Origin of the sequence: Bradyrhizobium sp. USDA 4541 (assembly GCF_024171085.1) — a bacterium.
GTDB classification, from domain to species: domain Bacteria; phylum Pseudomonadota; class Alphaproteobacteria; order Rhizobiales; family Xanthobacteraceae; genus Bradyrhizobium; species Bradyrhizobium australafricanum.
This window is the reverse complement of sequence record NZ_JALJZF010000001.1, coordinates 2,882,447-2,997,789: the sequence shown is the minus strand read 5'-3', so window position 1 is coordinate 2,997,789 and position 115,343 is coordinate 2,882,447. Positions and strand designations below refer to the sequence as shown.

The 115,343-nt window shown below is 60.8% G+C and carries 102 protein-coding genes and 5 pseudogenes (1 of these 107 cut by a window edge); 35 read left to right on the top strand and 72 right to left on the bottom strand.

The annotated features are described in order from the left end of the window. On the bottom strand, nt 1-64 hold the 5' portion of the coding sequence (locus J2R80_RS14120) for a glycosyltransferase family 4 protein (RefSeq protein ID WP_168855323.1). The gene continues 1,232 nt to the left of window position 1, outside the view; 64 of the gene's 1,296 nt are visible here — the first part of the coding sequence; it begins with the start codon at nt 62-64; its stop codon lies off the left edge, out of view. A gap of 271 nt (nt 65-335) precedes the next feature. On the opposite strand from J2R80_RS14120, the gene asnB reads away from it, so the two are divergent. Beyond that, complete coding sequence (gene asnB / locus J2R80_RS14115; RefSeq protein ID WP_253638764.1) at nt 336-2,276, top strand: asparagine synthase (glutamine-hydrolyzing); 1,941 nt, start codon at nt 336-338, stop codon at nt 2,274-2,276. A gap of 13 nt (nt 2,277-2,289) precedes the next feature. On the opposite strand, the gene J2R80_RS14110 is transcribed toward asnB, so the two are convergent. From J2R80_RS14110 to J2R80_RS14025, 18 genes are all read right to left on the bottom strand, one after another. After that, nucleotides 2,290-2,568: a hypothetical protein gene (locus J2R80_RS14110; RefSeq protein ID WP_057017387.1), complete on the bottom strand. Its 279-nt coding sequence runs from the start codon at nt 2,566-2,568 to the stop codon at nt 2,290-2,292. Nucleotides 2,569-2,570: 2 nt separating this feature from the next. Next, nucleotides 2,571-2,783 carry a hypothetical protein gene (locus J2R80_RS14105; protein WP_028333410.1) on the bottom strand — a complete coding sequence of 71 codons (213 nt, stop codon included), beginning with the start codon at nt 2,781-2,783 and terminating at the stop codon, nt 2,571-2,573. 420 nt (nt 2,784-3,203) lie between these two features. Then, entirely contained in the window at nt 3,204-4,574 is a 1,371-nt protein-coding gene (locus tag J2R80_RS14100; protein WP_253638763.1) for an NADH:flavin oxidoreductase/NADH oxidase, read from the bottom strand. After that, nucleotides 4,456-5,463 (bottom strand): LacI family DNA-binding transcriptional regulator, encoded by a 1,008-nt coding sequence (locus tag J2R80_RS14095; RefSeq protein ID WP_233475241.1) that lies wholly within the window; start codon nt 5,461-5,463, stop codon nt 4,456-4,458. Before J2R80_RS14095 ends, J2R80_RS14100 begins: the two co-directional genes overlap by 119 nt. Nucleotides 5,464-5,682: 219 nt before the next feature. Continuing rightward, entirely contained in the window at nt 5,683-6,570 is an 888-nt protein-coding gene (locus J2R80_RS14090; RefSeq protein ID WP_253638762.1) for an MBL fold metallo-hydrolase, read from the bottom strand. Next, nucleotides 6,567-7,379, bottom strand: coding sequence for an aspartate/glutamate racemase family protein (locus tag J2R80_RS14085; RefSeq protein WP_253638761.1), 813 nt, complete (start codon nt 7,377-7,379; stop codon nt 6,567-6,569). The genes J2R80_RS14090 and J2R80_RS14085 overlap by 4 nt, the downstream gene beginning before the upstream one ends. 8 nt (nt 7,380-7,387) lie before the next feature. Continuing rightward, nucleotides 7,388-8,761 (bottom strand): MmgE/PrpD family protein, encoded by a 1,374-nt coding sequence (locus J2R80_RS14080; RefSeq protein ID WP_229188879.1) that lies wholly within the window; start codon nt 8,759-8,761, stop codon nt 7,388-7,390. Nucleotides 8,762-8,772: 11 nt separating this feature from the next. Further along, complete coding sequence (locus J2R80_RS14075; RefSeq protein ID WP_375162579.1) at nt 8,773-9,975, bottom strand: acyl-CoA dehydrogenase family protein; 1,203 nt, start codon at nt 9,973-9,975, stop codon at nt 8,773-8,775. Between the two features lie 11 nt (nt 9,976-9,986). After that, complete coding sequence (locus J2R80_RS14070) at nt 9,987-10,922, bottom strand: hydroxymethylglutaryl-CoA lyase (RefSeq protein WP_253638760.1); 936 nt, start codon at nt 10,920-10,922, stop codon at nt 9,987-9,989. A 13-nt stretch (nt 10,923-10,935) separates the two neighbouring features. Next, nucleotides 10,936-11,730 carry an enoyl-CoA hydratase/isomerase family protein gene (locus J2R80_RS14065; protein ID WP_057017381.1) on the bottom strand — a complete coding sequence of 265 codons (795 nt, stop codon included), beginning with the start codon at nt 11,728-11,730 and terminating at the stop codon, nt 10,936-10,938. Further along, complete coding sequence (locus J2R80_RS14060; protein ID WP_057017380.1) at nt 11,720-12,883, bottom strand: CaiB/BaiF CoA-transferase family protein; 1,164 nt, start codon at nt 12,881-12,883, stop codon at nt 11,720-11,722. Before J2R80_RS14060 ends, J2R80_RS14065 begins: the two co-directional genes overlap by 11 nt. Nucleotides 12,884-12,962: 79 nt before the next feature. Further along, entirely contained in the window at nt 12,963-13,772 is an 810-nt protein-coding gene (locus J2R80_RS14055; protein ID WP_057017379.1) for an SDR family NAD(P)-dependent oxidoreductase, read from the bottom strand. Next, a complete protein-coding gene (locus J2R80_RS14050; protein WP_253638759.1) occupies nt 13,769-15,163 on the bottom strand; it encodes an MmgE/PrpD family protein in 1,395 nt (464 codons plus the stop codon). Before J2R80_RS14050 ends, J2R80_RS14055 begins: the two co-directional genes overlap by 4 nt. Continuing rightward, nucleotides 15,163-15,855 (bottom strand): ABC transporter ATP-binding protein, encoded by a 693-nt coding sequence (locus tag J2R80_RS14045; protein WP_050387518.1) that lies wholly within the window; start codon nt 15,853-15,855, stop codon nt 15,163-15,165. The genes J2R80_RS14050 and J2R80_RS14045 overlap by 1 nt, the downstream gene beginning before the upstream one ends. After that, a complete protein-coding gene (locus J2R80_RS14040) occupies nt 15,855-16,613 on the bottom strand; it encodes an ABC transporter ATP-binding protein (RefSeq protein WP_076826880.1) in 759 nt (252 codons plus the stop codon). The genes J2R80_RS14045 and J2R80_RS14040 overlap by 1 nt, the downstream gene beginning before the upstream one ends. After that, nucleotides 16,610-17,647, bottom strand: a complete 1,038-nt coding sequence (locus J2R80_RS14035; protein WP_253638758.1) for a branched-chain amino acid ABC transporter permease — start codon at nt 17,645-17,647, stop codon at nt 16,610-16,612. Before J2R80_RS14035 ends, J2R80_RS14040 begins: the two co-directional genes overlap by 4 nt. 4 nt (nt 17,648-17,651) lie before the next feature. Then, entirely contained in the window at nt 17,652-18,518 is an 867-nt protein-coding gene (locus tag J2R80_RS14030; RefSeq protein WP_253638757.1) for a branched-chain amino acid ABC transporter permease, read from the bottom strand. A 10-nt stretch (nt 18,519-18,528) separates the two neighbouring features. Then, nucleotides 18,529-19,689: an ABC transporter substrate-binding protein gene (locus tag J2R80_RS14025; protein WP_253638756.1), complete on the bottom strand. Its 1,161-nt coding sequence runs from the start codon at nt 19,687-19,689 to the stop codon at nt 18,529-18,531. A gap of 404 nt (nt 19,690-20,093) precedes the next feature. On the opposite strand from J2R80_RS14025, the gene dctP reads away from it, so the two are divergent. From dctP to J2R80_RS14000, 5 genes are all read left to right on the top strand, one after another. After that, entirely contained in the window at nt 20,094-21,116 is a 1,023-nt protein-coding gene (dctP, locus tag J2R80_RS14020; RefSeq protein WP_253638755.1) for a TRAP transporter substrate-binding protein DctP, read from the top strand. 9 nt (nt 21,117-21,125) lie between these two features. Next, a complete protein-coding gene (locus J2R80_RS14015) occupies nt 21,126-21,629 on the top strand; it encodes a TRAP transporter small permease (RefSeq protein WP_057017373.1) in 504 nt (167 codons plus the stop codon). Nucleotides 21,630-21,736: 107 nt separating this feature from the next. Then, a complete protein-coding gene (locus tag J2R80_RS14010) occupies nt 21,737-23,020 on the top strand; it encodes a TRAP transporter large permease (RefSeq protein WP_229188887.1) in 1,284 nt (427 codons plus the stop codon). A 32-nt stretch (nt 23,021-23,052) separates the two neighbouring features. Further along, on the top strand, nt 23,053-24,582 hold the full coding sequence (locus J2R80_RS14005) for a class I adenylate-forming enzyme family protein (protein ID WP_253638754.1): 1,530 nt from the start codon (nt 23,053-23,055) through the stop codon (nt 24,580-24,582). 748 nt (nt 24,583-25,330) lie between these two features. Then, the gene (locus J2R80_RS14000; protein WP_253638753.1) at nt 25,331-25,999 is read left to right on the top strand and encodes an outer membrane protein; all 669 of its coding nucleotides are present in this window, start codon (nt 25,331-25,333) and stop codon (nt 25,997-25,999) included. 425 nt (nt 26,000-26,424) lie between these two features. On the opposite strand, the gene J2R80_RS13995 is transcribed toward J2R80_RS14000, so the two are convergent. After that, on the bottom strand, nt 26,425-26,640 hold the full coding sequence (locus J2R80_RS13995) for a hypothetical protein (RefSeq protein ID WP_253606941.1): 216 nt from the start codon (nt 26,638-26,640) through the stop codon (nt 26,425-26,427). A gap of 455 nt (nt 26,641-27,095) precedes the next feature. Between J2R80_RS13995 and J2R80_RS13990 the strand changes: the two genes are divergently transcribed. Next, a complete protein-coding gene (locus J2R80_RS13990) occupies nt 27,096-27,359 on the top strand; it encodes a hypothetical protein (protein ID WP_253638752.1) in 264 nt (87 codons plus the stop codon). A 534-nt stretch (nt 27,360-27,893) separates the two neighbouring features. Here J2R80_RS13990 and J2R80_RS13985 read toward each other — a convergent pair. From J2R80_RS13985 to J2R80_RS13965, 5 genes are all read right to left on the bottom strand, one after another. Further along, on the bottom strand, nt 27,894-28,208 hold the full coding sequence (locus tag J2R80_RS13985) for a hypothetical protein (protein ID WP_253638751.1): 315 nt from the start codon (nt 28,206-28,208) through the stop codon (nt 27,894-27,896). 188 nt (nt 28,209-28,396) lie between these two features. After that, the gene (locus J2R80_RS13980) at nt 28,397-29,941 is read right to left on the bottom strand and encodes an ABC transporter permease/substrate-binding protein (protein ID WP_256527985.1); all 1,545 of its coding nucleotides are present in this window, start codon (nt 29,939-29,941) and stop codon (nt 28,397-28,399) included. A 40-nt stretch (nt 29,942-29,981) separates the two neighbouring features. Continuing rightward, entirely contained in the window at nt 29,982-30,809 is an 828-nt protein-coding gene (locus J2R80_RS13975; protein WP_253638749.1) for an ATP-binding cassette domain-containing protein, read from the bottom strand. Nucleotides 30,810-30,931: 122 nt separating this feature from the next. Further along, entirely contained in the window at nt 30,932-31,870 is a 939-nt protein-coding gene (locus J2R80_RS13970) for a class I SAM-dependent methyltransferase (protein WP_253638748.1), read from the bottom strand. Between the two features lie 788 nt (nt 31,871-32,658). Next, nucleotides 32,659-33,870, bottom strand: a complete 1,212-nt coding sequence (locus J2R80_RS13965) for a transporter substrate-binding domain-containing protein (RefSeq protein WP_253638747.1) — start codon at nt 33,868-33,870, stop codon at nt 32,659-32,661. Nucleotides 33,871-35,315: 1,445 nt separating this feature from the next. Between J2R80_RS13965 and J2R80_RS13960 the strand changes: the two genes are divergently transcribed. The 3 genes from J2R80_RS13960 to J2R80_RS13950 are packed head-to-tail and all read left to right on the top strand — an operon-like array spanning nt 35,316 to nt 44,484. Further along, the gene (locus J2R80_RS13960) at nt 35,316-39,203 is read left to right on the top strand and encodes an AAA family ATPase (RefSeq protein ID WP_253638746.1); all 3,888 of its coding nucleotides are present in this window, start codon (nt 35,316-35,318) and stop codon (nt 39,201-39,203) included. Then, a complete protein-coding gene (locus tag J2R80_RS13955) occupies nt 39,200-41,413 on the top strand; it encodes an FAD/NAD(P)-binding protein (protein ID WP_253638745.1) in 2,214 nt (737 codons plus the stop codon). Before J2R80_RS13960 ends, J2R80_RS13955 begins: the two co-directional genes overlap by 4 nt. A gap of 11 nt (nt 41,414-41,424) precedes the next feature. After that, on the top strand, nt 41,425-44,484 hold the full coding sequence (locus J2R80_RS13950; protein ID WP_253638744.1) for an NAD(P)-binding protein: 3,060 nt from the start codon (nt 41,425-41,427) through the stop codon (nt 44,482-44,484). Between the two features lie 669 nt (nt 44,485-45,153). Here J2R80_RS13950 and J2R80_RS13945 read toward each other — a convergent pair. The 5 genes from J2R80_RS13945 to J2R80_RS13925 all read right to left on the bottom strand — a co-directional run bounded on the left by J2R80_RS13945 (nt 45,154) and on the right by J2R80_RS13925 (nt 49,995). Next, on the bottom strand, nt 45,154-46,077 hold the full coding sequence (locus J2R80_RS13945) for an intradiol ring-cleavage dioxygenase (RefSeq protein ID WP_253638743.1): 924 nt from the start codon (nt 46,075-46,077) through the stop codon (nt 45,154-45,156). A 52-nt stretch (nt 46,078-46,129) separates the two neighbouring features. Further along, the gene (locus J2R80_RS13940; RefSeq protein WP_253638742.1) at nt 46,130-47,197 is read right to left on the bottom strand and encodes a maleylacetate reductase; all 1,068 of its coding nucleotides are present in this window, start codon (nt 47,195-47,197) and stop codon (nt 46,130-46,132) included. A gap of 225 nt (nt 47,198-47,422) precedes the next feature. Continuing rightward, on the bottom strand, nt 47,423-49,003 hold the full coding sequence (locus tag J2R80_RS13935; RefSeq protein WP_168855299.1) for a 4-hydroxyphenylacetate 3-hydroxylase family protein: 1,581 nt from the start codon (nt 49,001-49,003) through the stop codon (nt 47,423-47,425). A 12-nt stretch (nt 49,004-49,015) separates the two neighbouring features. Beyond that, on the bottom strand, nt 49,016-49,420 hold the full coding sequence (locus J2R80_RS13930) for a nuclear transport factor 2 family protein (RefSeq protein ID WP_253625479.1): 405 nt from the start codon (nt 49,418-49,420) through the stop codon (nt 49,016-49,018). Then, nucleotides 49,417-49,995 carry a flavin reductase family protein gene (locus J2R80_RS13925; protein ID WP_158074181.1) on the bottom strand — a complete coding sequence of 193 codons (579 nt, stop codon included), beginning with the start codon at nt 49,993-49,995 and terminating at the stop codon, nt 49,417-49,419. Before J2R80_RS13925 ends, J2R80_RS13930 begins: the two co-directional genes overlap by 4 nt. Before the next feature lie 360 nt (nt 49,996-50,355). Here J2R80_RS13925 and J2R80_RS13920 point away from each other — a divergent pair, with 360 nt between their 5' ends. Next, on the top strand, nt 50,356-51,270 hold the full coding sequence (locus J2R80_RS13920) for a LysR family transcriptional regulator (protein ID WP_253638741.1): 915 nt from the start codon (nt 50,356-50,358) through the stop codon (nt 51,268-51,270). A gap of 200 nt (nt 51,271-51,470) precedes the next feature. On the opposite strand, the gene J2R80_RS13910 is transcribed toward J2R80_RS13920, so the two are convergent. The 15 genes from J2R80_RS13910 to J2R80_RS13840 form a co-directional block, all read right to left on the bottom strand. Further along, nucleotides 51,471-52,496, bottom strand: a complete 1,026-nt coding sequence (locus tag J2R80_RS13910; protein WP_253638740.1) for a mechanosensitive ion channel family protein — start codon at nt 52,494-52,496, stop codon at nt 51,471-51,473. A 101-nt stretch (nt 52,497-52,597) separates the two neighbouring features. Beyond that, nucleotides 52,598-53,848 (bottom strand): adenylate/guanylate cyclase domain-containing protein, encoded by a 1,251-nt coding sequence (locus tag J2R80_RS13905; protein ID WP_253638739.1) that lies wholly within the window; start codon nt 53,846-53,848, stop codon nt 52,598-52,600. After that, the gene (locus tag J2R80_RS13900) at nt 53,845-54,234 is read right to left on the bottom strand and encodes a response regulator (RefSeq protein ID WP_253638738.1); all 390 of its coding nucleotides are present in this window, start codon (nt 54,232-54,234) and stop codon (nt 53,845-53,847) included. Before J2R80_RS13900 ends, J2R80_RS13905 begins: the two co-directional genes overlap by 4 nt. Before the next feature lie 2 nt (nt 54,235-54,236). Next, entirely contained in the window at nt 54,237-55,715 is a 1,479-nt protein-coding gene (locus J2R80_RS13895) for a sensor histidine kinase (protein WP_253638737.1), read from the bottom strand. Between the two features lie 46 nt (nt 55,716-55,761). After that, on the bottom strand, nt 55,762-56,511 hold the full coding sequence (locus J2R80_RS13890) for an SDR family NAD(P)-dependent oxidoreductase (protein WP_253638736.1): 750 nt from the start codon (nt 56,509-56,511) through the stop codon (nt 55,762-55,764). A 21-nt stretch (nt 56,512-56,532) separates the two neighbouring features. Further along, nucleotides 56,533-57,315 (bottom strand): 3-hydroxybutyrate dehydrogenase, encoded by a 783-nt coding sequence (locus J2R80_RS13885; protein WP_168855294.1) that lies wholly within the window; start codon nt 57,313-57,315, stop codon nt 56,533-56,535. A gap of 42 nt (nt 57,316-57,357) precedes the next feature. Then, a complete protein-coding gene (locus J2R80_RS13880) occupies nt 57,358-58,533 on the bottom strand; it encodes a patatin-like phospholipase family protein (protein ID WP_253625474.1) in 1,176 nt (391 codons plus the stop codon). A 33-nt stretch (nt 58,534-58,566) separates the two neighbouring features. Beyond that, nucleotides 58,567-59,358, bottom strand: coding sequence for an acetoacetate decarboxylase (locus J2R80_RS13875; RefSeq protein ID WP_253638735.1), 792 nt, complete (start codon nt 59,356-59,358; stop codon nt 58,567-58,569). Nucleotides 59,359-59,444: 86 nt separating this feature from the next. Continuing rightward, entirely contained in the window at nt 59,445-60,401 is a 957-nt protein-coding gene (locus tag J2R80_RS13870; protein WP_253638734.1) for an MBL fold metallo-hydrolase, read from the bottom strand. Nucleotides 60,402-60,477: 76 nt separating this feature from the next. Continuing rightward, a complete protein-coding gene (locus J2R80_RS13865) occupies nt 60,478-61,683 on the bottom strand; it encodes an NAD(P)/FAD-dependent oxidoreductase (protein ID WP_253638733.1) in 1,206 nt (401 codons plus the stop codon). A gap of 44 nt (nt 61,684-61,727) precedes the next feature. Further along, on the bottom strand, nt 61,728-62,585 hold the full coding sequence (locus J2R80_RS13860) for an alpha/beta fold hydrolase (protein WP_076826970.1): 858 nt from the start codon (nt 62,583-62,585) through the stop codon (nt 61,728-61,730). A 226-nt stretch (nt 62,586-62,811) separates the two neighbouring features. Further along, entirely contained in the window at nt 62,812-63,762 is a 951-nt protein-coding gene (locus J2R80_RS13855; protein ID WP_253638732.1) for an AraC family transcriptional regulator, read from the bottom strand. A 233-nt stretch (nt 63,763-63,995) separates the two neighbouring features. Continuing rightward, on the bottom strand, nt 63,996-66,098 hold the full coding sequence (locus J2R80_RS13850) for an ATP-binding protein (RefSeq protein ID WP_253638731.1): 2,103 nt from the start codon (nt 66,096-66,098) through the stop codon (nt 63,996-63,998). Continuing rightward, entirely contained in the window at nt 66,091-66,528 is a 438-nt protein-coding gene (locus J2R80_RS13845; protein WP_141340811.1) for a response regulator transcription factor, read from the bottom strand. The genes J2R80_RS13850 and J2R80_RS13845 overlap by 8 nt, the downstream gene beginning before the upstream one ends. A 61-nt stretch (nt 66,529-66,589) precedes the next feature. After that, nucleotides 66,590-67,231: a response regulator transcription factor gene (locus J2R80_RS13840; protein ID WP_141340810.1), complete on the bottom strand. Its 642-nt coding sequence runs from the start codon at nt 67,229-67,231 to the stop codon at nt 66,590-66,592. A gap of 516 nt (nt 67,232-67,747) precedes the next feature. Here J2R80_RS13840 and J2R80_RS13835 point away from each other — a divergent pair. Next, the gene (locus J2R80_RS13835) at nt 67,748-68,677 is read left to right on the top strand and encodes an AraC family transcriptional regulator (protein WP_141340809.1); all 930 of its coding nucleotides are present in this window, start codon (nt 67,748-67,750) and stop codon (nt 68,675-68,677) included. Nucleotides 68,678-68,824: 147 nt separating this feature from the next. Here J2R80_RS13835 and J2R80_RS13830 read toward each other — a convergent pair. Beyond that, nucleotides 68,825-69,487, bottom strand: a pseudogene (locus J2R80_RS13830) (3-keto-5-aminohexanoate cleavage protein); the annotation flags it as partial. Between the two features lie 1,841 nt (nt 69,488-71,328). Between J2R80_RS13830 and J2R80_RS13825 the strand changes: the two are divergent. Further along, nucleotides 71,329-71,700, top strand: a complete 372-nt coding sequence (locus J2R80_RS13825; RefSeq protein WP_016844188.1) for a cupin domain-containing protein — start codon at nt 71,329-71,331, stop codon at nt 71,698-71,700. A gap of 211 nt (nt 71,701-71,911) precedes the next feature. Then, nucleotides 71,912-72,082 carry a hypothetical protein gene (locus tag J2R80_RS13820; RefSeq protein ID WP_253638729.1) on the top strand — a complete coding sequence of 57 codons (171 nt, stop codon included), beginning with the start codon at nt 71,912-71,914 and terminating at the stop codon, nt 72,080-72,082. A 676-nt stretch (nt 72,083-72,758) separates the two neighbouring features. Here the strand turns inward: J2R80_RS13820 and istB are convergent. Beyond that, on the bottom strand, nt 72,759-73,619 hold the full coding sequence (gene istB / locus J2R80_RS13815) for an IS21-like element helper ATPase IstB (RefSeq protein ID WP_253638728.1): 861 nt from the start codon (nt 73,617-73,619) through the stop codon (nt 72,759-72,761). Then, the gene (istA, locus tag J2R80_RS13810; protein WP_253638727.1) at nt 73,619-74,926 is read right to left on the bottom strand and encodes an IS21 family transposase; all 1,308 of its coding nucleotides are present in this window, start codon (nt 74,924-74,926) and stop codon (nt 73,619-73,621) included. Before istA ends, istB begins: the two co-directional genes overlap by 1 nt. Nucleotides 74,927-75,523: 597 nt before the next feature. Here istA and J2R80_RS13805 point away from each other — a divergent pair. From J2R80_RS13805 to J2R80_RS13790, 4 genes and pseudogenes are all read left to right on the top strand, one after another. After that, nucleotides 75,524-75,718 carry a DUF3606 domain-containing protein gene (locus J2R80_RS13805; RefSeq protein WP_253638726.1) on the top strand — a complete coding sequence of 65 codons (195 nt, stop codon included), beginning with the start codon at nt 75,524-75,526 and terminating at the stop codon, nt 75,716-75,718. Nucleotides 75,719-76,350: 632 nt separating this feature from the next. Beyond that, nucleotides 76,351-76,616, top strand: a pseudogene (locus J2R80_RS13800) (adenylate/guanylate cyclase domain-containing protein); the annotation flags it as partial. 103 nt (nt 76,617-76,719) lie between these two features. Next, a complete protein-coding gene (locus J2R80_RS13795; RefSeq protein WP_229190199.1) occupies nt 76,720-77,247 on the top strand; it encodes a hypothetical protein in 528 nt (175 codons plus the stop codon). 732 nt (nt 77,248-77,979) lie between these two features. Next, entirely contained in the window at nt 77,980-78,336 is a 357-nt protein-coding gene (locus J2R80_RS13790; protein WP_125459264.1) for a hypothetical protein, read from the top strand. Nucleotides 78,337-80,437: 2,101 nt separating this feature from the next. Here J2R80_RS13790 and J2R80_RS13785 read toward each other — a convergent pair. From J2R80_RS13785 to J2R80_RS13750, 9 genes are all read right to left on the bottom strand, one after another. Next, on the bottom strand, nt 80,438-80,797 hold the full coding sequence (locus J2R80_RS13785; protein ID WP_225649539.1) for a PRC-barrel domain-containing protein: 360 nt from the start codon (nt 80,795-80,797) through the stop codon (nt 80,438-80,440). Nucleotides 80,798-81,395: 598 nt separating this feature from the next. Then, nucleotides 81,396-82,253, bottom strand: a complete 858-nt coding sequence (locus tag J2R80_RS13780; RefSeq protein WP_253638725.1) for a glucose 1-dehydrogenase — start codon at nt 82,251-82,253, stop codon at nt 81,396-81,398. A gap of 11 nt (nt 82,254-82,264) precedes the next feature. Further along, nucleotides 82,265-82,552, bottom strand: a complete 288-nt coding sequence (locus J2R80_RS13775; protein ID WP_253638724.1) for a hypothetical protein — start codon at nt 82,550-82,552, stop codon at nt 82,265-82,267. Nucleotides 82,553-82,638: 86 nt separating this feature from the next. Beyond that, nucleotides 82,639-85,164, bottom strand: a complete 2,526-nt coding sequence (locus J2R80_RS13770) for an excinuclease ABC subunit UvrA (RefSeq protein WP_253590574.1) — start codon at nt 85,162-85,164, stop codon at nt 82,639-82,641. A gap of 261 nt (nt 85,165-85,425) precedes the next feature. Beyond that, nucleotides 85,426-86,391 (bottom strand): ATP-dependent DNA ligase, encoded by a 966-nt coding sequence (locus J2R80_RS13765; protein ID WP_375162647.1) that lies wholly within the window; start codon nt 86,389-86,391, stop codon nt 85,426-85,428. A gap of 278 nt (nt 86,392-86,669) precedes the next feature. After that, nucleotides 86,670-86,855: a hypothetical protein gene (locus J2R80_RS43685; RefSeq protein WP_375162578.1), complete on the bottom strand. Its 186-nt coding sequence runs from the start codon at nt 86,853-86,855 to the stop codon at nt 86,670-86,672. Nucleotides 86,856-86,889: 34 nt separating this feature from the next. Then, nucleotides 86,890-87,159, bottom strand: a complete 270-nt coding sequence (locus tag J2R80_RS43680; protein WP_253625470.1) for a hypothetical protein — start codon at nt 87,157-87,159, stop codon at nt 86,890-86,892. Nucleotides 87,160-87,504: 345 nt separating this feature from the next. Beyond that, nucleotides 87,505-88,623 carry an FAD-dependent oxidoreductase gene (locus tag J2R80_RS13755; RefSeq protein WP_253638723.1) on the bottom strand — a complete coding sequence of 373 codons (1,119 nt, stop codon included), beginning with the start codon at nt 88,621-88,623 and terminating at the stop codon, nt 87,505-87,507. A gap of 142 nt (nt 88,624-88,765) precedes the next feature. Beyond that, nucleotides 88,766-90,271: an FAD-dependent oxidoreductase gene (locus tag J2R80_RS13750; RefSeq protein ID WP_253640965.1), complete on the bottom strand. Its 1,506-nt coding sequence runs from the start codon at nt 90,269-90,271 to the stop codon at nt 88,766-88,768. Nucleotides 90,272-90,437: 166 nt separating this feature from the next. Between J2R80_RS13750 and J2R80_RS13745 the strand changes: the two genes are divergently transcribed. The 5 genes and pseudogenes from J2R80_RS13745 to J2R80_RS13730 all read left to right on the top strand — a co-directional run bounded on the left by J2R80_RS13745 (nt 90,438) and on the right by J2R80_RS13730 (nt 93,237). Next, the gene (locus tag J2R80_RS13745; protein ID WP_253638722.1) at nt 90,438-90,953 is read left to right on the top strand and encodes a ferritin-like domain-containing protein; all 516 of its coding nucleotides are present in this window, start codon (nt 90,438-90,440) and stop codon (nt 90,951-90,953) included. Nucleotides 90,954-91,023: 70 nt separating this feature from the next. Further along, nucleotides 91,024-91,359 carry an inorganic diphosphatase gene (locus J2R80_RS13740; RefSeq protein ID WP_375162577.1) on the top strand — a complete coding sequence of 112 codons (336 nt, stop codon included), beginning with the start codon at nt 91,024-91,026 and terminating at the stop codon, nt 91,357-91,359. Beyond that, nucleotides 91,247-91,534 carry an inorganic diphosphatase gene (locus J2R80_RS43675; protein ID WP_375162576.1) on the top strand — a complete coding sequence of 96 codons (288 nt, stop codon included), beginning with the start codon at nt 91,247-91,249 and terminating at the stop codon, nt 91,532-91,534. Before J2R80_RS13740 ends, J2R80_RS43675 begins: the two co-directional genes overlap by 113 nt. A gap of 457 nt (nt 91,535-91,991) precedes the next feature. Then, nucleotides 91,992-92,189: pseudogene (locus J2R80_RS13735) on the top strand (DUF6496 domain-containing protein); the annotation flags it as partial. Nucleotides 92,190-92,676: 487 nt separating this feature from the next. Continuing rightward, complete coding sequence (locus J2R80_RS13730; protein WP_253640964.1) at nt 92,677-93,237, top strand: DUF4142 domain-containing protein; 561 nt, start codon at nt 92,677-92,679, stop codon at nt 93,235-93,237. A gap of 649 nt (nt 93,238-93,886) precedes the next feature. Here the strand turns inward: J2R80_RS13730 and J2R80_RS13725 are convergent. The 7 genes and pseudogenes from J2R80_RS13725 to J2R80_RS13695 all read right to left on the bottom strand — a co-directional run bounded on the left by J2R80_RS13725 (nt 93,887) and on the right by J2R80_RS13695 (nt 97,906). Then, complete coding sequence (locus J2R80_RS13725) at nt 93,887-94,087, bottom strand: DUF2269 family protein (RefSeq protein ID WP_309143807.1); 201 nt, start codon at nt 94,085-94,087, stop codon at nt 93,887-93,889. Between the two features lie 166 nt (nt 94,088-94,253). After that, complete coding sequence (locus J2R80_RS13720; RefSeq protein ID WP_028344071.1) at nt 94,254-94,808, bottom strand: hypothetical protein; 555 nt, start codon at nt 94,806-94,808, stop codon at nt 94,254-94,256. Nucleotides 94,809-94,830: 22 nt separating this feature from the next. Beyond that, complete coding sequence (locus tag J2R80_RS13715; RefSeq protein ID WP_075968978.1) at nt 94,831-94,992, bottom strand: DUF2934 domain-containing protein; 162 nt, start codon at nt 94,990-94,992, stop codon at nt 94,831-94,833. A 269-nt stretch (nt 94,993-95,261) separates the two neighbouring features. After that, nucleotides 95,262-96,177, bottom strand: a pseudogene (locus tag J2R80_RS13710) (ROK family protein); the annotation flags it as partial. A 315-nt stretch (nt 96,178-96,492) separates the two neighbouring features. After that, entirely contained in the window at nt 96,493-96,960 is a 468-nt protein-coding gene (locus J2R80_RS13705; RefSeq protein ID WP_253638721.1) for a DUF3147 family protein, read from the bottom strand. Beyond that, nucleotides 96,957-97,304, bottom strand: a complete 348-nt coding sequence (locus tag J2R80_RS13700; RefSeq protein ID WP_253638720.1) for a DUF3147 family protein — start codon at nt 97,302-97,304, stop codon at nt 96,957-96,959. Before J2R80_RS13700 ends, J2R80_RS13705 begins: the two co-directional genes overlap by 4 nt. Further along, complete coding sequence (locus J2R80_RS13695; RefSeq protein ID WP_253638719.1) at nt 97,301-97,906, bottom strand: cupin domain-containing protein; 606 nt, start codon at nt 97,904-97,906, stop codon at nt 97,301-97,303. The genes J2R80_RS13700 and J2R80_RS13695 overlap by 4 nt, the downstream gene beginning before the upstream one ends. Before the next feature lie 768 nt (nt 97,907-98,674). Here J2R80_RS13695 and J2R80_RS13685 point away from each other — a divergent pair. Further along, the gene (locus J2R80_RS13685; RefSeq protein ID WP_229190175.1) at nt 98,675-99,943 is read left to right on the top strand and encodes a DUF892 family protein; all 1,269 of its coding nucleotides are present in this window, start codon (nt 98,675-98,677) and stop codon (nt 99,941-99,943) included. An 809-nt stretch (nt 99,944-100,752) separates the two neighbouring features. On the opposite strand, the gene J2R80_RS13675 is transcribed toward J2R80_RS13685, so the two are convergent. The 3 genes from J2R80_RS13675 to J2R80_RS13665 form a co-directional block, all read right to left on the bottom strand. Then, a complete protein-coding gene (locus J2R80_RS13675; RefSeq protein ID WP_194295374.1) occupies nt 100,753-100,908 on the bottom strand; it encodes a hypothetical protein in 156 nt (51 codons plus the stop codon). A gap of 72 nt (nt 100,909-100,980) precedes the next feature. Then, entirely contained in the window at nt 100,981-101,208 is a 228-nt protein-coding gene (locus J2R80_RS13670; protein ID WP_233475235.1) for a hypothetical protein, read from the bottom strand. 504 nt (nt 101,209-101,712) lie between these two features. Next, nucleotides 101,713-101,940, bottom strand: coding sequence for a hypothetical protein (locus tag J2R80_RS13665; protein ID WP_076829459.1), 228 nt, complete (start codon nt 101,938-101,940; stop codon nt 101,713-101,715). Between the two features lie 240 nt (nt 101,941-102,180). Here J2R80_RS13665 and J2R80_RS13660 point away from each other — a divergent pair, with 240 nt between their 5' ends. From J2R80_RS13660 to J2R80_RS13630, 7 genes and pseudogenes are all read left to right on the top strand, one after another. Further along, nucleotides 102,181-103,575, top strand: a complete 1,395-nt coding sequence (locus J2R80_RS13660; protein ID WP_225648796.1) for a carbohydrate porin — start codon at nt 102,181-102,183, stop codon at nt 103,573-103,575. Between the two features lie 184 nt (nt 103,576-103,759). Continuing rightward, nucleotides 103,760-103,900, top strand: a complete 141-nt coding sequence (locus J2R80_RS13655) for a hypothetical protein (protein WP_158074208.1) — start codon at nt 103,760-103,762, stop codon at nt 103,898-103,900. A 563-nt stretch (nt 103,901-104,463) separates the two neighbouring features. After that, nucleotides 104,464-104,778 carry a hypothetical protein gene (locus tag J2R80_RS13650; protein WP_157183483.1) on the top strand — a complete coding sequence of 105 codons (315 nt, stop codon included), beginning with the start codon at nt 104,464-104,466 and terminating at the stop codon, nt 104,776-104,778. A gap of 375 nt (nt 104,779-105,153) precedes the next feature. Next, a pseudogene (locus J2R80_RS13645) lies at nt 105,154-105,303 on the top strand (GTPase); the annotation flags it as partial. Nucleotides 105,304-105,441: 138 nt separating this feature from the next. Then, a complete protein-coding gene (locus J2R80_RS13640; RefSeq protein ID WP_028344455.1) occupies nt 105,442-105,690 on the top strand; it encodes a DUF6894 family protein in 249 nt (82 codons plus the stop codon). A 502-nt stretch (nt 105,691-106,192) separates the two neighbouring features. Continuing rightward, nucleotides 106,193-106,939 (top strand): Crp/Fnr family transcriptional regulator, encoded by a 747-nt coding sequence (locus J2R80_RS13635; RefSeq protein WP_253638718.1) that lies wholly within the window; start codon nt 106,193-106,195, stop codon nt 106,937-106,939. A gap of 88 nt (nt 106,940-107,027) precedes the next feature. Next, entirely contained in the window at nt 107,028-107,207 is a 180-nt protein-coding gene (locus tag J2R80_RS13630; protein WP_076829470.1) for a hypothetical protein, read from the top strand. A gap of 897 nt (nt 107,208-108,104) precedes the next feature. Here J2R80_RS13630 and J2R80_RS13625 read toward each other — a convergent pair. From J2R80_RS13625 to J2R80_RS13610, 4 genes are all read right to left on the bottom strand, one after another. Next, nucleotides 108,105-108,344, bottom strand: a complete 240-nt coding sequence (locus J2R80_RS13625; RefSeq protein ID WP_158074211.1) for a hypothetical protein — start codon at nt 108,342-108,344, stop codon at nt 108,105-108,107. 69 nt (nt 108,345-108,413) lie between these two features. Further along, nucleotides 108,414-108,737 (bottom strand): hypothetical protein, encoded by a 324-nt coding sequence (locus J2R80_RS13620; RefSeq protein ID WP_076829473.1) that lies wholly within the window; start codon nt 108,735-108,737, stop codon nt 108,414-108,416. A 3-nt stretch (nt 108,738-108,740) separates the two neighbouring features. Then, nucleotides 108,741-108,929: a hypothetical protein gene (locus tag J2R80_RS13615; RefSeq protein ID WP_141342594.1), complete on the bottom strand. Its 189-nt coding sequence runs from the start codon at nt 108,927-108,929 to the stop codon at nt 108,741-108,743. A 66-nt stretch (nt 108,930-108,995) separates the two neighbouring features. After that, nucleotides 108,996-109,418: a hypothetical protein gene (locus J2R80_RS13610; RefSeq protein ID WP_253638717.1), complete on the bottom strand. Its 423-nt coding sequence runs from the start codon at nt 109,416-109,418 to the stop codon at nt 108,996-108,998. Between the two features lie 430 nt (nt 109,419-109,848). Here J2R80_RS13610 and J2R80_RS13605 point away from each other — a divergent pair, with 430 nt between their 5' ends. Together J2R80_RS13605 and J2R80_RS13600 are read left to right on the top strand one after the other, a co-directional pair. After that, entirely contained in the window at nt 109,849-110,130 is a 282-nt protein-coding gene (locus J2R80_RS13605) for a type II toxin-antitoxin system RelE/ParE family toxin (protein WP_253638716.1), read from the top strand. A 19-nt stretch (nt 110,131-110,149) separates the two neighbouring features. After that, on the top strand, nt 110,150-110,452 hold the full coding sequence (locus J2R80_RS13600; RefSeq protein WP_076829481.1) for a HigA family addiction module antitoxin: 303 nt from the start codon (nt 110,150-110,152) through the stop codon (nt 110,450-110,452). 1,325 nt (nt 110,453-111,777) lie between these two features. Here J2R80_RS13600 and J2R80_RS13590 read toward each other — a convergent pair. Continuing rightward, a complete protein-coding gene (locus J2R80_RS13590; protein ID WP_253638715.1) occupies nt 111,778-112,959 on the bottom strand; it encodes a DnaB-like helicase C-terminal domain-containing protein in 1,182 nt (393 codons plus the stop codon). A gap of 108 nt (nt 112,960-113,067) precedes the next feature. Here J2R80_RS13590 and J2R80_RS13585 point away from each other — a divergent pair, with 108 nt between their 5' ends. Together J2R80_RS13585 and J2R80_RS13580 are read left to right on the top strand one after the other, a co-directional pair. Beyond that, nucleotides 113,068-114,516 (top strand): histidine kinase, encoded by a 1,449-nt coding sequence (locus J2R80_RS13585; RefSeq protein ID WP_309143754.1) that lies wholly within the window; start codon nt 113,068-113,070, stop codon nt 114,514-114,516. 305 nt (nt 114,517-114,821) lie between these two features. Continuing rightward, nucleotides 114,822-115,208, top strand: coding sequence for a nuclear transport factor 2 family protein (locus tag J2R80_RS13580; protein ID WP_038383547.1), 387 nt, complete (start codon nt 114,822-114,824; stop codon nt 115,206-115,208). Nucleotides 115,209-115,343: the final 135 nt, after the last annotated feature.

Genomic DNA, 115,343 nt, shown 5'->3' with positions numbered 1-115,343 from the left:
CGATCCGCGGCGGGCTCGCAGGCATCTGTGACACGAAGAGAATATTTAGGCGGTCTGAGTGCATCGATCCAAACCTGCCTGCCGACGTCGACAGGTACTGAGATGCTCGCTGGGGCCCACATTCACATAGCTCGGCTTACTCAATGCTTAAGCCTGCGCTTTGCGTTAATGGTTGCCTCGTTTCCTCTTAACGAAACAATGATAGAAAGGCGGCGTGTCCATTTATCCGCTTGGATTTTCGACGTAAAAGCATTGCCGAAGCAGTCTTGGTAGGTTCTCCGCAACGTTACCTCGTGCGGGCCAGCTCAAGCTCAAGCCGCGAAGGCGACGATTGAATGTGCGGTATCTCGGGTATCATCGGCCGGCTTGACGAAAACAACCGGGCCGCGCTCGCTCGGATGAGCAAAGCCATGATCCATCGCGGGCCGGACGGCCATGGCTCGTGGGCTTCGACGCCGGATGCCCGCGGCTGGGGTGTCATGCTCGATCACCGCCGCCTCTCGATCCTCGATCTGTCGTCCGCCGGCGCCCAACCGATGGTGGACGATACAACCGGGCACGTGATTTCGTTCAACGGCGAAATCTACAACTATGTCGCCCTGCGCAAACGCCTCGAGAGCGAAGGGCAGTCTTTTCGGTCCAGCGGCGACACCGCCGTCATGCTGCGGGCACTCGGGCTGCATGGCCTGGAGGCAGTCGGATGGCTGCGCGGCATGTTCGCATTCGCAAGCTGGGATCCGCAAAAGCGACGACTTCTCCTTGCGCGCGACCAGCTCGGCATCAAGCCGCTCTATATCGCGCAGTCCAGCAATCCGAACACGACGTGGTCGCTGATATTTGCATCCGAATTGCGTGCATTGCTGGCCTCAGGCTTGCTCGGAACGCCGCGTCTTGATCCGCAGGCGGTTGCGAGCAACGTATGGAACGGGTTTGTTGTCGGCCCCTGCACCGCCGTTCAGGGTGTTGAACTTCTTGCGCCGGGTCACTACGCCGAGTTTGACGGGACAGGTCGCAAAATAAGCGAGCACGATTTCTGGCGCATTCCCGGAGAGGCGCCAAAACCGACAATGGACGAAGCGGCGCTTGCCTCGATCCTCGACGAAGGGATGAAGCTTCACCTCGCCAGTGATGTGCCGCTCGCGGTTTTCCTGTCGGGCGGCATCGATTCCTCCGCGATGGCAAATCTCGCGCAACTGACCGCTGACGCCCCGGTTCATACTTTCACGCTCGCGTTCGAGGACCAGCAGTTCAACGAAGCGCCGTTCGCAAGACAGACCGCTGCGGCAATCGGCACTCAGCATCATGAGGTGGTGTTGTCCGAGCAGCGGTTCGTCGACAGTCTGGACGACGCCCTCGATAGTCTCGACCAGCCAACCTTCGATGGACTGAACGCCTATTTCATCTCCCGGGCCATTCGCCAAGCAGGCTTTACCGTCGCACTGTCAGGAACCGGGGGTGACGAGCTGTTCGGCGGGTATCCGACGTACCGCGATCTTCCGATCTTGCAACAGTGGTGTCATCGGGGCCGCGCATTTCCCAGAAAATGGCAAGCCAAGGCTGCAGCTTTGTTGACTTGGCCCCTGCGACGATCCTCGCATCCCGTGCTGCCTCAAACGCGCTGGGCGAAGCTTCCGGATATGGTCGATCGTAGCGAGGATCTGCTGGCGTTATACCAGATGGCCTACGCGCTCTTCCTGCCTGGATTTCAGGGTGAATTGCTTGCACCGGATTTCGCGGGCTCGCTCATGGAAGGCCTTCCCGACGCGATGCGCCGGCGGCTGACGGCCGAAACGGCCGGCCGCACCCCTGTTTCCGCTATTAGCGTGATGGAACAACGTCTCTTTTTGGGTGAACGCCTCCTGCGCGACAATGATGCAGCAAGCATGGCCAGCTCGCTCGAGCAGCGCGTTCCGCTGGTCGACCACGTATTGTTTGAAAGCGTCGACGCCCTGTCGGACCAAGCGCGATATCAGCCCTTGGGGCGCAAAGATATGCTTCGGCGGATCGGATTGCGCGGTCTCGATCCTGCGCTCTTCGAGCGCCCAAAGACTGGCTTCGTCATGCCCTTTGACCGGTGGATTCGCCGCGGATTGAAGGACGCCATGGATCGAACCATGCGCGATCCGCAGGCGATCGCGCCTACCGGCCTGAATCCCGACGCGGTTGAGCGACTTTGGCGAGCCTTTCTCGACGGAGCGCCCGGCATGTACTGGTCGCGGGTTTGGTCCATCTACACGTTTGTCCGTTGGTGCCATCGCAACGGCGTTTACGCATGAACAGCGAGTGCCTTCACCGGCTGTATCGCCGCTCACTCTGACCATTCGTCCAATCGATAACGTCGAACTCGAGCCCTCGCTTCAACATCTCCGCCTCAAGATCGCGGGCATGCCGCTTCCATTCGGCCGTCGACCGGACTCGGAATTTGGGATCTTTGCCGCTTGCCTCGAATTCATCGTCGGCCTCGAGCGCGCCGCGGATAGCTTCGTATATCATCCTCAGACTGGGATCGGTGATGGCACTGCAGGCCATTGGTTTCAGTGTCTCGATCTCGTCGAAGTTTTTGCTCATGACTATGGTCGATCCTCATCTACGCGCGCTAGCGCGCCTTCGATGACCTCGATCTCCTCGCGGAGGATATCGCTCACGATCGACGGCTTGAACCCTGGAATGGTGTGCATCTGAACATCATCCAGCAATTGCTGACGATGGTGCCTCAGCTTTTCCAGGGCTTGGCGATCTTTCAACGAAACGTAGCCGGCAACAATCTGCTCGATGGCTTTCATCGGAAATGCGCTCTACAATAAGAATAACGTACTGCAATCTCTCGATTAAATTGGCCAAATCGCGTCCTGACAAGACCCCCGCCTTAGTGCTCGTGCGATAGCGTTAACGCTCAGTCCGTAAAAATCCGGACCTCCACGACATGATTCCGCCGCTTGTCGGGATCCGGCTGAAAGCGAGAAGTCGGTTCGATCGTCTTTGTCGAGTTACTTCCACGCAACACGATGGGGAGGATGCAGAAGAACCTGTCGTGCGACCGCTTCGCCGATATCTACTCGGCGCAGGTTCAGCAGCGAACCTGAAACGCGCTGCTGGACCCGCGCTGCGATACCCGTCGCGCGGCACCGCGGATCCTCAAAGATAGTAGCGATGCCGTGGACGGCGTTCCGTTCACCGGCTGCGAGCGATGTGTGTGACGCCGGTCAGGAGTGACGCGTAACGACGCCCGTCGGCGTGGCAAAGCCCTGGAGAGTCTTGATCCGCTTCTCGAGCCACCAGCCGAACTCGGGCGACCAATCTTCGAAACGGCTGTTGATGCCGAGATCGTGCGCCCAGTGGTGTGCGATGTTGGGATTGAACTGCGATTGCCGCCCGACGGCAATGAGGTCGGCTTGGCCTTTCTGAAGGATGGCCTCGGCCTGCTGCGCCTCGAGAATGATGCCGACGGCCATGGTGGTGACATCCGCCTCCTTGCGCACGCGCTCGGCGAAAGGAACCTGGAAGCCGAGGCTGCGCGGCACTTGCGCTGCCGTAGCCGCGCCGGAGATTCCGCCGGAGGAACAGTCGACGACGTCGACGCCGCGCGTCTTCAGCTCGCGCGCGAAGGCGACCGTATCATCCATGTTCCAGCCCTCGACAGTGCCGTCGACGGACGAGACGCGCACGAACAGCGGCATGTCCGCCGGCATTTCGCGGCGCACCGCCTCGACGATCTCGAGCGGCAGACGCATGCGCCCGGCGCGGTCGCCGCCATACTCGTCATTACGTGTGTTGGAGACCGGCGACAGGAACGAGGCCAGCAGATAGCCGTGCGCGGTGTGGATCTCGATGGTGTCGAACCCGGCGGCAACCGCCCGCCTTGCAGCGGCTGCCCAGGTGCCGACCATGGCCTTGCACTCGGCGGTGGTCAATTGCCGTGGCGTCAGCCAGCCCTTGGCGACCGGTTCGGCGGTCGGGCCTACCGGTTGCCAGATCCTGGCGCCGGCTTTCAGATTCTCTTCGGTCAGCGGCCCCATGCCTTGCATGGCGGACTGTGCCGACGACTTGCGGCCGCCGTGGCCGATCTGAATGCCGATCGCCGTCCCCTGACGCTTCATGAAGGCGACCAGCGGCTTGAAGCTCTCGGCCTGCTCGTCATTCCAGATGCCGAGATCGTTTTCGTTGGTGAGTCCGACTTCCTCCACCGCCGTCACTTCGACGAAGACGAGCCCAAATCCACCGAGCGCATAGCGACCAAGGTGTACGAGATGAAACGCTCCGCAGGTATTTCCCGGTTCGCAGCTGTAATGGACCATCGGCGGCACGACGAGGCGGTTCTTCAGCGTAAGGCCTCGAATCGTGAGTGGCTTGAACAGCATCGGCCGCTCGTCTTCTTTGCCGTTGATCATTTCACCACTCATGGAATTGTCTCCTTGCATGCTATGGCCGTCCGTTCGTGCCATGGACGGCAAGTCTTCAGGTACGTCTTGGGGGCCCCAGCGACGCGCGCGGGATGAACTCGTTGGGCACGAGCACGCGCCGCGGCTCGTGCGGACCGTCGTTTCGGATGCGATCGAGCAGCATGCCAGCCGCAATCCGGCCGACCTCCGCCTGATCCCAGCCGATGATGGCGACGGCCGGCGAGACGAGCTCGGCGAGCTCGGAATGGCCTGACGCGATCAGCGACACGTCCTCAGGTATCCGCAGGCCTCGCCCGCGCACCGCGCGCAGCACGCCAGACAGCATGTCGATGCCGCCGGAAATGATCGCGGTCGGAGGGTTGCGCTGGCCGAGCAATGCCGAGGTGATACGAAATCCAGCGCCGGGCAGGAAGCTCCCGGCGTGAACGAGCGAGGGATCGGGCTCGAGATTTCGCGCGGCAAAAGCCTCCTGATAGCCGCGAACGCGTTCGCGCGCCGGATAGAGCCCGGCGTCGCCGGTGATCAGCGCCACGCGCCGATGACCAAGATCGAGCAAATGACTGACCGCGACGCGCATCCCTTCGGCGTGATCGGCCATAACGGCATCAGTCCAATCCGGCTGATCACGATCGATCAGCACGATCGGAATATCGAGATCGCGCAGGAAGGCCTCGAACTCACCGGCGATCGGCGTGTACGGCCCCATCATCACGCCGTCGGCCTGCCGCCGCGACAGCCGGCTGAGCAGCTCTCGCTCACGCTCCTTGCGGCCTTCCGAGTTGGAGATGAGCAGCGAGAATCCGACCTCGTCCAGCACGTCGTGCGCGGCTTTGACGAAGCCCGCGAGTTGCGGAATGTTGATCTCACGCAAGATGCAGCCGATCGTGTGGGTCGACCGGATGCGCATGCTCTGAGCAACCGCGTTCGGCGTATAGCCCAGATCATCGATTGCGCGCTGGACCTTCCGGCGGATGTCGGGATGGACGGTGGCATTGGCATTGAGCACCCGCGACACCGTGCCGGTCGAAACGCCCGCTGCGGTCGCCACGTCGCGGATCGTCAATTTGCTTCCGCGACCTGCCGTTTGCTGTTCTGCCATCACCATCACCGGGGCTGAGACCTCAATCCCCTGCACAATACGCGGAAGCCAATTCGGCCGCAGGTGCTATCCGCCGGCCGAAGGCAAATGATTTGTGCATTTCTCCACCGTGATCCAAACGGCCTGGCCTCCCGTCCTTGTTCCGGAACGATCAGATGGCGTCGGCTTCGACGATATTGCGGCTCATACTTCGAACGCCCACTGCTCCGCCACCAGGCTGTATCGGCCTGTCTCGCGCCGCATATGTCCGAACCCGGGGAAATGCAGATGCATGCCGCCGACCAGCATGTCGTCAGTGACCACCACGTCGAACATCATCTGACGAGCGGCCGCGGCGGCCTCGGGGTCGGTGTCGAATTCCATTGTCACTTCCGGACGTGCAACCTGGATCTCCGGCACATGGACCGTGTCTCCCCAAACCACCATTGATTCGCGGCCGCGCGATACGACATAGGCGGCGTGGCCGGGGGTATGACCGTGGATCGGGATCGCCGTGACGCCCGGGAGCACCTCGCCCTTCCGGAATGTCTTGACGCGATCGGCAGCCATATAGGGCTTCAGCTGGGTGCGGCCGGCCTCGAAATAGCGGCGCCGGGGCCGCTCGGCCGCCTTGGCCATCGCCTCGTCGTTGAACCAGTGATTGATCTCGTTCTCATGGACGATGACTTCCGCATTGGGAAACAGCCGCGTTCCGGTTGCGGCATCTGTCAGCCCGTTGGAATGGTCGGGATGGACATGGGTCAGCAGCACCGCGTCGACCGAGGCCGGATCGATGCCGGCGGCAGCGAGATTTGCCGGCAGGCGACCGCAGGTCGGCCCCATCAGATCCGCTGATCCGCAGTCGATCAGGTAGGTCCGGTTGTCCATGCGCACGGCAAAGGCGTTGACCGAGATGCGCGGCGGCGAGGTGCGGTGATCGCGCGCCAGAATGGCCTTGGTTTCCTCCTCGGGCATATTGCGAAAGATCGTGTATCCCATGTCGACGTAACCGTCGCTGAGGCCGGTGACCAGCGCGTCGCCAAGCCTGCGGTGATAGACTCCTGCGACTTGCGTTGAGGGTGAAGTGCTCATTGTGCGTCCCCTTGCCAAAATCTTGCAACGATCGCTGCATCGTCGCGCCTGTGGTGCCAGCTCCGGCCCACGCCAAGTTGCGCCTTCGACCAGAGCCTGATCTGCATCAGCGCGTAGGCCCAGGTGACGGCAAACACGTCCATCACAGGAGCACCGGCGATGCGGTGGACGCCGTGACGAACCAAGAGTTCCGCCAGCACGCCTTCCGCCGGAATGATGACGTCAGCGCCGCGCGCCACCAGGCGCTCGGCCGCGGCGGTGAAATTTGCGATGACCGGAGCCGGGTCGGCGTAAGCACGCGCCAGCTGCGGCTCGTCGAGCGGCGGATCCATCGCCGCGACCTCCAGCACACGCGCGGCGAGCTTGTGCTTGTCGACCGCCACCTTCGTCATCCACTGCACCGCCGGCGCATTGGAGATCAATGCCACATAGCTGCCGAGCGAGCAGCCGACCAGAAGACCACTCTCGGTCAGCGAGGCGACGGGAATATCCACCGCGGAGCGGATCTCGCGCAGAAACGGCTCGCTGAACGAGCCGATCACGAAGGCATCATAACCCTGCCGCTCGGCCGCGATCGCATTGTCGATCACCCGGCTGAGAATGCGGTGATAGGCGAATGCATTGCCGAGCACCGCAGTGGCCGAAGCGCCGGCGTATGATCCGGACGGAAGCCCGTGGACGACGACCTCGGCGTCGTCGCCAAGGATTTCCGCCGCATGGGCCTCGAGCGCGCGCTTGTAGACTTCGAGATGATCGAGCTCGTTGACCGACTGGTGCCAGATCCGCGGCGTCGATCTCTTCCCAGGCATTGCCGCGCTCATGCGTCGCCCCGATCGTTGGTCAGGCGCAGCGAACGGATCGACCCGAGGTCCTCGATATTCCAGAGCTGCTCGAACAGTGCTGCGGCCTGGCCTTGCTTGAACACCCGGGTCGCGCAGTCCATGAACTTATCCTGCAGTTCGTCGCGCAAAAGCGGGCGCTGCCAGCTGCCCTTGGCATGAACCACCGGCGCGTGCTCAAGCACTTCGCCCGACGTCAACACGACGCTGACGCGGTCGGCCGGCGCGAACGGCTGGTCGCCCGGCATGATCTCGTCCGTCGTCGTGCAGCGAACCTTGGCGAAGGTAGCGCCGACGTCGGGCCGCGAGACGAACTCATCGGTGAGCTCGGACAGCCCGACACGGCCGGCGATCAGCGCGGCGGTCATCGCGAATTCCATGCTGAACTTGGCCTCGAGACCGGTCTGCGGATTGGTGTTGCGCAACATCAGCCTTTGGGTGACGCCGGTGTGGACCCGAATTTCCTTCACGTCGTCGGGTTTGAGCTTGTGCGCATTCACCAGGCCAATCATCGCGTCGATCGAACGATGGGTCGCATAGCAGGTCGGATAGCGCTTCACATTGATGCCGAGATCGGCCAGCCGCCAGTTGCGGCCTATATCGATCGTCCCGTTTTCGATATCCGGCGTGCCCGATGGCGAATGGGCGCGCAGGAAGCCGGTTTGGTGCTCGAGCACGTCCAGCGATGCGGTAAATCCCTGATCGGCGAGGCGCGCGGCAAGCACGCCGGATTGAGCGGTGCGGCCGGCATGCAGCGATTTGGTCATGGTGCCGAAATTGGCGACCAGTCCGGAGGCGAGCGAGGCGGCGATCGCGATGGCATGCGCGGTCTTCGTGGAGTCGAGATTGCGCAGCCGCGCACAGGCGGCCGCGGTGGCGAGCGCGCCCATCACGGCCGTCGGGTGAAAGCCGCGCTCATGGAGGTGACCGGGCTCCAGCGCAATGACCTGCGCCCAGACTTCGTAGCCCGCGGCATAGGCGGCGAGCGCGTCGGCACCGCTGGAGTCGAGCGACCAGCCTTCGGCCAGGATGGCCGGCACCAGCACCGTGCTCGGATGTCCGGCCAGCGCCACGTCGTCATAGTCGAGCACATGCGCCGCGACGCCGTTGACGAGCGCAGCATCCGGCGCCGCGAGATTGCGGCCCGACGGAACCTCGGGCGCGCCGTCGTTCTGCGTGGACGCGGCCACCATCGCCGACACGATCCGCACCGGCTGCTCGGCGGCGCCAGCGATCATGACGCCGACGCAGTCGATGATGCCGGTCCGCGCCGCCTCGCGGCAGCGGCCGGACAGATCGGACAGCTTGAGGCCGGCTACAAAATTGGCCGTCTGACGCGTGATATCCAGCATGGGTCGTCTCCTCAGTAGGAACGCGGAAGACCGAGCACGTGCTGCGCCACAAAGGCCAGCACCATGTTGGTCGAGATCGGGGCTGTCTGGTAAAGACGGACCTCACGCCACTTGCGCTCGACGTCGTATTCCTGCGCAAAGGCGAAGCCGCCATGGGTCTGGAATGTCGTATCGGCAGCCTTCCAGGTGGCCTCCGACGCCAGCAGCTTGGCGATATTGGCGTCTGCTCCGCAGGGCTGCCCGGCCTGGAACAGCGCGGCGGCGCGGCGGCACATCATGTCGGCGGCTTCGAGTTCGGCGTAGGCGCGCGCCAGCGGAAACTGGATGCCTTGATTCTGGCCGATCGATCGTCCGAAGACGCGCCGCTCATTGGCATAAGCGACGCCCTTGCCGAGAAGCCAGCGTCCGTCGCCCACACATTCGGAGGCGACCAGGATTCGTTCGGCGTTCATGCCGTCGAGGATGTAGCGAAAGCCCTTGCCTTCCTCCCCGATGAGATTGGCGACCGGCACTTTCAGGTTCTCGATGAACACCTCTGTCGCATTGTGATTGACCATCGCCTTGATCGGGCGGATTTCGACGCCGTTGCCCTTGGCCTCACGCAAGTCGACGAGGAACACCGAAAGTCCGTCGGTGCGCCGCTTCACCTGATCGACCGGACTGGTGCGCGCCAGCAGCAGCATCAGGTCGGAGTGCAGCGCCCGCGACGTCCAGACCTTCTGGCCGTTGACGACATAGACGTCCCCCTGACGCTCGGCGCGGGTCTTGAGCTGGGTGGTATCGGAGCCGGTATTGGGCTCGGTTACGCCAAAGGCCTGCAGCCGCAGCCGTCCCGCCGCGATTTCCGGCAGGTAGGTCCGCTTCTGGGTCTCGTTGCCGTGACGAAGCAACGTACCCATGATGTACATCTGGGCATGCGCGGGACTGGCGCTGCAGCCGTTCGCATTGATCTCTTCGAGGATCACTGCCGCCGCACGCAGCGGCAGGCCCGAACCGCCATATTCCTCCGGGATCAGCGCGCCGAGGAATCCCGCCTCCGTCAACGCCGCGACGAATTCGGTCGGATAGGCGCTTTGATCGTCGAGCTTGCGCCAGTATTCGCCCGGAAAGCCCTTGCAGATCTGCCGCACCGTGTTGCGCAGGTCGGAGAAATCCTCGCCCAACGTGACGGTGACCTCCATGTCGGCGGTTTGGGCGGCGTCGTGATAGTTCATGTCATATCCTTTCAGGCGGCGGCGCTGGCCGACACGCGGAACGTTTTGGGCAGGCCGGCGCGGGCGATCGCGCCGGAGCACCGTTCGCCGGGCAGCCAGCTCTCGACCTCGCGTCGCAAGGCGACCAGCCGCTCGACATCGGCGCCGGTATCGAAACCGAGTTGCTCGAGCAGGAAGACGGTATCCTCGGTGTCGATGTTGCCGGTGGCGCCGGGTGCGAACGGACAGCCGCCGAGTCCGGCGAGGGATGCGTCGAAGGCGCGTACACCCGCATCCAGTGCCGCCGTCACATTGGCGAGACCGAGACCGCGCGTGTCGTGGAAGTGGCAGGCGACCGGCAGTGGACGCACCGCGGCGATCACCGCGCCCATCAGGCGGCGGACCTGACCCGGATCGCCATAGCCGACCGTATCGGCGACGATGATCTCGTCGGCGCCCATCCCGGCGAGTCGCACCGCGATCTCGACCACTCGTGCCTCCGATACCGTCCCCGAGATGGTGCAGCCGAACGCGGTCGCGATGCCCGCACCAAGTCCGATTCGTGCTCCGGGGCGCTGATCGCGCTCCGCGGCGATGCGCGCGAAGTCCTGCAGCGACTCTTCTGTGCTGCGGCGAACATTGGCCTGGTTGTGCTCCTCGCTCGCCGACAGCACGTAGTTGACGATTGGCACACCGAGCGCGAAGGCGCGCTCGGCCCCCTTCAGATTCGGAACCAGAACCGAGGGCCGCAAGCCCGGCATTGTCAGCGCGCCGCGGGCCACCTCCTCCGCGTCGGCAAATTGCGGGATCACCTTGGCCGGCACGAATGAGGTCACCTCGATCTCGCGGATTCCGGCCTCCACCGCGCCACGGCACCAGGCCAGCTTGCGCGCGCTCGGCAAGATCGTTTTGACCATCTGAATGCCGTCGCGGGGTCCGACCTCGCGAACATGAGCTTTCTCACGCATTTCGCGCCTCCTTCTACTTGCCTTGAAAGTTGGGTTTGCGGCGCTCGTTGAACGCCAGCACGCCTTCGCGCCGGTCCGCCGTCGGGACCAGACGGTTGTAGGCCTCGATCTCGAAGGCGAGGCCATCGGCGAGCGACATCTGCAAACCGCGATGGATCGCCTGCTTGGCCTGGCGCACCGAGATCGGGCCATTGGCAGCGATGCGATGGGCGATGGCGAAGGTCGCCTCCAGCAATTCCCCTGGCGGCAGCACCCGATTGACCAGTCCCCACTGCTCGGCCTCGGCAGCCGAGAACGGCTGGCCGGACAGGATCAATTCCTTGGCGCGGCGCTCGCCGACGGCGCGCGGCAGATTCTGCGTGCCGCCGCCACCTGGCATGATGCCGAGCGTCACTTCGGTCAGCGCGAAGCGCGCATTGGTCGAGGCGTAGACGAAGTCGAGCGCCGCCGCGATCTCGCAGCCGCCGCCATAGGCCGCACCGTTGATCGCGCCGATCACGGGAATCGGACAGCCCAGCAGAGCGCGCAGCATGCGCTCGAAGACCAGATGCTGTGCCTGCCAGGCCTCGTCCGTCATGCCGTTGCGCTGCTTCAGATCGCCCCCGGCGCAGAACGCCTTGTCGCCGTGTCCGGTCAGGATCACCGCGCGCAACCCCTCGATGTCGGTCGAGAAGCCCTCGAACAGTTCCACCAGATCAAGGCCCATCTGGGTGTTCATCGCATTGGACGCTTCCGGCCGGTGCAACGTCACCAGCAGGATATCGCCATCACGCCGTTCGACCTTGATGGTCTGGAAATCAGTTCGCATTGATGGCTCCCTTGCTCGCAGGCTTTCGAAGAATGGCATTGTGCTGGCCGAGCGCCGGCGCAGCGGTGCGCGCGCGTGGTCGCGTACCGTCGAAGGCAAGCGGAACGCCGACAAGATCGATATCGTCGCCAGCACAACGCACCATCATGTCGAGGGCGCGGGTTTGTGGATGCTCCGCAACCTGGTCGGTGGTCAGCAGCGGTGCATTGGGAACCCCGGCGCCGTCGAGAATGCCGCCGAGCGCATCGGCCGTATACTTACGCACCGCGGCCGCGATTTGGGGGATCAGTCGTTCGCGGTTGACGACCCTTGCCGCGTTGGTCGCGAAGTCAGGATCATGCGCAAGCGCCTCGAGGCTCAACGCCACGCACAGCTTGCGGAACAGATTGTCGTTGCCGGCGGCAATCATCAGCCATCCGTCGGACGCCTCGAATGCCTGATAGGGCGCGATTTCCGCGGTGCCCGATCCATAGGGCTTGCGCACCTCACCTGACGCCGCATAGCCGGCCAGCGGAACGGTCATCCACGCGAGCCCGGTCTCGTAAAGCGAGGTCGCAACGCTGCGGCCCTGACCGCCCTTGTTGCGCGCCACCAACGCGGCGAGCATGCCGATCACTGCCCACATGCCGGAGCCCATGTCGACCAGCGAGACGCCGACACGCACCGGCGGCCGGCCGCCCTCGCCGGTGACGCTCATGATGCCGGTGCTGGCCTGTGCGAGCGGATCGTAGCCGGGCTTGCTGGCGAGCGGCCCCTTGGCGCCGAACGCGCCGATGTCGCACCAGATCAGCGATGGCTTCGCGGCGCTGAGCGCATCCGCGGTGAGACCAAACTTGTCCAGAATGCCGGGCCGCAGATTCTGGATGACGGCATCGGCCTCGTTCAGGATCAGCGACTTCAGCCTCTCGCAATCCTCCGCTGCGCCGAAATCGACGGTGATGCCTTCCTTGCCGCGATTGAGACTATGGAACACACTTGCCGTTCCGTTCCAGAACGGCGGCCCCCAGCCACGCGCATAATCGCCGCTTTTGGGATTTTCGACCTTGATCACACGGGCGCCGAGATCGGCCAGAATCAATCCGGCATAGGGGGCGGCCACGCTGTGTCCGAGTTCAATCACGGTGATACCAGCGAGCGGCTTGTCAACGTCCATCAAATCCTCCCGGCTGCCGCAAGGGCCGCCGCCGTTCCTGTTGTCATCAATCGATTCATCATGTCGAGCGGCGGCGCTTTCACGACTTGTCCTGCGCATTGTCGGCAACCAGCACCGCGCCGTTGACGAAGCTCGCGCGGTCGGACAGCGCGAAGACGATCAAATTGGCGAGTTCCTCCGGCGTGCCCCAGCGCGTGTTGCGCATCGAGTTATTTTCCGACCAGCGCTTGCGTTCGGCTTCCGCCTCCTCTTCGCCCAGATTGCGCTTGGCGAGCTCACGCTCCCATTTTGCAAAACGTTCCGGAGTATTGACGAAACCGGGAACGACGCAGTTGACGCGAATGTTGTGCGGCCCGAATTCGTTGGCGAGAATCTTGGAGAAGCGGATTTCGGCCGACTTGGCCGGACCGGTGCATGACGACAGGAACGGCGGCATCGTCACCATGATCCCGGTTTCGCCCGACACGTTGACGATGCCGCCGCCGTTCTGCTCGATCATGATCGGGATGATGCGCTGACAGATACGGAACTGAGCGAAGAAATTGATCGCCATGCCGTATTGCAGTTCCTCGTCGGTGACTTCGAGGAACGGCTTGTAGGTGCCCGTGCCGGCATTGTTGACCAGGATGTCGACGCGGCCGAGACGGTCGCGGGCGACCGCCGGCAGCCGCTCGATCTGCTTCAGATCCGTCACATCAAGCGACAGCGTTTCGACCTTGACGCCGGTGCTCCGCTCGACGTCAGAACGACATTCGGCCAGCGCGTCCTCGCGGCGCGCGCAGACCAGAACCTTGACACCCTCCTCCGCCAGCAAGCGTACGGTCTCGAGACCAATGCCCTTGCTGCCGCCGGTGACGATCGCAGTCTTGCCTTCAAGTCCAAGTTTCATTTGATCGCATCCCTTTGAGATCGGGTCAGGCGGTCGAGCAGCCTGCGCACAGGCATCGATCCGCCACTACGTGCCGAGGCGAAAACCTCGGCCGCAAGGCTGGCGCCTTCGCCGGCCGGAATTCCGGTGCCGGCCAAGCGGCTATCGAAAACCTCGGTGGCGCGGGCTTCGTCCTGGAACACCAGAACCTTGGGCGCCTCGCGCGCGGTCCGGCGAAGACGCGCACCATTTTCCATCTCCAACTCGACGGTCGCGTCGAGATGGGTGCCGACCGCGTCCGGCTCGACGATCGTTTTTCCGACGAGTGCCATAATCTCCCGGTCCTGGCGGTGCTCGACGCCCATCTCGTAGTCGAGGCGGCCGTAGCGCAGCATGGCGGCGACCGCAAAGGCGGTGCTGGCCTGGGTCTGCACGGTCCGCGTGAACGGTCCCTTGAATGACGTTCCCGGATATTGCGTATAGGGCTCCCAGATCGTCACGGTGATCCGCTTCACCTGCGACAGATCGATGCCGTCGCGGTGAAGCATATGCGCCGCCAGCACCGCCGACATGTTGTCGCCCAGGGTTGCGAACGGCTTTGCCATGATGCCGATCATCGTCGCGACATCGGGGCCTCGCTGCCATTGTTCTGGCGTGCGATCGAGGCCGGCAAGCGAGCGCAACAATCCCTTCGGTCCTTCCAGCGCATCGGGCGCCCCCTGGACGCCGCGCGCCGCAAGCTCCGCGGCCACCAGCCCGCCCTGGGCGGCGCGCCCGTTCTGTACGCGCCATTCATCGGAGCCGCAGCGCACCGGCTCCAGCGTGCCGCCGGTCGTGCAGGCCGCGATTGCAACCGCGCTGGTGGACCTCGGTGGATCGAGCCCAAGTGCGGCTGCGGCCGCCGCCGCAGCACCGATCGTGCCGAAGGTCGGGCTGGTCCGCACGCCCCTGCCGATCAGGCCGCGGGCAACGACTTCACCCGCACCAAGCCATTTGAGCGTGGAATAGCCGACCGTGAGAGCGGTCAATACGGTGCGCAGCGGCGCATCCAGCGTTTCACCAAGCGACACCGCGACCGGCGCAATCAGGGATCCCGGGTGCGTCCATGAATCGTGGTCGGTGTCGTCCTGAAAATGGGCGTGAACGGCAATGCCGTTGGCGAGAACCGCCTCGGACAGCGCGGCATGTTTGCCGCTCGCCCAGATGCGCGCGGTGCGCGGTCCAGGCAGCACCTCCGCGGACATCGCGCGCGCGGCCGCGGCCGTCGGCTCGTGTCGCGCCGCGAGCGCGAGCCCCAGCGAGTCCAGCAGGCAAACGGCTGCCTTCGTGGCGACATCCGGGGACAGTTCGCTCGCCGACGTCGTTGCGGCGAAGGTCCCGAGCAGCGCAGTGGCGTTCAAAGTAGCGGACATCACAAATACTCCTCGGCAAGCGCAACGTCGCGAATTTCGGCGACGGTGCCGCTCCGCCTGACCTCGCCACCGCGCATCACGTAGCCGCGTGTGGCAAGCTTGAGCGCCGGACGCGCCATCTGCTCGGTCATGAGAATGGTCGTGCCGCGCTGTTGCATATGACGGATCGCCTCGCTGATCTGCGCGATCCACACCGGCGCGAGCCCGAGGAAGGGTTCATCCAGCAGCAGCAGCTTGGGAAACGAACTCATGGCGCGCGCCAAGGCGACGATCTGCTGTTGTCCCCCCGACAATTGTCCGGCCGGCTGGCTGGCGCGCTCCTTCAGGATCGGAAAGATGCCACAAAGCCAGGCCCAGGCTTGGCGCTGGCTCGCTCCGCCGTGCCAGCAGGCGCCGCTCAGGACGTTGTCAGCGACCGACATGGTCGGGAACACGCGGCGCCCTTCGGGCGAATACCCAATTCCGGCCCGCGCGCGCCCATCGCAGGATACGGCACTGAGATCACGGCCCGCGAAGCGCACGCTGCCATGCGAGGCCTGGACCAGACCGATGATGGCGTTGATCAGGCTCGACTTGCCGGCACCATTGGCGCCGATCAGCAGCACCGTCTCGCCCTCGGCGACGTCGATCGAGACGCCGCTGATTGCCGTGATGCCGCCGTAGCGGACTTCGAGGTCTTTCACCGCCAGCATCAGGCCGCCTCCTCGTCCACTGTCCCGAGATAGGCGTCAATGACATCCTTGCGTGCCAGGACGTCGGCCGGAGCGCCCTCGGCCAGGACACGACCGGAATCGAGCACCAGTATTCTTGGACAGAGGCGGCGCACGAGATCCATGTCATGCTCGACGATCAGGACCCCGCAACCGAGCTCCGTCCTCACGTGGCGCACGAAAGCATCGACCCGCAGGCGCTCCCGCCGCTCGAGACCGGCCGCCGGCTCGTCGAGCAGGAGGACTTTCGGCCGGGCGGCGCAAGCCAGAATAAGGCCCAGCATCTTCTGGAGCCCGTACGGCAGCTTGTCGCTCTGCTCGTCGAGCTGCGGTTCGAGCTCGAACTCGTCGATCAGCGGCGCGACGCTGTCCCATCCGGGCCCACTGCCGCTGAAGCGAAGGGCCCTCGAAATGTTCTCGCGGACCGATGCCGTACGGAAGGTGTTGGTCTGTTGGAAGCTGCGGATAATTCCCATGCGACTGACGGCATGTAGCGGCTTGCCGGTCATATCCTTGCCGTCGAGCCGCACCCGGCCGATGGTCGGCGGCAGCATGCCGCAAATGACGTTGATGAGCGTGGTCTTGCCGGCGCCGTTCGGTCCGATCACGCCGAGGACGTCGCCTGGCGGGATGGCGAAGCTGACATTGTCGAAGACATGCAGCCCGCCGAAACGCTTGGAGATCGCTGCGACCTCGAGCAGCGCGCCGCCGTCGGTCCGTCCGGTGCGTTCAGCCGTCATTGCAGGGGCTCCATCGCATTGGGCACACTCAGCGTCGGCGACGAGGCGACGGTGGAAGACCGCGACGGCGACGGTGGCGAAAACACGCGGACGCCGAGGCGATGGATCGTCCCGACGACGCCCTCGCGCGCGACCAGCACCACCACCACGATCAGGAAGCCGAACAGGAACTGGGAATACTCCCCGCGCAATGCGAAGACGTCTCCCGCCCAGATCAGCAGGGCGCCACCGACAACCGGGCCAAGCATGCTGCTCTTCCCACCGATGATCGCATAGGCAATGTAGTTGACCGATGACAGCGCGCTGAACGAGGTCGGATGGGCCGTGAGCAGCATGTTGACGAGGGCGAAGCCGGCGAGCCCGGATACGCCCGCGGCGATGGCGAAGCCGAACGCCTTGTAGTGCCAGACGACGAGACCAAGACTCTGGGCGAGCAGTTCGTTCTCCTCGATCGCCGCGAAATGCTGGCGCAGCGTGCGGGTCACCGCAGCGGTGACGATAGCGCCGGCGAGCGCCAGCCCGATCGTGACCTGCAGCACCGCGCGGTTGTCGGCGAGCTCCAGCCCGAACAGCGTCACGGCCGGCATGCCGACCAGTCCATTGGCCCCCCCGGTCCACCCCGGCGTTTCAAACAGCAACAGTTGCGTGATCTCGGTGAGGACGAACGTGACCAGCACGAAATAGACGCCGGTCAGACGGAGCACCAGCGCGCCGAGCGGCAGCGCAAACAGCGCCGGCACCACGAAGCTCGCAAGCCCCAGCAGCAGCACGTCGGTCACGCCGTGACGAAGCCCCAGGATCGCGACGGTGTAACCGCCGATCGCCATGAAGGTCGGCACCGCGAAGGTCATCAGATTCATGCGCAGCATGATGTAGACGCTGAACGCGGCCGTAATCGCGATCAGCATCTGGTTGGCCAGCGAATAGACCATCGGGTTCTGGCTGAGCCAGGGAACTACGAAAGCGGCCGCGATGACCACGACGCTTGCTGCCTCGGCCAGGTCGCCGCGCTTGGAAAGGGTGCGGGCTGTCATGTGCTCAAGCTCCCCGAACCCGGTGACCGAACAGACCCGATGGCTTGACGACCAGCATGACCAGGACGAGCACGAACAGCGCGAGTGCGCCCTTCGAGCCACCGAGATAGACCGCAGAGAACGCCTCCGCCATGCCGACGATGAAAGCCGCGACTGTCGCACCACCGATGCTACCGAGACCGCCGAGAATGACGATCAGGAAGGACGTCGCCAGCACAGGATCGCCGATATGCGGCGCGAGCGACAGGATCGGTGTGACCAGCGCGCCGGTGAGGCCGGCGAGCCCCGTCGCCAGGGCGAAGGCGGCCGGGAACAGAATCGCGGGACGCAGTCCCTGCGCTGTCGCCACCGCGCGGTCATCGGCCAGCGCTCGCAGCGCGCGGCCGAAATCGGTGTAATAGATCAGGCCGTAGATCGACAGGATCCCGACGATGCAGACGCCCAGCACCACGAGATTCTCGATCGGCACAAAGAAGCCATGGCCGTGAATGACACCGGTCAATGGAAAGGCGAAGGCCGGAGATTGCGGTCCGAACACCACCAATATGCCGCTCGACATCATCAAATAGAGGCCGAGCGTCAGCATCAGCGTCGCCAGATGATCGTCGATCACGCGATCCAGCACGAAGCGTTCGAACAGGAATCCGAGCAGCGTGGTGCCCAGCGCCGCGCAGATCACCGCCAGCGCGTAGGGCATGCCAAGATAGGTCACCGCGGAATAGGCGAGATATCCTCCGAGAACGTAGAAGCCGCCATGCGCGAAATTGACGACTCCCAGAATGCCGAAGATCAGGGTGAAGCCGAGGGCGAGCAGCGCGTACTGCGCACCCAGGCTGATGCCGATGAGGCAGGTGGCGACAAAACCTTGCACGGAGTACCCGCTACTTGCCGCCGGCCGCTTCGACCCTGATGGTCGGTTGCAGCTTGCCTTTTTCCACGAGTCCGACACCGAACGGGAACGACAGTTCCTGGTTGATGCCGAAGAAATCCTGCCCGATCCAGTGACCGGGACCGATATTGGGATCCTCAACCGGCAACGATCGCAGGGCCTCGGCAACCTTGGCCGTGTCCGAGATGGTACCGGCCTTGGCGATGGCTTTGGTTACCATGCGGGCGGCGGAGACCCACTGAAAGAACAGATTGTTTTCCGGCCGCTCGGCACCGAGCAGCTTCTTGTACTCGTCGGCGATCATTTGCACTTTCTCGTCGATGAGAACCGGCTCGTACCAATAGAAGTCCTTCAGCACCTCGTCGCCACCGGCGACGCGGGAGATTTCGGTGTATCCCGGACCGCCGAGACGTCCGATCGGTCCCTCAAAGCCAGCCTGACGCAATTGCTTCACGATGATGCCGGCGTCGCCAGGGGGCGATGAAGCGAGATCGACGGCGTCGGGCTTCGCGTTCATGATCCGGGTCACGATCGGCGCGAAATTGGTGGTGCCACGCTGATAATATTCTTCGGAAGCGGTGATGCCGCTTCTCTTGTATGCGTCGGCGTCGACGCTCGCGATATCCGTGCCACCCTGGTCGTTCGGCGCGACCAGCACCACGCTCTTCATGCCGAACTTCTGCTTGGCGATCTTGATGATCGGCTCGGCCCAGCCCGAAGGACCCGGCCCCATGTGGAACACCAGTGGCAACTGCGGCGACAGCGCATCCTTGGCGTAGCCGTTGCCCATCACCAGCATCGAATTGCGCTTGGCGATCGGCTTCACGCCGGTGAGCTCGGGCGAGCCGATCGGGCCGATGATGAATTTAACGCCCTGCCCTGCCAACGTGTTGGCTGCAGCGGCGGCGCCTTCGGCCGTGTATTTGCTGTCGATGGCAACGACGTTGACCTTGCATGGCGCCCCGTCGACCTTGATCAGGCCGTCCCGGTTGGCCTCGGCGGCGACGAGTTCGACCGCGCCGCGCAGCGCGAGGCCCCATTGCGCAGCGGGACCCGACAGAACGCCGACGACGCCGAGCGTCAATTCCTGTCCCGCCGCCATCACCGAGACATTCGAACTGGCCAGCGCAGCGCCGACGGCGATGCCAGACAACAGCAGATTTCTCCGCGTAGTGCTCATCATTCCCCCCGTAATTTGTTGCGGCTCATGCGCCGTCCACTTGTTGCGTGGAAACCCGAAGCGTTCGCCCCGGGGCCGCGCGTATCGCTCGGCGCCGGGACGCTAGGCGCGCGGAGGTCGCCTTGTCAATGAAACGTTTCATGAAAAATAGGGCAGATCAGCTATGCTTGAGATGAGCCACCATTCTGGACATGCAATAAACATGAATAATAACAGTAATTTACCCTGTTGATCGAATGATCCATCAGAAACTCCAAACGACGCATCGCTACTGACACACCTATGAAATGAAACGTTCCACTTGAATCAACCTAGCCTGCCCGTTAGCTTCCGTGACCCGTCGCGGACAGAAGATGACGGCCAAGGGGAGAAACTCGATGATGCGGGGCGCCGTGACGGCCGTGCTTTCCGTGCTTGCGATTCAGTGCAGCCAGGGAGCGCTAGCAGCCGAACCTCAGTTCAAGCTGCGGGCTTCGGTGGACACGTCGGCGACACACGGACGGACATTGTCTGCCGCCGACTACCTGAAGAAGCTGCAGGAAAAATCCGGCGGCCGGATCACGACCGAGCTGTTCCACAGCGGCCAGTTGTTTCGCGACCGCGACGTGGTGAAGGCGCTTCGTCAGGGCGCCGTCGAGATGGCGATCCCCGGCACCTGGGTGCTGACCGGCTTCGTCCCCGATGCAGACGTCTTCCAGCTGCCGGCATTTTTCGGGCAGCCCTACCCGGTGGTCTATGCTGCTGCCGACGGCAAGATCGGCGAGATCATCAACAAGCAATTCGAGAGCAAGCTCGATGTCAAATTGCTCGGCCCCTGGCTGCAGCTCGGATATCAAAACACCTACAGCACCAACAAGGCGATCCGCGACTTCGCCGATCAGGCCGGCATGAAGATCCGCAACTCCGGCGGTGCCGCACAATCGGCGCGAGCCAAGTTCTTCAATGCAACACCGAACGTCACAGCCTGGCCGGACGTTCCGCTGGCGCTCTCGCAAGGCACGTTCGACGGGCTGAGCTCGACCGATGAAAGCCTTGCCAGCGCAAAGCTCTGGGAATCCGGCGTGAAATATGGATTTGCGGATCGCGAATTCGTCGGGTTCTACGTGCCGATGATCAGCGAGAGCTTCTACAAGAAGCTGCCGCCGGATCTCCAGAAGCTGGTCGTCGACCTCTGGCAGGAGAACATCCAGGCCTACCGCAAGAGTATGGAAGAAGCTCAGACCGAGGCGCGCCACACGCTGGAAAAGAACGGCATCGTGTTCGTTTCGCCGTCCGAGAGCGCGCTCGCTGCGGTCCGCGCCAAGATGCTGCCTTTGCAGGACGGCATCGCGAAGGAGTTGCGGATTTCGCCCGCCTTGCTGCTGCAGGTGCAGGCGGATGTAACGACCGTCGGCCATTGATTGCCACCCATGATGAAGATCTGGAACAGGCTTGAACTCCTGTTGATAGGAGTTCTTGGTGCCGCCGCGCTGACGGTCGGGACCGCTCAGGTCATCGGTCGCTACGTGAACAAGAACTTCGCCTTCATCAATGGCGAGGAGGTAGTGGTCTATCTGACGGTCTGGGCGGTGTTTCTGGCGTCGAGCCAGTTGGTCCGGACCGATGGGCATGTCAGGCCCGACGTCGTGCTGCGACTGTTGCCGCCGCAAGGGCAAAGATGGGTCGAGGCATTCAACTGCTGTGTCGCGATCTTGTTTTGTGGCGGCCTGGCCTATTGCGGCTTCCAGGTTGCGGATGTCGCCCGCAGCCTCGACGAGCGCAGCATCACGGGCCTCGAATTCCCGATGTGGATCTACTACTCGGCCATCCTGACCGGCGCCGTGCTGATGCTGTTGCGCTACGTCATCAAGCTTTATTTGCTCGTATTCCGCTTCGATCCCGCCACCATGGTCATCGCCGTTCACGATCATTGAGCGATCGACGACGTCAGCCGTCTTGATGACCGATCTGCCATCGGCAAACTGACCGTCGTGGTCCCGCATCGGGACGCTTCAGGTCCAGCAACAACGAGACCGACACGATGTGGACGATGCTTTTCCTGCTGATGTTCTTCGGGCTGCTCTGCGCGGGAATGCCGATCTTTCTGGTGTTGGGTCTCTGCGCGGCGGTCCTGTTCGGCTTCAGCGACCAGCCTCTGGTGGCGATCGCGCAGAAGATCGCCGATGAAATGAATTCCAGCACACTGATGGCCTTGCCGCTGTTCGTGATGGCCGCCGCATTCATGCGGCGCGGCGGCGTCGCCAAGGCGCTGGTCGATGTCGCGATCGCCTGGTTCGGACGATTGCGGGGCGCACTCGGTCTCGTGACGGTGGTGTCATGTACCCTGTTTGCCGCGATCTGCGGCTCCTCAGTTGCGACTGCGCTCGCCATGGGCACCATTCTGGTGCCGGCGATGATCGAGCGCGGCTATCCGCGTCATTTTGCGCTTGGCGTGGTCGGCGCTTCCGGCACGATCGGCATCGTGATTCCACCCAGCCTGTCGCTGATTCTTTACGGGCTGATCGCAGAGCAGTCCGTGCCGCGCCTGTTCCTGGCCGGCATCCTTCCCGGGCTGCTGCAGGCGGCGATGTTCTTCGGCTGGGTGTTCTACTACTCGCACAAATACGAGCTGCCGCGCGAACCGTCCGTGCCTCGCGCCGAACTGGTGCGGATGAGCCTCAATGCCCTGCCCGCGCTGTGCGTGCCTTTCATCGTGATGGTCGGAATCTACGGCGGCCTGATGACGGTCACCGAAGCAGCCGCGGTCTCGGCCACGGTGGCTCTTCTCGTCAGCCTGTTCTTCTATCGCGGCTTTAAGGTCAGCCAGACGCTCGAGGTGATCGCCGAGGCAATCAAGAGCGCCGCGACGATCATGATCATCGTCGCGACCGCTTTGGCGTTCGGCCACTGGATGACGGACTCGGGCATCCCGGCCTCGCTGGTGAAGTTCACGCTCGACAACCAGCTTCATCCCTGGCAATTCCTGCTCGCGATCAACGTGCTGCTGCTCGTGCTCGGATGCTTTCTCGAGGTCGCCGCCACGCTGCTGGTGGTGATGCCGATCCTTGCGCCTGCGCTGAAACCGCTCGGAATCGATCCCGTCCATTTCGCGATCGTCTTCACCCACAACATGGAGATCGCGCTGGTTCATCCCCCGGTCGGACTGAACCTCTACGTGCTGGCCACGATTTCGACGGCGCCGGTCACCGAAGTGGTGCGCGGCGTTCTGCCGTTCCTCGGCCTGCTGCTGCTGTGCCTTGCAATCATCACCTATGTCCCACAGCTTTCGCTCTGGCTGCCCAATCTGGTCTATGGCGCGGGCTAGCAGCGCGGATCGTCTCGACGGAGAACTCGAGCATGTTATCGAAATCAATCCATTGGGCCGGCGAATTCTCCACGCTCGCGCTCCGCTACGGCAACAGGCCGGCTGTCGTCGACGCCGCCGGCACGACGTCCTATGCGGAGTTGTTCGCCAAAGCCGCCGGCGTTGCGGATGCCCTGATGCAGGCCGGGATCGGCCCGGCAGATGCCGTGGCTACATTGTTCCGCAACAGCGCCGACGCCGTTGCGGCCACTTTCGGCGTCATGCTGGCGGGCGCCGTCGAAGTCCCGATCAACCCTGCGCTGAGCAGCGACGAACGCGCTTACTGCCTCGCGGTCTCCAACGTTCGTCTGTTGATCACCGGCGCGGCCCTCGCGACCGAAAAGGCCGCCGGCGGTCCGATCATCATCGAGGTCGAAAGCATCGAACGGACCGCGTTGGATCCGGCCGCCTTTTCGCAGGTCGACGGCGACGCGCCGGCGCGTATCGTCTTCACCTCTGGTACCACCGGACGTCCGAAAGGCGCGGTTCACAGCCAGATCGGCCGCTGGACGGCCAACATATTGCTGCGGGCGAACCTGCCGTTCCGCCCGGGTGCCGGCAGCAACGTCCTGCTGATGACGCCATTCTCGCACGGCTCCTCGTTGATGACGCATGCCTATCTGTCGTCGGGTGCGGCCGTGACACTGCTCGACGGCGTCGACCCGCCGCGCGTACTTGATATCCTTGCACGCGGCGCATGCGATGCGATGTTTGCGCCGCCGACCGTGCTGGCAAAGATCGTGGCTGCCGCGGGCACGCGCCAGTTCTCGTCGCTGCGCACGATCTTCTGCGGCACGGCCGTGCTGAAGCCCACGCTCTACGCGCGCGTCAAGGAGATGTTCGGCCCCGTGGTGCGGGTGACCTATGGCAAGAGCGAGGTATTCAATCCGATCACAGTGCTTGAAGCCGAGGAGACCGAGTCCTGGTATGCATCCGGAGGCGAGGACGCCTGCGTCGGCTGGCCCGCTCCCGGTGTTGAAATCGTCATCCGCGGCGAGGACGGCCGGCCGGCCGCCATGGGCGATGGCGGCGAAGTCCTGATGCGCGCGCAACATCTGATGGCCGGATACCGCACCGCCGAGGGTTTCGTCCGATTGGCACCGAATGAATTCCACGAAACCGGCGATCTCGGCTATCTCGATGCACGCGGCCGGCTGCACCTCACCGGCCGTAGCGCCGACGTCATCAAGTCGGGCGGCTACAAAGTAGCGCCGGAAGAGGTCGAACGGTTGCTTGCGCCGGCGCTGCAGCCATCGGAAGTCGCGGTGGTCGGCATTCCCTCGGACTATTGGGGCGAGGTCATTCTGGCAGCGGTGGAAAATCCCGCACCAGGCTGGGAGGAGCGCATCAATCGCGTGGTGCCGAACATGACCGACTACAAGCGTCCGCGCCTGCTGCTTGCCCTCGACGAATTGCCGCGCAACGGAATCGGCAAGATCCTCCGCGGCGCCATTCGCACCGACGTGCTGTCCCGGTTCCGCATCACCGAAGGGCCGCGGCCGCGACTCGAAAAGCGCTCCTAGTTCAGCGCGAGCGACGAAGCCGAGTTCGCGTTGCAAGCGCAGAGAATGTGACCGCATTACGGGCACTTTACTCCGGCCGAACGCACAGCACGCCGTTTTCACGAGAACGGCACCGTCCAGCGAACGAGAAGGCTTACGTAGCGCCCCAATCGACGACCTATCGCCATTACGTGGCGTTTGCCCCAATAGTTGGAGTCGTGATCGCCGCCCTTGGCCTTATTTCGTGGCTCATCGGACGAGTCTGCTGCGACATCCTCTCCGGTGATTGACACAGCCTGGTTCAGGACTCCTATCATCGGGACGCTGCCCTGCATTATCGCTGGATCAATCTGTCAGAGATATCGGGCGGGGTGTTGCGCGCACGCAAACGGACCGCGGCGCGGGGCTGGTATGCGTCGGGGCCTCCCACTTCGTTCCGCTACGGGACAGAAGCCCGATAGTGACTCTTCCTTTTGGCTCGACAAGCGCTGCAGGCCTGCGCTTCGCTCTCGGTCGTCTTCGAGCTCGCCCCAGTTCCATGCGAAGATAGTCATCTATCCACCGACGCGTTGCGCCGGGACGTGATCTGCAATGCATAATGCGCGTCACGAAAGTTCCAAACTCGCCTAACGCCAAGCGTCTCTCGCCCTTGCCCTGAGCAGCCCGCGTTTGGCGCCGCCTGTTGCAGCCAAGTTACAGCAATTCCGCACGTGTCTGATAGGCGATGAACTTGGGGCTGGGCTAGTACAAGAAAGTTGGAATGAAAAAGATGAAGAAAATTCTGCTTGTCACCGCCGGCATGATCGCGCTCGGCGCGGTCGCGCCCGCTTCCGCGGCTGATCTCGCGCCGCAGCCCTACACCAAGGCTCCGCCCTATGTTGCTCCGACCCCGATCTACAACTGGACCGGGTTCTACATCGGTGGTCACGTCGGTGGTGCGTTCGGTGGCAACGACAACGTCCTCGCCCCCGGCTTCGGCGGTGGCAACGACGGTGTGTTCATGGGCGGCGTGCAGGCTGGCTATGATTACCAGTTCGCGCCGAGCTGGGTGCTGGGTCTTGAAGCCAACTATAGTTTTCTGGATACCAGTTCGAGCTTCGCTAATCGTGGCCTCGGTTCGGTAACCGGCCGCCTCGGCTACACTTGGGGTCCGGCGCTGCTTTACGTCAAGGGCGGCTATGCCTGGGCTGACACGCGCTTCTCGAACGGCTTCGGCGGCGACGGCGGCCGTGACGGCTACACCGTCGGTGCCGGTCTCGAATACATGTTTACCCAGAACTGGTCGGGCAAGCTCGAATACCAGTACTATGACTTCGGCACCGTCAACGTGTCCGATTCTCTCGGCTTTATCGGCAGCTTCCGCAACGACCAGCACACCATCAAGGCGGGCTTGAACTACAGGTTCAACCTGGGCGGCCCGGCCGTCGCCAGGTACTGATCGCTCGCTTAACTCCAAGCGACATGAGAGCTCCGGGCCAAACAAAGGCCCGGAGCTTTTTCGTTGAAACGGTGGTTTCTCCCGGATTGGAAGCCTCTTGTGCGGTCGACTGACGCAACGCCGTGAGGCCAATACGAAGCGACCGCGCACTACTCCGAGCATCCTCAAGGTCCGGGTGAGCCGCAATCGTTGACACCGACCTCCTCGGTCGGCGGCCCAGTTTTGCCGCGCGACGGACTGATCCGTGACGACATGACGCACGACGATCAATGCGTCATGGAACTGACCTGCAAGGGACGATGGCAGCTAGCGCTCATCGGGCTGATCGAGCGCGAACACGAGGCCCGTTGCGAGCGGTTCGGCCGGGCTGGTGGATTGGGCAGGCCGGTCGGATCTGCTGCATGGGCGCCGCGCGCTGCGAGGCTTCAGCGCCGCTGCCTGATCTGCACGGCCTTCAGATAGTCGGCAACCTGCTCAGCCCAATCGGCGGGTGGCGCCACGCCTGTAACTTGCGGGCTGCGACCGCAGCCAACGCAGATCGGGTGGGTGTCCTGATCGCTCTCGAAGCTATAGGCATCCGCGCCGTCGGTAATCACGCACGGCGTCATGTCGGAGCGCTTGCGGTCGCAGCGTTTCATCATGGCCTCCGTTCCCCGGCGAGTGCTAGCCGACACACTTTGCGAGTCCAGTGCTGGATCATGAGTCGCCCACCACCGCCGAGGAAAATGCAAAGTGAAACGCATTCGATGGAACAGCAACACGCGTGGGCGTATTGGTTGTTGATTGATTATGATGCAATCGTGACCATGGAACTCGTGCTGTTGGCACGGACTGCACATCCCATCACGAGGCGGTTGTGATCTCATTGCGTACATCGGATCGACCGAGCACGCGCATCGGCTCGGCCAATCCGAAATACTGGCAAAGACGGCTCCGGCGCGGCCCTCAGACAGCACGTCGGGGCCGTCGCTTGCGTCAGCGGAGCTTGCGAGACGGGTGACAGCCATCGAGTGCCAAGTCGGATATGCACGCGCGCGTGTTGACGCGGCGTTGAGGCGCTCAATAGCTTTGCCGGTTGGGGTGGCTTGATGCGGTGATGGCGATGTCCAGAATAGAAGTGAGCGCAGAAGAGAAGGAATTGATTCTAATGCTGCGCGAATGGAAACGCGACGTGCGCGGATTTGGGTCGTCCGAAGTTTTGATTTCACGCCGCCATGGACGCGGATGGGAAATCAGGCTTGCGCTCAACGCGGATCAAGTGTCGTCCATCGGACTGAGCTTCGGCCTGGCTTGGAATGCACTGGCGGCAACACAATTGGGTGCCGCACGAAGGACGACCTGCGTTGTGCATGAACCATGATACAAGCAGGACAGCGGAACCAGTTGCGTTGGCACAAAGTGCACTTCCATCCAAGGCCGAGTGTGATCTGATCGTCATTCGGATCAGCCGAGCCCCACAGCGCATCAAACTCGGATAGGCCGAAGCACTGGCGAAGACCGCTTCGACGTTGAAGCCCCTCAGACTCACGTCGGAGCCGTCGAAAAAGGTGGCGCCAATGAAAAATCGAACAGGCACCGAATGGGCCATCATCGCCGCTGAATGCTGGCTCGCAGTGGTCGCGGTGGCGATCTTGCTGATCGCGCTACAACCGGAAGTTGGCTGATTGCGACACGCACCGCTGTCGGGATCTAAGGGACGATTTTGGTTAGGGCCGATGCCCAAGCGCATGACGCAAGTCGAGATTCGTCCTCGCCTTCAGGACGACCGCCGCAGACGAGCGAGCGGAGCATCGCCGCCCCCGTTTGGCGAGCGCCTTGATCGCGTCTACCGCTCAGGAATCCGAGAGACGGACCACGCGGCCGGCGATACTTAAAACAGCGTCTCGAACATGCTTCAACGAGCAACCGTAGACGGAGATTCACGAGTTGCGCTGTTGGGCGCGTCGTTCGACTGTTCGGCAGCAACGATGGAACGAATCTCGTCGATCCGTCGACACGCGCGGATCGCACACTGTCTCAACTCATCGATCGATTGCGTTTCTGCCCGCGTCTTTTCAACCGCTTCGATTTGCGAGTTGAGGGCTGCAAGTTCTGCCTGCAGCAGTTCAAGCAGCGATTGGTTGGAACCAACCGCCCTTTCCATTTTTTTTGCCCGCATTGTCATCCCCAAATACGGTTGTACGTTCGTGACAACGATTCGTGGCGTCATTATGAATCCGAATGCCCCCAGCTTGGACTGGGGCCTCGCGTCACCGCAAAAGCGTTGCCAACGGCGCCCGACCACGCTCCGAACTGATCGTTCATTGCAAGGCGCGCAATTTCGTTCGGCATCTCGAGCACGACTCATCGGCGATGGTCGAACGTCGAACGAGAACGCCCCTGATCGTGTTCTCGCATTTATCGCGACTGCAAATGCACGGCCTTTGCCAGGGCTCGCGCCGCCTCTGCCGGAGGAGCCTTGTCCGTATCACCGTCGACCATGAGGTTAGCGGCGCGCATCGCCTCAACGGGCACCGAGCCGACAAGCGGAACAAGTGCTCGCTTCAGCCGCGCATCGGCGGCACGCTTTGGCGAGATGAGGATCAGCGCATCATAGGAAGGTATCGCATGCTTCGGGTCAGCCAGTACGAGCAGATCAAGCGCCGCGATACGCCCCTCGCTGGAGAACGCGGAGACGACGTCGGCCTCGCCGGCCTCGAGAGCGTGATACATGATCGTTGGATTGAACGAGCGTCGCGTTCTGAACGACAGACCATAGGCATCCTTAAGCGAGCGCCATTCCGGTCGGCCCAAGAACTCAAGGTCATCGCCGATGGTGAGTTGAGGTGCAACACGAGCAAGATCGGCAATCGAGGTGACATTTAGTTCCTGCGCTCTCTCCCGTTTCATCACGAGAACGTAAGCATTTTCGAAACCAAGCGCACCGAGTACCGTGACGCCCTGCTCCGCTTTCATCCAGCGGACGATCTCCGCCTGCATCTCCTCGCGCGGTGGCATGTCAGTGCGACCGATAACGTTGCGCCAGAGCGTGCCGGAGTAATCGACGTAAGCATCAATGTCATTGTGAGCCAGCGCGCGAAAGGCGATAGCCGAACCGAGCCCATCCTTGCGCGTTACGCCGACTCCTTCAGCCTTCAGCCGGTCACCCATCAGGTCCGCCAGAATGAACTGTTCGGAGAAGCTCTTCGCGCCGATGACATAGGTTTCCGCTTCGTTCGAGAGCAGCGGCGCGAAACCGGCGAGCGTGCCGAGAGCAAGCCCGGCGATGCCGAACAACACACGCTTCCTGCTGCGTTCAGACGCCCCTGTCTCCACAAGACCGAGACAGAAGTCAGTGATCAGAGCAAGCCCGGCCGCGGCGGTGCAGCCGAACAGCACGGAAACCCAGTTCTCGGTTTGCAACCCCGTAAAAATGTAATTGCCAAGGCTGGTTTGGCCGACGGGCGTGGAAAGCGTGGCTGCTCCAATCGTCCATACGGCTGCAGTCCGCACCCCGGCCATGATGACGGGCGTGGCGAGCGGCGCCTTGACGCGCGTCAGAATCTGCTGAGGCGTCATACCAACGCCTTCTGCCGCTTCGACGATAGCTGGACTGACGCCATTCAAACCAACCACACTGTTGCGCAAGATCGGAAGCATCGCATAGAGCGTCAATGCGATCAGCGTCGGCAGGAATCCCAGTGCGGGGATGCCGAAGCCGAAGAGCCGTGCCGTCAATGTCGAGAGCGCAAGGAGCAATGGATAGAACAGTGCGAGCAACGCAAGTCCCGGTATGGTCTGGATCAAGCTGGCGATGGCAAGCACCAGCCTGCGTAGCCATGGTCGTTCCGCTGCGAGGGCAGCCAGCGGCAGGCTGACGAGCAGTCCAAGCGCCAGCGCCGTGGCGCAAAGTACAATATGTGGTGTGAGATAGGTGGGAAGCAGGCGCCAGGCGTCGAACAACGCGTCTAATCGGGCACTGGAAAGCAGCTCTGCGCCGGCATCAGGCACGAGCAGGTCCGTTCTTGGTCGCAAGCGCGGCGATGCGTTCCGCTTGACGTCGCGGCACTTCCATCAAGGCGGTCACGTCCGGATCGTCAGAACCAGAGCCCATCATCAGAGTATGCGGCGTATCGTCGGCGAGTACGCGGCCGTTCTTCATGACGACGATTCGATCAGCCATCAGCGCAGCTTCCTGGATGTCATGGGTCACCATCAGGGTCGTCATGCCGAACCGGTCGTGCAACTCGCGGTAGGAAGAACCCAGGCTGTCGCGGGTGACAGGATCGAGCGCACCCAGCGGCTCGTCCATCAGAACAATGCGCGGTCGGGCGGCGATTGCACGCGCGACGCCAACCCGTTGGCGCTGACCTCCGGACAGCATGTGCGGAAAGCGGCTGGCGTAATCCTGCGGCAAGTCCACCATATCCAGCATCTCGGCCACCCGCGATTCGATCTCGTTCGCCTGCCAGCCATGCAATTTGAGTGTCACGGCAATGTTGTCGGCAACTCGCATGTGTGGAAACAAACCGATCCCCTGAAAGACATAGCCGATGCTCCGCCGCAGCATCGGTGGTTCGGCTTTGCTTACAGGCACTCCGTCGATCCTGACTTCTCCAACGTCAGGATCGACCAGTCGATTGATGGTCTTCAGCAGCGTGGTCTTGCCGGATCCCGAGCCGCCCACGAGCGCGACCAGTGACCCCTGCTGTACGTCGAGCGATACGTTGGAAACAGCAACACTCCGCCCCCCATCGTAGGATTTCGATACAGCATCGATCTCGATATACGGCACGGAATTAGACGGATTCGAAATCGGCGAAGCTGTCATGAACAGGGCCTCCCTGTGGACTGCAGAACTGCCAGAAAATGAGCAAGCAGGCGTCAGGGCATGATCCACTTGGATGCACAGGTCCCTGGGTCACACCACGCCCATCTTCGGAAGGCGAACCGTCACGGCTCCAACGCGACCTGCAGGCCGTCGTCGCCCTCAACATGGACATAACGGGGTCCGATCGGACGCCCCCTGCCGCTGGCAACAGTGACAATGTCTTCCAGGGGAGCGGCGCGCGCATCCGCCTCAGGCCGGGACAACATCAGATCGGCGTGAAACAGCCCTTCCGACTCAAGACCGGTAGCATCGATGCCAAGAGCCGCCAGGCTTGCCAAGCAACTTTCAAACTCCTCAGCATCGCGAAAACGACGCTGGATAAAAGTCGCGCCGGCAAGACGCTCTGTCACAAGACCACGCTTCGCGAACGTCGCGGCTAGAGATTCGAACGGGAACATTCGTAGCACGAACGAAATGATCCATGGACGCTTCTCCGTCGCATCGAGAATCTTGCTGAACGTCTTCTCGGTGACGTAGCCGATACACCCAGTCGACATGATGACATCCGCGGATCGGACAAGATGCGCGCTGCCCGCCGAGAGCGCCTCCGTTTCAAGATCTGCGACAATGCCCTGCTCAAGCAGACCTACACCCGTCGCATACCTTATCGCCGGCGCCGATACATCGAGACCGATAAATCGCGCGAGACCGACATCCGGCCAAGCCGAATAAAAATTGCGATCGAGGCGCACCAATGTCTCAGAACCGATCGCCCTCATCTCGCGTCGGGCGTAGCGATGGCGCAAGCCCCCGAAAGTCAGTGGAAACCGATGCACCGCTGCGTTGATTCCGTATGAACAGCCAACATCAAGTACGGTCGGCTTAGCGCCGGTTTCTGAAACCTTCGCTGCCAGAATTTGGCGCACAACCGGCTCAGCCACGTCCGGGATCATGTAATCCAAATCTCCGAGGACAGAGAAATATGCCCTGGGATCATCCAGGGCATAAATATCATCGAAGACGGCCTTGGACTGATTGATGCGCGAAAAATGTGTTTGCAACCCGGTCTCCTATTTCAACTTGCAAGCCACTCGACGGCTGCTGCGTTCAAGTGCTTGATGCCCTATTGCAGAGATTGATCGACGCACAAACCCATTGCGCTTTTTTTCAACCTCGCTTCGTGGAACTGCGCTGCGCACTGATGTGCACGCGCGTATAACGCCGCCTCCTTTTCGAGACCATCGCCGGTTGGGGCGGCCTGATCTGCGGTCAGGATGATGTCGAAAATGCCAGTCGCTCTGGCAGAGAAGAGAATCAACTCTGGTGCTGCACGAATGAAAGCGTGTGGGCAGCCGGCCGCGATAGTCGACAATGCTGGTCAGGCACGGACGCGACGGTTGGGAAATCACGCTCACGTTGCGTGCCCGGTGGCGCCGGTCGCGGCACCGAAGAACATCTCGCAGAAGCATGGAACGCACTCGCGCCAGCACAGTTGCCGACAACAGGTTGAGACCGCGCCAATAGGAAGGCCGCTCAGATGGGAATGATTGGCCCGCGTAGTTGGCCGATGGATCGAACTCGGCCTACGGACAAGGCGCGCTGGAGCAGTTCCTCGGCAACGGCAACTCACGCACGTGGTTTGGGGGCCATGTTAGAAAATGCGCCAAGCCGCCACGCCGAGGATGAACCAAGCTTGAAGCTGATTTGGTGGAACAGCAACTCGCGCATACGCACAGGGCTATTGACGGTTTGCATCGCTCGCGAGGCCGATGTTCGGAACTTTGTCGGTTCCCCTGCAACGATGAGGCCCTGACAGCACTGAACGGACCGGGCTCCTCGCACGGTATCGTCAGCGAGATTGAGCGTTTCCAAGCGTCTCGAACACCGTCTGCTGCCACCAATCACCTTCGATTTGATCGAGTACGGCGAGATCGAGCATCGGCCGCAAGGCGCTGTCTTTGGGCAGTACGATCGCATAGCTCTCGCTGCTGAAGCTGGTATCGACGACGCGAGCCGAGGCCGAGAAGTCGCTGCGAACCATCCAGGTCAGCAACGGCTTGTCATGAACAAAGGCATCGATTGTCCCACGCCCCAGCGCGGAGAGGCCGCCTTGGATGTCCGGAAACGTTCGAAACGAAAGCCGCTGACGAGCGAGGTAGTCGGTCGTCGCGGAGTTCGCGACCGCGCCGACGCGCACGGAACGCAGGTCGTTGAAGCCGTGAACGGCGCCCTCGAGCCCTCTGCGCGTAAGGGTGGAGGTGATACCGGCGGTGAACACCGCAATCGCGATCACGGAAGCGATCATCCATCCCATTGCCACGATCCTGCCGGGGAGTGTTGTCGGCGCATTCTGAGCGGCCCCGGCTTGCGTCATGGCGATGGTCGACCACCAGAAGCTGGAGCCGAGTCCCTTGGCGCCGCCACCGAAGTGCTCCGTTTTGCGCCGTTCCAGCATCCAGATCAGGAATCCGACCGCCATTGCGAAACCAAGCAGCACCGCGACGGCCTGGAAGAATCCGAAAGAGAGAAGCGCCCGCCCGATCGCGACCCAGGGGTTTTCGTTGACCGGCACCGCAACGCCGAGCCCGGTGTTGTAGAACGGCTGCGTAAAATCGACTTTGCGCGCACGCTCGGCAGTCACTGTAACCGCCGCGACGCCAACATCGAATCTGCCGTTTGCGACGCCGTCCAGCAAATCCGGCACGCTCTGGGTTTCGACCAGGCGAAAACGTAGGTGTGCCTGATCGGCGATCCTTTTCCAGAGCGCGATGCTCATACCGCTCCAACTCCCATCCGGCTGCTTGATGGCAAATGGAGGGGCCTGCTTGGTCGCCACGACTAATTCCCTGTCACGGGCCGCGGCAGCTTGGGCGTGAAGGGCGCCGCAGCCGAACGCGGCCACCGCCAGCGCCAGGATGCATAACCAGACCGGTCGAATCGACGTCCGCTTGCGTTGCGAGATTGGATCTCCCCGCCTGGCGCGGTGGGCAGCCATCTCACACGACACCTCCCCCAAGTGGCGGTCGTGCAGAGCTGACGGGAAAGCCTCGAATGAACTCATTGCTCACCTCGATGCATACCGGGATTGCCGGCCGGAGCTTCGCTACTCTCTTGGCAGCATTCGTCACACGCCTGTCCGTCAAAACAAAGGCGAAGGAGTCTTCGGCCATGTCCGGAGGGCTAACTAACCTCAGGTTGAATTTCACAACGCAGACGCTCGATTGTCGACGTTGCGGGTGACGGCATCGCTTCTCTCAATTCAACAAAATCGCAAGCATCGGCATGAGCTGCGAGGCAGCGACAAATGACACCATAACGCTCAGGATACGAGAGTTTCGGCACCATCGAGGCGTTCGCGAAGACACCCGCTGGCGTGCGCGTGGTCTTTACGAAGAATGGAGCCCGGTTGGATGCTGAAGCCTCGCTTGCGGTTGTGGCGGTGGGTTGGGTCGCAGACACGAAGCGGCTGAACGTCGCGGCTAGCCTACTCCACCTACGGTGGGATCTTGGCCCGGGCTGCGGTGATGGCGGCAGCACAGCTCGGCTTGAGCATAGGCTGGCAAGCGCACCGGTTCGAGAATGTATCGCCTGCGACCCGCCAGTCGGGAGAGGTCGGGGAGCGTCGGTGACCTTCACGGTCGCCCGTCGCAAGGGAGATTTCCGCAAATCTCGGCAAGTATCGAGACGTTCGAACGGCCCACGGACACGGGCTAGCCGTCCCGACCAGTAAGCCGATCCTGGTCAACCCACAGCACTGAAAACCATCCAATCCCTGCAGTCGGGCAGCACCCCGCGACGGGCAGAACGGCTAATCCGTTTTGTTCGCGCTGATATCCCTTTCAGCGACGAACACGGTAGCCACCGCAACGAAAACGCTAGGCAATGGCGGCATTGGCGGGGTTATCAAGTCCATGCCATTGAATTTGCTTGGGATATCCCTCCTGCCGGGATCGCCCCGTCATTTCCCGGCCCAGTGTTTTCAATAGGTTGAGCCTCAATTTGGAAGTCGAGCTTGTTCAGAAGGCGCAGCCTCATGAAGACTGGAACGAAAGCAAGGTGTCGAAAGCCGAGAGAGCCAGTCACCGTCCTTTGGCGCGCGTTCGCGCCGCGTCATGCGCACGGCTCGGCCAGCCCTTCATGTGCACGTCGACATGCGTGTGAGTGACAAAGTCATCGCCTGTGGTCGCGCTCTTTCCGATCACGAACGGACCCGAAGTTTGACGATCATTGTGAACCACCCCACAGCCCGGATGCGGCCGAAGTGATAAAAGGCATTTTAGACATTGGACAAGACCGCTGACGGTCTCCGGCGGTCCGAGAACCGCAGGTTTGTTGATTTTCTCTCCAAGACAGGGTTCCATTCCGGCTCCATTGAGCCGAGGTCCTGCAATGCCTGCCGGAGCTGTCGCGAGGGAGCAAGCCGCCCACACGCCAAAATGGGTGAATGCACGCCTCCGGTCTCAAGAGTGGTCAAACAACCCCCGCGCGGACGCCCGGACCGCGGCAGTGCTGCTTATCGACATTGCCGGCTTCACAGCGAAGACCGACCGCGCTGCCGGCGACGGCGCTGAAAGCCTTACCTACTTCATCAACGATTGCTTTGCGATACTGGCCGACGTGATTGATTCCGAGGGAGGCGACATCGTCGCTTTCGCCGGTGACGCCATTCTCGCGATTTGGGTCGATCCGGACGCTGCCGTCGCTACCGCGCAGGCCGTGCGCTGCGGCCTTGCGCTGCGACAGGCCATGACCGCCGGGCCGGGCCGAGAAGCAATCAGTGCGCGCACGGCGGTGGAAACCGGCGAAGTGTTCTTCTGCAGGCTCGGCGGCTGGCAGGACAAATGGCACTATGTTGCAGCCGGAGAACCCTTTTACCGCATCGGCCTCGCTTATCAGAAGGCCGCGATCGGCGACATCGCGTTGTGTGCAAACGCCGCGCGGCTGTTGACGGGCTCGTGCGAACTCGAGCCCATGCCCTATGGGGCACGGCTCCTTGGAATGAACTCACCCGATGCCGTCGCACCGATAGACCGCACTATCTTCGGAAGCCACACGGGCAAGGCCGATGCCAGCGACTGGGTCGGCGAGTTTCGCACGCTCACAGTGGCGCGGGTCGGCCTCCCCGATTTCAATTTCGATGATGATTTCCTGACGAGACTGCAGGCCTTCGTCGTTGACGTCCAGCAAATCGCCGAACGGCTCGAGGGAACCGTTCATCAGGTCCTGATGGACGACAAGGGCTTGACTCTTACGCTCGTCTTCGGATTGGCTCCGCTTGCCCACGAAGACGATCCCTTCAGGGCAGTCGAGGCGTGTCTGCGCCTCCGTCGCCAGCTGGAAGCGAAGGCCATTCCGATTTCTGTCGGCCTGGCGACCGGCCGCCTGTTCTGCAGCAATTATGGCGGCCTCCATCAAAGGACGTTCGGGATTTTTGGGCAGGCGATCAATGTGGCCGCGCATTTCGCCGAGGCCGCACAGGGCGACATCGTCTGCGACGCCACGACGGCCCAGGCCGTCGGGCGCAGGATCGTGTTCAATCTGCTGCCACATCTCCAGGTCAAGGGGACGGGCGCATCGATGTTGGCGTTCAGTCCGGCGGCAGTGACCGACGATTTCCATGCTCCACCCCGGCGCACCATCATCGACCGCGTCAGCGAAACCGCGATGCTCAGGAGCTGTCTCGACGGTCTGAAGACAGGAACCGGTAAGCTCGTCCTCATTGCAGGCGAAGCCGGCATCGGAAAATCGCGCCTACTCGAAGACTTCATCGGATCGGCGCAGGCCGACAATCACGCCGTCCTGGTTGCAAATGCCACGGCGATCGAAAGATCGACGCCCTATTTCGTGTGGCGCGCCGTATTGCGGCAGATCTTGCAGTTTGAAGGACCGGGCGACGGACCGCGGGTTCGACGCGAATTGTCGGAAGCGCTGCTCGAAAACGAGTCGCTGCTGAATTGGCTTCCGCTGCTCGAAGAAGTCATTCCACTGGGATTTTCCGAATTCGCCTTCACCGAACAGATCGTCGGCTCGGCTCGCGCGAGCGCGATCGAAGAACTCGTGATCTTCATCCTTCGCCGATCGAGCGTTCGCATCCTCCTGATGGAGGACGTCCACTGGTTCGACGGCCCCTCGATCGAACTGCTTGGCGCCGTCGCGCGCCGGCTTTCGGACTTCCTGATCGTGGTTACTCAGCGGACCCAGACGACAGCGATCGCAGAGCAGCGTCTTGCCGTCGAACTCGCCTCATCGCTGCAGCTGCGGCTCGACCGGCTGTCGCGCGACGACGTGCGGCTGCTGGTGAAGCGGCGCCTGAGATCGTCCGAGGTTCCGCCGGAACTGGTGCGATATGTCTACGGTCATGCCAGTGGAAATCCGTTCTTCAGCGAGGAGCTCGCGCTCGCGCTCAGGGACACTGGAAAGATTCAGGTTACGCGGGGGATATGTTCGTTCGATGAACAGAGCCTCGCCGATTCCAGTATCTCGCTCTCGACCAGCGTTGAACGCGCAATCGTCAGCCGGATCGACCTGCTATCGCTCGACGACCAGCTGGTGCTCAAGGCCGCCAGCGCGGTCGGCGACGCCTTCTCCTCCGAGTTGCTGGATCAAATCGTCCCGGAGTTGTCCGCTGCCACCAAGGCGGAATGCATCCGCCGATTGATCGACTTCGACTTCCTGCAACTCGATCGCGAGACGCGGCCACTTTCCTTTGTGTTTAGGCACTCCATAACGATGGAGGTTGCCTATCATGTCTTGTCTTTTGCGCAGCGAAAAACCCTCCATCGGCGGATTGCCGGCTTCATCGAGCAGCATCACGCCGAGGAGCTGCAACCGAATTATGCGCGCCTGGCAAGGCATCTCGAGCTTGGCGGCGAGCCGTTGCGGGCGATCACTTACCTCGAGCTTGCGGCGCAACAGTCGCGCAACAACTCGGCAAATCGCGAAGCGATCCGTTACGTGGAGAAGCTATTCGATCTCACGCAGCGCGAAGCAATCCAGATCGGACGCAGCCGCAAAGCGGCTTGGGAGGTCATCCTCGGTGACGCTTGTCACGAATTGTCGGACTACGAGAGCTCCGCCAACCACTACCACCGCGCGATGGAGTTGCTTGGTCATCGTCTTCCGGCGAGCAAGACCGAACGAATCGGCGCGCTTGTTCGCAACGCCGCAACCCAGTTGAGGTTACGGTATACTTCGTCGAAACAAGTGGCCCTGGCTGAGCAGGACAGGTCCGACATGCAGCGCGTCGCTCATATGCACGAATTTCTGTCGGAGCAGTATTTCTACCAGAATGACTCGCTGGCCGTGCTCAACGGAACCCTGGCGTCGTTGAACCTGGCCGAGAAATGCGGCGCGACCCCGGAGACGATTCGAGGATACAGCGCGCTGGCGCTCGGAATGGGGATGTCCGGCATGGTGGGGATCGGCCGCAGCTACGCGGCGCGCGCGATCCAACTTGCGGAAGGTTACGGCTCGCTGCCCGAGATCGCGCGGGTCCGACTCGTGCTCGGCGTTCTCTCTTATGGCCTCGCCGAATGGGATAATGCCGAGGCGCATGGCGAGCATGCAAGACGTTGTTACGAGCGCCTGGGAGACCGAAAGCGTGCGCAGAACAGCGAGACGATGTTGATCTTCATCGCGCTGTTGCGGGGATATATTTCGCTCGCCGACGAGCGGCTTGCCAGGCTGTTCGCGGAACTCTCCGACGATTCCCCGCCGCAGATCCGCGCTTGGAGTCTTTCCTTACGGGCATTGATCGACATCACCCGGGGCGGGGCCGATACCGGATGCCTCGACAAACTGAAAGCGCTGGCAGGCCAGCGGTTGATCCGCACCGAACAATTGCTTTGCACGGGCGTGGCCGCGGCCGGCTATCTCGAGCGCGGCGAGGCCGCGGTCGCCCTTGAGCTTGCGGAACGGGGACTTCCAATCCTGCGCGAATGCGGCGTTGTGTGGGGCGGATATGCCTTCGGGCCGGCAGGAATCGCCGATGTCTTACTGAGCCATTGGGAGCAAGCTTCCGGCGCGGTCTCTTCGAACATTCAAAGCCAGGCGAAGCTGGCGTGCCGGGAGCTTTCCCGGCTCGCTCGAACATCGCCGATCTGCCGTCTCTACAGTCTGTTAATGAACGGCCGATTGTGCTTCCTGACCGGTCGACCGGCGCGGGCGCTCGAGAATTGGAAGCGCGCCGCCGAAGTGGCCGAGCTGCTGCAAACCCCCCGCGAGCAGGCGCAGGCGATCTATCGAATCGGCCTTGCGACCAGCGCGAGCGATCCTGAGCGTGAGTCTCGCCTGCGGCAGGCGGCCGACATCTTTGAACGCCTCGGCGCCGCCAAGGAGCTCGCCGAACTGAAACGTGTCCATCCATCGCCGTCGTCGCAATGGAGACAGGCTTGAGCCAGCGCCGCATCATCATCGTGGGCGGCGGAATGGCGGGACTTTCCGCCGCCTATCAGCTCAGCCTTACATCGGAATTGCGCAAGCAATATCACGTCACGGTCTATCAGCTGGGATGGCGGCTCGGAGGCAAGTGCGCCAGCGGGCGCGATGCGCAGGGCCGCAACATCGAGCATGGCCTGCATATCTGGTTCGGCCACTACCTGAACGCTTTCCAGATGTTGGCCGAAGTTTACCGAGACTTGCCGCGGAAGGGAGCGAAAGTCGATTTGAACACTTTGATTCTCCCACAGGGTTACACGCCGATCGGCGATCCCGATGGGGCCAAGCCGACCGTGTATGACGTCAACTTCCCGACATCGAAGAAAGTCGGTATACCCGGCAGAGAACCGGCTGACCTCAGCATCGCCAATTGTCTGTCGCACGCGATAGGGCTGTTGATCAACTTCCACGACTATGCGCTCGGGTCAGACTCGCCGATCGTCAAGCTCGACGAAGTTTCGATCGAAACGATCAAAATGCGCGACGACCCGCGGTTTCCCCCCTCAAGACTACTCGGTGTGGTGACGGCAAGAACCTGTCTGGAGATTGCCTCGGCATGGCTGTTGCATCTCGACGAAGACATGATCTCGTTTGGCCCCGCGGACATGGAATTAGTCCGCCGGGTGCTTCAGGGCGCTGCCGGCGCCAGTTGTCATATGACCTTTGCGAATACCGCAGCCGGTCACTTGTTCGACCAGGCCTTGCGACTAGCGTGGCCGCTGGTGGACGGCATTTTCGACGACATCGTGATTGAGCAACGATCCATCCAGCAGATGGACGGCGAGGACTTTCGCCGCTGGTTGGTTCGTCATGGCGCCGAGCCCTCACTGGTCAAGCAGTCGCCAATGGTAAGAGCGCTCTACGACACGATGTTTCAGTATCCGGACGGAGACATCGCCAACGCGAGCTACGGCGCAGGAACCGCAGTCCAGGTCCTGCTTCGAGCACTCGGAACCTATCAAGGAGCCGTGGCGTGGGAGCTGCAGGCCGGTGCAGGCGAAGTGATCGTCGCTCCCCTGTTCGAGATACTCAAGCAGCGAGACGTCGAGTTTCGGTTCTTTCACAAACTGACCGACATCAGGGTCTCGTCGGATGGGCGATCTGTCGATTCACTGCACTTTGACGTGCAGGCGATACCGAAGTCCGGCTATGAATGGACCGTGCCGATTGGCGATGGACTGTTCGGCTGGAGCAGCCAACCCGACTGGCTTCACCTCGACGTGCCCCCGAACGGCTGCGTTGATTTTGAATCGTTCTGGTGCAACGAGCGGGTCGGCACCGACGTAAAGACACGCGTCGACGATTTCGACGATGTCGTCCTGGCGATACCGCTCGGCGCTTTCAAGAAGTTCACGGGCAACAAAAGTGTCGAGCGACCGCCCGGACCAGGCCTATCTGCCATTGAAGCAATGCACGAGCCGTTCGACGACCTTTACAACTACAGCACCGGCTTCTGGAATATGGCGGCAAAGCTTCGCCTGGTGCCCAGCATCGCAGTTCAGCTCTGGAGCACGCGCTCGCTTGCCGACCTCGGCTGGTCCGGACAAAAGCCCGCGCTGGTGTCAGGCCCCAATCCTCTCGACATCTGGGCGGACATGTTCCAGCTCCTGCGGTATGAGCGCCGCGCCCCTCCTCCCTACTCGCTTCACTACCTCTGTGACGTCTTCCCTTCGAAATTGTACGCAGCGCCGCAGACAAGCCGGCATGCCCAGGAGATGGCAAATCTGCTCGCCTATCTCAAGACGCTGGATTGGCTCGAGCACAAGGCTAAATTCATCTGGCCGAAGGTGATGACGAATGGTGCGTTTGACTGGACCGTGCTTTACGACGATCAGGATCGCCACGGCTATCGCCGGATCAGGGCGCAGCACGTCAAAGCCAATATCAGTCCCTGGGACTGCTGTGTCGCGACCGCGGCCGGCACCAGCGCCTGGCGCCTGAAGACCGACGAATCCGGCTTCAAGCACCTGTACCTCGCCGGAACCTGGATCGACACCGGCTTCAACACCGAATGCGTTGAAACAGCCGTGATCTCGGGAATGCAGGCGGCGCGCGCGATCACCGGCGCAGAGCTCGAAATTCCCGGCGAGCGTTTCCTTCACGCTACCCGACAATTTGTGTCTCTCTGTGATGTTATGCGCAGCTGCGCGCCCGCCCCCGCTGAATGAGGATCGGCCGCATGGCGCTCAGAAAGATTGCAATCCTGGGAGGCGGTGTCGCGGCGCTCAGCGCGGCGTTCGAGCTGACGGAGCAAGATCCGCAGCATCAACTGTTCGACATCACCGTCTACACGATCGGCTGGCGGCTTGGCGGCAAGGGAGCGGTCGGCCGCGACAAGGAAAAAGGATATCGCGCCGAAGAACACGGACTTCATGTCTGGACCGGTTTCTACGATAACGCATTCGAACTGGTCGACCGGCTTTATGCCGCGATGAACGATCTCGATCTCAGCCCGCCGTTCGGATCACGCGAGAACGCCTTCGAGGGCCTCGATCGATCCGTGCTCATGGAGCCGTTCAATTCCGGTTGGACTTCATGGACTATCGACATTCCACCCCATGAAGGTATTCCCGGCACACCGCGTCCCGCAGTCTCGCTCGTCGATTTTCTGCGCTCCCTGCTCGAATGCTCGGTGCAGCAGAGCCAGTCGATCGCTGGTTTCACCGACCAATGGCCGGCGGGGACCCAGCACTCCGCCGTGGCGGCCGGAACAACCGACGGTCCGTTCAGAACGGCGCGGGCGAAGATCGATATCCTGCCGCAGGATCCCAGGGCGGTCAGCCCGAGTGACGCCGCCGAACTACAGACGATACTAAGGCATGCGCGGACTCAGCTCTGCGACAAGCCGCCATCAGCTGCGATGTCTCGCGACCCGCGCGAGATCGTGGCGGAGGTCGCTCTGACGATCGCGATCGGCATGTTGAGCGACGGCGTGCTGTGGCAGGGCTTCGACTGCATCGACCATCAGGAGTGGACCGATTGGATGAGGTCGAACGGTTGCTCGGATTCGACGCTGGATTCCGCCATTATCCGTGGCTGCTATGATTATGTGTTCGGGTTCTTCGGTAGCCGCCACACGCATGAATACGGGAATGTCATTCCCTGCAGGAACGTGGCGGCAGGCACCGGCACCCGCATCCTGTTGAAGCTGCTCTTCACATATCGCGGGTCGTTCTTCTACCTTCTCAAGGCGACCATGGGCGAGCTGCTGTTCGCTCCGCTCTACCAGGTCCTCACGAAACGCCATGTCAAATTCGAATTCTTTACCAAGGTCGAGCACATCGGACTGTCTCAAGACAAAGCTTCGATCGAGTTCATCGACACCACCGTGCAGGCGACCACCCACTCCGGCAATTCTTACGATCCGCTGATCTGGATCGGCGCAGACGGCACAATCCCGAGCTGGCCTTCCCATCCAGACTACTGTCAGCTGGTCCAAGGACGGGATCTGCGGGACCAAAGAATAGACCTGGAATCGGCGTGGACGAAGTGGCCCGGCGTCGCCCCTCCCCGAAAGCTGCTGCGAGGGAGGGATTTCGACGATGTCGTGCTCGGCATCGGCATCGGCGCATTTTGCACGATATGCAGCGACCTGATCTGCCACACGCCCGGCTGGCGAGAGATGGTCGATGCCATCAAGACGACGGCGACGGTAGCCTTTCAGGCATGGACAAGCGTCGGCATGCGAGAGCTCGGTTGCAAGCAGGATCGAACGGCTCTTTCGGGATTCGTATTGCCGCTCGACACCTGGGCCGACCTCAGCCTGATGTTGCCACTGGAAAAATGGCCTCAATCGCCTCCCAAGGGGTTGGCATATTTCGTTGGCTCCCTGGTCGACGATCCCCTGCATCCGCCGCCCCCGTTCTGCAAACACAGTTATCCGGCCAGGATGCTCGCGCGGCAAAGGCGAAGGATGCTGCACTGGGTCGAGAGCAACCTTCACTTCCTATGGCCCGGAATTGAAGGCCCCGGCCATGCCATTCGTTGGGAGCGATTCTTCGACTATCGTGCTTATTCCCCCCCGACTCGAAGGCGGTTCTTCGCGCAATATCCGAGGGTGAACATCAATCCCTCGGACCGATATGTGCTATCGGTTCCCGGCAGCGTGTTCAAACGCATGGAGGCCGGCAAGTCGGGGGTCGACAATCTCTTTCTCGCCGGCGACTGGGTTCGTACCGGTATTAATGCGGGTTGTATTGAAGCATCGGTCATGGCGGGCCGCGCCGCGGCAGCCGCAATTGCAGGAGTAGATATTGCCATGCCAAACGCCAACGACTTCAACGACGTTTCGCTGCCAACCGCCTTGTTGCCGGCATTGGACCTGTTGCGCAAGCTTGCCACTAACGCCGTCGCCGGTACCGGCGAAATCGAGGCGTTTTGCGTCGTCCAACAACGGCCGCGCTGCGAACTCGAGAAGATGCTACCCGATGGGCTGACACTCCTCGAACCTCCAGCGCCCCACAGCACGATCAAGACAGCGCATCACGGCGCGTCGTCCGATGCAGAGGGCAAGACGGAAAGGACACCGGAGATTATTCCCGAGCCACCGCATCATGTCGTCCTGATCTTTGCCCGGCAACGCAACGTGCGTCCAGGACCACTACCCTTCGGCGGCGCGCACTACCTCGAAATCGCCCAGCTGATTCCCGACGTTATCCATAAGAACGCACCTTCATTACAGAACGTCCTGTTCAGCTACATGCCGCATTTGTTCGTGAGCTCGCTGGCAGCCACGTTGATCGGCCAGAATTTTTACGGCTTCAACAAACAGGTCGCACGAATCCAGGATGATAATGACTCCTTCTCCATGCGAAGCTCATCCGGCACCATAAGAACCTGGTTCGAGCGCGACGGCGTGCCCGGTGGCATCGACAGCTATCTCGTCATCAAGCAACTCCGCGACAAACTGGATCAGCCTCTGGTCGGCGTCCAGCCGGATGGCAATTTCATCTACTCGATGCTGAAATACGGTCTTGGCGGTGCGGTCGTTCAACCCATCAAGGGCAAGGTCGCGCTATCCTCGCCTTTCGCTCATAAGGCAGAGGAGATCGAACTCGCACCGATCTCAAAGCCGCCGCAAAAGGACGACTCCTGGGGATTCCGGTTCATCGCGCCTTGGACGCTCAGCCTGCCCTTCAACTTTCCGACGGGGCAGCCGAGCTCGAGCGCAAGAAATCTGGCGCGGGCCACCGGCGAGTACAGCACGGCATTGCTGGGCCGTATCTTGGTACGACGCTGACGGCCGGGAAGCTTGGCGCCACTAATTCGCTCAATGGTCGCCAAGGCACCGCACTCGTACGAAGGTCTTAGAGTAACGACCGCCATCAAAACGGCGAGAGTCGAGCATGAGGATGCAGCGCCCCCACCCGACAGCTGAACGCCAGGCAGTTTTTCACTCGTTACTCGTGCCTTGGCCGCAGAGCGCGCTGGCCCCCGAGCTGGCGGACCGCGTGGAAGGTACCATCCCTTTGGAGGCTGGATAAGGCGGTGAACCGCGACGTTATGACGAATGCCGCATGGTAGCGGGGGGAGCGCTACCGCCTTTCCGCACAGCCAGAAAACCTACGGTACCTTCTGAAATCTTTCGCCTAAAGCCGCCTCAACGCGACCTCCTATCGCGCTAAGATGATCGAGAAGCCGGTCTCCATTCAGATTGGAAGTCTTCGAATCTCGGCAATGTTTTCTGGTGCTATTCCGATATTTTGCAGCCTTTCGGGCTATTGAGATCATTAGAGAATTTTGCTTTGTCGGAATGGGCCACGCGTGCCGGCAACAGGGATCGGACGATGGACCGCGCGTCTCGCCGGGCGCGCTGAGCCCTGCGTGGCGCCTATGCTCATCTTGGCAGCCCAACACTAGTGAGTAGCTGCTCGACGCTACGGTCGAGAGAGCTGAGCGGCGAACGCACTCAGGTTTGTGCGCCGGGAACTCTCGAGACCTTCGTTGACTCCAAGGATTGTGAGCTTTTCGCAGCCCTCTTCAGACCGAAATTGTGGTTTAGGTAGTAGTACTTTCTATTGGTGGCCCGACCGTCGCCTTCGTCGCTGGGGTTACGAAGCACGAATTCCCGGACCAGATCGTCCTTCACGCCGAAGACGACATCGGAATCGAGGTACTGGTCGCCTGCGACGAAGATGTGCGTCACTAATTGCTCGAAGCCCGGGGCGGAAATCATGAAGTGCACGTGTGCCGGCCGCCAAGGATGCCGGCCCTGTGCCTCTAGCATTTCGCCGACTGGGCCGTCGTGCGGTATCGGATAGGCTGCCGGCTTGATCGACCAAAAATTAAATCGACCGCTGGCGTCGGTGCGGAAGCGGGCCCTCATCGCCAGCCCCCCGATCTCACCGAGTTGCTGCACGTCGTAATTACCATCGTCGTCGGAATGCCAGACATCGACCGATGCGCCGGCAAGGGGGAGACCGTCGACGGTCGAAACCGAGCCCGTGACGAAAAGCGGATCGCCTTCGACGCCGTTGGAGATGTCCTCCCCCAATTTCCCTTCTGGAGCGTCCTGAACGAAGAACGGGCCGAGCACCGTGCTTTCCGTCGCGCCGGGCACCGAAGAAACATTGATCGCGTCGACCAGCATCGAGACGCCCAGAGTATCCGAGAGCAGAATGAACTCCTGGCGTTTGTCGTCGCACATTTGACCGGTCCTCGTGAGGAAGTCGATGCCGTATTCCCATTCCTTTTGGGTGGGACGCACCTCGCGTACAAACGCATGGAGATGTCGCACCAGGGCCTCGCTGATCTCTCGAATGCGGGCATTCGTTGCGCCCTGCAGTCGCTCAAGCACCGCATAAGTGATCGTATCTTCGTTGAAGTTGCGCATTATCACTCCGTGGGTTGAGTTCGCTTTGTTTGGCGGAAGAGAGCATCGTCTCCTAAGGTACGGCAGGCGGTTCGCCTGCCCAAGCGCGGGCGATAAGGTCTCGGATTGCGTCGCGCTCGAGAGAACGGGGATTCCAATAGGCGTCGACTATCGCAAGGTCCGCCGCACGGTCGATACCATCTTCCGGCATACCGATCTCGCGCAACCCGCGCTTCGTGCCTAGTCGCCGGCTTAGATCGAATAACCCGGTGGCTGCGTTGTTCGCGTCTACTGCCTTGGCGATGCGAGCCGCGGCGTCGGGGGCTGCCGCCGCATTATAGGCCAGCGCATGCGGGAGAACGATGGCGTGCATTTCCGAATGCGGAAGATCGAACCGACCACCGAGCACGTGACAAAGCTTGTGATGCAGTGCCATTCCGACGGTACCGAGACAAACCCCGCAAAACCATGCGCCGTAGAGTGCTTCGGTGCGCGCGTCGTGATCGTCGCTTGTGACGGCAATCACGGGCAACGCATGTGCAAGGGCACGGATGCCCTCTTCCGCCATCAGCGAGATCACGGGATTGGCCTCTTGAGCATAGAGCGCCTCCGCGGCATGGGCGATCGCATTGATGCCCGAAGTCGCGGCAAGCTTAGCAGGTAAGGTCATCGTCAGGTCGACGTCGTAGACAACCGTTTCCGGCAGCACGGCCGCACTGCGTAGGGTTGTCTTCCGTCCATCGCGGGTTTCTCCGAGAATCGGAGTCATTTCGGAGCCCGCATAAGTGGTGGGAATGCAGAGCTGATTGACGCCGGTGCGCAACGCTAACGCCTTGCCGAGGCCGATGGTCGATCCGCCGCCGAGCGAAATGACACAGTCCGCCTGGCACGTCCTCAGCGCGGTCAATGCCCGCTCTGTCACCTCGACCGGCGTATGCATCGTGGCGTCGGAGAATATGCCGGCACAGAGCGACCCAAGCTCGTCCGCGAGCGAGACGCCCTGCGTCATTTGTTGCGAACTGGTCAACACCAGAGCTCGTTTGCCACCGAGGCGTCTGACCTCGGCGTTGACGGTACCCAGCGTGCCACTGCCGAAGACAACGCGACACGGAAGACTTTCGTACGTGAATGATCCGATCATGCCAGCACTGTTCTTATGAGAGCGTAAGTTGGCAGCCCGATCCGTGGGTCGCTCAAGTTCGAGGGCATCGCAGCGGTTGCCGCGGCGCCTTGCAAATCCGTATCGAGTAGATTCAAGTCCGAAATGTGAGGGGTTGGTCGATGGCGGAGCGCTGCCACCTGCCGGCCTGTCACTGAAGAGAGCCCTCGACGCTCGGGCTTTCGCCCGAGCGCTTCAGGATGTTTTCTACTCGGCGGCCGTCGACATATAACCGTCGCGCTGGTCCTGCGCCTTGGCGTATTCGGGTTGGAAGCGCACATTGGCGTAGTGCGAGTTCTTCTGTGCCTCTGCAGCTCGCTTGCCGAGTTCTGCCGTATCGCCGAAGCCGAGAACCTGCCGAGCCAACTCGGTCAATGGACCGTCTACCTGGTACTCCGTGCGTTGCATCGTGAGCAGATTGATGAGGTAGAGCGGCGTTCCATTGAACTTCTCAAACATCTCGTGCCTGTTGCCCCATTCGGTCAGGAACCGCTCGCTGATCTGACGGAAGATCTTGATGCGGTCGTACGCGCTGATCTCGGCACCGCGCAAAGCCTCGGAAAGCTTCGGACCGATGTAGGGGTCCTCCAGCTCTTTTCTCGACGGTTGGATCACGACGCCGCGGCCGCAGAAATCGATGAGCAAGTTGACCATCTTGTTCTGATTTTCAAGATAATAGGCACGGCCGAAGTCGATGTAGATGTTGTTCGGCTTGAAAAGACCGCCGGGCGTCGCGAAGCCGGTTTCTTCGGCGGCGATCATGAATGCACGGCACGTCTCGCGGAAGCGGATGAGTTCAGCGAGCTGGGCCTGTACGACCGGATTGGTGCTGGTACCCAGCGATTGCGTTAGGAGCAGCGCGAGACCAACCATCAGTTCGGCGTGGACGCAATGCCGGATCTGAGTCTCGAGATGCACCCAGTCGAACTGCCGCTGCGGATACCACTTGGCATGATCGGGATTACCGACGTGTTGGACGCGGTCCCAGGGAATCAGGACATCGTCGAAGTACACCATCGCATCCAATTCGTCTCCGATCGTGGCCAAGGGACGATCGTACGGATCGGCATCTGGCTGAGCGTTCGATTTACGGGCGACGACCGAGATGCCCTTCGTGGCGATCGGTACCAGCGCGTAAACGGTCTGCTCGGGCGTCTGACCGGGGCGCCAGAGGTTTCCAATGAGGAGGTGGTTGACGAACGGAACGGAAGTGCCGATCGCCTTCCAGCCTCGTACCAGAATGCCGTCATCGCGCTCTTCGATGATCTTGAGCATCGGCGTCTCGGCCATCGCATTGTCGCGGCCGCGATCGAACTGCACGTCGAGGAACATCGGCGAGATGGCCAGATCCTGCGAAGTCACTTCTTCCCACTGCCGTTGGATGTTGCCGGAGAGATCGCGCTTCTTTCCGGAGAAGCGGGAGTTTTCCGACCAGGGCTTCTGATCGTCCACCTGGGTAAACATCACGACGTTCATGCCGGCAGGCGGCCTGGTGAAGATGCCGCCCTTGAAATGGCGGCAGAGGAAGTCGCAGTATTGCCGGCGCTTGACGACGTCCTCTTTGCTGCGCGGTAGGAACCAATGCATCGACTGGCGGTTACCGTGCTTGTCGATGAAGGTCGCAATTTCCTGGTTCTTCGGATCGAGGTGGAGATCGTAGTATCCGGCGATGGCTTGGGCATAGCCCTTAGTCGCAGGGTGAGTCGTGACGTCCTCGATCAGTTCGCCTCCGACATAGACTTTCCGGCCGTCGCGGAGCGACTCCAGGTATTCATTCCCGCTTCTCATTTCTATTCTCCGTTAGACATGGTTGAGTTGACGTTGAAAAGTATCTGCATCCCAGTAGTCCTCGCTCCGGTGAATGAGGCCGTCGCGGATTACCAACAAATGCACGCCGCGAAGTGAAATCGCCTGCTCGCGCGGCGCGATCGGTCCCATCTGGCTCTTGAGCGTCGCCTTCAGGAGGTAGCTCATCATGGCGACACCGTTCGCACCGACGGCACGCCGTTCCGGTGTCCAGGAAGCGTCGGGAAACCAGCCGAAGAAGCGCTCCAGGCCCGTCGCTATTTCCTTCGGACCTTGTTTGACCTTGCGTTGCGCAATCTCCTCGTGACTGGCGTCGCGCGCATAAAGAGCCGCGACCGCTGCGGCATCGCGGGCGTTGTGGGCTTCGTAGAATCGTTCGACGACCTTCTCGATACTCATGCAGACGCCCCTGCGGATGCGAGGTCCAACGCGACTGTCTTCAAGTAACGGCCCTGCCCGTACAGCAGGGGACGAAGCGACGTAGGCGCCAAGATCGTGCGGATCGCACCGATCACGACGACATGGGTCCCTATCCGTCGGATTTCGGAGGCGTCGCAATCGAACGTTGCGATCGCCTCACGCAGCACGGGTGTAAAAGATGGGACGGGAAGCTCGTCCGCGGGCACGACATAGCCGTCGAGGTACTTCGAAGCACCGGGCTGTGCGCAACGTTGAGAGAGTCCGGCTTGAGCTTCACTGAGCAGATTGAGCGAGAACTTCCGGTCTCTCTCGATGTCCGCGGCCGTGACCGTCTTCGCGTTGATGCAGACCAGAAGGGTCGGTGGCTCCATGCAGACGGGCGTGTACGCGCTCACCGTCATCCCCCACGGCCGTTCTTCCCGAAGCGTGCCAACGACGGCGACGCCTCCCACGATCCGACGCATCACCGTGCGGAAAGCATCGGGTCGCGGACCGGAAGCGAGATCCCAAAGCGCAGCGCGCGCACTAACGCCCATCTCCAAACGATGTCTCATCGTATAGCCTCCCATCGCAGCCTCGCGCTATTTCCTGCCCCGCTTAGAGTAAAGTGCGCGACATGTTGGCGACGTCACGAGGCTATTCGGGAGAATTACAAGGCGTCCAATCGATATTTGTGATTTCAAATATTTACGCGAATGCTGCGTTTTGCAGGCGATCGGACTGTGGCGGTCAGCAAACCCGGCGCCGCGCCCCACTATCGATGCAATGGATGTCTAACATCGATCGTATGGATATTATGACCCGATCTTTCCCCGGCCGCGGGCTCCCGAAACCATCAAATCAGGTTGATTTTGTTCGGTCGGAACGTGCACACTCCTGCATCGTGCCACTTGCCGGTCAACGGGAGCAGGGCTTTGAACCTTCGCAGCGTCGACCTCAATCTCCTAGTCGTGCTCGATGCACTGCTGACGGAACGAAACGTCAGTCGCGCCGGCGAGCGCATTGGCCTTACGCAATCTGCGATGAGTGCGGCTCTGTCGCGTCTCCGCGAGCTGTTCGACGATCCGCTTCTGGTTCGCTTCGGTCGAGGGTTGGAGCTGACGCGAAACGCAGAAGAGCTCATCGTTCCGGTGCGGGAGACGCTGGAGCGCATCGAGCAGACGCTTTCAAAGAAGGCGCATTTCGATCCTGCCGAAAATTCGCGTAGCTTTTCGATAAGTGCTTCGGACTACGCCGTCCTGGTATTGTTGACGCCGCTGGTGCGTGCGCTCACCACCGAAGCACCCAACGTGACCGTTCATCTCGTGCCGCGCGCCCGCGACCCGGGGCGCATGTTGCAGAGCGGCCAGGCCGACCTCGTGATCGAGCCCAGCGAACTGTTTGGCGACGCCGGATTCCCGTCGACGCCTCTACTTAGCGACCGCTGGCTATGTGCTGCCGACGCCCAACATCCGCACATCGCGAAGGATTGCTTGACCCACGAACAGTTCCTGGAACTGCCGCATCTCGTCTATGGCATCGGTATGGACCGGCAGCTAAACTTGGCCGACCAACGCCTTGCCGAGATGGGTATCCAGCGGCGCATTCACGTGACGGTCGAAAGCTTCCTGCTGGTTCCGTTTCTCATCGAGGGTACCCCGCTCATCAGTCTCGTGCTGGAGCGCGAGGTCCGGGCGCTGCATTCCTGCCCGAGGCTCAAACTATTCGAGCCCCCCATTGCCTTGCCCGACATTCACGAAGCGATGTATTGGCATCCTCGACATAACAACGACCCCGCACACGCCTGGCTGCGCAATCGACTACGCCTTGTAGCCGCCGAAATCGCTTAGCGCGATCGACATCGGCAACCGGGAGGACGGCAACCTCAAGCTCCATGTCCACGCGTTGGGTACTAGGGGCGCTGTCGCACAGATCATGTGGGAGGCCGACGACGCTTGGCGCGAGAAACCGCGCAGCGTCACGCTGTCCGATCTCGTTCCTTTCAAAGGAAACACCTGCGGCGCTCTGGAAGGATACCTTTACGTGAACCTTAACCCGCGCGGGATGAATGCGCTTCGATTGCCCTGGCAGAATGTTCGCCGCTGATCGCGGCCGAGTCGAAGACAAGGCTTTCGGCCGGCGCGGCCAAAGATAGACCGTTTGCTTTGCATTGGCTGTAAAGGAGGTCGATGACTTCGTTGCGGGCCGCCGTCCAGCCGGCGGGACTCTCCACACGGAATAACAACTCGACTTCAATCGCGGCGGCGTCAATCGAATTCAGGGCGACAATCGGCGACGGGTCCTGGACGATCCGCGTGCTGGCATCCAGTACGGACCGCATGACTTGCTCGACGAAGTTTGGCGTCGTGGTGGCAATGCGTACGGTCAACGTGATCTGGTGCGTCTCGTCGGGGCGGCTGAGATTGGTAACACCCTGTCTTGCCAGGATGCTGTTCGGCACAACGACGACATTGTACCCTCCGGTAAGCAGATTGGTCGAGCGCCAGTTGGTCTCAACGACGCGGCCTTCCGTGCCATCCTTCAATTGGATCCAGTCGCCTATGGCATAGGCCCTCCCCAGCGTCAGCGCGATCCCTGAGAAGACATCGCCAAGGGTATTTTGCAGCGCAAGGCCGAAAATGATCGCGACGACGCCTGAGGTCGCAACCAGCGTACCAACCGGGACACCGAACACAAAACCAATGATCGACAGCACCACACCGAGATAGATGACACCAACGGCCATGTCCTGGATCAGGTGCGCTTCCCGTGGCCGACGATTGAGCAACATATAGATGTGGACTAGGCCAATGATGGCCCATGCGAGATGGGTCCACCATAGGATCCTGGCCGATATGGAGAGCAACGCGCCGAGACCCCGCAACTGGGCGCCATCGACGCGATGCGGAGCGATGCCGCCCAGATAGAACGTAAAACTCATGCCGATAAAGAACAGGATCTGGGCGATCAGTCGGCCGGTCGGACGGTTGCTCCCCTGAAGATGCCAAACGACGATACCGGCAATTCCGAGGATGTTGGTCAGAACAAGCGGCATCATATGATCTTCGTTTAACATGATTTGGATTCAGCAATAGCGGTCGGTTGCCACCGACGGAAGGGCCCTACGCTCAGGTGAAGCTACGCATCAATGAGCCCACGCCCTGGAGGTGTGCCCAATTACCCCACATGCATTCGAACACCCTTGGCCCCGTTGAGGAGCCGCTTCAGATGAAAATTCGCCAGCGGGTCGGCGGCGTTGAGACCGACCAGTGCTGCGAAGGCTGGCACCACGTCAGTGTCATCTGCCTCCAACTTGTTAAAGGCAGTCGCGTACTGTGTCGCGGCCAACCCATAACTCTCCGCAGCTGACAAGGGCTCGTGGGCGCGTAGCGCCTCACTTCGTCCCCGCAGAACAAGGTCGCCGATCGGCCGCCCTCTGAACTCCCGAACCTTACATGCGATCGAGTCGCTGACGCAGATCCGTGTGCCCAATGTCTTGTTCGCCGCCTCCAGTCTGGCGGCAGTGTTAACTGTGTCCCCGTAGGCTGTGTAGTCAAAGTAACGGCCGCCGCCGAAATTGCCGACCAGCGCAGGTCCGGCGTGGACGCCTATCCGCGTGACACCGAAGTCAACGCCCCTCTGTTTCCAGCGCTCCCGAAATGTTTCGGCCCATCGATCGAGCGCCTGCGCGCAGGCGATCGCGCGGGCGGGGTAATCGATCTGGTCGCCGGGTGCATTGAACAGTACCTGAATGGCGTCACCGATCACCTTCGCCACCGTCCCTTCATAGGCGAAGACGACCTCCGTCAGTCCACCGACATATTCGTTGAGCAGATCTCTCAGCACATTCGAATCGGCCGTCTCGACGAGTGACGTAAACCCTGTAATATCGGTGAAAATCACTGCAATGTCGCGCCAGTGGACCTGCATTCCATCGTCGCCATCTACAGCAGCAAGGCGCTTAGCGAGCTCAGGCGAGAAATATCTCAACAGCGACGCATGAGCCCGCTCCGCGTCCGCCTGTCGCCGGCGTGCTTCGCGCAAGACCTCGATGTGACGGATGGTCTTCTGGATCGTGGATTCCAGGTCGGCGAAATCGATGGGCTTGGTCAGGAAGTCGAACGCGCCGCGATTCATTGCGGTACGTATGTTGCTCATATCGCCGTAGGCCGACACGACAATCGCCACCTTCTTGTCCTCTCGCTCCTGCAGTTTCGCCAACAGGGAAAGGCCGTCCATGCGCGGCATGTTGATGTCCAAGACCACGAGATCGACATGCGGATGCTGCTCGATCGATTGCAGCGCTTCAAGACCGTCACGCGCGAACACGAAGCTTAACTGCCGTTCGCGAATCTGCCGGCGAAACCTCCGGAGGACGAGCACCTCCAGATCCGGCTCGTCATCGACTACAAGAACGGTGGAGGTCATGCGGGCTGTTCCAGTCTCGCCTGGATCGCCTGGCGGACCTGGCCGAAGTCGATCGGCTTGGTCAACAGGGCGTGTGCCCCCCGTTCAAGTGCCGTCTTGCGCGTTTCGGCATCCCCGTACGCCGTGATCATGATCACCGGAACGTCGGGCCGCCGAGCGCGAAGCTCCGGCAGCATCTCCAGCCCGCTCATTCCGGGCATATTGATGTCGGAGAGGATGAGGATCAGCGTTTGCTCGCCGGTATCGGAAATGCGGTTCAGGGCCTGCGCTGCCGATCCGGCAAAGTCCATCACAAAGCGCCGGGCGCCAAGCTCGCGTCGAAATTGCTGGCGAAACAGAACCTCCAGATCGGGTTCGTCATCCACCACAAGAACCGATACAGTCATAGTCAGCCCCCGATACTGTGAGAAAGACCGATGTTGCGCGGCAGCAGGATGGTGAACTCGGTGAATTCGCCGGGCTCAGTCTCGACATCGATCCTGCCGCCATGTTGCTTCACGATGATGTCGTGGCTCATGGAAAGTCCGAGGCCCGTTCCCTCGCCCGGCGGCTTGGTCGTGAAGAACGGATTGAACATCTTCTCCTTCACCTCGGGCGGAATACCGACGCCATTGTCGCGGATGCGGATTTCGACGTATTCGCCGCGATCCTGCGTGACGGCGCTGAGCGCGGGTTCAAATCCGGGATCACCGCGCTCACAGCGCTTCGCCACGGCGTAGAAGCCATTGGAGATGACGTTCAGCAGCACCCGCGTGATCTCCTGCGGGAACACGTCGGCGATCCCGGTGTTCGGATCGAACTCGCGCCTGAGGGTGACGTTGAACTGCGGTCTCTCGGTGCGCGCGCCATGATAGGCAAGATTGAGGCTCTCTTCGACGAGCGCATTGACGTCGGCAGGCCGGTGCTCGCCGCCGCCACCACGCGAATGCAGGAGCATGTTCTTGACGATGGAGTCGGCGCGCTTGCCGTGCTGCACGATCTTCTGAAGGTTGTCCGTTAGCAGCTCACTCAGTTCATCCACTTCGCCGCGGATGTCGTCCGGGAGCATGGCCGGAGTGAGGAGCTCGTTCAACTCGCCGGTCAGTTCGACCGAGAGCGTGGCAAAATTATTGACGAAGTTGAGCGGGTTCTTGATCTCGTGCGCAATGCCAGCAGTGAGCTGACCGAGCGATATGAGCTTTTCGGTCTGCACCAGGCGGTCCTGGGCCGCGCGTAGATCGTCGAGGGATCTAGCGAGCTCCTTCGTGCGGGCCTCTACTTCTTCGAATAACCGTGCGTTCTCGATCGCGATCACGGCCTGATCGGCGAACGTCTTGAGAAGGTTGATCTGGCTGCCAGTGAAGGTTCCGGGTTCGACGCGCGAAACGCCGATCGTACCGATCGCCACGCCTTTTTGGAGCATGGGCACGACCACAATGCTTCGATATCCCCTCGCGCGTGCCATACTCCTGATCGCCGGATGCACACCCGGTTCGGTCTCGATATCGGAGCGAAATGCAATCGTCGACGTGAATGCGACCCGGCTGTGGATCCCGGAGGACGTGAGTGGCGCGGGAAATGAGATTCGGATCTCCTCATCACCGGCCACGCTTCCTGCCGTGCATGCCGCCAGATGAAGCATGTCGCCGACGACACGTGTCACGAGCGCCGTTTGGCCGGCAAGCAATCGCCTCGCGCTTTCGGAGATGACGTCGAATACCGGCTGCACGTCAGTTGGCGAACTGGCGATGACATTGAGGATTCCTGCCGTGACGGACTGCCGCTCCAACGCGATCGCGAGTTCGCCCTGCAGGCGGGCATTCTCGGCTACTCCGCTCTGCAGTCGTTGTTCGAGCTCATCGACCCTGTTCCTCAGGTCGGCATCCATTGTGCTGATCATCGCTCCGGATTCAGCGCCCACACCCCGATTGCGACTAGGCCAACCCGAGGCCGCCGTCGATGGCAACCACCTGGCCGGTCATCCATTCCGAGGCTGAGCCGGCAAGCCGGACAATCCATTCTGCGACATCGTCCGGAACGCCGCGCCGCGCGAGCGGGATGCGCGCACGCTCCTGTTCCTTGACCGCGGCGGCCTGTTCCTGGGTCAGTCCCATCATGCCGGTGAGGGCGCCGGATTCCGTTGGCCCAGCGGCGACAGCGTTCACCCGTATGCCGAATGGCGCAAGCTCCAGCGCCCAACAACGGGTCAGGTGCTCCAGCGCGGCCTTGCTCGCAGCATAATGAGACAGTCCGGCCGCGGGTCGGTGACCAAAGGTGCTCGACACGTTGATGATGGTGCCGCACCTCGTCTTCAGGTGCGGAAGGGCAGCGGAGGCAAGCAGGCTAGGACCGAGCACATTAACCGAGAAGATATCCATGATCCGATCGGCCGTGGTATCGGCCAATGGAAGGATTGCGCCCGCGCCGGCGTTGTTGACCAAGGCGTCTATTCTGCCCCAGAGATCCATCGCCTTGGCAATTGTGCGCCTGGCATCATCGATCGAGGCCGCATCCGCAGCGATACCCGCGATGTTCGGATGCTCGGCGATCGTTTCGTCCAGAGGACCCGCCCGGCGGCCGGTCACGAGCACCTTGTCGCCCTGGTTGGCAAGGCGGATTGCCGCCGCTCGCCCGATCCCTGAAGTGCCGCCGGTCAGGACAATGACCTTTTCTTCGCTATGCATGTTGATCGCGTTCCTTTGCGGTTACTGGGCGGTCCAACCGCCATCAACCGAGATCGCGGTTCCAGTGATCTGGTCGGCGGCGGACGAGCATAGGAAAGCGACAGTGCCGCCAAGCTGCGCCGGAGAAACAAATTCGAGGGACGGCTGCTTCTCCGCCAGGAGTGTCCTGGCCGCTTCCGTCCGGCTGACCCCTCTTTGCACAGCGATGTCGTCGATCTGCTTGTCGACGAGGGGCGTTCGCACCCAGCCCGGACAGACTGCATTGCATGTGACCCCGCTCCCGGCAGTCTCCAGGCCGACTACTTTGGTCAAGCCGACCAGTCCGTGCTTGGCCGCGACGTAGGCTGCCTTATGCGTCGAAGCGACGAGGCCGTGCGCGGAGGCAATGTTGACGATCCGCCCCCAGCACTGCTTCTTCATCTGCGGGACCGCCGCCGCAATGCCGTGGAACGCGGCCGACAGATTGATCGCCAGGATCGCGTTCCACCTGTTGGCTGGGAACTCTTCGACCGGCGCAGTGAATTGGATGCCGGCATTGTTGACGAGGATGTCGAGCCGGCCGAATTTCTCGACCGTCGCTGCGATCAATCCGCGCACGGCCTCCTCCTTCGACATATCGGCGCCATCGTAAACGGCGCGCACACCATGCTCACGTTCGATGCCGCCTCGGATCGCCTCGATTTCGCTGGCATCGCCAAAGCCATTCAAAACGATGTCTGCCCGGAGCTTAGCCAACTCCCTAGCGATACCGAGCCCAATACCGCTGGTCGATCCGGTGACGACGGCTACCCTGCCCTTCAACATGGGACTTCCTTTCGATGGTTTGGGATTAGATTTGCCGCGAGATCAGTCACGGCGGTGGATATCGTGCGTGACAATGCCGAGCTCGGGAGCAGGCGGGTCGAGCCGCCGCGGATCGGCCAACGTACGGCGGATATCCTCCAGACCGCTCTGCCAATGCGCCCGCATCGCATTCAACCCGAATTCGTAATCCTTTGAATGGCGCTCGTAGATCTTGGACTGGTAGATCAGATGGATGATGTTGCAGGAGCGATGGCGAGCCATGTCCGCGATGGCGCGGATTTCCGGATCCTGCTTCGCGCCATCCGGTAACATTTCGAGCATTCGCTGCAGCGCCTGACGCATCTTCTGCATCCGTAGCGCCTGGTCCGTGATGGCGCGTGTGCGGCTGGAATACTGAATGTCCTTCTGGCGGCTCGACACCTCCATCAAGTCATTCGGCACACGGCCCCGTGCCGACCAAAGATCGACCTGGAAGGTCAGCGTGTCGCGCGGCTCGCTCGACAGCACTCGGGATAGAGGCGTGTTCGAAACGACGCCGCCGTCCCAATAGTGCTCGCCGTCGACCTCGACCGCAGGGAAGCCCGGCGGCAGGGCACCGGATGCCATGAAATGCTGCGGTCCGAGCCGGCGTTCAGCCGTGTCGAAATAGGTCAGGTTGCCCGTACGGACGTTGACCGCGCCAACGCTGACGCGCACCTCCCCGGCGTTCAGCCGATCAAAGTCGACAAGCCGCTCCAACGTCTGCTGCAATGGTGAGGTATCGTAGAAACTCGTCGCCGCGTTGCCCGAGAAGGGCGACAGGAACGGTGGCGGGAAGCGTGGCTTGAAAAAGCCGGGTTGCCCCTGCAAGAGGGCCCTGAGCGCCGCCAGGGCATTGTGCGCTGAGCGGAGATCGAAGGCGAACGGCATCGCATTGGCAAGCCCTTCGCCGACCGGCCATTCCACCGCCGCCGCGCAGATGCTCTCCCAGAACTTGCGTAGCCGTTCGATCCGCTCGGCCTCGGGCGAGCCGGCAATAATGGCGGCGTTCAGCGCGCCGATCGAAATGCCAGCCAACCAGTTCGGCCGTATGCCGGCTTCGTGCAGGCCTTCGTAAACGCCGGCTTGATATGCACCAAGCGCGCCGCCACCCTGCAGCACCAAGGCCACGACATCATATGGCAATGGCTTGGCCGCTTGCGGCGCCGGATCGATATCCCCGCGCATGACGTTCAGCATTTTCTGGAGCTCCGGATGTAGGGCTGATCTCGGTCAGCCGGCATTTGCTTCGATCAAGACGTCCGAGACCGAGCCGCAGCCCTGGTCGGTGGCAAGATAGTCATGGACCACGCCGCCTAGCCCGAGCGTCAGGTCCACGACGAGGTGCTTGGCCGACAGCACCTGCAGCACCGGCAACTCGGCGACGGGTGCCAGGGCATGCGAGTACAGATCCAGGGCAGCGGGGCCGGTCCAAGCACCCTTCACGGTGATGTCCTTTAGGTGGAAACGCACCAGCTCGCAGATGCGCGGCGAACCATCGACATGCGGAATGATCTTGAGCAGGAAATTGGCGGCTGCGAGCTTGCGGGCTTCCGCCGCCGTATCGAGCGACCGGTGCTTGTAGCCCATGGTGCCGGTCGCAATGCGGATTGAGCCATAGTTCAAAGTGCCAACCAGCGTATCGATTTCGACCTCGAGCTTCGGTTGCGCCAATTTCTTGGGAAACCCCCATAGCTCGCGCCCGCCCGCGATCGGCGGATGGTCGTTCAGGAACATCTGATGGGTGAAGCCGCCCAGCTGGCCCCTGTAGGATACGGGAATGACCTGGCCGCTCTCGGTGTAGTCGCCGAAGCCGGTGGAATCCGGCATGCGAATGAACTCGTAGTTCACTACTGGTTCGGTGATCTCCAGCGGCTCCGGCACCACGCGGCGCAGCGCGTCGGGATCGGTGCGGTACTGGATGATGAAATATTCGCGGTCGACGAAGCGGTAAGGACCGGGAGGAAAGGCCGGACTGCTCAGCGGCATCGCGAACGACGATGCGCGCACGGTCTCGTGTTTCACGGTGGTAAGCTCCAAGCTTGTCAGTGGCGGGCGCGGTCGCCGCTTGTCAGCGCCCGCCCCTGGTTCGGATTTGAGCCAACAATCGGTCAGTAGTCCCAGAAGGCCGGCACCCAACGAAACGCGTCGCCTGCGACCGCAACATGACCAACCGACGGGAACGGCATGTGCGTGGCCACCAGCAGTTCGCGGTTCGCCGCCAGTTCGCGCAAAAGTTCGATCCGGACGCGAGCGGCTTCCTCGGGATCGTGCTCGAAGCCGTTGTGCCAATCCGGGTGCTCGAACCCGACGGTGAAGACGAGGTCGCCAGCGAATGTCAGCCGGTCGCCGCCGGATGCCACGCGAACCACGCTGTGTCCGGGAGTGTGGCCACCGGTGCGGCGGACTACGACGCCCGGCGCAACTTCGTGCTCATCTTCGAACGTCCGCAGCTGGTTGTGGTACTCGTTCGCGAACCGCTTGGCGGTGGCCCGAAGCGCGTCCGGGAATCCCGGCGGCATGGAGACGCGGGAGAAATCGGGCGCCTCCCAGAATTTGACCTCCGCGGCCGCCACGTGGATCCGCAGGTCCGGACGCAGCCGGTCCTTCACGCCCTCGACCAGCAAGCCGCCGACATGGTCCATGTGCATGTGGGTCAGCACCACGTCGGTCACGGATGCCAGGTCGATGCCGGCGTCTTCCAGTCGCTTGACCAACTGCCCGGCCCGCGGCAGGTGCAGATCCGGGTCCAGTCCGAGACCCGCGTCGATCAAGATGGTCTGCGCGCCGCTGCGTACCACGACCACGTTCAGTGCCCAGTCGAACGCGTCCGGCGGCAGGAACATGTCGTCCAGCCAGGCGGCGCGGACGGCCGGGTCGGCGTTGTGCGCCAGCATCTTGGACGGCAGCGGCAGCACGCCGTCGCTGATCACCATAACATCGATGTCGCCGATTTTCAGCGCGTAGCGCGATGGTACCAATTCGTCGGGCTTCGATCTAACGGAGCGTGCGACAGTGTCTAAGTTCATGGTTGTCTCCTGTTGAGTATTGCGAATCATCCGATCCATCTTCGAGAACTTCTGCGCTCGATCCTGAGCGGCTCGTGCTTTCGCGCAGAAAGCGCGGTCAATGCTCGTGAGGTGTTTAGAGATCAGTGACACGCTCCGGATCAGCGGAAGCAAGAGCAGCGGCACGCTCGGCCCGCGGCGGATAGATCCAGACGGTATTAATCTCCTTCTTGGTCTTCTTGGCTTCGTCGCCAACCATCTCGACCTTGCGCTCCCAGCCGCGCGTGAAGAGCGCACCGGCTTCTCCTAAGTCGAGACAAGTGACGTAAGCCTTCTGGCGGTACGGTTTGGTAGGGACGCCTAGCAGCTCGGCGGCCGCATTGTTGCCGGCGAAGGCGCCCATCCGCGTGGCGTGTTGGCAGGACATCAGCGCGTAGTTGCCAACCTCGTCACATGCCGCCCTCGCCGCATCGCCGGTCGCAAAGACCCCAGGCACCGACAGCACGCGCAAGTCGGGATCGACGAGCAGGCGCCCAAAGTTGTCGCGCTCAGCGGGAATCTGCGCGGTTAGCGGAGCGGCCCGCATGCCGGCCGCCCAGATCACGGTCCCGCTATCAATATGCTCGCCGCTGGAAAGCGTGACGCCGGACTTGTCGAGCGAGGTAACGCCAACGCCGAGCCGGGTCTCGACCCCCAACTTGCGGAGCGCGACTTCGATGATAGGACGAGGACCTTCGCCCATGTCGGGGGCGATCGCACTGTTTCGTTCGACGATGATGACACGCGGCTTGGCATCCTTGCCGAGGATCTCACGAAGCCGTGCGGGCATTTCTGTCGCGACTTCGATGCCAGTGAATCCGCCGCCGGCCACGACAACCGTGTCGCGCATCCGTGATACCGGCCACCCCACCAAATGATGCAAATGCCGGTCGAGGGCGATCGCGTCGTCGAGCTGGTCGACGCTGAAACCGTGTTCAGCGAGCCCGGGGATACTGGGACGGAACAGCCGGCTACCAGCTGCGACAATCAATCGGTCATAGGTGAGTCTCTGCTTCGCACCCTTGGCCGCAACGATGTCTACCACTTGAGACTCGGTATCGATCGACTCGGCGCTGCCTTTCACATAGGCAACGTCAACGGCCTTCAGCACATCCAGGAGCGAAGCTGTCAGGGTCTCCGGTTTCGGCTCATAGAGCCGCGGTCGAATCACCAGCGTCGGCTCCGGTGAAACCAACGCAATTTCGAACGCCTCGGGCGAAACGCCCTGGATGTCGCGCAGCCGGGCCGCAGAGAGAGCGGCATACATGCCGGCGAATCCGGCGCCAATGATGACTAGTCGCATTTGATTACTCCTTGGGTTTGACTGTCTTCGATGAAGGCACCGGGTTAGGCGCTCACGAATTTCAGCAAGTCTGCGTTGATGATATCGGGATGCGTCGTACACAGACCGTGCGGTAGCAGGTCGTAGATTTTCAAAGTGCTTCGTTTCAGAAGCTTCGCCGACAAGGTTGCAGAATCGCCAACGGGCACGATCTGATCGTCGCCGCCATGCAGGACGAGCGTGGGGACGTCGATGTTCTTCAGATCCTCGGTGAAGTCGGTTTCCGAGAAGGCTTTGACGCCATCGTATTGTGCCTTGGCGTTACCCATCATTGCTTGGCGCCACCAATTCCAGATCACCGCCGGGGACGCCTGTGCACCTGGGCGATTGTAGCCATAGAACGGGCCACTCGCGAATTCGAGATAGAACTGTGCCCTGTTCGCTGCGAGCTGCTTGCGCAATCCGTCAAGCACCTCAATGGGCACGCCCGCCGGATTGGCTTCCGTCTTCAACATCAAGGGAGGCACGGCCCCGATCAGGACCAGTTTGGCCACCCGGTTCCTGCCGTGGCGTGCGACGTAGCGCGCTGCTTCGCCGCCGCCCGTGGAATGACCAACGTGAATGGCATTGCGAAGATCGAGATGGTCAACGACAGTCGCAACGTCGGCTGCGTAGTGGTCCATGTCATGGCCATCGCTCACTTGACTCGAGCGGCCATGACCTCGCCGGTCATGCGCAATGACTCGATAGCCCTTGCCGACGAAGAACAACATCTGCGCGTCCCAATCGTCGGAACTGAGCGGCCAACCGTGATGAAAGACGATCGGCTGGGCGGACTTCGACCCCCAATCCTTGTAGAATATCTGCACGCCGTCCTTGGTCGTCACAGAAGTCGCGGGATCGCTTCCTTGTGTGGCCGACATCGAATGGTCCCTTTCCTTGCCAATCGCCGAAGACGGGCGAACGGTCAGCGATGTCGCGCAAATGAGCGTGCTCGCCAGCAAGTTTCGACGCGACGTGGCGAGGCCGCTGAAGGTCTTTTTGGAAATCATCTGTTGGTCTCCGTGTCGTCAGATTTCTTGCGGCTATCTAGGGGAGCTCGCGGACCACTGCCCAAGAGCGATTGCGCCGATTGCAGCGCGATTGCTGCTAACGCATGCTGCGCCGCCAATTGGTCGGCGTTTCGCCGGTGAACCGTTTGAATGCCGCGGCGAACGCGGTCTGAGAGCCGTAGCCAAGGACCTCCGCGACCGCGACGACCGATGCGTCCGTGTCGCGCAGCATCTCCATGGCCTGCTCGAGCCGTCGCTGGCGGAGCCAGGCATGAGGCGAAAGGCCTGTGCTCTCCTTGAAGGCACGGCAAAAGTGGTAGCGCGAGAGGCCGGCCTCGGAAGCGAGTGCTCCGAGGGAAACGTCCGCATCGTTATCGGAGCGCAAGCGCTCGATGGCGCGGCGCAGGACATTTGGCGACAGGCCGCCCAGAGCTGGCCGGACCGTGATCGACGAGCCAGCATGTGCTGCCAAGAGGCGCGTTGCCAGAAGGTCCATCAATTGCTGCCTGAACAATGCTTCCAGCGTCGCGTGTCCTTCCAGAACATCCACTGCACTCATCAGCAACCGGGATGTAACGGGATCCGAGTACACTGTCCGCTCCAGAAGATCGCCGGGCGCGGCCACGTAGGCTTCGTCGGCAACACGCGAGAGTGTTGCCTGCGGAAGATAGAGCTGAAGGACATGCATCGGCCGGTGAATATCCCACCGAGAGGTCGAACCAGCCGGAATGAGCGTCACGACGCCGGGACGAGCCGTTCCGATCGCAACTGATCGTCCGGTGCGCCGCTCGAGCCGTTGTACGCCGGTCGGGTAGGTCATGATGACGTGATCGACCATCGGCTTGACGATGTCGTGTACGGGCTCGTGCTTCCAGTATGCAATCGTGCCGCTGGACGGTTCCAAAGCAACGCGAAAGGGCTTAGTCCTGAGCACGCGTGCCATCTCTTCATTGGCGGGGCGCCGCTCACCGACCGGCAGGTCACTCCTATGCGCCTGCGTCGCGCCGGGCACATTGTCCAGGTGGGCGCGCAAGATGGGCTTGCTCATGAACTTCCACTCGCATTGGGGAAGAGCGTTCGTTCCGCGCGTCTGCGGATGCATCGCTTCCCGTGTGCTGCGATCATGGCGGTGAGCGCTGTACGAGGGCATCGTGCAGCGGGTCTGGTCGCGCTGGTTCAGCGGATAGGTCGACCTATACCTCGGTATAGTTCGGGAGAGATTGTCCGCATCGCGGGCGCAATTCCTTGCAAACGCAGGCGCTCATGCGAACGTTGGCGCACTTACCGAATGAGCGCGACAACGCTGGAATCGGGACCGGCAGTCGCCGGCACCGGAAGCGTGAAGCGAAAATGCGCGCCGCCATTTGGACGATTCGCGCCCAAAATGCTGCCTCCGTGCGCCCTAACGATCGACTGGCAGATCGCGAGGCCGATGCCAATTCCTGCATCCTTGGTGCTGAAGAAGCTGTCGAAGATGCGCCCGATATCTCCGGTGGCGATACCCGGCCCATTGTCGAAGACGGAGAAGCCGACCGAGCCTTCTTCGGTGACCGACGTCTGGACGTCGATTCGACGTGTCGGTTGACCGGAGTGCACGATGGCCTGGACGCTGTTGACGAGCAGATTGATAATCACCTGCTGCAGCTGAATCCGGTCACCAATCACTTGGGGAAGCCCAGATGCAAACGTCGTCGACAAGGCAATTGATTTTGACTCAATGTCGTGGCGAATGAATAACAGCGCTTCTTTCGCGACGTCATTGATATCCATGAGCCGCTTCTCTGGTTCATGCTTCGCCGCCATGCCTCGTATGCGATGAATGATTTCGCTCGCGCGCCGCGCATTCGCCACGATTCGGGAGGTGAGCTGGGTGACCTTTTCGATGTTTTGATCTGCGCGCGCCAGCCACCTCAAGCTTGCCTCACCATTGGTCACGATGGCCGTAAGCGGCTGATTGATCTCATGCGCGATCGAAGTTCCGAGCTCCCCAAGAGTTGCGATGCGGCCAGCATGCGCGAAATCAGCTTGCAGCTTCCGAAGTTGCCGTTCGGCGTTCAAGCGCTCACTGATGTCCTGGATGGTGATGAAGGTGTTGTCGAGTTGCTCGGGGGGCACAGGATATGTGACCGTGAACAGGACATCGATGAGCGAACCGTCGAATGCACGGATCCTGGTCTCCTCTATGAGATTGCGTCGACCTTCAAAGTGAGCCACCATGACCCGCTCGGCGAGACCCGGGACGGCGGCAAACAGGTATCGAACCGGTTTGATTAGGTCGGCGGGATTGCGTGCCCGAAACAGTGAGACTGCATCGTGGTTGACGTCCGTCACACGAACGACGTCCTTGGCGTGCTCGATAAGATCAGGGTGTGTCGCCAGATAGGAAGCAATATCGCGAACACCCTTCGCCTTCAGATCGTCGAAGACCTCGCCCGCGCGTCGGGAATCGACCTGCCAGAGAGCCGTCGGTAGATACTGAATGAGCTTGCGATATCGATCCTCGCTCGCGTGCAACTCCCAGGACGTGCGGTCATCATCGATCGCGCCGTTGATCGTAACAAGCACGGTGCCCGACGGCTTCGGGTCCGCAGAATGCCAGGCCCTGATGATGGGGTTGCGTATCGCGCCGCTCAGGACCATTCTGCGGGTCTCGAGGCGCGAGCGGTCTGTGGCAACGTCTCCGATTAGTCCGGCCAGGATTGAGCGGCTTTCAGCCGGCCAGAACGTACCGATCGGTTGACCGATCATCTGCTCGTGCCCTGCATGTGCCCCGAACATGCGAACCGCGCGATCATTGACAGCCAGAATTCGAGTGGCGGTAAGCAGTCCGTTGACCCAGTCCGGATGCTGATCAAGGTCGATAGCGGCTCCGCCACGCCTGTGCTTCGCGATTGCATCGAGCAGGGGCCGGGCCGGCGAGGCATCAAGCTCCCAAGCAGCGGCCTGAGATCCCTGCAACTCGGCATCCATGCGCAGGTACGCTGCTTCGGTTAGTGGTCCTGCATTTCGGCCACACTCAACGATGTCAAGGACCGCGCCGGTTGCGTCTCGTCGCACCACCTGCCGCACGGCCGCCGCAACCTCGACCCCGGTCAGGCTACGCCGAAAGACGATACCTTCCCATCGACCTTCGCGGAGCAGTATGTCGATGTGATCGACACCCGAGTGGCCGCGCGAGCCGATCTCTGCCACGTGTCGACCGACCATCGCCATGGAAGGCCAGCCGTACAGGACTTCCGATGCGGCATTCCAGTACTGGATGACACCGTGCAGGTTGCTGACGATGATGCTTTCGGACACAAGGTCGGCCAGTTCCGTGCCGGGAGCAGAGGCAACGAGATTCGGCTGGCCGCCTTGCGATATCTGTCGGGCGAGATTAGTCATCTGATGGTGGATCCCGTCGCTCGTTGCGTCGCGAGCGGCCTGCGCAGTTCATTGCGTTCTGCAGGAGATGAAAGAGCACCTCATCATTGACCGGCTTCGTCAGGCAGGCATAGGCACCGCCCCTCAGTGCGCGAGCCTCTGTCGCCGGGCTTGTGTCCGCGGTGATGAAAATGACCGGCATTGACGAGCCCAGCTCGCGCAATCGCTCCTGTAGTTCGAGCCCGCTCCGGCCGGGCATGCTCACATCCGTGATCAGGCAATCGAAGCGGCCTGGCACAAATTCAGCCATGAACGCCTCCGCCCGATCAAACGAGCGACACGCAACGTCCAGGACCAGGAGGAGATCGCAAAGAGCCTCTCGTACAGCTTGGTCGTCATCTACGATGGCAACTAGGGGCGTTTTGGACAAACAGATGACTTTCGCTGGCATGGCCCGCCGATCATCTGCCCATTGCTGATCGGGTTGTACCTATTCCTTGGTGTAGGATGGGCTACCTCCCGCGAAGTTCCGCAGGAAGTGCTTCCCAAATCCGGATCAAGTCTCCGACGGACGTTGCTTGCAGCTTTCTCGTCGCGTTGCCGCGATGCAACTTCACAGTGATCTCGCTGATGCCGAGATCAAAGGCGATCTGCTTGTTGAGGCGCCCCCTTGCTACCTCGCCCAGGACTTCACGTTCGCGCGGTGTCAGCGTTGCGAAGCGGGCGGCGTGTTGCGTTATGCGCCTGGCCGCGGCTCTTTGCGAGACATCCTTCTCGATCGCCGCCGCGACGGCGTCGAGGAGTGTCTGGTCTCTGACTGGCTTCGTCAGGAAGTCGACGGCTCCCGCCTTCATTGCCTGGACGGTCATGGCTATATCGCCATGACCCGTGAGGAAAATGATCGGCCTCGTGTTGCCGTTCAATGCCAGACGCTGTTGCAGATCCAGCCCGCTTGCTCCGGGCATGCGAACATCGAGAATCAGGCAGCCGGGCCGCTCCGGAAGATCGGCACGCAACAATTCCTGCGTCGAGCCAAAGCAGCACGCGTCGATGCCGACCGATAGCAAAAGCTCCCGAAGCGCCGACCGGATCTCCTCGTCGTCGTCCACGATCAAAACAAGTGGGCGGTCTGCAGTGTTAGTATTGAGAGTCATAGGTAAGCGCGCTACGTGCGATGAAGGCTGCGAGCCCGTGGATACGGTTGCCCTAAGCATTTGCGTGGCCTCCTGATCGCTTCTGCCCCGCGGTCTTTCGCTGCTTTTTCGCAGATGCCCGTAAGGTCCATGTCATGACACGGCCGTCACGGTCACTTGGCTTCTACAGCGTGTTTCTAGGGCTCGCAGGGCCCCCGCGTCTTTCCCAAAGCCGTCATGTCTTGCCTCATTCCGTGCCAAACGAGGACCATGCGACTGCGAGTCGCGGAATCACGTGTGCTTGCGAATCGTTGCGACCTGCGCTCCGGATTTCACCCCAGTTCCTGGCGGCAGTTGATTGGGTCGACCGCATTGAAATTGCTTCCGAATCCGTTGCGACTTTCGCGGCGATTTGCCCTCACGAAAAGTTGCGCGTCTCCGGGTGGCCGTGGACAGCCGCTTGCCTATTTCCGATAATGCACCGCAAAATTCGCAGGGCGATCAGCGCCTGCGGTCTAACCTTCCGGATCAACTCAAATGGCACAGGCCGGCGTCTACGGATCGAGGCTCGGACGACCCCTGCAGGCGAAGAACGCACCTTCGCTGATTGCACGTACGCTGCGCAGTTCCGAGCTAGCGGTGACCGAAACCCGAAACGACGACCCGGTGCCGAGCCTTTCCGGTTCGCTGCCCTCCGAGGACGCCTACCTCGTCAGCCTCAAATTTCGTGATTATCCGGACTGCGAGTGCTGGGAGCGGGGCCGATGCGTCATCAAGACGAATGTCCACGGCGGCGCGACCTATCTCTACGATCTGAAGCGCGATCCGCGCTACGTCATCGACAAGCCGTTTCACTCCCTCTTTTTCTATCTTCCGCGCTCGGCCCTTGACGACATTGCGAGGCAGGCCGGCGCACCGCGCATTGGCGAGCTTGCCTATGAGCCGGGTATAGGCCACGACGACGCAGTCGTCCGTAACCTCGGTGCGTCGCTCGTGGAAGCTTTGCGTCGAGCGGACGAGACCAACCAGCTTTTCGTCGACCACATGTTGCACGCACTTACTGCGCACGTCGCTCAAACCTACGGTGGCCTTCGGCGTAGCGCCAAGACGATACGCGGCGGCCTCGCTCCGTGGCAGTTAGACCGCGCTTGCGATATGCTCAATGCCGATCTCGCCGGAAAGACTCCTTTACGGCAGATCGCAGCCGAGTTTGATCTTTCGGTCGATCATTTCTCGCGGGCGTTCCGAATCTCCACTGGTCTGCCGCCGCATCGATGGCTACTTCGCCGGCGGGTGAAGACGGCCGAGCAGTTGATGACCATCCGCGATCTGCCGCTGTCCGAGGTTGCGAAATCGGCTGGGTTTGCCAATCAGAGCCACTTTACGAGGGTATTTTCAGCAATGGTCGGCGTCAGTCCGGGAGCGTGGCGCCGAGGAGTGCGAGGCGCGTCGGATAGTGAGGGGTAATCAGGGTTACGCATAAAGACGGTCTGCGACCTACACAACCGCAACGTATGCATGGCTAGGCCGACCCTCATGACGATAATCACGGCGAGCAGCACCAATTCCTAGCCGTCCTCGCACGACAACTAAAAGGCATTTTCGACGCCCAACTCATGGAGCGAGCTTCAATAGCGCGCGCGTCTCCGGCACGGTCGCTGGACGCCGCCCGTATCGACCGCAGAGTTCGACCACACGCTTGACAAGCGCAGCGTTCGACGGTGCAAGCTTCTCACGATCCAGTCGCACATTGTCCTCAAGTCCTGTGCGGCAGTGTCCACCGAGTTCAAGAGACCACGCATTGAGCGTGATCTGGTCCTTTCCAATGCCGGCGCCGGTCCAGGTCGCATCAGGCGCCAACCGGTTAAGGGTCTCAATATAGAACTCAAACGCTGCTCGATCGACGGGCATTGCGTTCTTCACGCCCATTACGAATTGGACGTGCAGCGGTCCTTTGATCTTGCCGATCTTTTGCATAGCGATGGCCTGGAAAATCATCGATAGGTCGAACGCCTCGATCTCCGGCTTTATCTCATGAGCCAGCATCTCGGAGGCCAACCAGTCGACGAGTTCGGGAGCATTCTCGTAAACGCGCGTGGAAAAATTGCACGACCCGGTCGACAGCGACGCCATGTCCGGCCGCAGTGACAGCATTCCGCCTCGCTCCCGGCCTGTGCCTGAGCGCCCTCCAGTCGAGAGCTGCACAATCATGCCGGGACAGTATTTCCGGAGGCCTTCCAGCAAACGCCCAAAACGTTCGGGATCCGATGTCGGCTTACCCGCATCGTCGCTCGAGTTGCTCCGGGCCTATTCCTCATCCTTCATCAATCGAATCGAACAACATGCGATAATTCTTCTCGGAGTCGCGTGCGAAATCGACCTCTGTCGCGGAATATCGAAAGCCCGTATTCGGTGCCGGCATCGTGCCGTAGGCGCGTGGTGCCCCTCGTCTGCTTCCTTCCGACCATCTCCGGCCAATTTCTCAACTTGACCTACCAGATCGCGCCAGACCTCTCCTTGTCGCGCGGATACCATTTCTAGACGGGTCGCGGGTCGATGACGCCTGGACAATCAACCTATCCCATGTGCCAGGCGCACCACCGCGGTCGCCGGCGCGGTGCTGTTTCGTATCGATCCGGCGCCGTTCCAGTACAAAGTCAACCAGCTCGAGGCATCGCTTGCGCAAACACGCCAGCAGGTCAAGCAGCTGAAGGCCAGTTACGAGCGGGCGACGGCGAATGTCGACGGGCTACGGCATCGACCCCGAAGGCAGACATCGCTTCTGCACTTGAAACTAGGCCGCCGGCGATATTCGTTTCCCGAACAATACGTGGGCTTATGGTGCGCGCTCCGAGGGCATTCGTCTTTGCTGCAGCTTCAAGGAGTTGCGGATGTGGACAACGAGGCTGGGGATATCCGTGCCGCAGGGATGCCTTGCCGTCTCTTGTCAGCGACCACTCTTAAGAGACGGCGGCACTCCCGGCATAATGGGCGCGGGGTTACGTTTCAGCGGGACATGATGACCGGCAAAGCCCATGGGCCCGACCTATCGCGGATGAAGCCCAATTTCCGGCAAGGGACCGCTTCGGAAGTCCTCAAGCTTCGCGATCACCGCACCCAAGGTTTGAGTTAAGAAATCAATTCCCCGCCGCGGGTAAATGCTGCCGCCGTCCGCAGCGCGGCGCCGTGGAGAGCCTGCTCCCCACTACTTTCGATTATGCGGGCGTCCACGGATTTTTTCTCTACCGGTGATTGCGCAAGGCGACGCCAGCCAAGTATTCAGTCACGCGGTGGCGACAATCCACTCCGAAGAGCTGCAGCAGGCTCGGCGGGGATAGGGCGTCCCCGGCAGATGAGTTCTAGAAGCTGGTTTTGCGAACCGAGCTGACAAGCCAGGATTGCCGGCGGCGGCTTGCTCGCCCGCTCTTCGTTGAGGAGCTGCGAATGAAGCTTCCGGACCTGGATGTTTTCGTTCGTGCAGGGAAATGCACAAGCGATCCCCGCTAAGGACGTTCTTCAACCGGAGCGGCGAGTTCGCCGCCTAGCAACATGCGCTCCGCAGCCCGACCGGCCATGAACTCGATGCACTGAGTATATCGGCCCATGCCTTGGCGTCGAAAACCCGCCCGTCATCTCCGTTATTGGACTGGCCCTGTCGATCGCAACGCCGGTTTCAAGACGGTGCTTGTGTTCTTGCGTCGGCTGCCAACATCATAGCGGCTGCTGAAGCTTGCCGACTTGCAGATGGGATTGGGCTGAAATCTCGGTGCACCGCAAGTTCACCGCCTGCGGCAAGGTCGGCTGGGTTGATACCCGGATCGAGTGAGGCGAAGTGATCATTCGCCAAGGACGTCTCTGGTAGGCCCTGCCGATTTCTCCTACTGGTATCTTCCGATGCGCGGAGGTTTACTTTGCTTCGCAATCTCTGACGATGCGGCCATCACGGGTCGATACCACGATCGGCGGGGTGGTGTAGTCGTCGCCTCAATCGCCACAATCTGCTTCAGGATGGATTATGCTGCACTTCCCTTGCACTCTCGTAATGGTTGCTGTTGGATAAGTGGGCGTCACATTGGCGTGTCGCGAAAACATTTCATTGTCTATTTGAGGAGGAAAGTATGCTTCGGATCACTGCTCTTATTTTCTTCGCCCTTACCTGGTCCGCGAATGCCCAAACAAACCGCACCGAGTTGAAACGCGCCGACCTAAGCGGCACGAATATGGAGATTGTAGTCAGCGTCGTCGACGTACAGCCCGGAAATAATCTCATTCGCCACACGCATCATGGCGAGGAAGCCGTTTACGTTCTAGAGGGCGCAACGTTGGCGCTACCCGATGGAAAAGAGGTGCCATTTCCTACGGGAGCAGCAACAATCAACATTCGCGACGTGCCCCACGGTGGTTTCAAGGTGGCAGGCGACAAAACCCTGAAGATGTTGACGGTCCATATCGTCGATAAGGGTAAACCAATGATGGAGCCTGCAAAGTAAGAGGTCCCCTCAAACCGACATCAAGAAAAAGCGGTCGCAAACGCGCACCCGCTTTTTCTGCTTGAGAAAGCTACGCCGGGGGTATTCTCGAATCCAGATGGTCGCCTCCGCGCCCATCCGCCCCTCGGCGACGCGCTCAACGCCGCATCGCTATCTCGAAGTAGCTCCAGCTCGGGGGGCACGTCGCCTTCCGCCACGGAAAGGACAGCGCATGGTCATTAAGCGTCGGCACTTCAAGCAAGAGCACTCTCTGGAGGAACGCCTTACCGAAGAGGCCAAGAGTCTTCGTGAAGAAGCAAGCGTACTCCCCGAAGGTATGGAAAAAGAGCAGCTACTTAAGAGAACCCGGCAAGCTGAGACCGGCGCGCATATGAGCGAGTGACTTCAATCTTCCGGGTTCTGGCCCCCCATATGAACCAATCAGCGAAGCCAAGCGCCGGACGAAAGATAGCGGCCGGGGCGTCTGTTTTGCTCGCCCTGCTACTGATGGGTTTTTTCTTTGTCGCGTTCTAAGGTAGGCCCGCAGCGAATGTCCTAACTAGGACGGCACCCAATCGCATGACCCCAGGCCGGCGAGAATCTGTTCGGCTAACCGAATAAACACGACTTCAGCTGAATGTTTATTTCGGTTCGCTAATAACGCTGGCACTCCGCGGATCACCCAGGTCAGCAAAGACCTTTTCGCGTAGTCTTTGCAAAAACGGCCCCAACGCGGTGAGGCGCGGCGCGGAGGGGCCGAGTTGCCACGATCACCTGCACGCCAAAACCAGCATCACTGGGCCGTTTATCCTAACGATCGATAATAGGAACGATCGGCTTGGCAACGAGTCGGCTCAGGTCCCCCAGCCGATCCAGCCCCCCCCCCCGGCTGCTGGAGGAAAACCCGCATTGTTCGGGTTGGCGGCCCTCGGGTTGGGGCCGTTTCAATTCGCTGGACGCATGAAACCCTTCAATTTCACAGGTGGTGTTGCAATGGAATTTATTGGACGCCCGATGAGTGTCAAACGCCATCCGGAACTGCCCCCTTTGCGTCATGAAGAACTGCCCCCACCATCGGGTTATGATCTTGGTTGAAGGTTGCTTCCGTCGGTGACGGGACGGAGGGAGGCGGAGCCGACCGGAGGGCCGTCACCGGCGGGCGGCGGCTTGATGAGGCCGCTCTTCCGTTTGGCGCGGAGCCGGTAGCTGTCGCCGCGGATAGTCAACACGTAGCTGTGGTGCAGGAGCCGGTCGAGGATCGCGGTGGCGACCACCGGATCGGCGAACACGGTGCCCCATTCGGCAACGCTGCGGTTCGACGTGATCAGCATGGCACCAGTTTCGTAGCGCCGGCTGACCAGTTGGAAGAACAGATGGGCCGCGTCGGGCTCCAGCGGCAGATAGCCGAGCTCGTCGACGATCAGTAGCTTTGGCTTCGACAGCGCGAGTAGTTTCTCGTCCAGGCGCCGATCGCCATGCGCCTTGGCAAGGCCAGCGACCAGCGTCGTCGCCGTGGTGAACTGCACCGTATACCCGGCCAGGATTGCCTCTCGCCCGAGCGCGATCGACAAGTGCGTCTTACCGACGCCCGGCGGGCCGAGCAGCAGCACGTTCTCTCCGTTGGCGATCCAACGTGACGCGGCCAGGTCGCGGATCTGCTTCGGATCGATCGACGGCTGCGCCTCGAAGTCGAAGCCAGCAAGCTCCTTCACGGCCGGGAAGTGTGCAAGCTTCAGCGCCATGTCGATGCGGCGATGATCCTTGCGTGCGATCTCGCGCTCGCACAGCAGGATCAGCGTCTCACGTGCCGACAGGTTCGCGCGCGCTGCCTCGTCGAGCAGGCTATCGAGCTGATCGCGGATGCCGGAGAGCTGCAATCGCGCCAGCATGGCATCAAGGGGATCAGTCGGTACTTCGGTTGCCTTCTTTGCGCGCGTCATCAGAAGCTTCCCCCGATCACGGCTTCATATTCGGCAAGAGGACGCAACAACGAAGGCGGTGGAGACGACCCCGGCACCGCCGCCGCAATCTCCGGCCGGCGGACCGCGCCATTGCGCCCGGCAACACCATCGAGATGGGCGGGATCGGCGATCCGCAGCCGGCGCCCCTCCGATTGCTTGTGGACCGCTACCTGGTGCAATCCATGGCGGATCCGCACCTCGCCGGCCGCGACCGTTACCGCCACGCGCTCGCCAATTAGGCGCCACGGCACTGAGTAACTGTTCGTGTCGATCTCGATGGCGCAATCGTTGCCGACGACCCGGGTTAGTTCGCGCAATGATCCGAACGAGGGCTGCCCGCCGAGCGGTTTTAACCGGTGTGCCTCGTCGCGTACGAAGCGAACCATCGGCGCCTCGCCGGTCGTGCCGTGGATACGCACGTTCGCCACCTCACGCTCCCACTTGGCGAGATGCGCCTCGAATGCCTCCCAACTTACGAAGGAATGCCCCGCGATCGCGTTCTTCTTCACGTAGCCGACGCCATTCTCCGTCTTGCCCTTCGTGCGTGCCCGATATGGCGCGCAGGCGCGTGGACGGAAGCCCCAATGCTTCGCAAACGCGATGAGTTTGTCGTTGAACTGAACCGACCGGCTCACCGCGTCGTGACGCACGACGAGCGCGCGTGGATTGTCCATCAGCACTTCCTCCGGCACGCCGCCGAAGGTCGTAAATGCGCTCTCGAGCCCGGCGAACCAGTGCTCTTGCTTCTCCGCCCGGAACGCACGCAAATGCAGCCGTCGCGAATGCCCGAGCGTTGCCACGAACACGAATGCTTTGACCTTCACCCTGCCGATCTCGACCAGACGCTCCCCGAAGTCGATCTGCAGCTGTCGGCCAGGAGGCGTCTCGAACCTCGTCGTCGCCAGCGCCTCCGCCTTCAGCGCCTGACGATAGGGCTGCACCGCGCGTTGCAGCGTTCGCCGGCTTACCTCCACGCCTTTCTCGGCCAACAGATCCTGGCGAACCACGTCAGCATTACCGCGATGGCGAATGAACCTCTCGTGCAGCCAACCCTCAAGGCCGTCGAGCAGCTTCGGCCGCTCAGGCGACTTGAACGGCTTCACCCCGCCCGCCGCCACGTAGTCCTTCACCGTGTGATGGCTGCAGCCCAGCTGGCGCCCAATCCGCTTCAGACCCCACCCGCACGCCCTTAGGCGCAACATCTCCGCCACGTCATCCGGCGTCTTCATCACCTGCCCCCGTGGATCACTCCACGGCGAGCCTCTAGTGATTCGTTCCTCGTTCATTCGCTCTCTCCTCAGCTATCCGAGGAGGGGGCAATTCCTCATGACGCCGAGGGGGCAGTTTTCCATGGCGCGCGACAGATGAGAGGCCGATTCCTCGTTCGGCAAGGCGGCAACGGCTGGATGGTCTACGATAGCGAATGCAAAGGACCGGCCCAGATAGAAAAGGACGGCGCGTTCGCCGAGAAGCTGACAAAAGACCAGGCTGAGATTTTAGCGAAGCTATTCACGAGTCGCGAAAAGCGGCCCCTGACGTTAGAATGGCCTCAACGCCCGCGGAGAGCGCTAAGGCCGCGGTAATAGTCCCAGTCCATCGTTTAGATTTGACGTCGTGGACTGCTGCTCGTTCCCTGAACAGAACGGACCCGGCGAGACGCTGAGGCCGAGTCGACGGCCCTAGCGAGGTGCAGCCGGGGCCACCGGTTTAAACTGATTGAGAATGTACCCCGGATCTTCGGGGGCAAGGAAGCGTTGGCAGGAACTAGCTTTGGGTGGCCGACGTTACTGCCGCGACGGTCAATTTTGCAAACCGCCCCGACAATAGCCTGATCTTCTTCGGACCAGCCAACGGCCGCGACCTTTTATTTTGGGATAGAAGCAATGCCAAACAATTTAACCAACCGCGTCCAGCCAGATCGCTCGAAGATCAACATGCACGAGCCATACGAGGTGAAGTATTGGACCCATGCACTTGGTGTGTCGAAGAATGACCTTCAGAAGGTCGTCGAAAAGGTCGGCAACTCCGCTGCTGCGGTCCGCAAGGAATTGGGTCTGCCCGACAAAGCTCAAGAATGACCAAACCGACCTGTCCGATTTGCTTGGGGTTGGGCTGGGTCTGCGAGAACCATCCGCACTTGCCTTGGACGGCGGAGGCACATGGCTGTCAGTGCGGCGCCGGCATGCCTTGCGAGTGCAATCGGGCGGATGGGATTGATGAGCCTGATGCGAGCAAGGTCATTGAGCAATCCGAATAAGATATTGCCGTCTGGCAATTCGTAGGGCTGCGCTGCATGGACGCTACCGACGAGCTAGGAAGGCGCCTAGCAAGAATGCAACGGCAAGGGACTGAAATGGAGCTGCCCGGGTCGCTTCACTCAAATGATGCAGCCACCGATCATGTTGTGGCAAATGTTGCAACGCGTCGTCTTCAGCCATCCGCCGGATCGCTTCTGAAGCTCGGTCTATTCGCTGCTCGGGCGTGGCAGTAGGTGCAACTGAGCTTTCGTCAGCCATGTAAGTCTCCTCGCGCCGGTCGCCTACCAAACGGACTTGTTGCATGAGCGCTAACGTCCGGCGAATATCGACTGTTCCTAGGTTGTGCCGTTCGGGCCGATAGCTGATCGGCGGCCTCTCGGGCATCTTCGTCAAGGCCGTTGGGGGCGCGGCTTGTCCGTCGTACAATCGGGCGTCGCTTGGATCGCGGGTCCATAGTGCAAGAGTGGCCAGGTCGGATAGAGCGCAGGCTGTCGGCCATAATGGCCGCCGATGTCGCCGGCTATTCACGGCTCATGCACGATGACGAAGAGGCCACGCACGCCAAGCTGAGCGAACTTCTCGCAAGAGAAGTGAGCCTGCTATTGCCAGTCACGGCGGCCGTATCGTGAAGAACACCGGAGACGGGTTCTTGGCAGAGTTTCCGAGCGCGGTCGAAGCAGCGCCATGGGGCATGCGGCGAAAAGCTGCCCTCAGGGAGGCCGTGTCACTGATGCGCTGTCCCTGCGGCGCAACGTCGATAGTCACCACCGGCCGAGAGTTGCACACACCGCGGGCACATCTAAAAACGACGCAATTCGACGATGAAGACGAAGGAAGAACACTTAACTCAAAGGCAAACCTCGGGTGGAAGCCTGCCGGATGAGTCGGAGCGCCGAAGCAATGCAGTCACCTGCCCATTAGCGCTACGTAACAGTCGTATACGTAGAGTCGGCGGGGATTTGTGCTTCGTAATGCTTGGCTTTTTCTATCAGTGCGTCGCGGACTGGACCTTCCGGCAGAAGCGCGGCTTGATGGCGCGCCTGTCTCGCGCATTCTGCGATTTTACTTGCCAGTTCTTCCGTCTCGCGATCCATCGTCGCCGCTCCTCCGAACTAGAAGCCATGCTAGCGCGGTGGGCCAGCGCTTTCTTGGCACGCCGCCGAATGCTCGGAAATCCACTTCGTTGCGTCGTGCTCCGTAACAAAACCTTTGATGACTTCGGTTTCGCCATCGGCCCACAGAATATCGATTCTCCAGCCGGTGCCGGGGTTTTTGCAAGCCATGAAGGCTGGGCGCTGCTCTATCATTGCTTGACTATGCGCCGACTGGTGGCTGCTACAAGCCAGTGATCCTGCCACACTTCGCTTTTTTGGCCCCAATCTATTGAGCCTTAACTCCCGCGCCCGCGCCGTTCTTCCGAGATCGGGAGTCAAGAAGATCGGGCAACGGTGGTAGTTGCTGGCGCTATGCAAGAAATTCACTGACTTGAAAAATTTGAAGGCTCATTTCGCACGGCTTGATGAGGTGACGCTGAACGGATGCTCGACCGTCTCGCGACGAAGGCGCATAGCAAGCGGGTTCGCATCGAGCCGCTGCTGCAAAGCGTCGAGCAGATCCTCGCGCTCCCATCGCGTGATCCGTCGCGCTGATCCGGGCGTGGAGGCGCAGCGCCTCGTCGGACTCTTCGTTTGTGTAGCGATACGCCAATCGAAGTGCACGTGGCGTGGCGCGGAGCGGCGGTGAGGCGATAGCCAAATCGCAATCCTGAGACAGAAGCGCTGACCTAAATTCACCCTCGATTGAAATAAAATTTGATGGGATAAGTCCAAAAGCTGACTTGATCTTTAAGCTTTCTTGAAACCGCAACGCTCCACCAATTCGAATGGGTAAGAAGCGATGACCGATCAACAGTTGGCTCTTCATGCCGTCAGCGAAGCCCTGTGCATATTGGACGAGTATCTTCTGCCCCGCCCCCACGACAGTGAACGCATACTCGACAAGTTAGTTGAGGTTCTTGAGCGGCCCGACTTGGTCGTTGCTGTAAGTCGACTGCGGCAACGAAGTAGTCTCTAAGTGTTCCGATGAAGAGGCAATTTTCATTTATTCCTTTGGCCGCTCGCATCGCTACTTTTCTATTGATTGGAATGCCGACCGCGCAGGCAAAACAGCAATGCAGTGCGGTGATGCCCCCAAATCCGCGCGAGTATTGGTCTTGGCGCCTCATCGACGGACGAAAATGCTGGTACGAAGGCAAGCCCATGCTTTCAAAATCATTATTGGAGTGGCCCGTGCGGATTTCGACGCAGGCACGTCCCACCGAGGAGCTTGCAAGTGCACTCATAGAGAAGCCCAGCGATCCGATCGGTTCAGAAGAATGGACGCCATCTCGCCAGAATACCTTCGATGCCCTGTGGCGCACCAGGGTTGAACAGCGGTAGGGCTTTGACCTTCAAATTAAGAGAGGCTGACTTTCTCTTCATCGCTGAGGCTGTAGGACTCGGTGACTGGTATAGTCGACGTCGGCCATGCATCGATCGATCGAACCAATACTGTAGCTTCGTCGATCTCAAGTCTTTCGCTTCGATTGCCGTGAGAGCGCCATATTTTCCAATGAATGCACACGGAACGGCGCCCCGCAGAAAAGTAGCTAATCTCCAAACCGCCGATGAAACTGACCGGAGATCGTCCTTTACGCCAGTCCCGAGAAAGCCGCCCGCAGGATCATGGAGCACGCTCACGCATTCGAGCCGATCCAGGGCGGCCGGATCTAGATCGAGAAGATCAACTATCCAATGCTCTACCGGGATAAGGCGACACCGGCTGAGTATTGGGCTGACCTGAAGTATGCCGAGGAAACATGAAGTGGCTTGAGTACCGCGAGATGGCACCTTCGTCAGAATGACGCAGGCTGGCAAAGGCCCGTTCGGCTGATCGGCAGAGAGCACGCCAGTCGTGCTACAACGTGGGCGCCGCGCGTTCTGACGGCAAGCTACCCCTTCAGGGGTATTAAACTTTTTAAGTCTTTGTGCAGACTTAGCTTAGCCAGGATTTTGCAGATCCTTCCTGGGGCTAGAACCGACGCCGTCCGCATGCATTTTAAGCGGGCGGCGTTCGTACAATCTGAGCCGGCGTAAGCAGCAAGAAGCCCCGACGGGGGCTAGCGGCGTCAGGGCTTCTTTCCGGATGTGATCCTCCCCGGACCGCATCCTCAGCGCGCGACTGGCTGAGCGCACCGTCAGTCTACCGGGAAATCTCAGCATTTTAGACCGCTCTGCCGGATTACCTCGACTTGACACGTGTCTAAGTTCGGTAATGTCTCACCTTGAATTTTATCCCGCTTTGTCGCGTTTTCAGACGCGCGCTCCATCTGCTCGGCCGTAAGGAGGCGCACGCGAGGCTAGAGCGTTGATTCTTTGCCGCAGATGATCAACCAGCCGCTCCGCACCGACAGTCATGCAGCCATCATGCCCCCAAGGCACTTGGACGACCTCGAGCTGAGAACACAGGTGCCGCCAGTTCCGTCCCTCGTGTTCGGCCGCGTAAAAGGCAACGGCGACCTCGAGCGATGCCGGAAGATATCGCGCCATCGCCATCGAATAAGCATCCCACAGAGCCGGCGAAATCTTGCCCTTGGCGGTCCATACCGGTTCGCTCGTCGAATGCTTGGCGTCTCGCTATGCGGAAGCGATACTGGCGCTGGATCATGCGCGCGCTTTGCCGCCTGGGCCGGCTCGCGTTGAAGCGATGAAACATGCCGGCGCCCTTCGCGTCGCGGCAGACCGGATCACTGGCCCGAAGCTGCCCCGTCGCGGGCGTCCACCAAGTTAATCGGGCGACAAGGAGTGAGGCGCATTGCTCATCAAGCGCTTTGACAGGATGTCGCAGCGCCGGAACGTTTGAGCGATTCGTCAAATCGGTTCGGGATGGGAAAGTTTCGGCATCACGCTACTAAGCGTCGCGATAATCGCGGCGATGTATTTCTACGCCCTCAGTCTCGGATAGCCTATCCGCTCTCATATTCCAGTTCGCGCGCACCTACCTTTCTTGACTTGCAAGGCCGTGCGGCGTGCTTGCCGCTAATGCGACCGTTCCTGGACAGCAATTAGATCAGCTTCCCCGGGCCCGGATCGCGGACCCGTACCGCGTTCCTAATCCCGGCCTTGGCCGTGAACCCGAGCGCTTGAGATACACGGACTCAGATGTCTGACAGTCTGACATATCGCAGTCCAACTAACGCGTGACCAGCGGCCCTGACTGGGCCGAGCGCACTAAGCGTTCAGCCGCGCGCGTGCCGGGTCTCCACATTTTTCTCAGGGCCTCGTGGTGCGGGAAGTAGAGGCGCGCTATATCGCTTCGCCTGAGGAGATAAGGTTCCCGCGGCGCGGGCGAGTACCTGCGCTAGGCTTGCTCGCGCGAGCGCTTCCTAGAACTCGCTTTCAAGACCCGATTTGCGGCCGACCGGTTAATCGACGATGCTCCCACACGCTTTTCGCGAATGCAGCGCACTTTGATGACGAGCACACCGCATTTCGAGGGCAATCAGATTGGTACTCGGTAATAGTCATTTACCGATCGACCGGCCGCCGGATCATTCCAATTCCATGCCGTCTCATCACGATATTTGGGCGCGCCCTGCAGTTGGCTTTCTGTCACGCCAGTGACGTACCCGCCAAGATTGGTGTCGTACTTCAACGATTGCCAAGGCAGTGGATAGTGATCATCGCCGATGCCAAGAAGGCCGCCGAAGCTCAGGACCGCGTAGGAGACCTTTCCGCTCTTTTTGTCGATCATCACCCGCTCGATACTGCCGATCTTCTGACTGTCTGCACCGTAAACTGTCGTGCCTTCAACCTTGTCGCTGCCGATCAAGTTGCCGGATTCCTTCGCTTCGAGTCCCATAACATCCTCCGTTTAAGATCAAATGTCTTCGGGAGAGCAAGGTTCCTACGATACGCCCGGTGCCAGCTTTAAGGTTGGGAAAAGGATGCAACCTTCGCCGTGGAAAGGCATTGCACGGCAATGATGCCCTTGTCACGGAGCTTGAAATGGCAAATGCAATCACAGTGCGGACGGCGATCGATATCGCTTGGAGCGTTTTCTGCGCCACTCACTCCGGGATTGATACATCAGATAGGCGTCGTTGTCTGCTTGAGCGTCACCTCTATGGGAGTTGGGATCGCCGCGAAGGCGATGCCGACGCGTGCGCAAGAGCTCCTCGAGCGCATCACTATAGAGGGCACGCGCGCGGTGATCGGCACCGCAAGGCCGGAGCATTGCCAAACTCGGTTCGGATGCAATCATCTTACTGCTCCGAGCGGTGCTTCCTAGCTAAAGGACCATCGATGCACATCGCCCAACTTGCCCTCGCTGAAAGCGTGCCTCCTAAGCTTTATGGAGGCGCCCGGCTCAACGTCCGGATTGCCGAGACCTAAAGCTTCTCTTTCACGACGAAGTAGCGGCCATCGGGCGTCACGGGATGCTTTATGCCGGCCACTTCTCAAATGAAGGGTTTGCCCCCGGTCACCGCGACGGTCGTGCCCGAAGTGTAGCTGGATAGCGGGTCGGCGAGCATCACGTAGGCTGTGGCGAGTTCAGCCGGCTGGCCAGCCCGCTTCAGCGGCACTTGCTTGCCAAAGTTCTTTACGGCCTCCGCTGGCATCGTCGAGGGAATAAGCGGGGTCCAAATTGGACCCGGCGCAACGGCATTCACCCGGATGCCGTTCTCCGCCAGCATCTGGGCCAGGCCGCCCGTAAAGTTCTGGATCGCTCCCTTCGTCGTCGCGTAGGCGAGCAGTATCGGATTCGGCATGTCGGAATTTACCGATGCCGTGTTAATGATGGCGCCTCCAGGCTTCATATGCGGGACCGCGGCCTTGGCGAGGTAAAACATCGCATGGATGTTCACCTCGAAAGTCATGCGCCATTCTTCGTCGCTGATGTCGCCGATGTCGGCGAAGGTCGCCTGATGCGCGGCATTATTGACGAGAATGTCGACGCCGCCAAGTTCCTGCACGGCGCGGTCGACCACGGTGCGGCAATGGTCGGCCGAGCGAAGGTCGCCCTCGACGAGGACAGCCCTGCGCCCTTCCTTCTCAATCATCGCCGCGACTTCTTTCGCATCGTCGCTTTCGTCAAGGTAGGCGATCAGGACGTCGGCGCCCTCGCGGGCGAAGGCTATGGCGACCGCGCGCCCGATGCCGCTGTCGCCGCCAGTAATAATGGCGCACTTGCCTTGAAGCCGTCCCGAGCCCTTATAGCTTGTCTCGCCATGATCCGGGCGCGGGTCCATCTTCCCCGTCGAGCTTGGCATGGGTTGTCGCTGGCTGGGAAACGGCGGTTTGGGATATTCGGGCATGATTCTGTCCTTTACTTCGTCCGGACGGCCTTAGCACCAATGGATTTCAGCGCGTCCACGACGCGCTTCGGATCGTCGCCATGGAAGTCGACGGATACTTCGATCGGGCCCTCAAGCTTCTCGCCCGGCTTCGGCTTTACCTCCACGTCGGCGAGCGCGGGTCGATCGCCGGATGTATTGTCGGCGCCCCTCGGCTGCACCACGTCGGTTCTCTGGACTCCGCACTCCTGCACAACGTGCTCGACCGCGAGCTCTGCCGCGCGGCGAGTATCGAATTCGGCGACGAGGATGCCTTCCATGCGTGTCTCTTTCGGGCAGGCGATGGCAAACAACCAACTGCGTCCCCCGGTGTTCCTATGGGGGCCGGCGGCCTTCGATGAACTCGTTAGAGCGCTCGCTTCAAATATTCTGCTGTCCGGCTCCCGGAGGCAGCAACTTGATCCGGTCGTCCGGACGCCACGATGCGGCCTCCTTCGTTTCCAGCGCCGGGGCCGACTTCTACAATCCAGTCGCTCTCCGCTGCAACAGACATATCATGCTCGACCAGAACGACGGTGTTGCCAGCCTCGACGAGCCCTTGCAGCTGATTGCCGAGCTTTGTGACATCGGACGGATGCAGTCCCGTCGTCGGCTCATCGAGAACGTATAATGTACCGCCACGATGGGCGCGCTGGAGCTCGGTGGCGAGTTTGACGCGTTGCGCCTCTCCTCCTGAAAGTTCGGTGGCCGACTGGCCAAGTCTAATGTAACCGAGCCCGACCTCGCGCAGAGCGCCCAAAGAGCGCGAAAGAACGTCATCGTCTTTAAAGAACTCGAAAGCCGCGTCGACGGTCATCGCCAGCACATCGGCGATCGACTTGTCCCGTATCTTGATCTCGAGCGTTTTCAGGTTATAGCGAGCGCCCCGGCACGTCGGACACGGAGTATAGACGCTCGGAAGGAACAGCAGCTCTACGCATACATAGCCTTCGCCCTCGCAGGTTTCGCAACGGCCCTTGGCCACATTGAACGAAAATCTGCCGGCGTCGTAGCGCCTGGCACGCGCCTGCTTCGTCCCGGCGAACAGTTTACGCACGTGATCGAGCAAGCCGGTGTAAGTCGCCAAATTGGACCGCGGGGTCCGGCCGATCGGCTTCTGATCGACCACAACGAGACGTTTAACGCGATCCAACCCTTCCGTAATTTCCCCACTCAGCGTACGCACGGTCTCCTGCAGCTCAGCTTCGTCCAGATCGGATTTGCGTTGCTGACCTAGGTTCTCCGCGATCGCCTCGACGAGAAACTGGCTGATGAGAGTGGATTTGCCCGAGCCGGACACGCCGGTCACACATGTAAGGACGCCGAGAGGGAGGTCGGCATCGAGACGGCTCAGGTTATTCCGCGTCACGTTCCGCAGCTTCAGCCAGCTGCTCGGCCGACGGATCTTGCGTGGTGCCCTCGCGGCATCTTCGAACAGATACCTTCGTGTTTGGGACGCCTCGACTTTGGCCAAACCGGCAAGGCGCCCGCTGTAGAGTATCCGACCGCCCTGGTCCCCGGCAGCGGGCCCAACGTCGACGATCCAGTCGGCCTCGCGCACCACATCGAGCTCGTGTTCAACGACAAAGAGCGAATTTCCCGATGCCTTCAGGCGCCCGAGTGCCCGCAAGAGCGCCTGAGTGTCTGCCGGGTGCAGGCCAGCGGAGGGCTCGTCCAGTACGTAGACGACCCCGAACAGGTTCGATCGGACCTGCGTCGCGAGCCGCAGACGCTGCAGTTCGCCCGGCGATAACGTCGGCGTGCTGCGCTCTAAGGTGAGATAACCGAGGCCTAGCTCAAGCAGAACTTCGAGACGCCCGACGAGATCCTCGACGATTCTCTGAACGACAAGCGCCTTTTCGGGATGATCGTCGGTACCGTCTTTCTTGCTTCCATCAATATACGGTTTGATAAGCTCGTCGAGCTTGGCCAACGGCAGGCGAGACATCTCGGCAATGTCCATTCCTGCGAATTTGACCGAAAGTGCTTCTGCTTTTAGCCGCTTCCCACCGCAGACCGGGCAATCATCGCTCGACAGAAACTGCGCTACACGCCGCTTCATCATGACGCTCTGCGTGGTGGCATATGTCTGAAGCACGTACCGGCGGGCGCCGGTGAAGGTGCCCATATAGCTGGGCTCCTCCTTGCGCTTCAGGGCTTTTCGCGTCTCGGCTGGCGTGTATCCCGCATACACCGGTACGGTTGGCTGCTCGTCCGTGAAGAGAATCCAGTCACGATCTTTCTTCGAAAGCTCGCGCCACGGCCTATCGACGTCATACCCCAAGGTGACGAGAATGTCCCGGAGATTCTGGCCCTGCCAAGCCGAAGGCCAGGCCGCAATGGCGCGCTCACGGATCGTCAAAGTGTCGTCGGGTACCAGACTTCGTTCGACGACCTGATGAATTCGCCCGATGCCGTGACAGTTCGGACAGGCGCCTTCCGGTGTGTTGGGCGAGAAGGACTCCGCGTAAAGCAAGGCCTGCCCGCGCAGATATGTGCCCGCCCGCGAATACAGTATGCGCAAGAGGTTGGAGAGCGTCGTGACGCTTCCCACCGACGACCTGGTTGTCGGCGATCCGCGCTGCTGCTGAAGGGCGACGGCTGGCGGCAATCCTTCGACTGCGTCGACGTCGGGCACCTGCATCTGATGGAATAGCCGACGTGCGTAAGGTGATACGGATTCGAGATAACGACGTTGAGCCTCCGCGTATAACGTCCCAAACGCTAAGGAGGACTTGCCGGATCCGGACACGCCTGTGAAGACCACGAGCTCATTGCGCGGGATGTCCAGCGAAACGTTCCGGAGGTTATGCTCCCGCGCTCCGCGGACGCGGACGAAACCGTCGGCAATCGCGGAAGTCAGTTCTTCACTTCTATCGGCTTTCTCGAACATCGAGAGGTAAAAGCCCGGCTGCATCTCGTGGTTCCCGAGGGCACCCGGTCGAGTCGCCCGGGGCGCGTTAACGAAGGAACCATGAAGGAACACCCTTGTTGCGTCTGATACAGCAAAGTCCTTGAGACGACCGAAGAATGGCCAAGAGAGATGTGCTACGGCTGGGGCCACCTGGCGCCAATACGATTCACATCTGCGTCGACCCAAGTATCCGTCAGGCTGGCTCGATCGCCCTCATGAGGTCCCGCGCGATCTTTTGCTTCATCTGTTGGTGCACTGGTTCGCCTTCTTGTCGGACCTCCATCTAAGGATGGTCGTGCCGTGCCGAAAGCGGCCACCGGTGAAGTGATCGTAGGACACTTCGACAACGTATTTCGGCTTCACCGCCTGCCATTCGGACGACCGTCTCGTCGACCATCGGCTTGGTCCGCCTGGCGCGTTGCCAGTGAAGCTTTTGGTCGCCGCAATCATCTCGAGTCTTTCGGTCAGCGCCGGCTTGTCCTTTGCCTTGATGGCTGACGAAAAGCCGACGTGGTGCAGGAGGCCATCTGCATCGTAAAGCCCCAGCAGCAATGAGGCGACAGCTTTGCGGCCGGCCTGCAGCTTCTCGCCGTAGCGAAAGCCTCCAATGACGCAATCAGCGCTGCGATATCGCTTGATCTTCTGCATGCCCTCGCGCTTCCCGGTCTGGTACGGAAGATCGAGCCGCTTCGCGACCACGCCGTCACTTCCGCCGCCGGCCGACTGCAGCCACCGCTCGGCATCCCCGAACTTCGTGCTGGCCGGCGATAGCCGATATAGCGGCGCGCTCGAAAAACTGCGGCCAGCAAGCTTTTCCAACTGAAGTCGCCGTCGGGACAACGGTTGGTCGGCCAACTTTTTGTCGCCCAGCTCCAGCAGATCGAAAGCGAGAAATAGGGCCGGCGTGTCCCGGGACAGCTTCTGAACGCGGCTAGCGGCCGGATGGATGCGCTGCAGGAGGTCATTGAACGAAAATTGCCCGCCAATCTCGACGACGAGCTCGCCGTCAAGCACAAGCCTCTGCTCGCGCAAATCGCGGGCTGCGGCGACGATCTCCGGGAAGTATCGGGCGAGATCCTGGCCGGACTTCGAGCGCATGGACACCGCGTCCCGGTCCCGCGCCAGCAGGCAACGAAATCCGTCCCATTTGGGTTCATATTGCCACTCCTTTCCGACTGGAATGGCATCGACAGAACGTGCCTCCATCGCCTCCATACGGACACCACGCGGCGGCATTTCGACCTCCTGCTCGATGATTGGTCGCGGGAATACTATCGTGCGCGCCACTTTGGCGGTCAGGAGCCGCGCCAGGACGTCACCCGTAACTTTCAAATGCGCTTCGACGAGCGCGCGGGGAAGCCATTGGTTAAGCGAGATGTCGACATACCGGTTCGACCTGACATCTCCAGAAACCGCAGCGGGCGGTCTCCCGTGTTGTCGATGTAGTGCCCATCGCGAACGCGGCGTGTGGGCGAGCCAGTCGGTTAGTAGGAAAGTGTTTTCTTCCGAGAACGCACCATCGTCGAAGACGAGCAGAAACTCGCACCCTTCACGTCGCTGTTGAGTCCTTGGATCGAGTGCGGGATTCCCGCCGGAAAATAGAAACATCGTCCGCGAATGTTCGAGCCGGCCTCGTCGACCGCGGTGATCCGCGCCTTGCCTCGAAGCATGTACGACCATTCGGCTTGTTTGTGCCAATGCAGTTCAGACGCCCCCTGCCTCCAGTCTCATGTTGACTCCTGACACGTCCTTTGCGATCGGCAGTTCTCGGATCGTCGTCTCGCGGGTCCACCCGCTCTTTTCGATCCTGACGTGACTGTCAGCGAACGACCATTTCAGATTGGGCATCGAGCCGTGATCGGTTTCCGGCGGGCGGATGGTGAAGGGCTCCTGAACTTCCCGCGCAGGCTTGCGAGAGCCCGAGATGTGGGCCCCTTTGCCGTCTCGTTTAGGCTCCGGCGGATCTTTAGCCATGACCATTCTTGATCGATCGTTGTCGGTCCTTCCAGAACGGCCTCGGGTCCCCTTCGTTGCTAGAGCACCGCGTACGGCCACAGCGTTCGCAGTAGGAACGGTTCCGCCGCCGGTCCATTGCCCAGATTGAAGGAGCAGGGAATGGCGGATCAGGTGCGGCGCGGAGCGATGAAGCGCAATCCAGCACAGACGTTTCGGAAGGCGTGAGACCGCCCGCACGGTGCGGCAAAGGAAAGAAGGGCAGCCGCCGGGCCAGGTGCTCGCATTTCTGCGTGATGTGGTGCGAGAGGCTCCGCTGCCTTCGGTGCTCGTCGCCTTCATGCTGGGCTGCCTGATCGCGCGTCGTTAGCCGGGAATATCGCGATCAATCGCAAGATCATCGAACAGGGGCGAAGAACCTCCGGCAAGCATCGCCGCCAGAAGTTCCGCCGCGAGGAAGCTGAAGGTAATGCCGTTGCCGCCATAGCCAAAGGCGGCGAAGATATTCTTGGAGCCGGGCACCCTGCCGATCAACGGCAAGCCGTCATGGGTGGTATCGAAGGCGCCCGACCAGCCGAACGCCACATCTTCCGATGCATGCGGCCAAAGCGCCTTCAGATAATCTTTGAGCGCCCTCACCTTGGCAGGCGTGGCGTCATCACGAGCGTCAGGCTCGATGAGCGTACGGTCATCTTCGCCACCAAGGATGATGCGGCCATCAGCGGTGGTCCGCGCATAGTGATAGTTCCGGCTCGCTTCCCAGATGAGCGCCTGTTCGGGCCACAGATGGCCTGGCTGCCGCCGGCTCGCGATGACCCAGCTGGAAGCTGGTTGCTGCGCCGTGGGCCGCACAATATCCGGCATCACATAGCCGGTCGCGAGCACAACCTGGCGCGCCTCGATCGAAAGTCCGTTCTCAAGGCCGACGGTGACTCTCTGGGCCGTGCTGTCGTAGGCAACCGCGTTGGCCTTGAGAAGGCGGGCACCGCGTTGCAGGGAGATATCAAGCAGGCCATGTGTGAGCAGCACAGGATCGGCATCAGCCGCGTCCCTTGACAAAAGGGCGCCCGCCCGCGCGATGCCGAAGCGCTTCAGCAGCGCGGCGTGATCGAGATAGAGGGACGGCAGATCGGCGCGGCTCCTCAGCGCATATTCATCCTGAACAAGGTTCGGACTGTCATCGACGACGAGATAGAGCGAGAGACGCCGTCGCATCTGGCAGGCAATTCCATGCTGCCCAACCAGGGACGGCAGGCCTTGCGCGGCATGGTGGCTGGCCCGATAGCAGCGAACGGCCTTCTCGAAACCATAGAGCTGCGCGAGTTCGAACAGCGGCCGGTCGATTTCCCAGAGCAGCATGGCGGTGCTGGCCACCGTGCTGCCGAGACTGGGAAGCTCGCGATCGATGACGACCACCTGGCGGCCTTGCCGTGTCAGGCGCTCGGCCATCAGCGCACCGGTGATGCCGGCGCCGATGATCAACACCTCGCACCGAAAGCTGTCAACGATCGGCTCAATTGGCAGCGGCAGTAGGACGGCCCACGGTGTGCGCGGGCTACGCAGATCGCCCTGCTCGATGTCCTCGTCCTTGAAGATGGAACGCTCCCTGAGCCTTGACCGGATCTCGCTAGACCTTTACCGGGCGCAAAGCCGACACGGCCGGAGCATTGATCGGCCGTCCGTTGGGCGCAAAGATCGAACCGTGGCACGGACAATCCCAGCAGCTCTCGAAGCTGTTCCAGTGCAGATGACAGCCAATATGCGTGCAACTGGCCGAATGAAGATGCAGTTCGCCAGCCTTGTCCTTGTAGGCTGCGATCTTTTCGAGTCCCCGCCGCAGAATGGCGCCCTCACCCGGCTGAAGCTCTTCGAGCGAAGCGATTTCACCCGGCGCCACATATTCCGCGAGGTTTTGCAGGATCGTCATGTTCTCGCGCAGGAAATTCCGCGCCGCTGCGAGCGGCTTGCGATCCGGCGCATAGACGGACTTCCACGGATGATCTTCGCCCAGAATGAGGGCTGTGTTCAGCATCGCGCCCATCACACCATGGGTCAGGCCCTGGCCTGAATCGCCCATTGCAAGGTAAATGCGCTCGCTGCCGGGCTCGCGGCCGATGAAGCCGGCATAGTCGATCGTGTCGAGAACCTGACCCGACCAGCGATGGGTTATGCGGTCCAAAGCCGGGATCAATTCACGCGCCCAGTTCTCCAGCCGAGCAAAGCGCTGGTCGGCATCGTTGGCCTCACCGCTTTTATGGTCTTCGCCGCCGACCAGCACGAAATCAACCTCCTCGGGGCCCGTTTGCAACCGCACATAATGGTAGGGATCTTCGGTGTCCCAATAGAGCGCGTCGGGCAGTTCGCCCCGCGCGATGGCAAAGGCGAGCACGTAAGTGCGGTAAGGAGCAACCTTGGTATGCAGTTGAAAGCGGTCGGCGATTGATGCGTTGGTCGCGATGACAGCATGCGCGGCCGTGATCTGCCCCTGTGAGGTTCGCAGCGTGACGCCGCCGTCATGTTCGGCGACTTCCTCGACCGGGCTGTTGGCAAAGAAACGGACGCTGCCGCTTGCGCAAGCGGCAGCAAGTCCGGCGAGATATTTGAGGGGATGGAATTTTGCCTGGCGCGGATAGCGCAAGACGTGCCGGCTCTCGCAGCCCTTGAGCGGCACGCCGACCAGCCGGTGCACCGGTGCGCCGACCTCGCGCACCGCTTCCAGCTCCTCATCGAATATGTCGGCCGGCATGCCATTGCCCTGAAAAAGATAGCCGTCAAGACGGAGAAAGTCGCAGGCAATTTTCTCACTTGTCTGGATTTCCTCGATGCGATCCACGGCGGCGGCCTGACTTTCGTAGAACAGCTTGGCGGCCTCGGCGCGGCGCAGCTTCCTGAATTCGCTCATCAAATCATCGCAGAGCGGTGCAAGATGCGCCGAGGTGCGCGCCGTCATGCCGCTTGCGATACCCTTGCGGTCGATGACGATGACCGAGCGGCCGCGCTTCATCAATTCGTACGCCGTCGACAGTCCGGCGATGCCCGAACCAACCACGGCGACATCGCATTGCACATCGCCTTTGAGGGCACCCGCCTCCGGCAGGATTTCGGTCTCCATCCAGAGCGAGGTGCTGACCATGTTGAACTCCACCCAAAGAGGCAAAACGCGGCCTGTTTGCGCGAGTTCCTGCGGACGCACGAGACGCCCCACCATCATAATCTTCCCGGCCGGCTGTGGCGTTCACGCCCAGGAACCAGCACGGCGAGCATGCGTTCCCCCCGCTTTAGGAGCGAGGAGCGGCGTCATGGGACTATTCACCAAAGACATCAAGACGATGGATGATCTGCTGCTGCATGGCTTGCAGGACATCTATTATGCCGAGGAGCAGATCACCAAGGCCCTGCCGAAGATGATCGACAAAGCCACCAACCGGGATCTGGCCACGGGCCTCAAGAACCATCTCGAGGAGACCAACAAGCAGATCGAGCGTCTCGAAAAGGTATTCGAGAAACTCGGCCAATCGCCAAGCGGCACGCAATGCCCAGCCATCGACGGGATCATCAAGGAAGCCGACGAGACGGCCGGCGAGATCGAGGACAAGACGGTGCTGGATGCGGCGCTCGTCGCCAACGCGCAGGCCGTCGAGCACTACGAGATATGCCGCTACGGCGCCTTGATCGCCTGGGCGGAGGAGCTCGGCCACGACGATATCGTGCGCTTCCTTACCACGAACCTAAACGAAGAGAAGACCGCGAACGCCAAGCTCAATACGGTTGCGTTGCGCAAGGGCGTCAACAAGAAGGCCTCCACCTCCGCCTGATTCCCGGCAGGGCTCGGCGGATCGATTTCCGTCGGGCCCGCTGCTCCTTTCGAGGCCCGAGTCGTCCGCCATGACCAATCTGACAAAACTACCGAGTTGGGCCGACCATAACAACATCTTCGCCGTGGTCGAGACGCCGCGCGGCAGTTCGTGCAAGCTCGATTTCGATCCGAAGCTTGGCGTTTTTGCCTTGGCGAAGCCACTGATGGCCGGCCTGACCTATCCCTACGACTGGGGGTTCATTCCCTCGACCAAGGCCGAGGATGGCGATCCGCTGGATGTGCTGATCTTGCATGACGCGCAGACCTATCCGGGCGTCGTGCTGCGCTGCCGTCCCATCGGCATTCTCGAAGTCGAACAGAAGAAAAAGGGCGAGACGGAGCGCAACGATCGGGTGTTTGCCTGATAGATCACCGCTCGAAACTGATCTCAAGGATATCCGCGATCTTCCCACCCATGCACGCGATGACCTCGAACAGTTCTTTCGAGCAACGAATGCGCTGGAGAACAAGGAGCTGAAGTTTCTCGGCTGGCATGGTCCCAGCCGTGCGGCCAAGACCATCAAACGGCTGGCCCGCTGAATCGGGCTCGAAATAGGAGGTGAACCCTTGGGACGAACCATCGTGTGGCTACCCTGATCCCTTGGTTGATGCAGCAACAATTTCCTGGAGTATTTGCCGTTCAAGCTGACGGGCTGTCGCCTCCGCCGACCATCCAATCCTCGATACCTTCTTCATCTTCCTCGGTGCTAAGCCGCCAACCGCGTCGGCCGGCTTGGTCGGATGGCTGGTGCTTGAGCCGAATTCTGGTGCGGCGCATCGATCGAGGTTCTCCAACCTATCAAGCGTGAAACATCTGACAGCGTTCCTATGAGGACACCGCATTCGGTATATCCTCTAACGGATGCTCGGAATGGTGCGTTGGAACTTGCCAGCGCCATCTAGATTGTCGATGCGGTGGATGGGAAAGCCGACAGCGCGGAAGTCATGCTTCTGGCAGTTCAACTAGCAGTGTCTTTTAGTGGAAAGAGAAGAACCCATGGCAAAAAAAGCCAAGAAGAAGCGTCGCTACTCGAAGAGCTCGGGCTCGGACGTCAAGAGCGAGATGCGACGGTACAAGAAGGGGACGGCCAAAAGTGGCCGTGGCGGAAAGGGCGGCAAGGTAAAAAGCAAGAAGCAGGCGATCGCGATCGGACTTTCCAAGGCCCGCAAAAAAGGCAAGAAAGTCCCCAAGAAAAAGAAGTAATGGAGCCGATGTACAGGTCACTGCGTAGTGACGCGTATACCTCCGCCACGTTTACCGGCACTCGGCTTAAAACTTCAGGGTAGTGCGTAGGCCAACCACCACCTCGCCTTTGACGATAGCTTGGCCAAGAACGGGGCGGGAATCAGCGAAAAGCGCAAATGCGACGGCTACTGCGTCCAGTTCCACCTCAACCGCAAGGAGGTCTACACCCGCAACAGGCTCGTTTGGTCACGGGATCGTTCCACCGCCCGAGCGGTCGAAGATGCCGCAAGACCGGTTACTTGAGGCCGCTGCTATCTGGCGGGTCTCCTGTTGCGGCCGGTCGCCACTACGACGTCTTGATCGCCTGGATGGAAAGCTCAGCCACACGATATCGTTCGATCCCTCGCCGCCAAATTCGACGAGCAGACGGCGACTAAGCTCAACTAACGCCTCGCAAGGGCGTCAATTGCAAGACCGCAAACTGATGGAGATACACATGAGACGCACTATAATAGCAATCGCGTGCATTTTGCTGGCGACACCGGTCATGGCGCAATCCGTCAGCGAAAAGACCGGGGTCAATTCCGTGCTCGGGGTCAGCCCCTCGACGGTGGATTTTGTCAAGCAGGTCGCGATATCGGACATGTTTGAAATCGAGTCTAACAAGCTCGCACAGCAGAAGGGAAATGCAGCGGAGAAGACTTTCGCTTCCCAGATGGTAACGGACCACACCAAAACCAGCACCGAGCTGAAGGGACTTGTCACCAGTGGCAAGGTGAAAGCCGAATTGCCCAGCGCTCTCGATTCATCGCACCAAAGCAAGCTCGACAAGCTGAAGGGTGCCAAGGGTAACGACTTCAGCTCGGAGTTCAATTCGATGCAGGTCAGCGCTCATAAGGATGCCGTCGACCTGTTCGAGCGCTATGCCAAGGGCGGCGATAACGCGGATCTGAAGAATTGGGCCGGCAAAACCCTGCCGGCGCTTAAGCATCATCTTGAGATGGCGCAGGATCTCGACAAGAAGCCCGCGCCTACGGTCGGCGAGGGCAAGAAATAGCGGAAGGACGGAGCCGTTGCGAGGCGGCTCCTTTCCCCTTTTGCTGCCGCTGGCGGTTGGCCGCCCGGTCTGGGATTCGGCAATGCACCCAGATTCCGTCGACCCGGCAGAAATCGCAGTCGACGTTTTCGAGTTCCAGGATAGCTTCAGCGGTCAATCGCGGTCACGACACTTTGGTAGTAAGGCGCACATTCCTCGCCGCGCGCGCCCACGAGCTCTTGGAATAGTCGTCCAGCGCTGTGGCGAGATGCGCGGTCGTGCGCGCCGTCATGCCGCTGTCGATCCAGCACGATCACGGAGCGCCCACGGCTTACAAGCTCTACGCCACCGGCAGCCCAGCAATGCCAGAACCGACCACGACCACGTCCGCCCGGTCGGATCCCGACAGGCTAGCAACTTCGCCACCGGGACATTCATCCAGAGCGATTGCGTATGTTCATCTCGCACGCAGAGTTCTTGGCCAATAACGGAGGCGCGCCTGAGCAACAGGCGCTTTGGCGGCCTAACAGGTATCCCCTCCTATCCGCTCGACCATCCCGGAGGCCTGCGCGCTCCCCGGCAACTACTGCAAGCTGGCATGCCACCGCGAGCGGAGCATCCTGGCGAGCTCGGCACTGCCATCACGCTTCAAAACACCTCAAGTTAAGGTTTAGCTATCATCAGCCAGAGGATAGCGGCCACCGCCATGAACACTGGAATGCCGAAGGCAAACCACAGCCAGCAGATTCGGTGAGACGAGAGATACAGCACCATCGACCACGATCCATCCTTCCCAGAAGGAGTAACCGGCGTGCAGCACAAGCAGCGAGCCTGTGACGGGCTGTGCAACGACAGCGGTGGCTGTGAAGATACAATCCGCGCCTCGTTGAGATCGTGCCAGGACACCTAATGTCGGCGATTCTACTCATCGAAAGGACCGAATGGCCGTGCGAGGAAAGCCAGCCACAATAGCGGACCTTAAAAGTCCTGTCGCTCCGATGACGGCAACCTTCATTGATGGTGCTCCGCGTTCGGAGCTAAGCCCTCTTCCGCGACCGTAAGCCTCGAACGAATTCCTCCATATAGGGAAGGACTTCAAACAGCAGGACCGCGAATAGAAACGCCGCCACATACGTCCATGGTAATGGCTCTCGCTTCAGGGCGAGTTCGTAACGTGCGGGCCCAGAACCCAGTCCCCAAAGGCTGAGGAATTGCGGCCAGTTTAAGATGATGACGATCACCATCGCCATGAGAGGCATCAGCTCGAGAAAACTATGGACCTGCTGTTCGATGGGCGTGATGCTCCGCTTATGGCTGGCGAATGTTGTATCCCAGAGGGCTGTCAGCTGGTGCGTAACAAAGCCGACGATCATAGCCGCAATAATAAGAGCGTTGATTTCAAAAAAAATCGCCGCCAGCAATGGTATCGCAAGTTCGATCAACATCAACAGATGAAGTAGGGTTTCCTTATAGCCGCTTGTCGTCTCAATCCGAGATGCGCGATGGCAAAGATAATCAGCAAACCCCGCCAATAACCAAAGGGGCAGCACAAAGTACAGCAATACAGTTTCGGCTGCTGCGGAATGAGACATCCGGTTAGCGCTTCTTCTCTGCTTACAGGCTATCTGGAGTGCGGAGGGGAGATGACTTGTCCTCGTTTCGCAACTCCTGCTCCGCCAACCGCCAGAATTCTTCCTCCCTGCCTTCGGGCTTGCCGCTCCGCTCCCATATCTCGTAGGCGCGCTTCTCGATTTCCTTTTCGGTCGGTTGGGTCACCACGTGCCTCCTTCAACTCTGTAGGGATCGTGGGCTGGGTTTCCGCTAATCACGGACTCTTCGACGGTTAGTCGTCAGCGACACGCTCGGCCGCCGCTATCACAGCAGTCATTTCCACTCGCTAGCGCCGATCCCTCCTTCCGGTGATAAACCCGCGAAGTCAGCGAGGTTCCTCCGTTGAAACCTTGCCCTATGAGCGGCAAAAAGTCGCCCTTGGCCGAACGAAATCGCGGTGGTGACCGCCGCCTATGCCAGTTCAGGAAGGAAATTTCCCCGATCTGCGGGATCGCCTGGACGAGACTTGCGGGTACATTGAACTTGCTGCTCTCCCAGTTGCCGGGCAAGTTCTGCGCGGCCTTCTCGATCGAGCCGTCGCTCTTGATAACGCCTGGGCATGCGATGCCGATGCATGGCGCGAGCTTGAATCCCTCGTCTTCCGCCTTCGCGATCAGTTCTTTGAGCATCTTGACCAGGCGCCTCAGAGCGTTCTCACGCGACGGCTCGTCGTCGGCATGACGCCATAGCTCGAACTGCCACACGCACGCCTTGGAGAGGTTCGGCGCCTTCTTGCGTCGCGTTTCCACGACGCCGCAGCGGATGTTCGTGCCTCCGATGTCCACGGTCCAGGATGGAGTCGTGCGCTTCGAATATCCAGGATGGAGCGAGATATAGCGCGCCGATAAGGCCGGCGTCGTCCGGATGAGAATGGATCGGGAGCATCTCGACCTTATAGTTGTCCGCCTTCAGGAGGATTTCGGCCCGGGCGATGGCGAGTTCGCCGAGGCGGCTGTCCCGAAAACCGCCGCCCACTACGATGCGCTCGGTTTTTTCCCAGGCCTTGGCTTTTAGGAACCGCCGCGTTACGCGGGTGAGCTCCTGTGCAAAGTCCTCGATGGCGCTGTGGACGACAACGGAGGCTTCGGGATCGTCGCCGCCAAGGACGGCGTCGAGCTCCTTTTTGCTGATATCTTCGGAAAGCTCCTTCCCGAAGGGATCTTCGCCAAATTTGCGCAGCGGCTTTCGCCATTTTTCGAGAGTTTCCCGGAAGGCGCCCTTGCTGCCACGGTCCCCCAGGAATTCGTCCTCATCTTTAAGTTTGAGGTTGAAACTGTCGATCTCGACCCACGGGAGGCGAGAGGCGCCGTGTGCGGCTATGCCGGTGGTCTTGATCGTTTCGTCGGCCATTCTAAACCTTGCACAAGCCGCGTGCAGCAACTGGACTGCTTTGCATTCAACCCGCGCCGATAACCGCAGTTCCTCTGGTCTCCCTTGTGCACGATCTTGGGACGAACCGTGCTGCATTTCGCCGGCCCTCAAATGCCCAAATAGGACCTCAAGTGCCTCAACAGGAGTCGCGTCAGCCCGTGTACTGCTGGGAAATCAATATCTGGGCGGGTGACGGTGCCGATATGAATGCCCGGAAGGTAGCTCGGCCATGACGAGATCAAACTTCCTCATTGCGAACTAATGAAGAAAAGATCGCCAGCCCGTCTATCGCGTTCACGAATTCGTGGAGCCGCTGGGCTCTTTCACGGTCCGCGTCGATCTCATTTTCCGGCGCACGTACCAAGCCGCTACCGCGATAGTCAACCAGGCGAGGGAGGCGCCGACGAAGACGGCGGGGATGTTGCCGCGTGGAATTAGCATCGAGAAACCAACCGCGAAGGCCAGCATGCCCAGCGCGCCGAGCGCAGCGCCAGCGGCATCGACGGCGGCCGCCATTTGCCCGCGGCGCTTGCCGGCGAGACCCGCTTTGCGCTTGCGGCGAATTTCATGCTTCTCAATCAGCGTTGCGCTCGCGCAGAATATGGCTGGAAGGGCAAGAAAAACGCCACCGATGACTGCTCCATAGCGACTGCTGATGAGGCCGGTAAAGACGGTCGCAGCGCCGCCAAGCACGAAGCGAATCAGATATTCGTACCAGCGGCCTTCCTTGAGAGATGATGTTGAAAAGCGGATCGGGCTCACGTCTGACCTCCAGCGAAAACCAGTAGCCCGAAAGCGGCGACCAGCCAAATGACGAGTGACAGCAAGGTCGCCGTCACCGCTCGCAGCTTTGCGCGGACAAGCAGATGGCAGGCAACGACACTGTAGATGGCGAGCGCAACCGCTCCCGCAATCATCGCCTGAGCTTGCAAGGCGGCGTAATTGGCCCCGTGCTGATACACCGCGATCCCAAGCGTCGCGAGCGCGACCGAGGGTGCTGCTCCGAACAGGCCGGCGAAGCTCTTTGGACGCAGGAGATCTCCCAGCATCGCGAAGACCGATACGACGGCGCCCCCGAGGACGAAGCGGATGACGTACTCGGTCATTTCGCTTTCTTCCAGAGCTTCGAGAGCGGCCCGCCGGCCCCATAGACCGGATCCTTACGCGGCACCGAAACCTTCGGAATGGCTTTCAGCGCTCGCTGACGGTCTTCGACGCTCGTGCACTCGTCGTATGTACCGGTCGGCGGGTATGCCCCGATGACGAGGAACTCATCGCCCGCGGAAAGGCACTGATGGCCTGTGCCGGCGGGAAGAACCGCGATGTCCCCAGCCTTCAGCGTGAAGATCTTCCCTTTGTTGCCGCCGAACCGAACGCGGCCCTTGCCGCGCGCGATGCCGAGCACCTCATGGATCCTGGAGTGATAATGCACGTAATCGTAGATGCCATCCCGCCAGCTATCTCCCCATCCGTTCGCTTCAAATAGGTCCTCGATCACGGCTGCGGCGTCCAGGTTCTCGTCGAAAGCGACCGCGTTTCGATACAGTACGAGCGGCCATCGCGGGTGATTTGGAATGAGACCGTCGTCCTTAAAGCGAACCGTAACAGGCTTTCGCGCTCGCGCGAGATCCACAGCCTTCCGCTTGCCGGGGCGCTTCAGACCGGTTGCGCGCTCCATGTATCCCTTCAGGTCTTCAAGAGTCGGCATGATCATCCTCCTTTGAAATTCCGTTCGAGTAGCCGGTCCAAAGCCGGAGGACCCGTTCGAGAATCGCCCCGAGTGCGAAGCCGGCAACGACATCGCTCGCCCAATGCGCCAGGATCGCAATGCGAGTGAGCGACAGCCCGACCGCAATCGCGCGGATCGCCCGCCGGGGACCAGCCGGCAACCCGCTGGCCGCCGGTGCCAGTCCATGTGCAGCGCGTGGCCTGAGGGAAACGCATCTTTTCGTTTGCCGGAAAGCGGGACGCCATGCACATGCCCAATCACCGTCCGGATCCGGCCGAGTTTGGTCGAATACGAGTTTTAAATCACGGGGCAGCAGCGACGCAGTGACCGTCACTGGCAGAGCATGGTTTCCTGCGCGCCGCAGCGGCACCCCACAACCGCGCGAGGCAAGCCAGCCGACGGCTGTCAGGACCAGAAGAAGCTTCTCATCTGCGCCCCAGGTCAGGGCGCGGGCCACCTGCTCCGGGGCCGGCGCAGTGCTGCGGGCGATTGAATGTGCCACCGCGATTCCGCTCTGGTCGGTCTAACATTCACCGGAAAGCTTGGAGCTAGCGATCTTGAACATGTCTCAACGATCGGAAAGATAAGTACCTCCCCAACGCTCAACGTGCCGTCGAGGTCCTCCCCCGGCTTTCCAACAAGGAAAGTCGGCGGTTCCGCGTCCGGGCAGGAATCCTCCGTCCGATAGGAACAAACGATCCTGGCTTCCGTTCGGGATGATCTCCCCTCTCATTGCAAGGCCTTTCGATGTACCACCATGTCAAGAAGCTGATGTTCACTGTCCGCGTCGACGAACCAGACCCTCGTTTTGGCAACATGCTTCTTGAACAGTTCGGTGGTGCCAACGGCGAGCTCGCCGCCGCGATGCAATATTCAATACAGGGGCTCAACTGCGAGGATCCGGATCGCAAGGACCTGCTGATGGATATTGGCACCGAGGAACTGAGTCACCTCGAAGTCGTGGGGACACTCGCCCGGATGCATCTCAAGCCGGCGAAGTTCGATCGCCAGGCCGCCGAAGCCGATCCCCTGATTGCGATCGCTGGTGGCGGCGGCGTGAACCTGTTCAATTCCCAGGGCAATGCGTGGACGGCCGATTACCTGAAGATAACCGGCGAGCTCGACGTCGATCTGCGCAGCAACATCGCCGCCGAAGCGCGGGCCAAGATCGTCTATGAACGCCTAATCAATTTCTGCGACGACGCCGGTACCAAGGACGCGCTGCAGTTCCTGATGACGCGGGAAATCACACACATGAGAGCGTTCGCGCTGGCGCTCGAGAGCATGGCCAAGCCCGCTTTCAGCATCGGCCGCATCGCCCCAACACCCGGACTGGTCGACCAGTTCTTCAACGACTCCACCGGGGCCGGCGACCACGGCGAGATCGACGCCCGCGGTCCGTGGAACGAGGGCAATGGCTGGGTCTTCACGGAATCGCCAGCGATCCAGGCTGACCCCGGCGCGTCCGCCGCGATCGTCGCGGAAAGTTCGCCGCCAGACGACCAAGCCGGGCTTGGCGACTTGTTGATCGATGAGCTCCGCGACATCCTGCATGCCGAAAAGCAACTCACCAAGACGCTTCCGAAGATGGCCGAGGCAGCTCGCTTCGATCAGTTGCGAGAGCTGTTTGAGCAACATCTCGTCGAGACCGAAAACCAGGTGGAGCGCATCAATGAATGCTTCGAGTTGCTCGGCAAGACCGTCCGAGCGAAGCCTTGCAAGGGAATGATGGGGCTTATCGAGGAAGGCCAGGAAATCATGGCTGAGGGAGAGGAAAAGGAAGACGCGGCCGCGGACCTCGCCTTAATCGGAGCTGCACAGCGTGTGGAGCACTATGAAATCTCGGCTTACACCACGGCGAAGAATCTCGCCCAGCAGCTACGCCATAGTGCAGTCGTCGCGCTGTTGTCGAAGTCACTTGCGGAAGAGGAGAATTCTGATCAGTTGCTAAACCAAGTCGCTCGATCTCTGATGTCGGTAGCCAAAATGCCAGCCGCGATCGAACAGGCCGAATAACGCCGGCTGGCGGGGCCGCAAGTGCTCAGGGCCCGAAGGACCGCAAGACCAGCAGTTCCTGTCAGATACCGGAATGAGAGCGCTGCGCCAATACCTCGGTCATCTTTTGGGTATTCAGTATCCCAATATGATGGCACTTCGCCGGATTTTCGGCCAACATATGAATTGGATCCAGGATGAAAGAGGCCGCCAACTGAGGCGGCCTCTACGACATCCGCAGCCAAATCAACGCCGCGACGCCAAAGGCGATGGCAACGTATCCGGCAATAGTGATCCGGTCGTATCGCTCGGCCATGCCGGAACTCTCAGGCCAGCAGCTAAAGCCACGTTGACGTAGGTCAAGCTAGGTGGACGGCTGGAGTCCGGGATGGGAGCCACTCGCTCATGTGAGCGCCAGTCTCAGCCTGTCGGGCCTTCTTCAACAGCTCTTCTTTCTCGATACCTGGTGGAAGCCCGCTGGCTTCGTCGCGCAGGCTCTTGGCCTCTTCTGTCAACCGCACTTCTAGAGAATGCTCTTGTTTGAAACGACGCCGCTTTTGCATGCGTTGCTCCACTGCCATTAGCGATGCTCTGTTAATTTTGGACAGAAGGCGCGTTCCTCTCGGAAATTGTTCACCAATTATCGCTAGTTCGAGGCCTCCGAGTCGGGCTGCCCTGTGCCCTCGGCTTTGCTTCTGGCTTCGAACGCCTCTTGCTCCGACTGCGGGCGTCTCCGGAGTAGGCCCAGCCAGCCCTGCGCCACACGGAGACTATCATCGTCCGAGATCGCTTTGTCAGCTTGCCGCGCGCTGACTGGCGGCAGCGCCGGTTCATTCGCTGCTCGGTCCGGCAACATGTCGCGGCTCGAGCAAGCTCAGCGCGGTGTCGATCTTCGCGAGCAGCTTCTCGATTTCGTCACGCTCTTCCGGAGCAGGATCGCCCAGCGCATTTAGCCGCTCGACAGTATCCAGATCGCTGATCGACAACGCCAGGCGTCGGCATCCCTGCGCCTCCGCGAGCCAAACTCGTCTTCCAACCGGCGGGTTGCAAAAAAGCGCTCAACCGCCCTTCAGCGCGTCCTTGACTTGCGTCGCAGGCCAGCTGTCGCCCACGGGCCTCGCGCGCACCTTTGCGCCACTACCGACCAGGACATGAGACGCAACTTCGTCGTCTGCATCGAGAACCATCAGGTCCGTCTCGGGCTCCCAGTTCAGCGTCAAGTCGAGATCGCCCGGAAAGATCTGCCATCTCGAGCCGTCATCGAGCTCGACGATGTGGCTTTGCAAGTGCGCGCGTATCTTCATGATTCAAACGGCATGCGGCTGCTGTGGGGGGCGTTCGACGGACGTGGAGCGTCGTAGCCGGCCATCCTCGCCATGGCCGCACTTGGCGCATCTCAGCCGAACGTCCTGATGAAATAGGGGGCGTTCGGGCCCGCCGCCATAGGCCAAGCGCCGCAGTTGGGGCGCTTCACCAAAAGGGTATCGGTTTCGATCATCGGCGGCTCCGTAGCTGCGCCCCATTCGAGGGTCAACGTACGGCGGTTGGCGTGGTTGCCTGGCTTCGTCCGCTGCCCGTCCGAAAAGGGCGCCGGCCCGGCAGAAAAGCGACTCGCCTTACATGACCGGACGGGCCGCTTCGTGATCATCGTAGTTTGATCAGTGTATGTGAATCAGCCAATAGCCGGCGCCGCCGATCACGATGACGGCGGGAACGGCCCACAACAGAAATACAGGCATCGTTCATCCTCCTTGTCCTTCCGACCGGCCCGAACCATGGCCGACGGATCATCACTGTTCGGTGCAGACCTTGGTGGTCTTCACGGCGGATTCGGCTTCCGTCTTGGTCTTATAGACGCCGTCGCCAACGACCGTCGTGGTGGTAGTTGTCGGCTTTGTGTCGACGACCGTGCATTTCTTAGTCGCGGCATCGCGCACGATGTAGAATTCGGCGGCGCTCGCAGCCTGCGCACCGAGCACAAAAGCGGCAAGGGCGCCGCAGACGATCAGCTTATTCATCTCACTCTCCTCCATTTCTGGCCCCACTCACGAACGGCAGCGTCAAGGCAAAGTTCCGATTGTTCCCGGGGTTGCCGTTTTCAAAGCCGGCTCGCCTTCTCGCGCTGCCGCAAAAATCACGGGTTTGGAAAATCACCTGGGCGGAATCGGCCAGCGCGCGCGCCCTCTTGAGTTTGCTATTCGACCGTGTCCCAATGTGCCCCTGTCTTGCGGACTCCTCGCTATGCGGTTCGATTGAACATGGTCGTTAGATGCCTGACGCTGACGGTCCTTGTTGCGGGGCTTCTCGCCGGCACCCACGCTTTCGCGCAGGAAGACAAGAAGACCGACGAAGACAAGCCTGCCGATCCGGACACCGGCGAGAGCACCATCGAGGAGAAGACGCTTGGACTTCTGCCGAACAAGTTTCAAAAATACGGGATCAAATTCGCCGCGACCTACATCGGCGAGACGCTCGGAAATTTCTCCGGCGGGCTGAAGCAGGGAGCGATCTATGAAGGCCGGCTGAACCTTGCCGTCGATGTCGACCTGCAGAAGCTCGCCGGCATCGACAAGCTTACCTTCCACGCCAATATGTTCCAGATTCACGGTGCGGGACTGTCGCGCAACTATCTCGACAATCTCTTCGTCGTCAGCGGCATCGAGGCATTGCCGTCGACGCGACTTTACGAAGCCTACTTCGAGAAGCAGTGGGGTAACAAAAAGGTCTCCCTGAAGTTCGGGCAGCTCGCCGCCGATAGCGAGTTCTTCAACACGAAATATACAGATGTCTTCACCAACGCATCGATGGGGTGGCCGGCAATCACATCTCTCGACCTGCCCAGCGGCGGTCCGTCGCCGCCGTTGGCGGCAATGGGCACCCGGCTGCTGGTCAACATCACGGATCAGCTATCCATTCTTGGCGGCGTCTTCGACGGCAACCAGGCGGGTCCGGGCCCAGGCGATCCACAACAACGCAACCGATATGGCGTCAACTTCCGGATTAACGATCCGCCCCTTCTGCTGGGCCAAATCCAGTACTCCTGGAACAACACGAAGGGCGATCCCAATCTGACGGGCCAGATCAAGTTCGGCGGGTGGCGTCACCTCGGGCCATTCTCCGATCTTCAACTCGCCAGCAACGGCGTTTCGCTTGCGGCGCCGGCCAGCAGCGGCACTCCCCTGATGTTGACAGGCGATGTCGGCGGATGGGCAGTCTTCGAGCAGCAGATTTATCGCGTGCCCAAAAGCGATGATCGGGGAATCGGCGTTTTCGCTCGCATCTCCGGCGCTCCCGCGGACCGCAATCTGATTGATCTCTACGCTGACGCCGGACTCGAGTTCATCGGCCTCAGCGACAAACGACCAGACGACAAATTCGGCATCGCTGCTGGCTACGCCCACGTCTCGAGGCGTGCTCAGGCACTGGACGTCGACTATCGCGTACTCTTTGGTCCGACATGGCCGGTGCGCAGCTTCGAAGGACTGTTGACGGCGGTGTATCAATATCAGTTACGGGACGGCTGGACCCTGCAGCCAAATTTCCAATACATCATTCATCCCGGGGGCGGAGCAACGGACCCGGCGGGGCCGATCCCGGGCCGAGCGCTCAAGAACGCAACAGTCTTCGGCCTACGCACGACTTTGAAATTCTAGGAGGCAGATTCCGCCGTTAATCGACGAAAACAGCTAGACGATCATACGGCTCCAAAGGGCGTAACGCACGAGAGCGTGGATGCGATCGACGCGGTTCGCATCGTTGGCAATATTGGCGCCCACATGGAAAAGGACGTGAATCTAATCGTCGACATCGAGCCCGGCGAGGCTCAGATGTTGTGACTTGATCGAGATGCTTTTTGATGAAAAGCATAAGCGAGAAATGCGGCTGGCGGAAATCAAAGCGCTCAGCGCTAACAAGGCGAATGAACTGGCCGCGGCAAAGGCGGCGGCTCCAAATGCGGCTAATCCGGAGGCCACCTAAGTCGCGTAAAACTCCAATCCGATTTACTTCACGCCGGAATCGCGCTTGTTTCGCTTATAAAGCTCCTGGTCAACGGCGCTAGCTTGGAACAACGCGGGTGCAGCACCCATGCTCAGGCTGAAGCCGGGTGCGTGAGGGATGAGCGGAAACGCATGTGCGAGAGCGTCTGTGCAACCCGCTTGGGTGAACTCGCAGCTTATTGCCGCTGGCGGCGGATGTCCCCCAGTGACCAGACATGATGATTGCGACTTCTTGAAGTAGTGCGTTCGCTGCCCGTTCATTGTGGCGGCGCCGGTACCGCATGGCTTGTAGAACGTTCCAACTTGCGTCCGAAGCTGTCGCTCCGCGTAGTAGTCAACTTCATAGTCTCGGCTCGCGCCTGCCTTTGCTTGTGTCCCGACTACGATTCCGACCATTGCGATACCGAGGAAAAAGAATCTCATGAACGATCTCCCAATACACGAGCCACTTGACGCATTCGGTTGTGTTCAACAACTCACTCTATCGCGTCGGGAGCGTTCTGTCGCTGTATTTCACGGGTCGGCCTCGCGCGGGATAAGTCAGTGATCCATTTGGATCACGACGGACGGGCCTTCGATGCCCATGATGTCTGGACTGCTGGATTCGTCCACTCTGAACAATTTTTGCTCTTTGGGCTTGGCTTGGCCACTTCGTTCAATCATCGCCATCGGCAATTTCTGGAGCACCTTCGGGGCGGTGAATGGGTCCCCGCTGTCGATCTGCCAGATCAGGCAAAGTTGAAGCTGACCTTACTTCGCCATCAGTGGATTGAGATTCGAGAAGCTGACGGAAAGGTCAGCTATCGCATTACTGCTGGCGGGCTTGCGGAGATGAGCAAGCCTACCAGGGTTCGCTAAACAAGCCCCCGCTCAGCTACCATGCGCCGCGCCCCAACCTCCAGATAGAGTCGCGCCGCCCTGAATGCCGATTCTCGGTCCGGTCCATCCAGCAACTGCTGGAAGCGCGCCCTGCGCCATTCTTCAGCCAGGCAAAGACCCGTTCGGGTGATGGCCTAGAGAAGTAGCCCCAGCGCGGGGGCGTCGCTGGAGCTCGGCTTCCGTCGTTGTCCGAATGCCGCGGGGGCAGTGCGCGCGCTGATCGTGGCGCCGCCGCGCACCGGTAAAACGGTGCTGATGCAGAACATCGCGCACTCCATCACCGCCAATCAACGCTGATTGGGAAACAGCGGCGTGAGGTTGTCGAAATTGACCTTGTGCTTCGACTTGTCCGGAGGCGAGCGGTTGCGCGACGGCCTGGTGGTCGCGATCGCCGGTCCGCCGAATGTCGGCAAATCAACCCTGATCAATCAGCTCGCCAAGCGCGAGGTCGCGATCGTCTCGCTGCATGCCGGCACGACCCGCGATGTGATCGAGGTGCAGCTCCGCCGATGACCCAACCGCCGAATGAGGACCTGTTCCTGTGCTCCCCAAACAGGCCGCCCGCATTTCAAAAAGCGGGGCCACTAGGAACGCGCCTCCGAATTTCGCTTTGAAATGTTAGGAAATGAATGGGCGCTCTCAATGCCTCGGTATTACTTCGATTTAAAGGATGGCAACGGAACAACCCCTGACGAGGAAGGCCTCGATCTTCGGGATCTGGACGCGGCACAGGACGAGGCTGCGCGATCTTTAGGCGGCATGGCCCGTGATGCCGTAGCGACCCTCAGCGGTAGCGGCGCTGAGCAAATGGAGATCGAGGTCCGGGACGACGCCGGCCCCGTTATGACGGTCCGCTTTTCCTTCGCGATCAGCCGCAACAAAGTGAGCTAACCTCAAACTGCAAAAACGGCCCCAGCGCCCGGGAAGAGCACTGAGGCCGAGGGGTCGTCCCACTCCTCATCAAAGCGAGACTAGAACCGCGCCTGTGGCCCCCTGTTCCAAAAAAAAGGCCCCAGCGAGGGGACTGGCTGGGGCCTAGACTGATTGCCGAACCGCTGTCCGCCAGGATGTAGCGGTCGTCATTTTAGGGCTGTAAAAATAGGAAATGAAAATCACCTGCCCCATGCCATCGAGGATCTTGGCAAAGTAGGGTTCCCGAAATAACCGAAGTGAATCTTGCGCCCGGCGGAGCGCACTTTCTGCATCAATTTGTTACAGCGAGATATCCTACCTTTCTTGCAGGGCGAACACGCATCTGATGGTTCAGTCAAGCGCGGGAACTTAGTTCCCTTTCCCGCGTTGCTTGAGCATCATCGGCCAAGGCCTTTTCTGTGGGCGCTGGTGACTGAGAGACACTCTCGTGCTCCCGCCTGCGAAGGGGAGGGAGTGTCTGATGCCGCATGTCAAGCTAATCGCGCGTTTGCTGTCCGTCGTTGAGCTGTCCGAGCAAGACAAGGTTCGGCTCCAGCAGATGCCTCACATCATCAAAACATTTAGAGACGGCGACCGCGTCGCACAGCAAGGCGACGTGCCCGTGCATTGTGCCGTCGTGATGACTGGAATGCTGTCGCGTCGAAGGGTTGTTTCCGAACGCAATCAAATATCGTCCATCTACGTACCGGGGGACGTACCTGATCTCCATACGCTGCATCTGCCCGTTTTGGATCACGATCTCTGCAGCGAGGGGACCTCGACTGTGGCCTTCATATCCCATTCGCATCTCCGGCGGATGTTGAAGGAATCTCCGGGGCTGACAAACGCATTTTGGCGAGAGACCCTTATCCATGCAGCGATCTACCGAGAATGGGTCGAAAACCTGGGCTCAAGGGCGGCGCTGCCAAGAGTCGCGCATCTGTTCTGCGAGCTTGCCACCCGTTTTGAGATGGTGGGTTTGCTCGACAACGACACTTTCCGTCTTCCTTTAACGCAGCAAGACCTTGCGGATGCCTGTGGCCTCTCAACCGTCCATGTCAATCGCACAGTTCAGGAACTGAGAAAGATGGGATTGCTCGATTGGCGCGGACAAATCGCCTACGTGCTTCGGCGCGAGGAGCTCGAAACGGTGGCCGAGTTCAGCGCCGATTATCTCCATGCGCTAAAAGTCCCAAGTCCGCGCGCGATCATATTGGCAGCCGAGTGAACCGGCCTAGGCAGCGCCGGCCCGAACCATATCCAGGCAGGGGAAGATCAAGAACCGGACGCACCCGGCAATGTCGCAGGAGTCGTGAGTGACCAAAGACGCATTTGATCAATGGTGGGAGTGGGCCACGAAGCCACGTAATTCAAACTTGGAGATCAACGTTAGCATCTGGCGCCCTGTCTCGATGCTCTCCCCCGAAGATCGGCTCGACCGCCACAAAGTTAATGAAGCTGTGGCGAGGCACAAAGAAGAGCCCGACGCCGATTAGGCGCCAGCTTATGTTCACTATTGAGCAAAATCGCTCCAGCGCCGTTGATGAGTTATCACCGGCCAAGGCTCTGCCCGTAGGCGTCGGTGGCTGAGAGACCGAGAGCGCTCCCGCCTGCAAAGCCAAGGAGCACAGCCATGCCAATCCAACCTGTTCATCGGGTTCACGATGAAGCCGCCCAAATATCCAAGCAGACCGCATTCGTCCGCGAACTCATTGCAAAGGCGGCTGAACTATTAAAAACTACCTCCGCCTGACACCTTCCTCGGCCGCAAAACGCACGATCCTTTCCCGCAAGAGGAGAGCCAGCACGGGAACCCGCAATCCTAACCTGCGTTTTCCCGGCAGTGTTTTGGCGGAGAGCCCGATGGCGTCGCCAATACCGCCTACAGACAAAAAGTATCTGTGCCCGATTTGTCGCGAGCTAGCGTTGATCCTTTCGGCAGCAACGCTTGCCTTCGCGTCCCGGACGATATCCGATCTCAGCTGCCCTAATGGGCACAGCATCAGAATCACACCCGGGGGCAAGGTCGTAACTTCCTCAACATCTCGGCGTGAACGAAAGGGCGCTGGGAAAGTCTAGGGAGGGAAACAGGCGTGAAGGCATCAGGCCGAGTACCGCCTGTCCAGAAGATCAGGCGGATTCGTTCGCCACTCGCGCCACTCCTGAACGCGATGGCGATGGTGAGAACCGAGAGAACGATCATGAAGGCTGGAACTCCATCACATCCTGGCTTTGATGAAGTCGGCGAGATGGTTAGCGGCTCGCGCCAATGAAGCGGATGCTTCCTTCAGTTCATCCTGAGCCTTCTTCAACCGCTCTTCCTGCTGGGTGAAATCTTTGTCCCCGCGGCCCGTCGCCGGCGAAGATGCGTCGAAACTGATTGATGATCTGGTTCATCGCTTTGCCCGTATCTCTGAGGTCAGGGCTTCCAACGCGGTACGCGTGCTGTGAATGGCTTCGGCGAGGCGATCGGCAGCCAACACGCGCTTGTCATAGCTTTCGGTCAGCTGGTTTTCGAGCAGCTGGATTCGGATATCCTTCTTCGCTTCGCGTTGCTCGGACTTGTAAAGCGAGTACACAAGAATGACGCAGATCAGGCCCGCAGGGCCGAGTTTCAATAGCTCCTGGGCCAAGTCCACTTCGCATTGCCCTACCGCTTAAGTCGCGCGACAATTTTCGCCGCCAGCTTTGGCGATGAACAGCTAGCCAAAGATGGCTCCCATCCATTGATCCAGTGGGGAGGGAAGCGCCGCAATCGTCCACGACTGTGGAAAGGCGCATGCCTTGCACCAAAGGACTGAATAGACGCATACAGCAGCAAACCAGAAGCCTGCTGGCACGATGAACAGTAGTGGCAACCACCATCCGCGACCGGTTAAAATAGCGACTTGAGACGAGAGGTAGGACTTCGCGAGATCGGCCTTGACCTGCTCTCGGGTCGTCTCATTGTTAATCGCGTTGTCCACGGTACTGAAGATGCGGTCAAGCGGCCCCTTCAAGAACCATCCAATGACGGTCTCCAACATCGATCAGGCCTTCCCAACCGATCGAAGCCGAGCCGCGATAGTGATGGCTGAGATCCCCATCAACACGTAAGCGAGGTACTGCGGGTTGTCCTCCAGCGCCTCCATCACTTGGGCCTTCAGATCAGGATCGCCAAGCGCTGCGGCAATTGGATCAAGCCACTGAAATACGGTCCCGATGCCGGTCAGGAACAAGCCCCATAGCACCGCGACCGAACGCCCCGTGAGCGCCCATCCGGCTGTGGCTCCGCGCTTACAAGTCTACTGCCTAGACCTTGCCCCAGAACGTGTTGGCTTCAGCGTAGAAGCTCTTGAGCGCCGGGATCGCATGGAGCACCGGGCCAGGAACATGAAATAGACTTGGAAGCACCAGATCGCCATCGCATCGTCGACACCGATATCCCACGCCGCGTTCACGGGCAGATCGCGATTCACCGCGACATCGAGGATCCGGCCGCCCTGCTCTGCCTCTCGGAGCTGCTTGCCCCAATAGGAGCCCGAGAACCGCAGCCTCGAAGGACAGAAATATTCCTGCTCGATCAGCGCATCGCCGGCCTCGTCGCTGTAGATACCGTGATACTCCCTGCGCTGGATCTCAACGGCTTCACGCGAGATCGTGCCCGTGTTGTCGACAGTCAGAACCTGCGCGAACCAGTCAGAGCTCTCGCGCGCCACGTCCAGCATCGACTTGGCGTGGTTGGATCGGGGCGAGATACGCATACGCTGCTGGGTTCGCAAGCGCCCATTCGGAGAATGTCACACCGGCTGGAGGAGACCCGACGTCGAGTTATAGCTATCCGAGCCGACGACCTGCCAGGTCGCCCCGTTCTTGAACCGAATGAAAAGATCGCTTTGCGCCCCTGCGGGCCGCTCGAATGCCGACGAGGCCGCCCAGTGCAGGCAAACGTCATCCTTGCCGGCTCGACGATGCCAAATCCCGATCGCGCGCCGACACCCGGCCTCAAGCGCACTCCAGAGCGGCGTAGTAATCCCGCGGCTCCCACCTATTCGGTAGGAGGATTTCCGCCATCGGAAAACTTGCGGATCTACAGAACGTATCATATTATGATACAAACCTCTTGCGAGACGTATCACCGCATGATACACTCCGATCATGATCAAGAGCTTCAACGACGAGCTGACCGAAGCAGCCTTCAACGGCAAAGCCAAGAAAGGCTTTCCGGCCGATCTGCTCAAGGTAGCTCGCCGTAAGCTCCAGTATCTGAACGCAACTGTGAACCTAGACGACCTTTTGGCCCCTCCCGGCAATCACCTTGAAGCCCTGAAAGGCGACCGCAAGGGGCAATATTCCATCCGCGTGAACAATAAGTTCCGCATTTGCTTCACATGGACCGCTGAAGGTCCAATGGGGGTCGAGTTCGTTGACTACCACTAGCCAGACCAAGGAGGGTCATATGGCAAAGAAACTGCCCCCAATGCACCCCGGTGAGGTGCTACGCGAGGAATTTCTCATCCCGCTCGACATTTCGGCCGGTGCGCTCGCCAAGGTTTGCGGCGTTCCCCGTACCAGGATTGAGCGTATTGCGAACGAGGAGACCTCGATTACCGCGGACACTGCTCTTCGCCTGTCCAAGGCGCTGAAAACCTCTGCTCAGCTTTGGCTGAACCTGCAGAATGCCTATGACGTGCAGATAGCCGAACAAGAACTTGGCAGCGACCTGGAAAAGATCAAACCGATCGACGCGAAAGCTGCGTGAAAATCGGGATAGGGGGGAGCCTCGCAGCCCGTCCCCTCCCACACCACCGTACATACGGGTCCGTATACGGCGGTTCGCTGGATTAAGCGGCAAGAGTTGTTCTGTTGCCGCCGTAGTTTGGGTGTCAGCAATCGTCGCGCCAGCTTCGACTCCTCTGATCAGCGTCAGTCAGGGTTTCACCCCTTCCCGCCGTTCCGAGGCCAGTTGCCCGGAATTCAGTCGCATGGCCGATGCGATATCGCTGCATCTACTCGTCACTTCCAGCGTTCAGGCCTTCGGCGAAACTCGTTCCGCCTACTATGCCCTCTGCTGACTTCTGCACTGCGGTCAGATCGCCTTACGACGACCTCAGTCTCGTTGCCGAGACGCAGCGCAGATCTCCCGAGGTAAGATCGACCGCCTTCGCCGCACGCCCGCCGGATTTACCACCCCGGCCCTTGACGACCGTGGACTTCGCGATCACGTGCTCGCTCGTCCGGCCGGGTAGGCCTCGTTATCCGGTTTTTGTCCATCGGGCCGCGGCTTTGCTCCACGCTTCCTTCAGACCCCACCTCGCGATGACGCCCTTGCGCTTCGCTAATCCTTCGCCGTCATCAGGCTGGATAGAGGACTTCCACCTCCAAGCTGCCGGTCATGCTCGGCACACACGAGAGACGCCCGGACGGGAGCGGCCGGGCGCATCTATTCACTCAAGCTGATTTGCGGGCGAATATTGGCTACGACTGCAAAAGTCAATCCACTGGGGATCTCGCTCCACAAGGCCGGCTGTCTACCGGAAGTACGTCATGCCGCCAACGACGATCGACAGGACAAAAACCAAAGTGGCAGCTCCAATAATCCACGGCATGTCACGGCGTTCTCTGGGGGTCATGTTACTTCCTCATGTGTACGTCCTCGAGCGCCTTAGGCGGCTGTAGCCCTGGCGACGTCAGCCACTCGTTGATATGGGCTGCCGTTTCGGCCTGACGCGCTCGGCGGAGATATAACTCGCGCTGAGTGCCCGGCGGGAGCTGCGCAGCAGCGACCCTGAAGCGAGCGGCCTCCTCGGCCAATCTCTCTTCGAATGTCTTGGTATGTTTCGTTCGATTGCGACGCTTGATGACCACAGCGCACTCCTTTCCGTTGCAAGAAGGCGGGAGCGCGGTGACGGCGATCTCATCACCGATAGATACCCAAAGCCGTGCGGTGATGAGGAATAAATACTAGGGGCAGCGCCGGCTTTCTATATCCCACGTTACACGCGTAAATAATTGTTTTCATTCAAAAATGCTCAAACGGTTCAAAATACTCATTCGTCTCCTAATGACACTTTCGCTATGCATTTGTCACGCTGCCTGATCTCGCCATCTCCGCAGAACATCATCATGCCAAAGCATCGTCGCGCCGGGATGTATCCTGAACGCAGCGAGATCAACCGCCCGCTCCATCGTCGCGCCCCGCGCCTCGTACCACCCACCTGCCCGCTTGATCGGCATCATGTCGCATTGCACCGGCTTGGAGATGTTGGTCGCGATCGCGCGGTTCGGCACCCAGAGGGTAGCGCACCGCCAGCTTGGTCGGCGACGATGCCTGCAGGCGCGTGATCGTCGCGACCAAGTCGAGGGCATAGCCTGATGCTGCGGGGTCACAGAATACCCTGACGAGTCAGTGGGCCCGCTTCGCTGCTTCGCAACGATGATCTCGAGGCGGTTGTGGCAGCTTTCGATCTTCGTCTGCCACTCCATGTGCTCGGGCGTGCCCGGCTTCGGTTCGAGCTTGGACAGGTAATATTCCTCCCTGAAGAGAAACAGCACCGTGTCGGCGTCGGCCTCAATGTCGCCGCTCTCACGCAGATCGGAAAGCTGTGGCCGCTTGTCATCTCGTTTCTCGACTTCTCGATTGAGCTGCGCGAGCAGGATGACGACGATATTCAGCTCCTTGGCCAGCGACTTCAGACCACCGCAGATCTCACCGATCTCATAGCGACGCTGGCCGCGATATTGGGATGACGCTTTCAGGTACTTCAGATAGTCGATGACGATGAAGCCCAGCCGGCGCCCTTCCCGCTGCGCCCGCTCGGCGAGACTTCTGGTTCTGGCGCTCACCTCGCCAACGGAAAGCGAGGATGTATCGTCGATGTAGAGCGGGAGATCGCTGAGCCGCACCATGTTGACGTCAGATTCCGACAGTCGACCCTTTAGAATATGTCCCGACGGGATGCGCTGAAGGGACGATCGGCCAAAGCTGGCGTCAGCCAGAAGCCGCGCCATTGCCTGCTCGTCCGGCATCTCCATGGAGTAGAAGCCGCCGGCCACGTCTGCACGCGCCGTTTGCCTGGACATGCTGCTGGCGACCAGCGTCTTGCCCATCCCCGGACGTCCCGCCATGACGACCAGATCGCCGGGCATGAAGCCGCCATCGAGCACATGATCGAGGTCCCTTAGCCCCATTGCCATCAAGCCTTCAGGCTTCTGGCCGGCATACGGGCGCGCCATCTTGTCGACAACGCGGGTGCTGATCTGGTCCATCGTTTTGAAGCCGGATCGCCGCGGGTCCATCCGCGCAGCGTGTCGTTGAGCGCCTGCATCGCGTCGCCGATGATGGCTTTCGTCAAGAATCGCTGAACGGAGCCCGACGTGGCAAGACTCTGGAACAGATTCTGGAACCACCTCTCACTTCGTGCCCGGCTGTTGCTGCCGATGGCCGCGATGGTGGTCGGCGCCTTGCTGCTCGGCGGCCTCGCCCTGCAGATCGTCTCCCCCGAGCAGTTCGAGAATGAGAACGCCCAGGCCGCGCGCTCCGCCGAGCTGGTGGCCAATGCGCTGAATGCCGCGCTCGCAGTCGCCGGCAATCCGCCGCAAACCCTCGACGCATTCGCGGACAAGCTCGGGAGGTCCGAGACCATCGCATTCGTGCCGCCTGGAACGCGGCCGCAGCGCAGCGCGGCGGACCGCCACCACGGCAACATTCCCGCGTGGTTCACTGCCCTGCTCGAGGTTCCGGAGCTCGGCTCCACGCATCCGATCAGGATCGGAGCGACGCATGTCGGGGACATCGTCTTCAGTCCCGACCTGTCGCCGGACATCGAGGAGAAATGGGCAGGCTTCGTTGCGATCGTCTCGTCGAGCTCGGCGCTGATGCTGCTCGCCGCGCTGAGCGCCTATTTCACGACCGGCGCGGCGCTTCGGCCGCTGGCTCAACTCGGCGCCGGACTGACCCGGATGCGAAACGGCGATTATGATGCCGCCATTCCGCTGGCCGGCCCTCCGGAGATCCGCAAGAGCTGTGCGGAAGCCAATCAGCTTGCAGTGACGCTGAGGCGGCTTAGCCAAGACAATCGGAACCTGCTGCGCAAGATCGTCGCCGTGCAGGACGAGGAGCGCCGCGAACTCGCCCGGGAGCTACATGACGAGATGGGCCCGCTTCTGTTCGCGATCCGCGCCAACGCTACCGCGCTGTCGGATCCCGAGGCGGAGGGCCCGCCCGAGCCGGGTTCGCCGGCGCATGGCATCCTCAGCGCAGCCGAAGCCTTGCAACAGGCGAATAGGCGCGTCCTCGAGGGACTGAGCCCGCTTTATGTTGCGGATCTTGGATTAGCCGCAAGCGTACAGACGTTGCTGCGAAACGCCCGATCCCAGGCGCCCGGCCTCCGCGTGACATCCCGGCTCGACGATCGTCTGGATGAGCTCGATGCCCTGCTCTCGCAAACCGCGTACCGCGTTATCCAGGAGGGAGTGACCAATGCGCTCCGGCACGCTCACGCGACCACGATGGGCGTCGCCGCGATCGTCGACGGCGATCAAATTCAGCTCGAGATTTCGGACGACGGCATTGGCCTGCCGCCGGACCTGAACTTTGGGAGAGGCCTGACCGGCATGCACGAACGGGTGCGCGCGCTCTTTCGACGGAACGCTGCAGCTGGTGCGCGAGCAAGGCCAGACCATCGTGCGTTGCCGGATTCCACTCCAGAACCATGTTGCGCGATGAGGACGCGTCATCACCGCGAGGACGGGGCGCACCGCATATGCGAAATCTTGCCAAGGGCATCGAATACAAACACAATCCGAACCCGTTTGCCTTCATAGCTTAGATAATCCACCAGCCCGTCGCCTTGCGGCGTGATCTCCTCAGCCCGAAGGCGCCGCCGAGGCCACCGTGGACAGCTTCGGCCACCCTCTTTCCGGTGCCGCTGAGTAGGTGACGCGAAGTTGGAGGTGAGGACAGGGATCGAACCTGCCATCGTGCGTTTCGTGAGCCCTCAGTTGTGCAATTGCCTAGTCGGGAATGACGAAGTCGCTCTCGCATCACCGTGGCGGCGGCGCCACATTCCCCTTGCCACCGCGGCCAGAACGTTGCGAAGTAACGCGCGGGGCGCAGCCGGGAGATTGCGATGGACGATCGAGCGGTACGCACGGCGCTGCAGCGCCACTGGGAGGCGTCAGATGCGAGCGATTTCGAGCGCGAGCATGAGATCTACGCCACGGATGCGGTGCTCGATTATCCGCAGTCGGGTGAGCGGATCCGTGGCCGGCGCAGCATTCAGGAAAGCCGCACGGTCCAGCCGAATAAGAAGCGATTCACGATCCATCGCATGATCGGCGGCGGCGATCTCTGGATCACAGAGTACCTCCTCACCTATGACGACAAACCGTCCTACGTGGTGAGCATCATGGAATTCCGCGACGGGCTGGTTGCCCACGAAACGCAATATTTCGCTGAGGGGTTTGCCCCCTCGCCCTCACGGGCCCACCTCGTCGAGCGCGTCGGCACAATGTAGCTCCGATGGCCCCGGGTAGCTCGGCGAAGCTCGACATCCTTCGCAAGGGTGAGACGAAGACGCGCCAGGCAAGGAACCATCGAGAGGAGATCAGCGTCTAATTAGCGCTTCTGGTCAGCCAAGGTGCCCCCCCGA

Bases quoted from the DNA above. Each gene is read 5' to 3' on its own strand.
- J2R80_RS14060 (WP_057017380.1), bottom strand. From the start codon at position 12,883: ATGGACGTTGACAAGCCGCTCGCTGGTATCACCGTGATTGAACTCGGA.
- J2R80_RS13635 (WP_253638718.1), top strand. From the start codon at position 106,193: ATGCCGCATGTCAAGCTAATCGCGCGTTTGCTGTCCGTCGTTGAGCTG.
- J2R80_RS14050 (WP_253638759.1), bottom strand. From the start codon at position 15,163: ATGTCCGCTACTTTGAACGCCACTGCGCTGCTCGGGACCTTCGCCGCA.
- J2R80_RS13740 (WP_375162577.1), top strand. From the start codon at position 91,024: ATGACCAATCTGACAAAACTACCGAGTTGGGCCGACCATAACAACATC.
- J2R80_RS14070 (WP_253638760.1), bottom strand. From the start codon at position 10,922: ATGCGTGAGAAAGCTCATGTTCGCGAGGTCGGACCCCGCGACGGCATT.
- J2R80_RS13610 (WP_253638717.1), bottom strand. From the start codon at position 109,418: ATGCTGGACGTGGCGCGCGAGAGCTCTGACTGGTTCGCGCAGGTTCTG.
- J2R80_RS13640 (WP_028344455.1), top strand. From the start codon at position 105,442: ATGCCTCGGTATTACTTCGATTTAAAGGATGGCAACGGAACAACCCCT.
- J2R80_RS13945 (WP_253638743.1), bottom strand. From the start codon at position 46,077: ATGCGCAACTTCAACGAAGATACGATCACTTATGCGGTGCTTGAGCGA.
- J2R80_RS13660 (WP_225648796.1), top strand. From the start codon at position 102,181: ATGGTCGTTAGATGCCTGACGCTGACGGTCCTTGTTGCGGGGCTTCTC.
- J2R80_RS13865 (WP_253638733.1), bottom strand. From the start codon at position 61,683: ATGCGACTAGTCATCATTGGCGCCGGATTCGCCGGCATGTATGCCGCT.
- J2R80_RS43685 (WP_375162578.1), bottom strand. From the start codon at position 86,855: ATGCTTCGAGGCAAGGCGCGGATCACCGCGGTCGACGAGGCCGGCTCG.
- dctP (WP_253638755.1), top strand. From the start codon at position 20,094: ATGATGCGGGGCGCCGTGACGGCCGTGCTTTCCGTGCTTGCGATTCAG.
- J2R80_RS13855 (WP_253638732.1), bottom strand. From the start codon at position 63,762: ATGAGCAAGCCCATCTTGCGCGCCCACCTGGACAATGTGCCCGGCGCG.
- J2R80_RS13765 (WP_375162647.1), bottom strand. From the start codon at position 86,391: ATGGAGGCACGTTCTGTCGATGCCATTCCAGTCGGAAAGGAGTGGCAA.
- J2R80_RS13895 (WP_253638737.1), bottom strand. From the start codon at position 55,715: ATGGATGCCGACCTGAGGAACAGGGTCGATGAGCTCGAACAACGACTG.
- J2R80_RS13910 (WP_253638740.1), bottom strand. From the start codon at position 52,496: ATGTTAAACGAAGATCATATGATGCCGCTTGTTCTGACCAACATCCTC.
- J2R80_RS13580 (WP_038383547.1), top strand. From the start codon at position 114,822: ATGGACGATCGAGCGGTACGCACGGCGCTGCAGCGCCACTGGGAGGCG.
- J2R80_RS13835 (WP_141340809.1), top strand. From the start codon at position 67,748: ATGGCACAGGCCGGCGTCTACGGATCGAGGCTCGGACGACCCCTGCAG.
- J2R80_RS13930 (WP_253625479.1), bottom strand. From the start codon at position 49,420: ATGAGTATCGAGAAGGTCGTCGAACGATTCTACGAAGCCCACAACGCC.
- J2R80_RS43680 (WP_253625470.1), bottom strand. From the start codon at position 87,159: ATGGCTAAAGATCCGCCGGAGCCTAAACGAGACGGCAAAGGGGCCCAC.
- J2R80_RS13860 (WP_076826970.1), bottom strand. From the start codon at position 62,585: ATGTCGGCCACACAAGGAAGCGATCCCGCGACTTCTGTGACGACCAAG.
- J2R80_RS13775 (WP_253638724.1), bottom strand. From the start codon at position 82,552: ATGGAAGGCATCCTCGTCGCCGAATTCGATACTCGCCGCGCGGCAGAG.
- J2R80_RS13730 (WP_253640964.1), top strand. From the start codon at position 92,677: ATGAGACGCACTATAATAGCAATCGCGTGCATTTTGCTGGCGACACCG.
- J2R80_RS13990 (WP_253638752.1), top strand. From the start codon at position 27,096: ATGGCGATGTCCAGAATAGAAGTGAGCGCAGAAGAGAAGGAATTGATT.
- J2R80_RS13925 (WP_158074181.1), bottom strand. From the start codon at position 49,995: ATGAGACATCGTTTGGAGATGGGCGTTAGTGCGCGCGCTGCGCTTTGG.
- J2R80_RS13890 (WP_253638736.1), bottom strand. From the start codon at position 56,511: ATGCATAGCGAAGAAAAGGTCATTGTCCTGACCGGCGGCACTTCAGGG.
- J2R80_RS14075 (WP_375162579.1), bottom strand. From the start codon at position 9,975: ATGAACTATCACGACGCCGCCCAAACCGCCGACATGGAGGTCACCGTC.
- J2R80_RS13845 (WP_141340811.1), bottom strand. From the start codon at position 66,528: ATGCCAGCGAAAGTCATCTGTTTGTCCAAAACGCCCCTAGTTGCCATC.
- J2R80_RS13785 (WP_225649539.1), bottom strand. From the start codon at position 80,797: ATGGGACTCGAAGCGAAGGAATCCGGCAACTTGATCGGCAGCGACAAG.
- J2R80_RS14085 (WP_253638761.1), bottom strand. From the start codon at position 7,379: ATGCCTGGGAAGAGATCGACGCCGCGGATCTGGCACCAGTCGGTCAAC.
- asnB (WP_253638764.1), top strand. From the start codon at position 336: ATGTGCGGTATCTCGGGTATCATCGGCCGGCTTGACGAAAACAACCGG.
- J2R80_RS13985 (WP_253638751.1), bottom strand. From the start codon at position 28,208: ATGACGCCACGAATCGTTGTCACGAACGTACAACCGTATTTGGGGATG.
- J2R80_RS13795 (WP_229190199.1), top strand. From the start codon at position 76,720: ATGAAGACGAAGGAAGAACACTTAACTCAAAGGCAAACCTCGGGTGGA.
- J2R80_RS13665 (WP_076829459.1), bottom strand. From the start codon at position 101,940: ATGAATAAGCTGATCGTCTGCGGCGCCCTTGCCGCTTTTGTGCTCGGT.
- J2R80_RS13825 (WP_016844188.1), top strand. From the start codon at position 71,329: ATGCTTCGGATCACTGCTCTTATTTTCTTCGCCCTTACCTGGTCCGCG.
- J2R80_RS13750 (WP_253640965.1), bottom strand. From the start codon at position 90,271: ATGGTCAGCACCTCGCTCTGGATGGAGACCGAAATCCTGCCGGAGGCG.
- J2R80_RS13975 (WP_253638749.1), bottom strand. From the start codon at position 30,809: ATGACAGCTTCGCCGATTTCGAATCCGTCTAATTCCGTGCCGTATATC.
- J2R80_RS13900 (WP_253638738.1), bottom strand. From the start codon at position 54,234: ATGACTGTATCGGTTCTTGTGGTGGATGACGAACCCGATCTGGAGGTT.
- J2R80_RS13935 (WP_168855299.1), bottom strand. From the start codon at position 49,003: ATGAGAAGCGGGAATGAATACCTGGAGTCGCTCCGCGACGGCCGGAAA.
- J2R80_RS14110 (WP_057017387.1), bottom strand. From the start codon at position 2,568: ATGAGCAAAAACTTCGACGAGATCGAGACACTGAAACCAATGGCCTGC.
- J2R80_RS13745 (WP_253638722.1), top strand. From the start codon at position 90,438: ATGGGACTATTCACCAAAGACATCAAGACGATGGATGATCTGCTGCTG.
- J2R80_RS14065 (WP_057017381.1), bottom strand. From the start codon at position 11,730: ATGCGAACTGATTTCCAGACCATCAAGGTCGAACGGCGTGATGGCGAT.
- J2R80_RS13805 (WP_253638726.1), top strand. From the start codon at position 75,524: ATGCCAAACAATTTAACCAACCGCGTCCAGCCAGATCGCTCGAAGATC.
- J2R80_RS43675 (WP_375162576.1), top strand. From the start codon at position 91,247: ATGACGCGCAGACCTATCCGGGCGTCGTGCTGCGCTGCCGTCCCATCG.
- J2R80_RS14055 (WP_057017379.1), bottom strand. From the start codon at position 13,772: ATGAAACTTGGACTTGAAGGCAAGACTGCGATCGTCACCGGCGGCAGC.
- J2R80_RS14080 (WP_229188879.1), bottom strand. From the start codon at position 8,761: ATGCTGGATATCACGCGTCAGACGGCCAATTTTGTAGCCGGCCTCAAG.
- istB (WP_253638728.1), bottom strand. From the start codon at position 73,619: ATGACGCGCGCAAAGAAGGCAACCGAAGTACCGACTGATCCCCTTGAT.
- J2R80_RS13700 (WP_253638720.1), bottom strand. From the start codon at position 97,304: ATGACCGAGTACGTCATCCGCTTCGTCCTCGGGGGCGCCGTCGTATCG.
- J2R80_RS13695 (WP_253638719.1), bottom strand. From the start codon at position 97,906: ATGCCGACTCTTGAAGACCTGAAGGGATACATGGAGCGCGCAACCGGT.
- J2R80_RS13820 (WP_253638729.1), top strand. From the start codon at position 71,912: ATGGTCATTAAGCGTCGGCACTTCAAGCAAGAGCACTCTCTGGAGGAA.
- J2R80_RS13790 (WP_125459264.1), top strand. From the start codon at position 77,980: ATGAAGAGGCAATTTTCATTTATTCCTTTGGCCGCTCGCATCGCTACT.
- J2R80_RS13905 (WP_253638739.1), bottom strand. From the start codon at position 53,848: ATGACCTCCACCGTTCTTGTAGTCGATGACGAGCCGGATCTGGAGGTG.
- J2R80_RS14035 (WP_253638758.1), bottom strand. From the start codon at position 17,647: ATGACAGCCCGCACCCTTTCCAAGCGCGGCGACCTGGCCGAGGCAGCA.
- J2R80_RS13600 (WP_076829481.1), top strand. From the start codon at position 110,150: ATGGCAAAGAAACTGCCCCCAATGCACCCCGGTGAGGTGCTACGCGAG.
- J2R80_RS13685 (WP_229190175.1), top strand. From the start codon at position 98,675: ATGTACCACCATGTCAAGAAGCTGATGTTCACTGTCCGCGTCGACGAA.
- J2R80_RS13885 (WP_168855294.1), bottom strand. From the start codon at position 57,315: ATGTTGAAGGGCAGGGTAGCCGTCGTCACCGGATCGACCAGCGGTATT.
- J2R80_RS14010 (WP_229188887.1), top strand. From the start codon at position 21,737: ATGTGGACGATGCTTTTCCTGCTGATGTTCTTCGGGCTGCTCTGCGCG.
- J2R80_RS13720 (WP_028344071.1), bottom strand. From the start codon at position 94,808: ATGTCTCATTCCGCAGCAGCCGAAACTGTATTGCTGTACTTTGTGCTG.
- J2R80_RS13770 (WP_253590574.1), bottom strand. From the start codon at position 85,164: ATGTTCGAGAAAGCCGATAGAAGTGAAGAACTGACTTCCGCGATTGCC.
- J2R80_RS14015 (WP_057017373.1), top strand. From the start codon at position 21,126: ATGATGAAGATCTGGAACAGGCTTGAACTCCTGTTGATAGGAGTTCTT.
- J2R80_RS13620 (WP_076829473.1), bottom strand. From the start codon at position 108,737: ATGTTGGAGACCGTCATTGGATGGTTCTTGAAGGGGCCGCTTGACCGC.
- J2R80_RS13965 (WP_253638747.1), bottom strand. From the start codon at position 33,870: ATGAGTTCATTCGAGGCTTTCCCGTCAGCTCTGCACGACCGCCACTTG.
- J2R80_RS13880 (WP_253625474.1), bottom strand. From the start codon at position 58,533: ATGCTGAACGTCATGCGCGGGGATATCGATCCGGCGCCGCAAGCGGCC.
- J2R80_RS14005 (WP_253638754.1), top strand. From the start codon at position 23,053: ATGTTATCGAAATCAATCCATTGGGCCGGCGAATTCTCCACGCTCGCG.
- J2R80_RS14045 (WP_050387518.1), bottom strand. From the start codon at position 15,855: ATGCTGGCGGTGAAAGACCTCGAAGTCCGCTACGGCGGCATCACGGCA.
- J2R80_RS14000 (WP_253638753.1), top strand. From the start codon at position 25,331: ATGAAGAAAATTCTGCTTGTCACCGCCGGCATGATCGCGCTCGGCGCG.
- J2R80_RS13940 (WP_253638742.1), bottom strand. From the start codon at position 47,197: ATGATCGGATCATTCACGTACGAAAGTCTTCCGTGTCGCGTTGTCTTC.
- J2R80_RS14040 (WP_076826880.1), bottom strand. From the start codon at position 16,613: ATGACGGCTGAACGCACCGGACGGACCGACGGCGGCGCGCTGCTCGAG.
- istA (WP_253638727.1), bottom strand. From the start codon at position 74,926: ATGAACGAGGAACGAATCACTAGAGGCTCGCCGTGGAGTGATCCACGG.
- J2R80_RS13605 (WP_253638716.1), top strand. From the start codon at position 109,849: ATGATCAAGAGCTTCAACGACGAGCTGACCGAAGCAGCCTTCAACGGC.
- J2R80_RS13950 (WP_253638744.1), top strand. From the start codon at position 41,425: ATGGCGCTCAGAAAGATTGCAATCCTGGGAGGCGGTGTCGCGGCGCTC.
- J2R80_RS13995 (WP_253606941.1), bottom strand. From the start codon at position 26,640: ATGATGAAACGCTGCGACCGCAAGCGCTCCGACATGACGCCGTGCGTG.
- J2R80_RS13780 (WP_253638725.1), bottom strand. From the start codon at position 82,253: ATGCCCGAATATCCCAAACCGCCGTTTCCCAGCCAGCGACAACCCATG.
- J2R80_RS13590 (WP_253638715.1), bottom strand. From the start codon at position 112,959: ATGGACCAGATCAGCACCCGCGTTGTCGACAAGATGGCGCGCCCGTAT.
- J2R80_RS14105 (WP_028333410.1), bottom strand. From the start codon at position 2,783: ATGAAAGCCATCGAGCAGATTGTTGCCGGCTACGTTTCGTTGAAAGAT.
- J2R80_RS14090 (WP_253638762.1), bottom strand. From the start codon at position 6,570: ATGAGCACTTCACCCTCAACGCAAGTCGCAGGAGTCTATCACCGCAGG.
- J2R80_RS13840 (WP_141340810.1), bottom strand. From the start codon at position 67,231: ATGACTCTCAATACTAACACTGCAGACCGCCCACTTGTTTTGATCGTG.
- J2R80_RS13870 (WP_253638734.1), bottom strand. From the start codon at position 60,401: ATGGATCGGATGATTCGCAATACTCAACAGGAGACAACCATGAACTTA.
- J2R80_RS13850 (WP_253638731.1), bottom strand. From the start codon at position 66,098: ATGACTAATCTCGCCCGACAGATATCGCAAGGCGGCCAGCCGAATCTC.